Below are 115,343 nucleotides of genomic sequence, written 5' to 3' on the forward strand. Positions count from 1 at the left end.
CGCGGCCGGCGGCCGTCAGCGCGGTCTCGAGCGCGTTGTGCACGGGCGTGCCCGACGGCCACACGATCCACGAACAGGCGAGCACGTCGTCCCAGCCGACCGACGCCGCACCGGCGAGCGCGTGACCGGGCCGCGCGACGAACACGACCGGATCGACATACAGCGCTTCGGCATGCAGCAGCGGATCGACGGATGTCGACCCCGAGCGGCCCACGACGATGTCCAGTTCGCTGCGCGCGAGCTGCGGCATCAGCTGGTTCATCGTGCTTTCGGTGAGCCGCACCTGCGCGCGCGGCATCCGTTTGAGCAGTTGCGACACCGCGAGCGGCACCGTGTCGGCCGCCGCGACGCCTGACGTGCCGATCGTCACGAGGCCGCTGCCGCCTTCCCGCAGCGCGGCCATGTCGTCGCGCGCGACGTCGAGCTGCGCTTCGACGCGACGCGCATGCTCGATCAGCGCTTCGCCGTAGGAGGTCGGCCGCAGCCCGCGCGCATGCCGTTCGAACAGCGGCAGCCCGACGTCCTCTTCCAGTTCCTTCAGCCATTTCGACAGCGCGGGCTGCGTGGTCGCGAGCGCCACCGCCGACTGGCTCAGGTTGCCGGTGCCGGCAAGGCTCAACAGTACCTGCAGATGCCGCAGTCGCAGCCGGTGGGTCCAGTCCATCGCATGCCTCGTCGAGAGAAGGTATATCCAGAATGATATGGATTAGATGATTTGACCATTTTACCGGGTATGTCTGAGTCGAATATAAATCTGCTGACGGACTGCAGTACGGTCCCCGACCCGACATAGCGCCGACGCCGATCGGCCGACTCCAGGAGACATCATGACGACCCATCCGGACGCGTCGCGCGCCGCCTACTACGCACGGATCGCCGAGCAACGCCTGGCACCGCTGTGGGAATCGCTGCACAACCTTGTGCCGAAAACCCCGCAGCCGGCCGCGCAGGCCGCGATCTGGAAGTACGCGCAGGTGCGCGATCTCGTGATGCAGGCCGGCAGCGTGATCAGCGCGGAAGAAGCCGTGCGCCGCGTGCTGGTGCTGGAGAACCCCGGGCTGCCCGGCAAGTCGAGCATGACGCCGAGCCTGTACGCGGGGCTGCAGCTGATCCTGCCCGGCGAGATCGCGCCAAGCCACCGGCATACGCAGTCGGCGCTGCGCTTCATCGTCGAAGGGCGCGGCGCGTGGACGGCTGTGAACGGCGAGCGCACGACGATGCATCCGGGCGACTTCATCATCACGCCGTCGTGGGGGTGGCACGACCACGGCAATCCGTCGGAGGAAGCGGGCGGCGAGCCGGTCGTGTGGCTCGACGGGCTCGACATTCCGCTCGTCGCGCACCTCGACGCGGGCTTCGCGGAGAACTACCCGGAAGCCGTGCAGCCCGTGAATCGCCCGGAAGGCGACAGCCTCGCCCGCTTCGGTCACAACATGGTGCCGGTGCGGCATCGCGCGAGCGATCCGACGTCGCCGGTGTTCAGTTATCCGTATGCACGCACCCGCGAGGCGCTCGACGTGCTGTACCGGAACGGCGAACTCGATGCGTGGGACGGCGTGAAGCTGCGTTATGTGAATCCCGCGACGGGCGGCTGGCCGATGCCGACGATCGCCACCTTCATGCAGTTCCTGCCCGCCGGTTTCGACGGCCGCACGTACCGCAGCACCGACGCGACGATCTACTGCGTCGTCGAGGGCAGCGGCACCGCGTTCATCGGCGGCAACGCATTCGAATTCGAGCCGCACGACATCTTCGTCGTGCCGTCGTGGGCGCCGGTGCGGCTGTCGGCGTCGTCCGACAGCGTGCTGTTCAGCTATTCCGACCGGCCTGTGCTGTCCGCGCTGAACCTGCTGCGCGAAGCGCGCGACTGACGCCGGCAGCGTTCAAGGATTCCGTTTTCCGCGCGCCGCCGGCGCGGCGCGACCCCTTCATTCATGTTTACGCTGGAGCCATTGATGACTTTCGTTTTTCCGCCCGAAGCGCCCGTGGCGCTCCCCGTCGCCGGCAGCGATGCCCGGTTCGCGGTACGCCGCGTCTATTGTGTCGGCCGCAACTACGCGGCCCACGCGCGTGAAATGGGCTTCGATCCCGATCGCGAGCCGCCGTTCTTCTTCTGCAAGCCGGCCGATTCGATCGTGCCGGTCGCGTACGGCGAAACGCTCGATCTCGCGTATCCGTCGCAGACGCAGAACTATCACTACGAAGCCGAACTCGTCGCGGTGATCGGCAAGGGCGGGGCGGACATTCCGCTCGAACGCGCGCTCGAACACGTGTGGGGTTACGCGGTCGGCCTCGACATGACGCGTCGCGACCTGCAGATGAAGATGCGCGAAATGGGCCGGCCGTGGGAGATCGGCAAGGCGTTCGACCGCTCGGCGCCGATCGGCCCCGTGCATCCGGCGAGCGACGTCGGCCATTTCGAACAGGGCGGCCTGTGGCTGACCGTCAACGGCACGACGAAGCAGAAAAGCGACGTGTCGCACCTGATCTGGTCGGTCGCGGAAACGGTGGCCGACCTGTCGAAGTTCTTCCGCCTCGAACCGGGAGACGTGATCTTCACGGGCACGCCGGAAGGTGTCGGCGCGGTGGTCGCGGGCGACGTGATGAAGGTCGGCGTCGAGCGGCTCGGCGAACTGGCCGTGCGCGTGGTCTGACGCATCTTCCCCGAAAGGCGACATCGTGCAACTGCATAGCTTCTTCAACAGTTCGACCTCCTACCGGGTGCGCATCGCGCTCGCGCTGAAAGGGCTGCCCTACGACACGCTGCCGGTGAACATCCGCACCGGCGAGCATCGCGACGCGGCCTACGTCGCGAACGTGAACCCGTCCGCAGCGGTGCCGGCGCTGGTCGACGGCGATTTCGGTCTCGGCCAGTCGCTCGCGATCGTCGATTACCTCGACCAGATCCAGCCGGCGCCGCGACTGATTCCGCTCGAACTGCGACATCGTGCGCGCGTGCTGGAACTCGCGGCGCTGATCGCCTGCGACATCCATCCGGTCAACAACCTGCGCGTGCTGCGCTATCTCGACAGCGAGCTGAAGGTCACGCCGCAGCAGAAGACCGCGTGGTACCGGCACTGGGTCGCGGAAGGGATGGCCGGCGTCGAGCGGCTGCTCGCGCGCGCGGACGAGGGCCCGTGGTGCTTCGGCGACGCGCCCACGCTGGCCGACGTGTGCCTCGTGCCGCAGGTCGCGAACGCGCTGCGGATGGATTGCGACCTGAGCGCGTATCCCCGCAGCCTCGCGGTGTACGAATACGCACGGCACGAGCCGGCGTTCGACGCGGCGCAGCCGCAGCGGCAACCGGATTACGTCGCGTAACACGAAGCAGGAGACAAAGATGGGCGAGACACAAGACAACGGCCGGCGCGTGCTGGTGATCGGCGGCGGCATCGGCGGGCTCGCGGCAGCGCTCGCGCTCGCACGCCAGGGCATCCGCGTGAAGCTGCTCGAACAGGCGGAGCAGATCGGCGAGATCGGCGCGGGGATTCAGCTCGCGGCGAACGCGTTCAACGCGCTCGATGCGCTGGGTGTCGGCGAGGCCGCGCGCAGCCGGGCCGTGTTCACCGACTGGCTGCAACTGATGGATGCGGTCGATGCGCGCGAGGTCGCGCGCATCGATACGGGCGCCGCGTACCGCGAGCGCTTCGGCAATCCGTATGCGGTGATTCATCGAGCGGACATTCACCTGTCGATCTACGAGGCGGTCAAGGACCATCCGCTGATCGAGTTCCGGACGAGCACGCAGGTGTGCGGGTTCGAGCAGGACGGCAACGGCGTGACCGTGACCGACCAGCACGGCGAACGTTATCGCGCCGATGCGGTGATCGGCTGCGACGGCGTGAAATCCGCGATCCGCCAGGCGCTGATCGGCGATGCGCATCGCGTGACGGGCCACGTCGTGTATCGGGCGGTGGTCGACGTCGACAACATGCCGAAGGATCTGCAGATCAATGCGCCGGTCGTGTGGGCGGGCCCGCATTGCCATCTCGTCCACTATCCGCTGCGCGGCGGGCGGCAGTACAACCTCGTCGTCACGTTCCACAGCCGCGAGCAGGAAACCTGGGGCGTGCGCGAGGGCAGCAAGGAAGAGGTGCTGTCGTACTTCGACGGCATTCATCCGCTGCCGAAGCAGATGCTCGACCGGCCGACGTCGTGGAAGCGCTGGGCGACCGCGGACCGCGATCCGGTCGAGCGCTGGAGCGAGGGCCGCGCGACGGTGCTCGGCGACGCCGCGCATCCGATGACGCAATACATTGCGCAGGGCGCGTGCCAGGCGCTCGAGGACGCGGTGACGCTCGGCGCGGCCGTCGCTCAGGCCGACGGCGATTTCGAGGCCGCGTTCGCGCTGTACGAACGCGTGCGGATTCCGCGCACCGCGCGCGTGCTGTATTCGGCGCGCGAGATGGGGCGGATCTATCACGCGAAGGGCGTCGAGCGGCTGGTGCGCAACGGGCTCTGGGTCGGCCGTACGCAGGCGCAGTTCTACGACGCGCTCGACTGGCTGCACGGCTGGCGCGCGGAGGACTGCCTGACGCCGGCTGCGTGACGCCGCTCGGCGAGCCCGATTCCGGCGGCGCGCAATTCAACGACACGACGCGCGACCGCCTTCCTGGAGGAGACATCACCATGACCGATACGCTGTCCATCGACGTCAGCGAATGGATCGACCGGCATCGCGTTGCGCCGTTTCAGGCCGCGATCGTCGTCCTGTGCTTCCTGATCGTCGCGATCGACGGTTTCGATACCGCTTCGATCGGTTTCATCGCCCCCGTCATTCGCGCGGAATGGGGCCTGTCGCCCGCGCAGCTCGCCCCGGTGTTCGGCGCGGGGCTCGCGGGGCTGATGGCCGGCGCGCTCGTGTTCGGGCCGTTCGGCGACCGGTTCGGCCGCAAGCGCCTGCTGCTCGCATGCGTCGCGTGCTTCGGCATCGCGAGTGCCGCGTCGGCGAGCGCGGGCGGCCTGACCGAGCTGATCGCGTGGCGTTTCGTGACCGGGCTCGGGCTCGGCGGCGCGATGCCCAATGCGATCACGCTGACGTCCGAGTACTGCCCGGCACGGCGCCGTTCGCTGCTGGTGACGACGATGTTCTGCGGCTTCACGATCGGCTCCGCGCTCGGCGGGCTCGCGGCCGCTGCGCTGATCGAGCACCACGGGTGGCGCGCGGTGCTCGTCGTCGGCGGCGCGGCGCCGCTGCTGCTCCTGCCGGTGCTCGCGTGGCGGCTGCCGGAATCGGTGCGCTATCTCGTCAATCGGCACGCGCCTTCCGCGCGGATCGCGGCGATGCTGGGCTGCATCGCGCCGGATCCGCGGCTTGCGAACGCGTCGTTCACCGCGCCCGCCGGCAAGCCGGCCGGATCGCCGCTCGGCCGACTGTTCGGCCCCGACCTGTTGCGCGGCACGCTGCTGCTGTGGCTCACGTTCTTCATGAGCCTGCTGGTCATCTACCTGCTGTCCAGCTGGCTGCCGACGCTGCTGCGCACGACCGGCGCGACGCTGCGGACGGCCGCGCACGTGACCGCGATGTTCCAGGTCGGCGGCACGCTCGGCGCGATCGTCCTCGGCTGGCTGATGGACCGTTTCGACCCGCATCGCGTCCTGGCCTGCAGCTACGCGGCGGCCGGCGTGTTCGTCGCCGCGATCGGCGTGGTTGCCGCGTCGCCGTGGGGTGCCGCGCTCGCCGTGTTCGCGGCCGGTTTCTGCGTGTCGGGTTCACAGGTCGGCGCGAATGCGCTGTCGGCCGCGTTCTATCCGACCGAGTGCCGCACCACCGGCGTGAGCTGGGCGAACGGGATCGGCCGTGGCGGCTCGGTCGTCGGATCGATGGCGGGCGGTGCGATGCTGGCGATGGGCGTGCCGTTGTCGACCGCGTTTGCGGTCGTCGCGGCGCCGTGCGTGATCGCGGCGATCGCGGTGCTCGCGCTCGGCGCGGTTCGTGCCGGTGCGGCGCGCGTGCCCGCCGCGGAGACGATGGCGGGCGAGCGGGCCTGAGCGAAGGAGGGCGCAAGGCCACCCGTCGGCAGACAGGGAGATGCAACATTATATAAATCAATATAATATTGATTTTTTAATTGTCTCCCAGTGCCGATGAACGACGATCTTTCCGCCGGGTTTCCGGAACCCGACCAGATGCGCGCGGCCGCCGAATCGGCCTGCGCGCTGCTCAAGGTGCTGTCGAATCCCGACCGGTTGATGCTGCTCTGCGAGCTGTCCCAGGGTGAGCGCTGCGTGAGCGATCTCGAGGCAGCGCTGGACATCCGTCAGCCGACGCTGTCTCAGCAGCTCGGCGTGTTGCGCGACAACGCGCTGGTCCGCACGCGCCGCGACGGCAAGAACATCCACTACTCGCTCGACAGCCCCGCCGCGATCGCGGTGATGGGCGTGCTGTACGAACAGTTCTGCGGCCCGGCCGCGAAGGGGCGGCGCGATGCAGCTTGATGCGCTTCATTTCACGCCGTGGCTGTCGCTGGCCGGCGGCGTGCTGATCGGGCTCGCCGCCGCGTGGCTCGTCGCGTTCAACGGCCGGATTGCGGGCATCAGCGGCATCGTCGGCGGCTTGTTCACGGCACGCGCCGGCGAGCGCGGCTGGCGCGCCGCGTTCGTCGCCGGGCTGGTCGCGGCGCCGCTTGCGATGCGCGTCGCAGGGAACAGCCTGACGCCGCAGGTCGATGCGGGCTGGTTCGAACTGGTGGCGGCCGGGCTGCTGGTCGGAATCGGCACGCGGTACGCGGGAGGCTGCACGAGCGGCCACGGCGTGTGCGGGATGTCGCGCGGCGCGCTGCGTTCGGTGGTCGCGACGGCGGTCTTCATGGTCGCGGGCTTCGCGACCGTATTCGTGCGACGGCACGTGCTGGGAGGCTGACATGCAGGCAGGATTCGCGTTTCTGGCGGGGCTGCTGTTCGGCGTCGGCCTCATCGTGTCCGGCATGGCCAATCCGCAGAAGGTGCTCGGCTTTCTCGACCTGGCGGGCCGCTGGGATCCATCGCTCGCGTTCGTGATGGCCGGCGCGACCGGGGTGGCCGTGTTCGCGTTCGCATGGGCGAAGCGCCGGACGCGGTCATGGCTCGGCCTGCCGATGCAGTTGCCGGCCCTGCGGGCGATCACCGTGCGCCTGGTTGCCGGAAGTGCCGTGTTCGGCATCGGCTGGGGGATCGCCGGGTTCTGCCCGGGGCCCGCGATCGTGTCGATCGGCTTCGGGTCGGCGAAGGGGATCGCGTTCGTCGTCGCGATGCTGGCCGGGATGGCGATATTTGAGTGGTTCGAACGGCGCAGAAGCGTGCGGTGATGCGGTGACCGCCGCATGCGAGAGGCGCGCTGCGGCGGTTGCGCCGGTGGTCAAGGTCGGTCGATCCGCATGAGCACGGCCCTACCGGGTCGCGCCGGATCTCCATCGGCTGATGCGGCGCGGCGTGACGCTCCTCCGTGACACCACGGCAGGTTTCCATTTCACGAATGCTCGTGTACACGATGGCCGCCGCGCATCCTCCCGGACAACCGGCGCAGGATCGCGCGCCATGCCACGAGCCAGCCGCTCCGGCTTGCCGGTTCCACGACGGCCATGCTGACCGCGCCCGCGCCACCGGCCGACAGCGCCACGTGGCCGGCCGTCTCGAGCGTCAGGCATTCCCCTTCGCCGAGCAAGCGGCGGATGTGCTGTGGCGCGTCGGGCAGCCAGTCGAGCCCGCCGTGGCGCAGCGTGACCGCAAGCGCGCCGTCCAGCACGATCAACTGGCTGCCCTTGTCGAACCACGCAAAGTGGCTTTGCCCGGCGTCGAGCCGGATGTGATGCGTTCGCATGGCGATTCCCTTTCGCGATTGCGCGGCCTCGCGACGGCGAGGCGACAGCGTGCAGTCAGGTTAGGGAAACGGGCACCGGCACGACAGATTCAGGGGACGGGAATCTGTTGCGGTGCAGACGACGATTTTGCGCCGCTGTATCGGTGGGTTTCCCTGGAATCTGTATCTGGCGTGCCATCGGCCGCGCGGGCACGATCGCCTGCATGACGCCTTTCACCGATTCATCCCGCCCACCGTTGCCGATGGACGGCGAGCCGCTTTACGAACGGCTCGCCGAGCATTACCGCCGCATCATCTCGACCGGCACGCTTTCGCCCGGCGACCGGATGCCGTCGGTGCGGGCGTTCATGGCACAGCACGGCGTGAGTCTGTCGACCGCGATTCAGGCGTTCCGGCGGCTCGAGGATACGGGCTGGTGCGAGGCGAAGCCGCGCTCCGGCTACTTCGTGCGGCGCCGCGCGGCAGTCGCGCTCGAAACGCTGCCGGAAAGCGACGGGCCGCCGCTGAGCGTCGAGCCGCCATTCGCGGGGCTGCACGAGCGCGTGTCGCGTGTGATCGACCGCGCCAACGCGACGCCCGATGCGCTGAATCTCGGCGGCGCGTCCGCGCTGGCCACGCTGTATCCGGTCGAGCGCCTGCAGGCGCTCGCGATCCGGTTGTTGCGGCGCAAGCCCACCTTGCTGACCGATGCAGGGCCCGTCGGCGGATCGCCCGAGTTCCGGCAGACGATGGCCAAGCGCGCGTTGTCTTATGGCGTGACGTTGACGCCGGACGACGTGATGTCGACGAGCGGCGGCGTCGATGCCGTGAATCTCGCGTTGCGTGCGGTCGCACGCCCCGGCGACACGATCGCGATCGAATCGCCAGCGTTCTTCGGCCTGATCCAGTTGCTCGAAAGCCTCGGCTTGCGCGCACTCGAAATCCCGGCCAGCCCGACGACCGGCCTGTCGATCGAGGCGCTCGAAGTGGCGCTGACCGCGTATCCGGACATTCGCGCCGTGGTGGTCGTGCCGAACCTTCAGAACCCGCTCGGCTGCGTGATGCCCGACGGGCGCAAGGCCGCGCTCGTCTCGCTCTGTTCGCGCCATGGCGTGGCCGTGATCGAGGACGAGCCTTATCGCGAACTCGTCGAGGCGCCGCAATCGGTCAAGCCGGTCAAGGCATGGGATCGCGACGGCACGGTGATCTACTGCCCGTCGTTCAACAAGGTGCTGGCCCCCGGGATGCGGCTCGGCTGGATAAGCGCGGGGCGCTGGCACGCGCGCGTGAAGATGCTGAAATTCGCGCACAGCCGGCACAACGCCGCGTTGCTGCAGGCCGTTGCGGCCGAATTCGTCGGTTCGGGCGCGTTCGATCGCCATCTGCGCCGGTTCCGCGAACAGTTGCGCGTGCAGCGCGACGTGACGATCGACGCGATCGCACGGCATTTCCCGGCCGGAACCCGGATGAACCAGCCGCCGGGCGGGATGCTGCTGTGGATCGCGTTGCCGGACGGCGTGCGCTCCGAGGCGCTGTTCGACGCCGCGCTGGCGCACGGGGTCAGGATCGCGCCCGGGGCGATCTTCTCGAACTCCGACCGCTTCGACGGCTATATCCGGCTTGCTTGCACGCGCGTGTTCGATGCAGCGCACGAAGCGGCGTTCGAAACGCTCGGCCGCCTCGTACGGGAAGCCATGGCGGCCAGATAAGCGCGGTGGCCGCCGGCCGGGCTTGCGAAACCGCCATTGCACTGGTCTTCCGGGCCATCGACGCGGCCAGCCGCCGCCATTTCATCGGCTGGCCGAGTGTGTGGCGAGGTGCTGGCGGATCAGCGACAGGTAACGATCGCCGACCGAGAAATCGCGCGCGGCGCGCGGCCGTTCGGCCTGGCGCAACGTGGCCGGTGCGCTCATGCCCAGGTAACGGCAAACGGCGGACGGGAAGGGCTTGCGCGTATGCCCGAGCTGGCGAGCCGCGCGCTCGACGCGGGCGTCGCCGACCTGGGCGCGCAGCCATGCCAGCACTTGGCGATCGGCGTCGTTGACGATGCGGACCAGATGTTCCACTTTAAACAGGGACCCTTGTTGCATAAGGCTCTCCGGGTGTTTTCGTCGATAAATCAGGTCTGGCTACCACCCTGGCTACCATGAAAGGCTGCGCTGGACCTGGAGCCACCAACCGGTGCTGTCGACGGGAGCGCCGAGCTTCTGCCGCTGCCGGAATACTGGTTGGTTGTACAGCTGGTTATCCATACAGTATTTTGGGCGAAGCGGGTTGTCAAGCGCAAAACGACCAATGAGGGGACAAAGAAGGAAGATGAGACGGGAGGGGCGGCGCTCGGGGCTGAGCGCCAGAGGGAGGGTTAGGCGGCGTCCGGGCCGGCCATGATCGCTTCGACGCTTTCGGCGGTGATGCCGCTGGAGCGCTCGCCGATCTTGACCAGTTTCAGCTTCCCCTTGTCGACGAGGCGGTAGACGGTGGTTCGGGAGATGCTGGTCATATCCATGACCGCCTTGATGCGATACAGCTTCTTCGGAGTCCTGGTGGTTTCCATGTTTCGACCTAGTGTGGTGGTGGCCAGAGCGCGTATGTTATGGAGCGCTCTGGCGCGTCGCAACACAATCCAGGTGTCTATCGTATAGTCCGCGGCGTCAGCCGAAGAGGCCCAACGCAGGCACAGCGTAGGTGGCCAAATAGAACAACACGACGAGAAGCGTCGCAACGGCAAAGACGGTGCCCCATTTCCGATTCGACCACCGCTTATACGCGACCGCATTCAGAAGGCAGAATACGATGGCGGGCCAAATCAGCAGTCCCAGCGTTACCAGGAAAAAGGCTGCGTGAGAGCCACAATGCTCAAGATCGTTGCAGCCCGTGGAATGTGAGGGAGGCGTGGGCCAGTGCATATGGCTGAATGTGTAGCCTGATGCCCATGTGACCAGCAAACCCCACACGAACCCCAACAACGCAAGCCCTGTACGCTTCATTTCACTTCCCAAAATAGGATTTCTTTCGAATTGGCCAGATCGGAGAACGCGTTGTCTCTTCGACCTCGCAACCATGACAACGGGTTCGGCATCGAGGACATCCCAACGCGGAACCGCAGGAACGATGCCCAGTTGGGGGTCAACGTGTCCTTGTTCCACAGGTCGATGTGCCCGCCTGTAAGGGTGCTGTCCGAGGAATCACCTTCTTGTCGCCAGTATCCGAAAAAGTAGATGATGCCCGTCCGACCTTTTACCTTGCTCTGCCAATCCGCGCCAGTGATGTTCTCGGGTTTGCCGAGTCCCAAGAACGGTTGCAGTTTCAACCACTCTGCAAGTTCATAAGCACGAGTTGCAGTTGGCTTGTTGTTTAGCATCAGACGGCCCAGTTCTCTCTTTCCAGGCATGGGTTTCACGACCTTCTGCGAAAACGACTTCATATCGCTTCCGATATTGTGAAAGGTGACGCTCATGCGGATGGCACACTGGTTCTCGTATTGACCTGTCTTATCGTCGTACGGGTCCTTGCTTGGATAGGCGTTCCAAAGCTCTTGAAACGTGATCGATTTCAGCTGGACCGGCTTGACTGAATCACGCGTATTGTTCGAGCGAACCGTGAGCGGTTTGTTCGGCATTGTTAAGCCTCGTTTTGCTTAGCGATTGCGTCGTCTCCCCAATAGACCGTGTAGTCGTCGGGGTTATGGCCGGTATGGATGCGCGGTAGCATGCCGCTTGCATCGAGTTTTCCCTGGAACACCCGACCATCCGTTGTTTCGACGTAGTACGGGTATCCCTCCGGACCATCAGCGGTCACCTTCAAGGGTGGTTTGTAATTTGTTTGAGAACACTCTTGCGGCTGGAAGAATATCGATGGTAACGGGTCTCTGTATGACTTCGTCATATGACTGATCCGCACTCACACTTGACGCGTTGAGTTGAAGGGCACTCAGGTACTCAAGAAATGCCCCCCGTGCAGACGCGCTCTCCTTTCGATAGCGCACCACATCCTTCATCTCGACCCGAGCAAGGACGGGGGAATCAACCAACGACTCGAATATAGCGAAATTGAGATCCGTAATTGGTATGCGATTTTTTCGCAGGGGGCAGGTCACGACCGCAAGCGGGTGCGTATGCGGCTGGCCGTTCGGCCGGGATCAGCGAGCCGGCGCGGCGGTGCGCGTGACCCGGACCGCAGCGGCCGCAGGGGCGACCGGGGCAGCGGGCGCCGCGGAGGCGGTGCCCTCCGTATAGCGCGCGTCGGTCAGCGTGCCGAGGAACGCGACGATGTCGTCGATCTCCGCGTCGGTCAGCGCGGGCGGCGTGCCGGGCCGGCGGTTCATCGGCGTCGAGTTGACGTTGATGTTGCCGCGATAGGCGGCCGGCACATCGTCGAACGCTCCGGCCCCGTGATACCAGAAGCCCGGGTCGGTCGAGCGCGTGTTGTAGAACGCGACCGCGTCGCGCAGCGTCGTGAACACGCCGTTGTGCATGAACGTCTGCTTGAGCGCGACGTTGCGCAGCCCCGGTGTGCGCAGGTAGCCGCACCATTGCGTCGGCTCGGGCCAGCGCAGCCGCCGGGCGGTGTCGCACAGCCCGTTGTCGAAATGACGCGGATCGCGGTTCGCCGGCAGCGCGCGGTTGCGCGGCACCGCGATCGCGTCGTAGCCGAAATCGGTGAAGAGCGAACGTTCCGGTCGGCTCGACGTCTCCGACAGCGTGTGGCAGCTCATGCAGTTGCCCTTGTCCGGATTCCGGAACAGCGCGAGGCCGCGCATCTCGGCCGGCGCGAGCGGCTTGCGCGTGCGCAGGAACGCGTCGAAACGCGACGTGAACGGCGCCATTTCGTCGCTCTGCAGATAGGCCTCGACGGCCAGGCCCAGCGCCCGCACCAGTTGCCCGGGATCGCGCCGCACCGACGCGCCGAAGCGCGCGGCGAGATCGGGCGCGAGTTCGGTCGCGTCGACCTTGCGCAGCAGCGCGGCCGGCGACCGGTTGTTCATCTCGTTCGGATCGAACAGCGGCCCGCGGATCTGCTCGGCGAGCGTATCCGCGCGACCGTCGCTGAACAGGCCGCCGAACGGCGACGGTGCGGGCGCGTCGTCGTCCTGGTAGAAGTGGCGGCGCGGCACGTAACGCACATAGAGCAGCGACGGCGCGTTGCGCCGGCTGAAACGCCCGGGACGGCTGCCTTCCGGCACGCCGGGCCCCGCGAGCGAGGCGGCCGACAGCGTCGGCGCAAACGCGCGGCCCGGGTCGTGGCAGCCCGCGCACGACATGCCGCGCGGCTCGGACAGCCGTGAATCGAAGAAGATCCGGCGGCCGAGCGCGACGAGTGTCGGGTCGGGGGCGAAGCGCGCGGTCGCCGCATCGATCTTGCCCGTCACCTGCGGCGTGCCGTTGCCGATCGTGTCGACGACTCGCGACGGCGGCGCACCGGGAAGCAGGACGGTTTCGGCCGGCGCGGCGTGCGCCGCGAGCGTCAGGCACGCGAGCACGGCAGCGGCCAGCGTGCGCAGCGTTTGCCGGCCGCGCGCATGGCGGCCGTCACATCGAACTCCTTCACTCACGGCGCGATGAACCCTGTCTTGTCGCAGGCGAGCGTCGTGCCCGACTGGTTGCACGACGCGAGCAGCTTGCCGGCCGCCGAATACGCGTGGAAGACCCAGCCGGTCGCCGGGGCGGCCCGGCGTTCCATGATCAGGAAGCCGAAGCTGTTGTTGTGCGACAACCGCTCGATCACGGCGCCCGGTGCCGGTGTCAGGCCGGCCGGGAACGGGTCGGGCAGCGCGACGTCGAGATTGTCGCCGCCGTTGCCGGACACGATCGTCGCCGGGTGCCCGGACGAGAAGTTGATCGCCTGGAAATCGTGCACGTGCCCGTGCAGCGCCACGTGCACGCCGGGCGGGTAGTACGCCTGGGCGTTGAGGCTCGCCATCACCGACTGCAGTGCGAGGTTGCCCGGCGCGGGCGTGCTGCCGGCGATCGGCGCGAACGCGAGGATCGGATGGTGGTTCGTGAAGATCGTCGTCGTCATGCCGGCCTTCGACGCGAGTGCGGCGACCGTCTGGAACTGCTTCTGGTAGATGCCGAACTGCGCGTCGGTCGTCTTGAGCGGCGTGCGGCCGACCTTCGCGGTGTCGAACACGATCACCTGCGAGCCGCCGCCGAGCGATACCGCATAGGGTTCCGAATAGTTCGCGTTGTTGTCGTTGGCCGCATCGTCGCACGAGCGCGCGGCCGAATACGGGCGCGGATCGAGGAAGCGGAACCAGCCCTGGCCCGCGCGCGCGCATTCCTCGTGGTTGCCGCGCACGACGACCCACGGGGCCTTCGCGAGCAACGGCGCGGCCGGGCGGAACAGGTCGGCCTGCCACGTATCCCAGCCGTAGCCCCACGGGCTGTCCTTGCAGCCGGCGATGTCCGGCGGGCATGCGTTTTCGCGGTAGTGGTAGTCGCCGATGTGCATCACCAGGTCGGGCGACAGCTTCGCGACGCTGGCCGCGATCGTGTCGAGCGGCCAGACCGTCGCGTCGTTGCACGCCTGCCATGCGTTGTCGGCTTTCTTCATGCGGCAGCCGGTGTCGGCGATGATCGCGATACGTTGCGGCTGCGCCTTCGGCAGCGGCAGCGTGCGGCCCGCGACGCTCGCCGCCTGCGCACCGGCCGGCAGCGTCGCCTCGCAGACGGACACCGGAAAGCTCGACGGCTTCGAATCGGACGGATCGCTGGCGGTCGGCCGCTGGGCGATGGTCGCGGCGCCCGCGCGCAGGGACATGCGCGACAGCTTGCCGTCGACGCTCAGTTGCGGGCACAACGGATCGCCGGTGGAAGCGGGGGTGTAGTTCGTGATGACGCGCGCGATCGCCTGGTTCGTATCGCCGATCTCGACCCATGCGGCCTGGACGTTGACCGACGCACTCGCCGGATCGTCCGGCGAATCGATGTGGTTCGAGCACGCGGACAGCGCGGCGAAAGCAACAAGGGGAGCGCAGCGGACGAGCAGCGCGCGCGGGAGGAGTCGTCGCATGGGAGGCACCGTGGGAAAGTCGTCAACGATACGCAGCGCGAATGTAAGAAATGTGAAAACTACGGCGCGTAACGGGAACTCGCACGCCGGCAGGGCGTCGCCGTTGCGGCGGCAGGTCGCAGCCGGGAGGGGCTTGACTTCAAGCCGGCTTGAAGCAGCAGAGTGCGAGGCACGATCAATGAACCAGAAGGGGAATCGACGATGGAAACCAGACGGCCCAATGACGAACAATCCGCGCTTTGGAACGGCCCGTCGGGCCGCGCCTGGGTCGAGACACAGGCGCTGATCGACCGGATGTTCGAGCCGTTGGAGCGGTTGCTCGTGGAGGCGGTTGCCACGTCGTCCGCGCGCAGCGTGCTCGACGTCGGCTGCGGCACGGGCGCGGTCACGGTTGCGATCGCGCGGCGGCTCGGCGCGCATGCGCAATGCACGGGCATCGATATCTCGGCGCGGATGATCGACGCCGCGCAGGCGCGTGCCGAACGCAGCGGCGTCCACGCCCGCTTCGTGCGTGCCGATGTGCAGACGCACGCGTTCGAGCCCGCGAGCGTCGACCTGATCGTGTCGCGCCTCGGCGTGATGTTCTTCGACGATCCGGTTCGTGCGTTCGCGAATCTGCGCCATGCGGCGCGGCCGGATGCGCGGATGCGGTTCGTCGCATGGCGCAGCGCGGCAGACAATCCGTTCATGACGATCGCCGAGCGGGCCGCGGCGCCGTTGCTGCCGAACCTGCCCGCACGGCGGCCCGGCGCGCCGGGGCAGTTCGGCTTCGGCGACCGGCAGCGGATCGCGTCGGTGCTGGCGGACAGCGGCTGGGCGGACGTGGCGATCGAGCCGGTCGAACTGGCATCCGCGCTACCCGCGTCCGCGCTGGACGACTACATCACCCGGCTGGGCCCGGTCGGGCTAGCGTTGCTGGAAGTGGACGACGCAACGCGGCGGCGCGTGGTCGACACGATGCGTGCCGCGTTCGAGCCTTATGTGCACGGCGACGAAGTGCGTTTCGACGCGGCGTGCTGGCAGGTGACGGCGCGCGCAAGGTGAAATATCCATCGTCATGTCGGCGGACATGCTCATTTCCGCTTGCCGCGCAAAATTCGCGACGTATGCGGTGAGGATCTAGCTGCAGATTGGCTTCCTGACAACCTGCGGGGTGAATGATTGAACGGCCGCTCGGGAACGACGGAGGTAGGCGCGAGTGGGGCTTCGGAGATGATGCGCCATGACGGTAGTTTTGCGCTGATGATGCGAAGCAACTCTGTCTCGCTTTCGAGGATCGGTGTTTGTGCATTTCGAATACGCGCTTCAGCAAGATCGAGCCTTGTTCTCATTAAGCGAATTTCTTGAAGCAGACGAGTTCGATGAGGTTCTCGAGTCTGATTAAGGCGAGTTGTCACTCTATCGAACAGGCAAATTCCCATGCCTATCGCTACGGCACCCTCAAGTACAAGTCCGAGTGTGGCAATGTGGTCCCATCCTGTTGTCGACGGAGACGATGCGATCCAGAAAATCATGATGGCAGCGAAAAACAACCCACCCATTGCCACGAGATCCCTGAGGGTATCTGACCTGAGAGCCGATTGGTTTTCTTGATAGTGCTTGAATCTCTTCATCTCGACAGAGATCGCCGCCGCTTTTCGTCGTGATCGGTTTGCTCCCCAACGGGTGAGAACACGGATGGCTTTCGGTGCATGGCGGACGGCACCGAAAGCGGCTGGGACTATTGCGACGAGTGTTTTGAGAAGAGGGAGATCGATCATGAACAAATTGTTCTTCTGGCTGTTGTGATGTTCATTAGTGTAGGCGAGTGATTTGCTGATTTAGCGTGCCCCGGGACGCTATAAATGATCCATGACACACGTTTAACGCGTTTTCCTCGAGCGCAGCATCAGCCACGCGCAACCGCCGGCGACCAATGCGAGACCGAGCAGGACGGCCTCGACACCGAGCGCGAACCCGGGCGGCATGTCCCCGGTGTCCGGCATTGGCGCCAGGTTGATGCCCATCGCGACGGCGCCGCCGGCGAGCAGCGCCGCGCAGACGATCCAGTAGACCTTGCCGCGCGGCGCCGCGGCGCGGATCCGCCACAGCGCGATGCCGGCTCCGCCGAGATAGAGCACGGCGAGCGTGCCGAGCGCGATGACGTCGGAGGCGCGGCTTTGCAGGAGCCCGGTCATCGTGCGGCTCCGTCGGGCATGGCAGGTCGCCGCGGCGCAGTAAAGACGGCGGGCAGGTTCATTCGGCCTCCGTCGCATGCCCCGGCGCGCGGCTCAGCAGATGCGTGCGCTTGTCGGCCGCGAGCGACACGTAGCGTTCGTACTGGCGCAACACGTCGGCAATCACTTCGTCGCCGCGCAGGTATTCGACGTCGTAGCCGAGCCGCCCATCCTCGAAGAACGTGACGATCCCGTACACGTGGGCCCGTGCCGCTTCCGGCCCGGCCGTCTCGCGCACGAGGAACGCGGCCGCGGATTTCACCGTCACGCGCACGCCGTACACGAAATCGCGGTGGTCGGCGGTCGGCACGGTGAGGCGCACGGCGTCGTCGCTGTCGCGCTGCACGTGCGCATCGACGCCGCCCGCGCGCAACTCGTCGGCGACTTTGCGCAACGCCGGCTCGACCGTTTCGGCGACGAACTGGCGTGCTTCGGCTTCGGTCGTCTGCCGCAGGATGTGCGTCAGGCGGTGGCGCCAGTGCTGGCCGGTCCAGAAGCTCGTCGCGGGCGCGACGTCCTGCGAATAGTGCACGCGGTCGGCCGCGAGTCCGCGCCACAGCCCGTAGCAGAGCGCGATCATGATGATCGCGACCGGCAGCGCGGCGATCAGCGTCATCGCCTGCAATGCGCCGAGCCCGCCTGCGACGAGCAGCACCGCGGCCGTCACGCCGAGCAGCAACGCCCAGAACAGCCGTTGCCAGACGGGCGAGTGCGCGTGGCCGCGCGTCGCGATCTGGTCGATCACGAACGCGCCCGAATCGGCGGACGTGACGAAGAACACCGCGATCAGCACGATCGCGGCGATCGACAGCAGTTGCGACAGCGGCAGGAAATCGAAGAAGCGGAACAGCAGCGCGTCGACATTGGTGGCCGTCTGCGCGAGCGCGCCGGCCGCGCCATGCGTATCGAGCCAGATCGCGCTGTTGCCGAACACGGTCATCCACACGAGGTTGAACGCGGTCGGCACGAGCAGCACGCCGATCACGAACTGGCGGATCGTGCGGCCGCGCGAGATGCGTGCGATGAACATGCCGACGAACGGCGACCACGACACCCACCATGCCCAGTAGAGGATCGTCCAGCCGCCGAACCAGCCTTCCTCGCGCGGCGACGCATACGCGTACGTGCGGAACGACAGGTCGACGAGGCTCGACAGATACTGGCCGATGTTGTCGCCGAGCGCGCGCAACAGGAACGCCGTCGGGCCCGTGACGGCGACGAACGCGAGCAGCAGGAACGCGAGCAGCAGGTTCAGTTCGGACAGCCGACGCACACCCTTGTCGAGGCCGCTTGCGGCCGACAGCCCCGCGAGGATCACGACGAGCGCGACGAGCCCGATGCGAAACGCATTGCTGCCCGTATCCCAGCCGGCGACCGTATGCAAGCCCGCGCTGATCTGCATGACTCCGTAGCCGAGCGTCGTCGCGATGCCGGCGACCGTGCCGACCAGCGCGAACGCGTCGACCGTGTGGCCGATCCAGCCGTTGATACGCTCGCGCAGCACCGGATACAGCCCCGAGCGGAGCGTCAGCGGCAGGTTGTAGCGGAAGCCGAAGTACGCGAGCACGAGCCCCATCAGCCCGTAGATCGCCCACGCGTGGAAGCCCCAGTGGAAGAAGGTCATCAGCATCGCCTCGCGGGCAGCGGCGGGCGTGCCGGGGTCGACGGTCGGCGGCTTCAGGAAGTGCTGCATCGGCTCGCCGACGCCGAAGTACATGAGGCCGATGCCCATGCCGGCCGCGAACAGCATCGCCGTCCACGACACGAAGCTGAATTCGGGTTCGGCATCGTCGGGGCCGAGCCGGATGTTGCCGAAATCGCTCGCGGCGATCAGCACGAGAAACACGAGGAAGCCGGTGACGGCGAGCACGTAGAACCAGTCGAAGCGCGCGACGACCCATTGCTGGCCGGCGGAGAACAGCGCGCCGGCTTCGCTCGGGAGCAGCGCACACACGACGAGCAGTGCGCCGATGACTGCGAGCGCGGGCAGGACGACCTGCGGCTTGAATGTCGTGCGGGGCGAGGGGCGGGAATCTGGCATGGCTGGCATCCAGTTGTGGGCGCAACGAGGCGCGACGCCGCCCGGCGCGCGTGTCGCGCGTCGGACCCTGATACGGCGTGCGTCGAGTGTACCGCGGTGTCAGGACTGCAAGAAGGGGTATGCAGGATGGGTGAACCTGACGAATTGTAAGGTATCGAGGGGATCGAGAAAACCCGTGCAGTTTGCGCGGTGCGCGGACGGGGTGCTGAAAACGCCCCGCGGCGGCCGCGCATCGGATGCCCGGACAGCACGCGGGGCATCCGCGAAATACGTGTCGCCCGGGGCAGGGGCAGCGCGCCGAAGGCGCTGCCGCGATGGCTCAGAACGTGACGGCGATGCCGGCCATGCCGACGAACTGGCCGTGCGTCGTCGAAGGCGTGAGCTGCTGCGAATCGCCGACGATCGGCGCCGCGTCGATCACGTGGCCGGCACCTTGCGCACCGAGCGTCCGGCCGCTCGAATGCGTGTACGCCTGCAGCGCATAGAGCGTCGTGCGCTTCGACAGGCTGTACGACTCCTTCAGCGAATACTGCTGGTAGCGGGCCGCGCTGTCGATGCCGTTCGCCTTCGACGCGAGCGTGTACGCGAACGCGCCGGCCACCGAGAATGCCGGCGTGAAACGGTATGCGGCGAGCGCGCCGTAGGTGTTGAACACGGCCGTGTCCGTGAACGCGGAGCCGTTGCCGGGCAGATACTTCACGTTCGAATAGTTGACGCCCATCGTCAGGTTGCCGAGCGTATAGTTGCCGGCCGCCGCGACCTGCTCGACGGCCTTCGCGGTCAGGTAGCCCTGGTTCAGCACGGACACCGCGAAGCTGCCCGACGCGGCGGTCGCCGGATTCAGGAAGCCTGCCGACGAGCCGGAGCTGTTGATGCGCAGGTAGCCGGCCGCGACGCCGATCGGCCCGTTCGCATAACGCAGTGCGGCGCTGAACGTGTTGCCCTTGCCGGTCGCGCCGGCAATGCCGCCGAATGCGTACATCGCGCTCGCGGTCAGTCCGGCGAAGGTCGGCGACGTATAGGTAACCGAATTGTTCACGCGGATCGTCGTGTCGAGGCCGTCGATGTCGCCCGGGTGCGCGCCCGTCGCACCGGTCAGCCAGCTGCTCGATGCATACGGGCCGACGAACAGGAAGTAGGGCGTGTACTGGCGGCCGGCCGTCATCGTGCCGTAGCGATCGTTGCGCAGGCCGACGAAGGCCTGGCGATTGAATATCAGGCCGGCGGCGGATTGCGCGCCGTTGTTCAGGTTGAAACCGGACTGCAGGTCGAAGATCGCATGCGTGCCGCCGCCCAGATCCTCGTCGCCGCGCAGCCCGAACTTCGACGCATACAGGTTGCCGTCGCGCATGTAGAGGTTCGAATGGCCCTGCTGGTTGTTCACGTACGCGAGCGAATCGTCGACGACGCCGTACAGCGTCACGCTGCTCTGCGCATGGGCAGCGGTCGCGCCGAGCGACGCGGTCGACAAAATCAGGATTGCATAGCGGTTGACGGGTGATTTCATTGTCGATCTCCAGATCTGTTCATCTTTTCAAGGTGGGCGGGAGGCTCGGTCGCCTCCTCTGCAGCGGGCGGCGGGCCGCATGAACGGCCCGCCCGATCGGGTTTGCTTCAGTGGTCGAAGGCGACGACGATGCGGCGCCATGTACCGCTCTGCGCATCCTGTTCGACGCGTGCGCCGCGCACGGCGACCGCGCCTTGCACCGACGCGGGCAGCAGGATGTCGACGCGGTCGGCCGGGCGTGCCGGGCGGCCGTCCCAGCGCACCGACACGCCGAGCACGCCCGACGCCTCGCGGCCGGTTTCGACGCGCCACAGCCCGTATTCGCCGTCGCGCCATGCTTCCGTCTCGCCGTCGTCCTCGATGCATTCGCCGTACGCGACGCCGTCCTCGATACGCGGCGCGACGACGAAGCCGCGCGTGTCGGCACGTGCGCCGAAATGCTGTTCCGCGACGTTCAGCGGCAGCACGCGGCCCTCGCGCAGCAGCATCACCGGCGTGTCGAGCGGGGCGGGCAGCGTCACGCTCGCGCCGCCGTCGAACGACCGCGCGCTCGCGCAGCACGTCCAGCGCGCGCCCGACGGCAGGTAGACGGTGCGCTCCGTCAGGCCCGGATCGACGACCGGCGCGACGAGCAGCGCGTCGCCGAGCATCATGTCGTCGCACGCGTCGTAGCAGCGCGCGTCGCCGGGGAAATCGGCGAACGTCGGCCGCAGCACGGGCTCGTAGCGCGTCGTCGACAGCCACAGCAGGTGATAGAGATAGGGCAGCAGCCGGTAGCGCTGCTTGATCAGCGCCGCGATCTGCGCGGTGATTTCCGGGTACATCCACGGTTCGTTGACGGTGCCGTCGTCGTTCCACGAATGGATGCTGAAGCGCGGCATGAAGATGCCGAACTGCACCCAGCGCAGCAGCAGTTCGGGCGAAGGCGCGGGCCCGGAGAAGCCGCCGATGTCGTGGCCGATGTTCGACACGCCCGACAGCGCAAGCCCGAGGCCCATCTTCAGGTTGTAGCGCAGCGTTTCCCACGACGTGTAGTTGTCGCCGGACCAGGTCTGTACATAACGCTGCATGCCGGCACCGCCGGAGCGCGACACGAGGAACGGCCGCTGCGCCGGTGCATGCGCGCGCTGCGCTTCGCACGACGCGCGCATCATCAGCATCGTCTGCAGCACCTTCGCCTCGCGCGCGGGAAACGGCTGGCCGAAGCCGTGCGCGATCGCGTCGGGCGACCAGATCTCGTATTCGTTGTTGTCGTTCCAGGTCGACTCGATCCCGTATTCGAGCAGCGCCGACGTGACCTGCTCGCGCCACCAGCGGTACGCGTCCGGCTGCGTGAAGTCGAGATACGCGCCGACCTCGTCCCAGAACTGCACCCAGGCCGGCTCGCCGGACGCCGAGCGGATCAGCAGCCCGCGCGTTGCCGCGTCTTCGAAGGCGGGATGGTCGCGCAGCAGGCACGGCTTGATGTTCGCGCACAGGCGGATGCCGTGGTCGCGGTAATGCTGCACGAAGCCCTTCGCGTCGGGAAACTTGTCGCGGTTCCAGTTGAACACGTAGCGCTTCGCGCCGATCGACGTATAGCCCGACGACAGGTGGAACGAGTCGCACAGGATGTCGTGCGTGTCGCACTGTTCGACGAACTGGTTCATCTGCTGCTGCGCGTCCGGCGCATCGGTGTAGCTCATCGTCGAGCCCGAGTAGCCGAGCCCCCATTTCGGGGTGCGCGCGGGGCGCCCCGTGAGCCACGTGAAGCGCCGCGCGGCCGCGAGCGGCGTGTCGGGCGACGCGATGAAGTAGTAGTCGAGATCGCCATGCTCGGCGACGAAGTAGCGGTACGGGCCGTGATAGTTGTCGAGCTCGCGGCCCATGTCGAACGTGCAATCCGACAGCGTGTCGTAGAACAGCCCGAACCCCTGGCACGCATCGGGCGACCACGTGATGTAGAACGGGATGTGCTTGTACAGCGGGTCGGTGTGCTTCGCGCTGTAGCCCATCGCGTCGATGTTGCGCATCTCGAAGCGAGCGCCGGTGCGGTCGAGCTCGCCCGCGCGTTCGCCGAGGCCGAATACCTTGTCGCCGCGCTCGCGGGCGACATAGTGATAGGCGCGGTCGTCCCACCAGCCGAAGTTGTACGCCTGCGTCGCGCGGTCGGCGAGTGCGACGCGCCACGCGCCGTCCGCGCCGCGCATCGACCACGTGCAGTGGCCGCCTTGCCGGCGCACGGCGAGCCGGATCTGCTCGGTTTCGATGTGCAGGCCGTCGTCGTCTTCGGTGAGCGAAAAGGCGGGCAGTGCGAAGCCATCGAGGTCGAGGCGGTCGCGCCCTTCGAGCGGCACGTCGTCGAGGCCCGGCGCGATCGTCCACGTGCGCGGGTTGCGCGCCGTCGCGTCGGGCAGCACGCGTACCCGCACGATGTCGTCCTCGAGCACGAAGATCTCGAGGGTCGCGCCCGTATCGGACGCGAGCAGCACACGGTTCGCGTGCTGGCCGGCGACGCGGAACACGGGCGGATGAAGAAGCGAAGTCATGAGTGCGATTCCTGTTAAGGGCGAAGGTCAGGCGTGCCGTGCGAGCAGGCGTTCCTGCTTCGACTGCCCGCGGATCAGCACCGCGAGCAGCGTGACACCGATGATGTCGAACAGGCCGAGGCACGCGAACAGCGGCGCATAGCCGATCTTGTCGGCGAGCGCGCCGACCAGCAGCGAGAAACCGAGCCCGCCGATCCACGCGGCCATCCCGGCGAAGCCGCTCGCGGTGCCGACTTCCTCGGAATCGAACACGTCGGCCGACAGCGTGTTGACGAGCGCGGAGATCATCTGGTGCGCGAAGCCGCCGACGCAGAACAGCGCGATGGCCGTGTACGGCGACGACACGAGCCCGATCATCGCGGGCCCGAGCATCAGCACCGCGCCGAGCGCGACGCCGGCGACGCGCGACCACACGAGCGGCAGCCTGAACCGCTTCGCGAGATACGGCGACAGGTAACCGCCCGCGATGCCGCCGGCGTCGGCCGCGAGAAACGGCATCCACGCGAAGATCGCGATCTGCGTGAGCGGCATGTGGCGCTCGGTCGCGAGGTACAGCGGAATCCAGAAGCTGAAGGTCTGCCATGCGGGTTCCGCGAAGAAGCGCGGCAGCGCGATCGCCCAGAAGCGCCGCGCGGTGACGACGTCGCGGATGCGGCGCTTCGACACGGGCGGCATCGTCGCCTGGCCGTCGCGGATCAGCGCGCGCTCCTGCGGCGTGATGCGCGGATGGTCGGCGGGCGACCGGTATTGCGTGTACCAGAGCGCCGCCCACAGGAAACCGAGCGCGCCGGTGGCCATGAACGCGGCCTGCCAGCCGAACCGCATCGACAGGAACACGACGAGCGGCGGCGCGATCGCGGCGCCGAGCGACGTGCCCGCGTTGAAATAGCCGACCGCGACGGATTTTTCGCGATCGGGAAACCATTCCGCAACCGCCTTCATCCCCGACGGAATCGCGGCGGCTTCGAACAGGCCCAGGAGGCCGCGCAGGATGCCGAGCGACAGCCAGCCCGATGCGAAGCCGTGCGCGACGCCGACCACCGACCACAGCATCGCGAACAGCGCGAACCCGAGCCGCAGGCCGATCAGGTCGACGATGAATCCGCATACCGGCTGCATGATCGTGTAGCCGATCTGGAACGCGCCGACGATGTACGAGTACTGCTGCGTGGAGATCGCGAACACCTGCTTGAGTTCGGGCGCGAGCACCGCGAGGGAATTCCGTGCGAGGTAATTGAGGATCGTGCCGAGACATACGAGCACGATGATCCACCAGCGCAACGCCTTGACTGTCTTCACTGCTGTCTCCTGTCGGGCAGGGCCGGCGCGCGGCGCCGGGCCGATCCATGACGACCATCCGTTGGGGATGGCCTGTTTCGCTTTATTTGTACGATGTCCGATCTTGAGGGGCGCCAGCTTTCCCGGTTTGACGCGGAATGATGGCGTTCAAGCGAACACTTCGCCGTCATCGAAGTCCGAAGTTATCTGACGACTGATCATTTTCGAACATCCTATGTTCGAATTCGAATCCGGTCAACGCGAAATTGCATTCGAACGAACTTGCTCGGGGTTTTCCCGATGGGCGGGCGCAGGCGACGCACGCGCAGACCTGCGGCGATCTCATGCCAAAGGCCCGTGCGGCGGGGCTGCGCGGGCGTCGGGCGATCGCGGGGCGCGGGAACGGGACGCGACAACGCTGATGAAAATTTATTTCTTTTCGCGACATGGATTGTGTAAATTCATTTCCATCATTCTTTCAACGACCCTTCGCATGACGTCTCTCGCTCCGCACGATGCCAGTCACGACGAACCCGCGATCGCCGAACGGATCGCGTCGGCGATGCCGTTGATGACGCCGATCCACCGGCGCATGGGCGAGTTCGTGCTCGCGAATCCGTTCCGCGCGGCGACGATGCGCATCGACGAACTCGCGCAGGCCGTGAATGCGTCGATCGCGACCGCGAACCGTTTCGCGAAGGCGCTCGGTTTCGACGGCTATCCGGCGATGCGCGCGGCGCTCGTGCGCGGCTTCGAGGCGACGCTCGGGCCGGTCGAACGGCTGCGTTCCGCGCAGGAGCAGGAGTCCGGGGTACGCGGTGCCGCATGGATCGACGCGGTATTCGACCAGGCCGTCGCGAACATCGAGAACACGCGCGCGCAACTGGACGCGGCCGATGTCGAGGCCGCGGTCGAGGCGATCGTCGGCGCGCGGCGCGTGCTGATCCTCGGCGCGGGGTCGAGCGCGTTCCTCACCGGGCTGATGGAGCACGGGCTGTCCGTCTGCCACGACAACGTGCAGTCGCTCGCGCTGCTCGGCGGCCCGTCGCACGCGGCCCGGCGGCTCTATACGGCCGACTCGCGCGATCTCGTGATCGCGCTCGCGTTTCCGCGCTACGTGAAGGACACGATCGAACTGGCCCGCCGCGCGGCGGCGCGCGGCGCACGCGTGCTCGGTATCTCCGACGGTCCGCAATCGCCGCTGGCGCCGATCGCGTCGCTGAACCTGTACGTCAAGGCCGAACGGCGCTTCGCGGCCACGTCGGAAGCAGCCGTGCTCACGATGATCGAGGCGCTGATCGACGCGGTCGCGCTGCGCACGCACCGGTCCGCGAAATCCGCCGCCGAGATGACCGAATTCCTGCTGCCGTGGCTCATGCAGCCGCAAGCGACGCAGCCGGCCGCCAACCCTTCTTCCCACCGTCCGAAAAAAACATGACTTCATCCGCGATCGTTGCGATTCACGGCGGCGCAGGCACGATCCTGCGCGATGCGATGGATTCCGACACCGAACGTCAGTACCGTGCCGAGCTGACCGCGATCCTGACGGCCGCCCAGCAGGTGCTGGCCGACGGCGGCAGCGCGCTCGACGCCGTCACCGTCGCGGTGCGAATGCTCGAGGACTGTCCGTTGTTCAACGCCGGGCGCGGTGCCGTCTATACGGCCGAAGGCAAGCACGAACTCGACGCGGCGGTCATGGATGGCGCGACGCTCGGCGCGGGTGCGATCTGCTGCGCGACGCGCGTGCGCAATCCGGTGCTCGCCGCGCGGCGCGTGATGGAGGCGAGCGAACACGTGCTGTTCGCCGGCGCGGGGGCCGATGCGTTCGCGGCCGCACAGGGGCTCGAACTCGCGGAGCCCGGCTATTTCGACACCGAAGCGCGTCACGCGCAGTGGGTCAAGGCGCGCACGGCAGCCGGCGCGATGCTCGACCATGACGCGGCGACGTTCGCGTTCGGCAAATCACAGTCGCAGCCGCTGCCGGCCGAGCCGCTCGATCCGGACCGCAAGCACGGCACGGTCGGCGCGGTCGCGTGCGACCGGTACGGCCACATCGCGGCGGCGACGTCGACGGGCGGCATCACGAACAAGCAGCCGGGGCGTGTCGGCGATTCGCCGATCATCGGCGCCGGCTGCTATGCGGACGATGCGACCTGCGCGGTGTCGGCGACGGGCACCGGCGAGATGTTCATCCGGCTCGCGACCGCGCATGACGTTGCCGCGCAGATCGCGTATCGCGGCGCGTCGCTCGCCGATGCCGCGCACGACGTCGTGATGAACAAGCTGCCGCGCCTCGCGGGCCGCGGCGGGATCATCGCGGTCGACGCGCAGGGCAACGTTGCGATGCCGTTCAACACCGAAGGGATGTACCGCGGTTACGCGCGCGTCGGTGAAGCGCCGGTGGTCGGCATCTATCGCGACGACGACACCGCCTGATCCCGGCCAGCACGAACAGGAGAGCCACGATGACTTCGAGCCGTAACCCGTCCGGCCTGGTGCTGCCCGAGCAGCGCGTGGTGGCCGTCGACGACCTGTCGGTCACGTTCCGCCGCGAAGGCGCGACGTTCGACGCGGTGCGCAACGTGTCGTTTCACGTCGATCGCGGCGAGACGCTCGCGATCGTCGGCGAATCGGGCTCGGGCAAGTCGGTCACGTCGCTCGCGCTGATGCGGCTCGTCGAACACGGCGGCGGCGCGATCACGAACGGCCGGATCGCGTTCCGCCGGCGCGGCGGCGCGCTCGTCGATCTTGCGCAGGCAAGCGGTGCGACGATGCGCGGCATTCGCGGCGCGGACATCGCGATGATCTTCCAGGAGCCGATGACGTCGCTGAACCCGGTGTTTACGGTCGGCGACCAGATCAGCGAGGCGATCGCGCTGCATCAGTCGAAGAGTGCATCGGAAGCGCGCGCGGAGACGCTGCGGCTGCTCGAACTCGTGCGCATTCCGGAGGCGCGCCGCGTGTTCGCGCGTTATCCGCACCAGTTGTCGGGCGGGATGCGGCAGCGCGTGATGATCGCGATGGCGCTGTCGTGCCGGCCCGCGCTGCTGATCGCCGACGAGCCGACGACCGCGCTCGACGTGACGATCCAGGCGCAGATCCTGCAGCTGGTGCGCGGGTTGCAGGACGAAATGAACATGGGCGTGATCTTCATCACGCACGACATGGGCGTGGTGGCCGAAGTGGCCGACCGCGTGCTCGTGATGTATCGCGGCGAGAAGGTCGAGGAGGGCGAGTCGGATCGCATCTTCGCGGCGCCCGCGCATCGCTACACGCGTGCGTTGCTCGCGGCCGTGCCGAAGCTCGGCTCGATGCAGGGCACCGACGCGCCCGAGAAATTCTCGCTGCTGAAGGTGGAGGGCGCAAACACGGCAGCACCGGCGGCATCGCCGGTGCCCGCATCGGCGCCCGCACGGGCGGCGAACGACGACGCGCAGCCGGGCTTCGATCGATCCGCGTCGCCGATCCTGCGCGTGCGCGATCTCGTGACGCGCTTCCCGGTGAAGAGCGGCGTGTTCGGCCGCGTATCGCAATACGTGCATGCGGTCGAGCGTGTGAGCTTCGAGTTGCGCGCGGGCGAGACGCTCGCGCTGGTCGGCGAATCGGGCTGCGGCAAGTCGACCACCGGCCGCTCGCTGCTGCGCCTCGTCGAATCGCAGAGCGGCTCGATCGAGTTCGACGGCCGCGACATCAGCGCGCTGAAAGGCCCCGACCTGCAGGCGCTGCGCCGGAACATCCAGTTCATCTTCCAGGACCCGTTCGCGTCGCTGAACCCGCGCCTGACCGTCGGTTTCTCGATCATGGAGCCGCTGCTCGTGCACGGTGTCGCGAGCGGCCGCGACGCGCAGGCGCGGGTCGACTGGCTGCTCGACAAGGTCGGCCTGCCGCCCGAGGCCGCGCGTCGTTATCCGCATGAATTCTCGGGCGGCCAGCGCCAGCGGATCGCGATCGCGCGTGCGCTCGCGCTGAACCCGAAGGTCGTGATCGCCGACGAATCGGTGTCGGCGCTCGACGTGTCGGTGCAGGCGCAGATCGTCAACCTGATGCTCGACCTGCAGCGCGAACTCGGCGTCGCGTACCTGTTCATCTCGCACGACATGGCCGTCGTCGAGCGCATCAGCCATCGCGTCGCGGTGATGTATCTCGGCCAGATCGTCGAGATCGGCCCGCGCCGCGCGGTGTTCGAGGCGCCGCAGCATCCGTACACGAAAAAGCTGATGAGCGCGGTGCCGGTGGCCGACCCCGCGCGCCGGCACGCCCCGCGTCAGCTCGCGGCGGACGAAATCCCGAGCCCGATCCGCGCGGCCGGCGACGAGCCGGTCGTCGCGCCGCTCGTCGCGGTCGGCCCCGATCACTACGTCGCGACGCACCGCGTCGGCGGCGCGTACTGAACGCGCGCAGGTTGCCATGGACCGCAGCTGCGCACGAGCGAGGCAACGACGCATTTTCCCCGAGCGGGCGCCGTCCCGCCGCGACTCTCACCACGCGTTATCGAATCACCCACAGGAGCCCAGCAAGATGAACAAGCCGTATTCGTTCCCGATGTTCCGTCCACGCGCACTGCTCGCAGCGGGTGCCGGCGCGCTCGCGCTGTCGGCCGCGGTGCCCGCGTTCGCGCAGCAGACCGCGGTGATGGCGGTGGATTCGACGTTCACGACGATGGACCCGTACGACGCGAACGACACGGTGTCGCAGGCCGTCGTCAAGTCGTTCTACCAGGGGCTGTTCGGCTTCGACAAGGACATGAAGCTCGTCAACGTGCTGGCAACCGGCTACGACGCGAGCCCGGATGCGAAGACCTACACGATCAAGCTGCGCCAGGGCGTGAAGTTCCACGACGGCACCGATTTCAACGCGGCGGCCGTGAAGGCGAACTTCGACCGCGTGACCGATCCCGCGAACCACCTGAAGCGCTACAACATGTTCCGCGTGATCGAGAAGACCGAAGTGGTCGATCCGTACACGGTGAAGATCACGCTGCGCGAGCCGTTCTCCGCGCTGATCAACACGCTCGCGCACCCGTCGGCCGTGATGATCTCGCCGGCCGCACTGAAGAAGTGGGGCCGCGACATCGCGCTGCATCCGGTCGGCACGGGGCCGTTCGAGTTCGTCGAATGGAAGCAGACCGACGACCTGAAGGTGAAGAAGTTCGCCGGCTACTGGAAGAAGGGTTACCCGAAGATCGACGCGATCGACTGGAAGCCGGTGGTCGACAACAACACGCGCGCGGCGCTGATCAAGACGGGCGAGGCCGATTTCGCGTTCCGCATTCCGTTCGAGCAGGCTGCCGACCTGAAGGGCAACCCGAAGGTCGACGTCGTGGAGCGGCCGTCGATCGTGCAGCGCTACGTGTCGCTGAACCTGCAGCAGAAACCGTTCGACAACCCGAAGGTGCGCCAGGCGCTGAACTACGCGGTGAACAAGGAAGCGCTCGCGAAGGTCGCGTTCGCCGGTTTCGCGACGCCGTCCACCGGCGTGGTGCCGCAGGGCGTCGACTACGCGACGAAGCCGGGCCCGTGGCCGTACGACCCGGCGAAGGCGCGCGCGCTGCTGAAGGAGGCCGGTTACCCGAACGGCTTCGAGACGACGCTGTGGTCCGCCTATAACAACTCGACGTCGCAGAAGGCGATCCAGTTCGTGCAGCAGCAGCTCGCGCAGGTCGGCGTGAAGGTGCAGGTGCAGGCGCTGGAAGCCGGCGAGCGCGTCGCGAAGGTCGAGAGCGCGCCGGATCCGGCGAAGGCGCCGGTGCGGATGTACTACATCGGCTGGTCGTCGTCGACCGGCGAGGCGAACTGGGCGATCACGCCGCTGCTCGCCGGCGCGTCGGCGCCGCCGAAGCTCCTGAATACCGCGTACTACAAGAACGACACGGTCGACGGCGATCTCTCGAAGGCACTGGAGACGGTCGACCGCTCGAAGAAGGCCGAGCTCTACGCCGATGCGCAGAAGCAGATCTGGGCCGATGCGCCGTGGATCTTCCTCGTGCAGGAGAAGATCGTGTATGCGCGCAGCAAGCGGCTTCAGGGTGCGTACGTGATGCCGGACGGCTCGTTCAACTTCGACGAAATCTCGCTGAAATGACAGTGGTGATGACGGCGGTTCGTCCGCCACGCGGTGCCGGCGGCGCAAGCCGCCGGCACGCTGATTCGATCGGTGCCCCATGCTGAATTTTCTCGTCAAACGCCTGTTCGGCCTGCTGCCCACGCTCGCGATCGTCGCGGTGCTGGTGTTCCTGTTCGTCCACCTGCTGCCGGGCGACCCGGCGCGGCTCGCGGCCGGGCCCGAAGCCGACGACGCGACGGTCGCGCTGGTGCGCACCGATCTCGGCCTCGACCAGCCGCTGCCCGCGCAGTTCGTGAACTTCTTCGTGAAGATCGCGCACGGCGATTTCGGCCTGTCGACCCGCAGCAAGCGGCCGGTATCGACCGAGATCGGCGAGCGCTTCATGCCGACGCTGATGCTGACGCTCGTCAGCATGGCGTGGGCGACGGCCTTCGGCATGGCGATCGGCATCGCGTCGGCGGTGTGGCGCAACCGCTGGCCGGACCGCCTCGGCATGACGCTCGCGGTGTCGGGCATCTCGTTTCCCGCGTTCGCGCTCGGCATGCTGCTGATGGAAATTTTCTCGGTGAAGCTCGGCTGGCTGCCCGTCGTGCCGGACGGTTCGTGGCGGAGCTACGTGCTGCCGTCGCTGACGCTCGGTGCCGCGGTCGCGGCCGTGATGGCGCGCTTCACGCGTGCGTCGTTCGTCGAGGTGCTGAACGAGGATTTCGTGCGCACCGCGCGCGCGAAAGGCGTGCATGAGCCGATGGTGGTGCTCAAGCACTGCCTGCGCAACGCGATGATCCCGGTCGTCACGATGATGGGGCTGCAGTTCGGCTTCCTGCTCGGCGGCTCGATCGTCGTCGAGGTCGTGTTCAACTGGCCGGGGCTCGGGCGCCTGCTCGTCGATGCCGTGACGATGCGCGACTACCCCGTGATCCAGGCGATCGTGTTGCTGTTTTCGCTCGAATTCATCCTGATCAACCTGACCGTCGACGTGCTGTACGCGGTCATCAACCCGACCATCCGGTTCAAGTGAGGCGCGCATGAACGCGACTGTCCAGACCGCGGCGCCGGCCGCACCCACCGCGATCCGCACGCCGTGGCGCGAATTCTGGCGCAAGTTCCGCAAGCAGACCGTCGCGCTCGTCGCGGGCGGCTTCGTGCTGGCGCTCGTCGTGCTGGCGTTGGTCGGCCCGCACGTCGTGCCGTTCGATCCGGAGAACTATTTCGACTACGACGCACTGAACGCGGGGCCGTCGGCCGTGCACTGGTTCGGCGTCGATTCGCTCGGCCGCGACATCTTCAGTCGGATCATCACGGGCACGCGCATCTCGCTCGCGGCCGGCTTCTTCTCCGTCGCGCTCGGCGCGGTGATCGGCACGTTCTTCGGGCTGCTCGCCGGCTACTACGAAGGCTGGTGGGACCGCATCACGATGCGCGTGGCCGACGTGCTGTTCGCGTTCCCGGGCATCCTGCTCGCGATCGGCGTGGTCGCGATCCTCGGCAACGGGATGGTCAACGTGATCTGCGCGGTCGCGATCTTCAGCATCCCGGCGTTCGCGCGGCTCGTGCGCGGCAACACGCTGATGCTCAAGCACATGACCTATGTCGAGGCCGCGCGCAGCATCGGCGCGTCGGACTGGACGATCATCATGCGGCACATCCTGCCGGGCACCGTGTCGTCGGTCGTCGTCTACTTCACGATGCGGATCGGCACGTCGATCATCACCGCCGCGAGCCTGTCGTTCCTCGGGCTCGGCGCGCAGCCGCCGACGCCGGAGTGGGGCGCGATGCTCAACGAGGCGCGCGCGGACATGGTGACGGCGCCGCACATCGCGATCTTCCCGAGCCTCGCGATCTTCCTGACCGTGCTCGCGTTCAACCTGCTCGGCGACGGGCTGCGCGACGCGCTCGATCCGAAGCTGGAGCGCCGCTGATGCGCATCGCACCGATGTGGACGGCAGCGCTGCCGGCCGGGCCGCGCGGCACGATCGCGGACGTGCCGGGCGTGACGGTCGGCCATTGCACGCTCGATGCCGGCAACGTGCAGACGGGCGTGACCGTCGTGAAGCCGCATCCGGGCGACGTGTACCGCAGCAAGGTGCCGGCCGGGGCCGCCGTGATCAACGGCTTCGGCAAGAGCGTCGGGCTCGTGCAGGTCGACGAGCTCGGCACGCTCGAGACGCCGATCGCGCTGACCAATACGTTCGGCGTCGGCGCGCTCGCGCACGCGCAGATCCGCGCGGCGATCGCGGCGAATCCGCAGATCGGCCGCGACTGGCCGACCGTCAACCCGCTCGTGTTCGAGTGCAACGACGGTTATCTGAACGATATCCAGGCGTTCGCGGTCACGGCCGCGCATTACGACGACGCGTGCCGCGCGGCGTCGCGTGACGTCGCGCGCGGCGCGGTGGGGGCCGGGCGCGGGATGTCATGCTTCGACCTGAAGGGCGGGATCGGTTCGGCGTCGCGCGTTGCGGTCGCGGCCGGCCGGCCCTATACGGTCGGCGCGCTCGTGCTCGCGAATTTCGGCCGGCTGCCGATGCTGACGCTCGGCGGCGTGCCGCTCGGGCGCATCGTCGCGCAACGGCGCGCGGCCGAGGCCGCGCACGCGGCACCACCCGAGCAGGGCTCGATCATCCTGTTGCTGGCCACCGATGCGCCGCTCGACGCGCGGCAACTGGCGCGGCTCGCGCGCCGTGCGGGCGCGGGGCTGGCCCGCACGGGTTCGGTCTACGGGCACGGCAGCGGCGACATCGCGCTCGCCTTCTCCACCGCCTACACGATCGCGCACGACGCGTCGACCATCGCGCTGCCGGCCCTCGTCGCCGATGCGGCGCTCGATCCGCTGTTCATGGCGGCCGCCGAAAGCGTCGAGCACGCCATCGCCGATGCGTTGCTGCAGGCCGTGACGGTGGCCGGGCGCGACGGTCACGTGCGGCAATCGCTGCGCGACGCGGTGCCCGATCTCGATCGCCTGTTCAACGAAGGCCACGAAGGACGTCTTATCCAGTCATGAAGATCCTGATTTCGACCGACATCGAAGGCGTCGCCGGCGTGTTCGCCACCGAGCAGACGCGTGCCGGCAATCCGGAATACGAACGCGCGCGGCGCTGGATGACCGCCGAGGCGAATGCGGCGATCGAAGGCGCGTTCATGGGCGGTGCGCAGGCCGTGTGGGTCAACGATTCGCACGGCGGTTTCCGCAACCTGCTGCCCGACGGGCTCGATGCGCGTGCGCGTGTCGTGCTCGGCAAGCCGCGCACGCTCGGGATGATGGCGGGCCTCGAACAGCAGCCCGACCTCGTGTTCATGATCGGCTATCACGCGAAATCGCAGACGCGCGGCATCCTCGCGCACACGATCAACAGCTTCGCGTTCACGCAGGTGTGGCTGAACGGCGTCGAGCTCGGCGAAGCCGGGCTGTACGGCGCGCTGGCCCGCGAATACGGCGCGCACGTCGCGCTGGTCACCGGCGACGACGTGTTCGCGGAAGAAACGCAGCCGCTGTTTCCGGATGCGCATGTCGAGACGGTCAAGACGGCCGGCGGCGCATCGAGCGGCGATACGCTCACGCCCGCCGCGTCGTGTGCGCGGATCGCAGCCGCTGCGCGCGCGGCGGTCGCGCAGGCACTGTCGGCAGGCGTGCGCGCCGGTGCCCGCCGCCCCGCGCCGGCCGCCTGCACGTTGCGCGTGCAGACGGCGGCGCTGGCCGACCTGTTCTGCGTGCTGCCGTCGCTGGAGCGCGTCGATGCGGTGACGCTGCGCTTCGACGGGCCTTCGGTCGAGCACGTGGTGCGCACGTTGAACAGCCTGTCTGCGATGTCGTTCATGCTGCGGTGATGCGTGCTGCGGCGATGTCGCCGGCGTGCGACTGGTCAATGGGCGGCTGCAGGGCCCGCTGTCACGGCAAGCAGGAACGTTTCCATGGCCGCGACCAACGCGAGCGGTGTCTCGTTCATCGGATAGTGGCCCGCATTGCGCAACACGTCGACGGTGGCGAGCGGGTAACGCCGCAGGTAAGTGCGGGCCATCAGCGCCGCGTCGAACGCCGGATCGTGCTCGCCGATCAGCACTTTCACCGGATGGGTGCCGGCGATCTCGTGGCTGAAATCCGTATCGGCCCACGCGCGGAAGTACGCGCCGAACGCCGGCGGCGACGAACGGGCTGCCGAATACGCGGCTTTCCACGCGACCCAGGCGGCGGGCAGCCGGCCGCCGGTGCTGCGATCGATGATGGTCCGGCGATCGGCGACGTGGTCGGCGGCCCGCTCGAATAGCGCGCGTTTCTCCGCGTCGAACGGCAGGCCGCCGCAAGGCACGGGCGTGACCGGCACGAGCGCGCGGACCCGGTCGGGCGCGATGACGGCGATTTTCTCGGCCGCCATCGCACCCATCGAGTGGCCGACGACGCTGAAGGTCGGGAATTCGAGTGCGTCGGCAAGCGCGAGCGCGTCGGCGGCGATCTCGTCGATCGTGTAGTCGCCGGCTGTGTCGCGCATGCGGCCGTAACCTCGGTAGTCCATGAACACATAGCTGAAACGCTCACGCGACAACCACGCTTCGACGGGTTCGAACGCGTGGGCGTCGCCGAACCAGCCGGGCAGTACAAGAACAGGGTGGGGGCCGTCCCCCACGCGATGAAACGTATTCGGCATGTCCGCTCCGATGCAGTGGTAATCCGGCCGATCAGGCCGACGGGTCTTGCGGCCGCGAGGTCGCGCAAGGGGTGGAGCGGATCGTAGATCGCGCGAAGGAGACCCGCCTTCGATATCGGGTCATTGATGATGGAATTCGGGCCGTGAGAAATACGCTGCTAGATCCCTACGAACACATTCCGCGAAGCGTGGTCGTGACCGCGAACGACTACGCGGCGGGTACGACGTTTCCGGAACACGCGCACGTGCGCGGGCAATTCGCGTTCGCGTCGCGCGGCACGATCAGCGTGTCGACGCCGCACGGGCGCTGGCTGGTGCCGCCGCAGCGCGCGTGCTGGGTGCCGGCCGGCGTGCGGCACGAAATGACGATGACCGGGCCGGTCACGATGCTCAACACGTTCGTGTCCGGCGACGCCGCGCTCGAGGCGGGCCTGCCCGAGCAATGCGGCGTCTATGGCGTATCGGCGCTGCTGCGGCAACTGATCGACGATGCGATCGACCTGCCGGCCCTGTACGACGTCGACGGGCGCGCGGGCAAGCTGATGGCGCTGCTGGTCGCGGAAATCGCGACGATGCCGCGCCTGTCGCTGCATGCGCCGCTGCCGGCCGACGCGAGGCTGGCGAAGGTGTGCCGGCACCTGCTCGCGTCGCCGTCGATCGCGGCCGATCTCGACCAGGTGGCCGCCGATGCCGGCGTGAGCCGGCGCACGTTCACGCGGCAGTTTCGCGCGCAGACGGGCGTGAGTTTTGCCGCATGGCGCCAGCAGGTGTGCATGCTCGCGGCGATCGCCCGCCTGAGCGACGGGCAGCCGGTCACGCGCGTCGCGCTCGATCTCGGGTACGCGAGCGCCAGCGCGTTCACGTCGGCGTTTCGCCGCATTCTGGGCGATACGCCGAGCCGTTATCTGGAGATTCGGCGCTGACCGGAAGGCATCCGCGGCACCACGCCGATGTGCCGGTCTCCGAAAAAAATACGCGTCTGCCAACTTCGGTCAGACGCGCTTAAAGGCACCCGGTCAGAAAAAATGCGCGCATGGCCCGGTGGGCCGATGTCGCGCATGGCATGCGTAATTATTGCCGATCCTGATTTAATTCCGTTTGAGTGTTGCGGATAACGCAGCATACGCCGCATAACGCGCAAACGATATCCTGCCGGGGCGACGATTCATGTGCAGTCGCAGCATGCGTTTCAACCGCGCGTTCGATACGGGGGCGGCAGCCGCTGACGCCGGGCATCGATGCCCGTGGCCGGGCGCGCTGCGCCGCATCATCGAATGATGGCGCCTGAACACGAAAAACGCCGCGTGGCGCGATGCCTGTCGGTATCGCGCCGCGCGGCGTTGCGGTAGCGGGCGAAGCCGGCGTGCGCCGGCCCGCGTCACACGTCGAAGAACACCGTTTCGTCGGGCCCCTGCATGCGGATGTCGAAGCGGTAGACGACCGGGCGGCCCGGTTGCGCGTCGCGTTTCGCGACGAGCGTCGCGCGACGCTCGGCGGGCACCGCGTTCAGCACTGGGTCGGCTGCGTTCGCGGCGGCTTCGTCGTCGAAATACACGCGCGTGAACGCATGGGTGAGGATCCCGCGCATCATCACGGTCACGTTGATGTGCGGCGCCTCGCCGGCGGTGAGGCGGCCCGGCTTCACCGTCTCGACGACGAAGCGCTGCTGCGCATCGGTGCCGGTGCCGACCCGCGCGAAGCCCGTGAAGCCGGATTTCGCGATGTCGTCGCGCGACGCGGGGTAGCGGCCCGCGCTGTCCACCTGCGTGAATTCGAGCACCGCGTCGCCAACGACGTTGCCGTCGCCGTCGAACACCTGGCCGACCAGCAGCACGTGCTCGCCTTCGGCGTGTGCCGCGGCGATCGTCGGCGTGAACAGGCTTTTCAGGTCGTAGCCGTATTGCTGCGGGCACAGGCCGTATGCGAAGTACGGGCCGACCGTCTGCGAAGGGGTTTGCTTCAGCGTCGTCATGGTTCAGCGCTCCATCGGGGTAGCGTCGCGGCCGCGCAGCACGATGTCGAATTCGTAGCCGAGCGCATAGCCTTCTTCGGTGATGTCCATCGAGAAGCGCGAGATCAGGCGGTCGCGCGCGGCCTCGGGCGTGCCCTGGAAGATCGGGTCGTACGCGAGCAGCGGGTCGCCGGGGAAGTACATCTGCGTGACGAGACGCGAGCCGAAGTAATCGCCGAACAGCGAGAAATGGATGTGATTCGGGCGCCACGCGTTCGGATGGTTGCCCCACGGATATGCGCCGGGCTTGATCGTCAGGAAGCGGTAGCGGCCTTCGTTGTCGGTCAGGCAGCGGCCCGCGCCGAGGAAGTTCGGGTCGAGCGGTGCATCGTGCTGGTCGACCTTGTGCACGTAGCGGCCGGCGGCGTTCGCCTGCCACACCTCGACGAGCGTGTTGCGCACGGGCTTGCCGCCTTCGTCGAGCACGCGGCCCGTGACGACCATGCGCTCACCGAGCGGCTCGCCGTTCTTCACGGCGTTCTTCGTCAGGTCGTGGTCGAGCGCGCCGAGATCCTCGGCGCCGTAGACGGGCGCGTACTGGTCGCGCAGTTTCTCCTTCAGCGGGATCAGCGGGCGGGTCGGGCCGCGCTTCACGGACGAACGGTACTCGGGGTGGATATAGGCCGGATGCGACGGCCAGTCGCGCGGCGTGAGGATCGTGGGGGAATCCATCGGGCGTCTCCTGATAGGTACTTCGCGAAGTGGATGGCAGGACTTTAGCCAATCCGGAAAGTTATGCAAAATGACCTTTTTTCGCGAATCGCATAACCGTTCGTTATGTTCGGCGCGCCAATGAAAATTCCGCCGGACAGGATGCCTGTCCGGCGGAAAAAGCGATCGGGCTTCGCGTCGTCGGTGACGACCCCGTGCACGGCCCTCCAGCCAGCCCGTCGCTGATTTTTGTGTTTTCGTTCTTGTTGTTATCCGGTCTCCCTGAGCGCGCCCTTCATGACTGACGGCCGGGATCGAACACGATCCCGTCGAATTCGAGTGACAGCGTGCCGCCGCGCAGCAGTGCCGCCGGTGTCGCGTCCCGGTCGGCGCCGAGCACGTCGCTCACGTAGTCCGCGCAGAACGCGCGCCGCGTCCGCAGGTTGAAGCGGTTGCGGAGCAGCGCGTCGATCCGCTGTTCCGCCGTTGCATGCACCCGGCGTTGCGCGTCGGCGGTCGGTGCCGCGACGCGGCGTGCCAGCGCGATGCGCCCGCCGTCGGTACGGGCGACGAAGCGCGACAGCGGCGTGAGCTTCGTCCACGCAAACCCGGATTCGGCGATCACGGGCTCGTCGCCCGACGTATCGACGACGATGCCGAAGCGATTGGCCCACGTGCCCGTCGTGCCCGCCGCGTCGCGCGGCGCGCTCGCCGGCACGCGGATGAACACGAGATCCCCGACGTGCGCGCTGGCGGCCAGCGTGCGGATCGTGGCGAGCGGCATCGTGCGATCCGTGTCGCGTGCATCACGCGGGGCGGTGTGGCGCGATTCGTAGGCGGCGGTTTCGGTTCGGGTGGTCATTTCGGCTCCGTCGTTCAGTGACAGCACGGAGCGGATTATGCAGACAAGTATCCGAAAGTGTTCATTTGCGTGCGCAGGTAGCCTAATATCTGACCTTGAGCATCATTTTTCGATACCAAAATGACCGAAACCGCCCAACTCATCGACATGCTGAAGCGCCAGTTGAAGGCGCAGGGCATGACCTACCGCGACGTCGCGCGGGCGCTCGACGTCTCCGAGACGAGCGTGAAGCGGCTGTTCGCCAGCGGCCGCTTCACGCTGGAGCGTGTCGTGGAGATCGCCCAGTTGCTCGGCTATACGCTTGCCGAGCTCGTGCAGGAGGCCTCCGCGTCGGCGCCGAGGCTGCGTGTGCTGACCGAGCAGCAGGAGGCGCTGCTCGTGTCGGACGACAAACTGCTGCTCGTTGCCGTCTGCGCGATCAACTACTGGACCGTGCAGGACATCGTGTCGACCTATCAGGTGACCCAGGCCGAGTGCGTGAAATACCTGCTGATGCTCGACCGGATGAACGTCGTCGCGCTGCTGCCCGGCGACCGGATTCGCGTACGCGTCGCGCGCGATTTCGACTGGCTGCCCGGCGGGCCGATCCGCCGTTATTTCCATGCGTACGCGCTCGGCGATTTCCTCGACAGCCGCTTCGACGGCGAGGGCGAGACGATGACGTTCTCGCAGGGGATGCTGACGGAGGCCGCCGCCGCGGAGCTCGAACTGGAGTTGCGCCGGCTGCGCAGCAAGGCGGCCGCGCTGCATGCGGAATCGTCGTCCGCCCCGCTCGCGCAGAAGCACGGGACGAGCTTGCTGATCGCGAAGCGGATGTGGGAGCCGGCCGGTTTCCAGGCTCTGCGGCGTCGCGCGTGATGCGTCGTCGAACGCTTGGGGCGATCCGGAAAGTTATGCAAAATGGCGTTTCATCGTCAATCGCATAACCACTCGTTATGAATAACCGTATCGCCGACGGCCGCGTCAAGTTCCGGCACCTGCAGTGCTTTCTCGCGGTCGCGCAGTTGGGCGGCGTGCAGAAGGCGGCGGAAAGCCTGTCGATCACGCAGCCGGCCGTCTCGAAGACGATCGCCGAACTGGAGGCGATCCTCGGCGTGAAGCTGTTCGAGCGCGGCCGGCAGGGCGCGCAGCCGACCCGCGAGGCGCAGCTGTTCATGCCACATGCGAACGCGTGCGTGCTGGCGCTGCGGCAGGGGGTCGGGCTGCTTGCGCGCGAGGGCGGAGCCGCCGCGGCGACGCTGGAAATCGGCATGCTGCCGACCGTCGCGGCGTCGCTCGCGCCTGCGTTGATGAAGGCGCTCGCCGAGCGCTGGCCGCGCGTCGTCGTGCGGATCGCGACGGCCGCGAACGCCGACCTGCTCGAGCGCCTGAAGTCGGGCGCGATCGAGTGCGCGATCGGGCGGCTGTCGGAGCCGGAGCGGATGATCGGGCTCGCGTTCGAGCAGCTGTACAACGAGCCGCTCGTCGCCGTCGTGCGTGCCGGGCATCCGCTGCTGTCAAGCGCGGCGCCGGCGGCCGAGCTCGCACGCCATCCGGTCGTGCTGCCGCCGTTCGGCACGCTGATCCGCCAGTCGGCCGAGCAGTTGCTCGGCGCCTGCGGCGCGCCGCCGCTGGATTCGTTCATCGAGGTGCTGTCGGTATCGGTCGCGCGCGCGCTGACGCTCGAAAACGATGCGGTCTGGTTCGTGCCGCTCTATGCGGCCGAATACGACCTGTCGGCCGGGGCGCTGGCACGCCTGCCGCTGCCGTCCGCGGGCACCGACGAGCCGGTCGGCCTCATCCTACGCACCGATGCGCAGCCGTCGCCGGTCGCGCGGACGCTGATCGATGCCGTGCGCGACATCGCGCGGTCGCGGTTCGGCGATGCGCGAGCGCACCAGTCGCCACGCGCGACGCGCAAGCGGGCTCGGCGCGACGAATAACCCGGGGCGGATCGCGCGGCAAGCGCGGATCGACCGTCCCCGGCTATCGAATTGGCCGTCCGGCCAGTAGCCGTCCTGGTCGTGCTTGGCATATCGTACCGATTTTGGTACGATTGGTGTCAAGACGATGACGAGACAGCAGATCCAGGTCACGCTCGGCGTGCGGTTCTTTCAGACGGCTCGTGGCAACGAGCCGGTGCGCGAATGGTTGAAGGCGCTCGGGCAAGCGGAGCGCAGGGTGATCGGCGAAGAGATCAAGACCGTTCAACTCGGCTGGCCGCTCGGCATGCCGCTGGTCCGGAAGATGGCACCGGATCTGTGGGAGATCCGCGTGGCGCTGCCGGGGCGGAGCGCCCGTGTGCTGTTTACGGTCGTCGGCGACACGATGGTCCTGCTGCACGGTTTCTTCAAGCAGTCGCGGGCCACGCCGTCGGACGATCTCGATGTCACCGTCGCGCGTCTCAAAGCGTTGACGCATGCCATCTGAATTTCCCGGTTGCGCCGGAACGCACCGTCTTCGACGGGCAGGCAGCCGGCAACGCCATGCACTGGAGTACCTCATGACGACCACGAACCATCCGCATATCGGCAGCGATTTCGATACCTTCCTCGAGGAGGACGGCAATCTCGAAGCGGCCACCGCCACCGCGATCAAGCGCGTGATCGCGTGGCAGATCGGGCAGGAAATGAAGGCGCAGCACATCACGAAAACCGCGATGGCCGCGCGGATGAAAACCAGCCGCGCCGCGCTCAACCGTCTGCTCGACGAAACCGACACGAGCCTCACGCTGGCGACGCTCGCGAGCGCGGCCGCCGCGCTCGGCAAGCGCCTCAGCTTCGCGCTGGTGCCGGCCTGACGAGCATGAAACGGCGGCATATGGCCGGGTTCGCGACCGATGCGCACGGCGCAGTGGCCGGCGCTCCGGCCAGCGGGTCGGCCATGATTCGCCGGCGTGTCGCCGCAAGCCGGCGAATGTCGGCACGCGCGCAACTGCCGGGTTACCGGCGCGGCCCGGTCACCCGCAGATAAAGCAGCGCACCGCCCGCGAGCAGCAGCGGGCACAGGATGGCCCAGCCCGTCGTCAGGAACAGCCCGGCAACCGCGACCAGCGAAACCCACGCACAGTGGTAAGCGATGCCGCCGCGCGGCAGCAACTTCAGCGCGGCGGCCGCACCGAGCCCATACACCATCACGAAACACCCGGACGTCACGAGCACGAGCGGTTTCGGTCCGACGTCCGAGATCGCCGTCGCGGCCAGCGCGACGGCCGCGAGCACGGCGATCACGCCGAGGCTGCGGCGCGGGACGCCGCCGACCTGGCTGCCTTGCGCGAGCCACGCGGGTAATGCACCGTCGCGCCCGAGCGCCGCGCCGAGCTTGGCCGCACCCGCGAAATACGCGTTCATCGTGCCGAGCGTGAGCAGCAGCGCGGCTGCAGCGGCGAGCACCTGTGCGTGACCGCCGATGCCGCCTGCGATCAGTTCGGCGAGCGGCGCGCCCGATGCGCCCGCGGAAGGCCCGAGCACCGTCACGCTCGCGGCGGCGACCGACAGATACAGGAACCCGACCACCACGACGGCGATCCCTGCGGAGCGCGGCATGTCGTGTGCGGGCCGTTGGAACTCGGCCGCGAGGTGCGTGATTGCTTCCCAGCCCGCGAAACTCCACACGAGCAACGCGGCGGCCTGGCCGACCGCGAGCCAGCCGTGCGGGGCGAACGGATGCAGGTTCGCCGTGCGGGCATGCGGCGCGGAGGCGAGCACCGCCGCGAGCAGCAGCGTGACGAGCAACGCCGACAACACGAGCTGCATGCGGCCTGAAACGGTGACACCGAATGCATTCGCGGCCGATACGGTCGCGATCAGCGCGGCAGCCGTGACGACGACCGTCGTGTGCCCGCCGCCCGTGACGGCCGCGACGTACGCGCCGCCAAACATCGCGGCAGCCGGCGCGCCGGCCGGCACCGCGAAGTAGAAGCACCATCCGACGACCGCCGCGGCTTTCGGTCCGAATGCGCGCCGGGCGTAGGTCGAGACCCCGCCTGCATCGGGATAGCGCGCGCCGAGTGCGGCGAAGGTGGCCGCGAGCGGCCCGGACAACACGACCAGCGCGGCCCACGCGAGCAGGGATGCCGGGCCCGCGACCTCGGCGGCCAGCGCGGGCAGCGCGATCACGCCGGTGCCGAGCACCGCGCCGATATAGAGCGCGGCGCCCTGGAAAATGGTCAGCGAGCCCGCGTGATGAGCGGCGGGCGAGTCGGCGTGCGAGGGCATGGACAGCAGTCTCCGTAAATCTTGTTGTGCTGGAGCGCGGGCACCCGCGCGGAAAGTCGTTCGATGCTACCCGAAGGCAGGCGGTCGCGCGGCCCCGCGATCAGTAGTCGGTGTGGTGCCGCGTGTCAGCCGATGTCAGTGGCGTCGCGCGAGCCGCAGGCGCGCATCCTCGCGCGCGGCGGGCGACAGTTCGGGGGCGTAGTGGAACGCCCCGGAAACCAGCGAGGCGACGGGCACGCCGTCACGGAACAGCACGCGATTTCCAGCGAGGGCCGGCACCTTGTCGCCGGGCAGCAGCGTGCCGGCAAGATTCAGCGGATCGGCGCCCGTCACGCAAACGTACTGTCCGTCGCCCGGTTGCCGCCGCAGTTCGCGCAGGACCGGGATCGCTTCAGGCAGCGCGAACTGTTCGCCCGCGAGCCCGGCGACGAAGCGTCCGCCGCGAATCTCGCCGCGCGCTTCGAGGCGTTGCAGCACGCGCACGAGCTCGCGCCAGTTCGGCAGCCAGTCGGCTTCGCGTTCGAGCAACCGCCAGAACACGACGCCATAGCGGCGCAGCAGCGTCCAGACGATGTGTTCGAGTGCGTCGGGATCGGTCGCGGGCGCACCGCGCTTCGGTGCCGGCGTTGGCGTGTCAGCCGGTGCCGAAGCGCGTTGCATGAGCGCCCAGCGGCCGGCGTCGTCCATTCCGCCGATCAGCGCACCGCCGCGCCGCGTGCGCGGCGCATAGGTCGCGCTGCGCTTGACGGCAGGCTTCAGCAGTGCGCGGAGGCCCGCGTAGCTGTCCGCATTCACGAGGCCGGCCGAAACGAGTTCGCCGAGCGCCTGCTCGAGTTCGACGGGCAGCATGTGCAGGTCGTCGAGCAGCGCATCGAAGAACATCGCGCCATGCGCGGCGAGGGTGTCGCGCACCTGCGTGGCCCGTGCGGACAGCGCCGGTTGTGCGTCGGGATCGCGCAGCGCCTGCCACGCGGAGAGATGGCGGCGCGGCAGCAGCACGATCGGTGTCGTCTTCACCGGCGTGCCGGCCGCACGTGCCGGCGCGCCGATGCGCGTCCACACGAGCTTGCCCGAGCGGCACAGCTCGTCGAGCCCGCCCGCCGTGTAGTCGCTGAGCCGCGCGGGCAGCAGTGCGTCTTCCCATGCGCTTGCCGCGGCCTCGAAGCCTTCGAGTTGTTCGACCACGGCCGCGAGGGCATCGCGGCCCGTGCCGCGCGTGTCGGGTGTCAGGTGTTGCCAGTGGAACAGGAAGCGCATGAAGTCGGCGCGCTCCACCGGCTCGATTTCGCGGCGCAGCCGTTTCACCGTGTAGCGATGAATGCGCGCAAGCAGATGGCGTTCGCACCATTCGTCGGTCGTCGTGCCCGGTGTGAACCGGCCGCGCATCACATAACCTTCGCGCTCCAGCGCCGCGAGCGCCGTCGCGACCGACGCCGGCGGCAGGCCGAGCGGTGTCGCAATCGCGTCGAGTGCAAGCGGGCCGAAACCGGTGAGCCGCGCGCGGATCACGTCGACGAGTGCGGCATCCGCTTCCCACGGTTGCGCGCAGGCAGCCGGCACCTTGAGCGCCGGCGCGATGCGGGCATCGGGATGCAGCGCACGCAGGCACACGAGCCGTTCGACCGGCACCCACAGCGCGACGCCGCCGGGCGTCACGAGTTTCGTCGCGCGGCGGCGTTCGGCGAGTTCCGCGAGCCGCTCGGGCCAGCCTTCGTGCGCGTGCGCTTCGCTGTCGGCGATGCATGCGAGCGTGAGCAGCGCGTCGTGCATTTCGTCGGCGTCGCGCACGAGCGGCCAGGCTTCGTCGCGCACCGCATCGATCGCGTCGGCGTCGAGCGCGCCGAGATCGTCGGCCGATTCGGGATCGCTCCAGCGGCGCGACTGCACGGCCTGCGTGCGGCGCTCTTCCAGCGGTGCGTCGTCGAGGAACGCATACGGTTTCGCGTTCAGGATCTCGGCCGCGAGCGGCGACGGCGCGGGCAGGTCGCGCGCGATCAGCTCGATCGCACCGCTCTCGATCCGGCGCAGCAGCGCGAGCCAGCCATCGGTGTCCATCGCGTCGTGCAGGCAGTCGTCGAGCGTCTGGTCGACGAGCGGGTGATGCGGTATCTCGCGTTCGCCGACGATGTTCTCGAGGCACGCGACCTGATCGGGAAACACGGTTGCGAGCAGATCCTCGCTCTTCATCCGCTGCAGTTGCGGCGCGGTGCGCTTGCCGCCGGTGAAGCGCGGCAGCGCGAGCGCCGTCGTCGCGTTCCAGCGCCAGCGCACGCCGAACATCGGCGCGTCGAGGAGTGCCTGAACGAGGACGTGTTCGGCGCTGGCCGAACGCAGGTAACGCCACACTTCGTCGAGCGCGAAGCTGTGCGCGAGCGACAGCGACAGGATGATCGCGTCGTCGGTCGCGGCCGCCTGCAGCTCGAAGTTGAAACTGCGGCAGAAGCGCTTGCGCAGTGCGAGCCCCCAGGCGCGGTTGATGCGGCTGCCGAACGGCGAATGGATCACGAGCTGCGTGCCGCCCGATTCGTCGAAGAAGCGCTCCATCACGAGCGTGTCCTGCGTCGGCAGCGCGCCGAGCGCGGCGCGGGTGCGGGCGAGGTAGTCGACGATCTGGCGGGCGGCGTCGGGCGACAGGCGGAGATCGTCGACGAGCCAGCGCAACGCCGGCGCGAGGCGGCTTTCGGTGGTGGGAGCGACAACGGTGTCGTGCCGCACGTCGAGCGAGGCATCGGTATCGGCCTTGATCCCGGCCTTCGATTTCGCCTTCGCGCCCGCTTTGGCGTCGGTCCTCGGCGTGAGCTTCCCGCCAGTCCCAGTCCCTTCACCGACGCGTTCACGGGTCTTGCCATGTGCGAGCCGGTCGCCTTCCGCGAACAGCCCGTCGAGCCGCGCGCGCAGCCGGCCGACCGCCGCCGACAGCTCGTCGCTGCGCCCCGGCGCCTCGCCGAGCCAGAACGGAATGCTCGGCGACTGGCCCTGCGCGTCCTCGACACGCACGCGGCCCGTTTCCACGCGAATGATCCGGTACGACTGGTTGCCGAGCTGGAACACGTCGCCCGCGAGGCTCTCGATCGCGAAATCCTCGTTGACCGTGCCGACCTGGATGCCCTGCGGTTCGAGCAGCACCGCGTAGTCGGCCATGTCGGGGATCGTGCCGCCCGACGTGGTCGCGGTCATCATCGCGTTGCGGCGCCCGCGCACGGTGCCGCCGACCACGTCGCGGTGCAAATACGCGCCGCGCACGCCGCGACGGCTCGTGAACCCCTCGGCGAGCATCTTCATCACTTCGTCGAAGCGCTCGCGCGTTAGCCGAGCGTACGGCGCGGCGCGCGTGAAGCTCGCGTACAGCGCGTCTTCCTGCCATTCCGTGCACGCGACTTCGGCGACGATCTGCTGCGCGAGCACGTCGAGCGGCGCTTCGGGAATCCGCAGCGCATCGAGTTCGCCGCGCTGCACGCAGTCGAGCAGCGCCGCGCATTCGACCAGCTCGTCGCGCGACAGCGGAAAGAGCCGCCCCTTCGGCACGCCGCCGACATGGTGCCCCGAGCGGCCGACGCGTTGCAGGAACGGCGCGATGCCGCGCGGCGAGCCGACCTGGCAGACGAGATCGACGTCCCCGATGTCGATGCCGAGTTCGAGCGACGCGGTCGCGACGAGCAGCTTCAGTTCGCCGCGCTTCAGGCGTTGTTCGGCGTCGAAGCGGTGCTCCTTCGCGAGACTGCCGTGATGCGCGGCGATTGCATCCTTGCCGAGCCGGTCGGCGAGATGGCGAGCCATGCGCTCCGCGGTGCGGCGCGTGTTGACGAACACCAGCGTCGTGCGATGCGCGGCCGCGAGGCCGGCGATGCGGTCGTACACCTGTTCCCACACGTCGGTCGCCATCACCGGTTCGAGCGGCACGTTCGGCAGTTCGAGCGCGAGGTCGCGCTCGCGTGTGTGGCCCGTGTCGACGATCGTGCAATCGCGCGGCGCGTCGGCCGCGCCGCCGACGAGGAACCGCGCGACCGCGTCGATCGGTTTTTGCGTGGCGGAGAGCCCGATACGCGGCAGCGCACGGCCGGCCAGCGCGTCAAGACGTTCGAGCGACAGCGCGAGATGGCTGCCGCGCTTGGACGATGCGAGCGCGTGGATCTCGTCGACGATGACCGAGCGCACGTTCGACAGCATCTGCCGCCCCGACGTGGACGACAGCAGCACGTACAGCGACTCGGGTGTCGTGACGAGGATGTGCGGCGCGCGCTTGCGCAGCGCGGCGCGCTCGGCCTGCGTCGTGTCGCCGGTGCGCACGGCGGTGCGGATCGCCGGCACCGGCAGGCCGAGTTGCGCGAGCGATTCGGCGATGCCGGCGAGCGGCGCGTCGAGGTTCACGTGGATGTCGTTCGACAGCGCCTTCAGCGGCGACACGTACACGACGAGCGTCGCGTCGGGCAGTGTGCCGTCATGCGCGAGCGCATCGCGCACCAGATCGTCGAGCGCGCACAGGAACGCGGTGAGCGTCTTGCCGGAGCCGGTGGGCGCGGCGACGAGCGTCGAACGGCCGGCCTTGATGTGCGGCCACGCGAGCGCCTGCGCGCCGGTGGGCGCGGCGAACGTGCGCCGGAACCACGCGGCGACGGCCGGGTGGAACACGTCGAGCGCACGGGCGGCAGGGCGGGTAGCGGTGACGTCCATCGGAGCGTTGAAATAGGGTGCAAGCAGGGCGCAAAGCGTGCGCAAGGCGCGCACGAATCGAATCGTCAGTGTGCCAGACGTCGCGCGTGCGTGCCGGAGGCGCGTGTCGGCGCTCCGGACTCAAATGGGGGCCTGCACCGTACTTTCAATGGACGGAAAGTTGCGTGTGCGTCGGTGTATCGATAGCACGCCGAATCGCGTCGAATTGCGCCGAATTGCAACTAGACGCGATGCAGCCAGCCGAGCCAGTGTTCGAGCAGCGGCGCACGCGAGCACAACGACTGCGCGAGCCACAGCGTGCCGCCCCATGCGGCGCCCACGACGATCAGGTCGCAACGCCCGCTGTTCCACAGGTTGAGCGAATGACGCCGCCAGATCCACGGTACGCCGAGCGGGTTCGGCCAGTCGGCAAGCAGGTGCATCACGCCGCCGCATGCGAAGCCGAACAGCGGTGCGGCCCACAGCGGATGCGGATGATGGATGAGCCCGTGCCAGCCGAGCGCGAGCAGCGCGATCCAGCCGATGCCCCAGTGCGTGATGGTTCGATGCGTGACCCACAGGCGGCGCTTGCGGCGCCACCATGCGACTTCGAGCCAGTCGGGGGCGGTACCGCCCGCGACGCCCGCCGCGAATGCGGCGAACATGCCCGAATGCCACGGGCCCGTGGCGCCGGTTTGTGCGACGAGGGCGGCGGCGGCGACACCGGCCGCGAAGCCGGACGCATGATGCGCGTTGTGTGATGCCATAGGAAGCGAGACGAAGAAACGTGAGGCGGCGCGTGTACGAACCGATGATGCGGTGCGAAAGCGGGGCGCTATCTTCGCAGATCGGATCGTGCAGCGGGACGGTCGTTTGCAGATTTTTTTTCACGTGTCACGGGGCCTGTCGCGCAGTTCGCAACTTTCGGTTTTGTGCGCTGCGTGAAGACGTGAACCGGTGCGAACTGCGGCTGTGCGCCCGGTGCAAATTCGACCTGTCCGCATCCGTGTCGAGAAGCGGCGACATGACGAGGCGCGCACAGCGAATGCGCTTTCATCGCATGTCACGTGTTCGACCCTTTTTGTCCCCCTATACTACGAAACCGGATATGGCCGTCGGTGCGCCGGCGGCCATGCGCGGGACAGGTGCTTTTCCTGCCTGAAGGAGATCCATATGGGGGACATGCAATGACTACGCTGAATCGCTTCAAATCATCCGCTGTCGTGCTCGCGACGGTGGCCGGCATCGGTTTCCTGCCGAACGCACCCGTCTATGCGAAGGGGCCGCAGCCGGCCGTCCTGACGAGCTCGGCGGTCGCGGTGGCCGACAAGTACAGCGCGGATGCCGCGGAGCGGATCTTCAAGGAAGGCGGCAACGCGATCGACGCGGCCGTCGCGATCGCGTTCACGCTGGCCGTCACGTATCCGGAAGCCGGCAACATCGGCGGCGGCGGCTTCATGACGATCTACAAGGACGGCAAGCCGTACTTCATCGATTACCGCGAGCGCGCGCCGCTCGCCGCGACGAAGGACATGTACCTCGACAAGGACGGCAACGTCGTCAAGGGCATGAGCCTGTACGGCCCGCGCGCGGTCGGCGTGCCGGGCACGGTCGCGGGCATGTGGGAAGCGCAGAAGCGCTTCGGCAAGCTGAAGTGGAAGCAGGTGCTCGCGCCAGCGATCCACTATGCGCGCGACGGCTTCGTCGTCGACGAGCAACTGGCGCAGCGCGGCGTCGATGCATCGAAGGAGTTCGGCGGCAAGACCAACTTCGACAAGTACTTCTCCGGGCTGAAGGCCGGCGTGAACTTCAAGCAGCCCGATCTCGCCGACGTGCTGACGCGCATCGCGAACGGCGGCGCGGAAGGCTTCTACAAGGGCAAGACGGCCGAGCTGATCGCCGCGTCGATGAAGACCGGCGACGGCAACGGGCTGATCACCACCGAAGATCTCGCGCAGTACCGCGCGGTGTGGCGCGAGCCGGTGCAGGCGAAGTGGAACGGCTATGACGTGATCACCGCGCCGCCGCCGAGCTCCGGCGGCATTGGCCTCGTGCAGTTGCTGAAAATGAAGGCCGACCTGAAGCAGGACTTCGAGGGCGTGAAGCTCAACTCGCCGCAGTACATCCACCTCGTCGCGGAAATCGAGAAGCGCGTGTTCGCCGATCGGGCGCAGTATCTCGGCGATCCCGATTTCTACAAGGTGCCGATCGCGCAGCTGACCGACGACGCGTACATCGCGAAGCGGGCGGCCGAGGTCAACCCGAAGGAGCCGTCGGACACCAAGAGCGTGCAGCCGGGCCTCGGCACGACGATGCCGGAGAAGGCCGAAACGACGCATTTCTCGGTGGTCGACAAGTGGGGCAACGCGGTGTCGAACACGTACACGGTCAACGGCTATTTTGGCTCGGGCGTGATTGCCGACGGCACGGGCATCGTGCTGAACGACGAGATGGACGACTTCTCCGCGAAGCCGGGTGTCGCGAACATGTTCGGCGTGGTCGGCAGCGATGCGAACGCGATCGAACCGAAGAAGCGCCCGCTGTCGTCGATGTCGCCGACGATCATGACGAAGGACGGCAAGGTGTCGCTGGTGATCGGCACGCCGGGCGGCTCGCGCATCTTCACGTCGATCTTCCAGGTGATCAACAACATCTACGACTTCAAGATGCCGTTGAAGGAGGCCGTCGGCGCGATGCGCTTCCATCACCAGCTGCTGCCGCCGAACACGATCTTCTGGGAGCCGTACCACCCGATCGAAGGCGAACTCGCGAAGCAGATCGAGGCGCGCGGCTACACGCTGAAGGGGCAGGATTTCAGCGGCGACATCCAGGTGATCAAGATCGACGGCAAGACGCCGGAGGCGATGGCCGACCCGCGCGGGCGTGGCGTGACGCGGATCATTCGCTGAGGGGAGCCTGTTCCGCGATCGCCGTGGCGGTCGCGCGAACAGTGATTGACGTCGGGTACGAGCGCAGCACGGATGAGACGGTGAGCTCGATCCCAACCGAGCAGACTATGCTGAGAAGGGGATCGGGCGATTTGAATTTCCGGCGCACCGCTGCTGTTCTGCCGGAGCGGAACTTGCGTCGGTCCAGACCGAAGGCGGGAGCGTGGTGTACCGTATCCGGTCTGTACCCCCGCGCAAGTCCCGCAGTCGCGGACGTGCTATTGCCCCAGTCTCGGAATCATCGTGACAGTGGGGGCGACGGTATAGGCAACCGTCATTGCGTCCCCTGACTTGAGATCGATCATTCCGTTTGTCAACCCGCTCGCATAGGCAGTTTGTCCGTTTCGGGAGACATTGATTGACAAAACGGTGCCTCCGGCGATCGACATGCTGACCGCGCTCAGGTTGTTGTTCGTGAACGTCCACGGTGAAGCGCCGACTGTCGGAAAAACGGAATCCATCTGCACATAGGGACTGACAAACCCGTTTTGGGCGAAATTGTCTTCATTCCACGATATGTTGTACCACGAAGCAGCATAAATAAAGTTGCCGACTGCTCGAGGATAATTGACCGGTTGAGCCAGATAATTTCCTCTCAATTTGAGAGATGCTCCTGCCGAGAGTGCTGCGATCGTGATAAGACAGCCAAATGCATTGCGGCAACCGATGTTATCTCCGATATTGCTATTAATATCCGTGGAATGTGAGCAGGAGCCATCCAAATAAATGCCGTCCTTCGCGATACCGGATAGTTGATTGTTCGAAACGATACACTCGCTAGTGGCAGACAGGAAGATTCCGGCGGATGTGCTCAATGAACCTGTTCCGGTGAATGTAATGGATGCGCCGTTTGCAATTCCGCTGCCGGTGAAATTGTTGGACAGCGTGACGGTCGGGCCATTTCCGTTACCGGAGACCGACGTCACGTAAGTGCCGACCGGGATATTCGTTCCGGATACGCCTTGCCCTACCGCACAGCCGCGTGCCGACGGATACGGTGTAAACGTCAGCGTGTTGGTCCCTGCAGCCGCTGCGGCCGAGGTCGTGATCGTTTGAGATGTCGTGCAGACCATCGGCGTAAAGACGATGGATGCACCGCTCGCGACGGTGCCGGTCGTCGCCTTGCTGAGCGTCACCGAGGTCGCCGTCACACCCGTCACGAAGGTGCCGGCCGCGATGTTGGTCCCGCTGACGCTTTGCCCGATCGACACGCCTGTCGTTTCGTTGCCGGGCGACCCGAAACCGTAGTTATCGTTATAGGTGACGCCGGTTGTCGTGGCGAATGTCAACGACGTAGCGGCACTCGCGGTGGAAGCCGTTGTCACGATCGTCGCACCGAACAGGCCGACACCGGAAAAGACCACGATCGCGCCACTCGGCATAGTTGCATTCTGGCTCAACGTGACCGTCGATACACTTGCCGATACGACCGTGCCTATCGCTATGCTCGTCGATCCGTTGAAATACCAGGCCGTCATGCCGACCGCGACACCCGGGACGTTGGCAAAGTTCAACGTCGTCGATGCCGAGGTCGCACTGATCGTCGTCAGCGGGAATCCGTTCTTGTTGTTCGGATCCCAGCCATTGACTATCGTGTTCTGTGAAATGTTGACCAGAATATGGGTGCCTCCGGATGCCCCTAAAAAGATCGGATATCCCGCGGAATTCTTGATCGTGTTGTTGATGATTGAAATGCTCGAGTTGTTGAATCCATTGGCTGTGGTCAAATGCAGCGCCCCGTAAGAATTTGGAGCGTTCGGAAGGTTGGGACGGGCGACGATATCGGATGATACGCCGCACGTATCCAGGATATTGTCGGTTATTTTGATATTGTCGTTGCCGTACGTTTGATAACCGGATTCCGAGGAAATATAAATTCCCGCGCACTGGGAATTATAAATATGGTTTCCAGAAGCGGTTATGTCTTGAGCGCCAACAATGGCAATGCCGCGGGCATATTTGGTCTGATCGATACGATTGTTTGCAATGATGATGCGGCGGGGGCGGGCACGATCGTTCTGATATCCGACAATAGCAAACGCGTCATCGCCGCCATTAATCACTTCATTGTTTATGATCGTAATGTCCGAACTTGCTCCGGTAACATGGAAGCCGTCGTGCCAGACATTGAGCACCGTATTTCCGAATACTTTCCCGTTGACACAGGCACGCATCATGATGGCCTGGCTCGCGGCATTGTTGATCTGGCATCCGGATATCTCAAATTGACTGCACGCTTCCAAATTGATTGGCCCGGCGTTTTCATTGGAGTAGTATCCGGTCGCATTTTTCGAGAAAAACTGCAAATTCTGGATTTTTAAATTGCTGGCGTTTTTCCAGTATATTGCCGAATTTTGGCCCTGCGACGTCGTGCACTGAAGAACCGAATTCCAGCCGGCTCCGATGATCGATGCGGTTGCATTCAGTGTATTGCTGTACAGATAGACGCCGGGGGGGAAATAAAGAGGCGTCCCGGCATTGAATGCCACTTGGAGCGCTGCTGTATCGTCGGTCACGCCGTCGCCCATTACGCCAAACCGTCTTACACTCGTCGGAAGATCAACCAGTTCCTGCAAAAGCGTGCGCGGAATCAGTCCGGTTGCGCTACCTACGATGTAGGTTGCCGGGACTTCTGTCGTCATTGAAATACTCCTTGCTATCGCAATCCGACCACGAAAGTTGGAACGAAGATTATCGAATGATCGACAGCGATGCCGGCCGAATTCGCTGTTCTGGCGGTACGGGGAAATGCGATCCGGAAATGGAGGCTGCCGATTAATCTTCGAAATGTCAGACTCGCCACCCTGTTAATTTGATCAAATGAAAGGGGCGCGAGCAGGACTCATGATACGTCTTGAATTCAAGGTGGGAGTGATTTCTTTGAGAACGGTGCGGAAAACAACATATTGTATTTTTGGTTGGAGCGGACGATTACATTTTATGGCGACTGCTGGTCAAATTAAACGTGCGCCAGCATGGCAATGGATATCCACTGTGATCGTAGGTCGTCGACAGGCATCGAAAATTGCCCGACGCGATCGGTATCCGCGCCGGAATCAAATTCGGCGGATGGGCGCCGGAAGGAAACGCGTCGCGGGGCTTGCTTCGGTGATGACCGGCATTCAAGCAGTGGCCCGGATGAATCCGGCGATCCGCGCCGCGATGGCGTCGGGCGCATCCTCGAAACAGTAATGCCCGACGCCCGCCAGCCGCTCGACGGGCGCGGACGGAAACAGTGCGGTGAAAAGCGGCAGGAAGTGTTCCGCGCCGAGCGTCCGGTCGGCGTCTCCCCAGATCGCGAGCGCGGGTTTGTCGCGTATCGCGCGCAATGCCGCCGCATCGGGCACCTCGAACCGGTGCGCGCCCTCGGCAAACCCGCGGGCCCATCCGATCGCGCCGAGACAGTCCGCCGGTTGCGCGAACGGCGCACCGTATGCGGCGATCCACGTGTCGGTGATGACTGCGTGGTTCTCGAAACCGTTCAGTTTCAGCGTGCTCAGGATGTTGAAGCCGAGCTGCCCAAGCACCGTCTCGAGCGTGTCGTCGGCCGCCGCGCGCATGGTCCACTGGAACCATGGCGCATCGTGACCGTTCGCGGTCAGGCGCTCGACGAGATCGGGCTGGCCGAACGGCGTCGGCCCGTTCGCGGACACGATGCGCCGGATCCGGCCCGGATGCCGCGCGGCGAGCCCCATGCCGACCGGGCCGCCGAAATCGTGCATCACGAGCGTGATGCGATCGAGGTCGAGCGCGAGCACGAAGCGCTCGAGGTTGTCGATATGGTCCTGCAGCCAGTAGCTGCGATCCTGCGGCGTTGCGCTTTTGCCGAAGCCCATGTGATCGGGCACGACGACGCGATGCGTCGGACGCAGCGCCGTCACCAGATGGCGGAACAGGTAACCCCACGTAGGTTCGCCATGCAGGCACAGAACGGTTTCGCCGTCGCGCGGGCCTTCATCCACGTAGTGCATCCGGAAGCCGGACGCATCGTCGAAATGCGGGGCGAAAGGAAAGGTGCCGTCGAACGTGGCATCGGGCCGGATCATCGAACGCTCCTTCGGTAGTCGGATAGTTTGGTTTCAAGTTGAAACTGAATCGAAGCGTAGGACATCGGGTTTCAAGTTGCAACCAGAAAGGAGGGCGGCCGCGATCGACGCATGCTTGGCCCGTAGGTGCGGGATGATGAGCCCGAACGAGGAAATGCCGGAATTTATATGCCGGATGTACGACCTGAAGTGCCAATGAGGCCAGAATCGGCCATGGCGTTCGTTGATCGCGAACAGTCGAGCCTCGCGCGATTGATCTTTCGTGTGACGAGTTTTATATTGCAACCATTCATTTCAACGAGCGTAACCGCCGTTCCGGCCGCATGCCCGGAACGGCATCGCCTCATGCATCGATGAACAGACGAACCACGCACGAAGATTCCCTTTGCGGGGTTGCCCGCCCGCTGGACGCGATCGGCGACTGGTGGTCGCTGCTGATCGTCCGCGACGCGTTCGACGGGTTGCGCCGCTTCGGCGAATTCCAGAAGAACCTCGGGCTGGCCAAGAACATCCTGGCCGCGCGTCTGCGCAACCTGGTCGCGCACGGAATCATGGACATCGTGCCGCCCGCGGACGGCGGCGCGCATCACGAATACGTGCTGACCGAGAAAGGGCGCGGCCTGTTTCCGCTGCTCGTCGCATTGCGGCAGTGGGGCGAGGATTTCTTCTTCGAACCCGACGAGGCGCACGTGCTGCTCGTCGACCGGAAGACCGGGCTGCCCGTCAGGAAGCTCGAGCTGCGTTCGCAGGACGGGCGCGTGCTCGGGCCGGAGGACACGGTCGTGCTGCCGCCGCCGGACTGACGCGCCTGACGCGCCTGACGCACCTGACGCGCGGCGATCGGCGATCGCGTCCGCGTTACCGCTTCAACAGCGCATGCGCGTGCACGATCTGCTCGGCGAGCTGGTTGATCGAGATGCGCCGCTCCATCGCCTGCGAGCGGATCTGCTGATAGGCCTCTTCCTCGCTGATCGCGTTGTGCTGCATCAGCAGCGTCTTCGCTTCCTGCAGCGTGCGCGCGGACATCACGCGCTGTTCCAGCTGCGCGATGCGGCGCCGGTATTCGTCGTGCCGCCGGCTCTGGTGACACGCGAGCGCCATCGCGCTCAACAGGCCGAACGAACGCACCGGCGTCGTTACCGCGCTCTGTGCATCGATGCGCAGCATCAGTTCGAGGATCGTCGGGCTTTCGTAGGTCGTGACGGCGATGAGCGGCGGCCGCGCATCGTCCTCGAGCCACGGGATCGACAGGTGCAGCAGGTCGGGCCGGACCGCGAGGATCACGAGGTCGACGCTCTCCGGCAGCGCGGCGGGCGGCGGCCAGCGCTGCTCGCTCGGGCAACCGATGCGCGAGAGCTGCTCGACGAGCAGCAGGCCGTTGTCGTCATCCGGGTAGTACACCATCACGCGCAGCGAGCGCAGTTCGGCGAGCAGGCGCGGCGTCGAGCGGATCGGGGTGCGGGCGCGCATCGTCGGTTACGCCTTCTGTTCGTCGGGCGCGTGCACGCGGTCGCCGAGCGAATGCGTGACGAGGTACGGATCGGGATGCACGCGCCGCGTCGCTTCGCGCACGATCGTGAAATTGCCGTCGGCCGTCGCGCAGCCGATGCGCGGATAGAGGCACGTGTGCTGCGTGAGGCGGTCGATCTTCACGCGGCCCTGTGGCGCGTCGAATTCCGCGTCCGCGAGATGTTCGACGAGCCGGTCGCGCTGGTCGGTGCCGGCGCGCGCGAGCGCATTGGCGAACAGGTGAACCTGGAAATACGCGGCTTCCCACGGCGCGGAGGCGGTCGCGTCGTCGCCGAAGCGTGCCTTGAGCTGCGCGATGCAGCGCCGGTTCACGTCCGAATCGATGGTCTGGAAGTAGGGCGACGACGTGTAGTGGCCGGCCGCGGCCGCGCCCATCTGGCCCAGCTCGATCTCGGACGTCGTCAGGCTCGCGATCGGCATCCTGCGTGCATCGAGGCCGGCTTGCGCATACGCACGATAGAACGCGGCCGTGCTGTCGCCGACGAGCGTGCTGAACACGAAGTCGGGCGCTTTCGCGCGGATGTCCTCGACGACCGCCGCGAAATCCTGCTCTGACGCGACGAGCGGCATGTAGACCTCGCCGAGGATCTGGCCTTCCGGATGCTGCGTGACGAGGTCGATCATGATGCGGTTCGACTCGTACGGGTAGATGTAGTCGGACCCGACGAGATACACGCGCGCACCGAACTGCGCGGTCATGAACGCGGCGAGCTGCACGCTGTTCTGGTTCGGGGCCGCACCCGTGTAGATCACGTTCGGCGAGAACTCGAAGCCTTCGTAGAGCGTCGGGTAGAACAGCAGCTTGTCCCACTTCTCGACGATCGGAATCAGCGCCTTGCGGCTGCTCGACATGTATCCGCCGAACAGCACGTTCACGCGCTCGGTGGCGATCAGTTCCTCGGCAAGCCGCGCATAGACGGCCGGGTCCGAACAGGCATCGCGCACGACGGGCACGATCTCGCAGCCGTTCGCGCCGCCCGCTTCGTTGATCTCGGCGATCGCCTGCAACGTGCCGCGCAACTGGCTCCGGCCAAGGTGCGACGTGCATCCGCTCTGCGAGAACAATACGCCAACCTTCACACTGTTCATTCGGTCGTTCCTGTCTCTTTCGGGTAGAGCCGTCACGCGGTCAGTCGCCCGGCCGCGTGCGCGACGACGGCCGGCAATGCGTCGCCGTTCGCCGCGTGCACGCAGCGCGGGCCGACGCCAAGTATTGTAGACAACCCGGGCGGCTCGCCGAACGACAGACCGGCAATCGCGACACCTCGCCGCCGGCCCAGGCGTGCCGCGTGACGCGCATCCTCGACGAGGTAGCGCGGGTCGAACACGTCGATGTCGGCGGCTTCGCCATCGCCGATCATCAGCACGGCGGCCCGTGCGCTCGCGGTTTCGCGGCGCAGCAAGGCCAGCGCATGCCGCAGTGCCGCGCCCGTGCGCGTGCTCATCCCGCTGTCGGCCGTGAGCAGCGCCGCGCGGCGGCCGGCGTCGAACGTTTCGCCGAAATCCTTGAAGCGCGCGTAGTACACGCGATGCCGTCCGTCCGACGTGTAGCCGTGCACGGCCCAGCGGCGCCGCTGCCGGTCGAACAGGTCGCCGAGCACGAACGCCGCGCGTTTCTCGAGCGTGGCGACCTGCGCGGCCGTCGACGCCGACAGGTCGAGCAGGATCAGCACGGGCCCGCGCGCGTCGTGCGGCACGCGGCGACGGAACACGCGCGGATCGGGCGCGTGCCCGGCGCGCCGGGCGATGCGTGCGGCGATCGCCGCGTCGACGTCGAGCGCATCGCCGTCGAGCTGGCGGCCCACGCGCCGCAGCAGCTCCGATGCGCGCGCGGCCGGCATTCGCTTTGCCGCGCGCCGGTCGGCGTCGATCAGGGCGGAAAGCGACGGCGGCGGCGCCGACGTGGCGGGCGCGCATTCGACGATCGTCGTCCAGTCGCGTCGTTCGCGCTGCGTGTGGCAATTCCACTCGGGATAGCGCGGCGCGTCGGGTGCGGACGGCGGTGCGTCGTCGCGCTCGTCGCTGTGGCCGCCGGTCGAGGCCGACATCTCGACGCCGTCGTTGCCCGCCTGTTCGGCCGCCGCGGTGGCCGGCTGTGCCCACAGCCACGCATTGTCGTCGCGATAGGGCAGCCATGCGCCGTCGTCGGGTTCGAAGCGCACGCGCATCTGGCCGAGATCGTTCGCGAGCCTCGACGCAATCGTGCGAAACGCACGGTAATCGTCGAGCGTGTCGCGCCGCTCGGCGAACAGCTGCGCGCCCTTGTCGACCCACGGGTTGCCGTCGCGATACGACGGATCGAACAGCGCTTTCGCGAGCCGCGCGCACAGGCAGCCGAACGTGAGCCCTTCGCGGCCGATCGGCGCGAACGCCGGCGCCCAGAACGTTGCGAGCCCCGGCCATTCGCGGGCCAGCAGCGTCTCGACGCGCGCATCCTCGATCACGCCGGCGACGGCTGAACCGATCTGCGTCAGCGTGTCGGCCGGCTCGCCGGACGGCGAGTGCCGCCAGTGGGCCAGCGCGTGCGCGGCCGCCGCGATGCGCGCATCGGGCGGCAACGCACGGGGCACCCGCAGCGCGGCATGGCCGAGCGTCGCGCGCATCGCCGCATCGTCGAGGCGCACGTCGGTCTCGTGCGCGGTCATCCCGTGCAGGAAGCGGGCGAGTGGCAGTGCGCTCATGTCGCGAAGTGCGCGGCGGCCATCGTCTGCAATGCGACACGCGTGTCGGCATCGTCGGTCGCCGCGTCGCTGATCGCGATCCGGCAGGCATCGAGCGGCGCGAGCCCGGCGACGATCAACCGGGCCGCGTGCACGAGCAGACGCGTCGACGCGCCTTCGTCGAGCCCGTTGCCCGCCTGTGCCAGTGCACGCGTGCGCTGCGCGAGGTCGACGAGCCGGCGCGCGGTTTCGCGATCGGCGCCGCTTTCGCGCACGACGACGTCGGCCTCGTGCACGGCATCCGGATAGCCGAAATCGATTGCGACGAAGCGTTGCCGCGTCGACGGCTTCAGCCGCCGGTGCTCGCCGTGATAACCGGGGTTGTACGAGATCACCAGATGGAAATCCGGATGCGCATGTACGACTTCGCCGAGCCGGTCGAGCGGCAGCACGCGCCGCGAATCGGTCAGCGGGTGGATCACGACCGTCGCGTCGGGGCGTGCCTCGACGATCTCGTCGAGATAGCAGATCGCGCCATGCCGCGCCGCGAGCGTGAGCGGCCCGTCGGCCCAGTAGGTGCCGTCGGCGTCGAGCAGGTGGCGGCCCGTCAGGTCGGCGGCCGACGTGTCGTCGTTGCACGCGACCTGGATCAGCGGCAGGCCCATGCGCCACGCCATGTATTCGACGAAACGCGTCTTGCCGCAGCCGGTCGGCCCTTTCAGCAGGACCGGCAGGTGATGGCGGCAGGCCGTCTCGAACCAGTCGGCCTCGGCACCGGCCGGCCGGTAGAACGGCACATCGGCGATGCGGTGCCCGGCGAGCGGATCGGTGGCCAGCGGCGTATCGCGTGCGCTCATTACCACCTCCCCGTCATCATCAGCATGCCGGGCAGCCAGCAGGTGCCGACGCCGATCGCGATCGTGTAGCCGGGCAGGAAGCGCACGGTCCGCTTCAGCCCGAGCGCGACGAAGAACAGGAACCACAGGCTCGACCACAGCAGCCACATCGCCCCGAAACGCGCGTCGCTCGACGTGCCCGCATAGACGAGTGCGCTGATCGCGACGAACAGGCAATACCAGCCGAGGCCGGCGCCTTGCAGCCCGCGCCACTGGACGGCGGCGAGATACAGGTACGTGAACGCGAACAGCAGCCCGCCCGCGCTCGAGAAAAACTGCGGCGGCGCCGATGCCTGCACGAGGCCGGCGAGGTTGATCAGCAGCGCGAGCAGCCCGACGAGCAGGTTCAGGCCGGCCGCGTCGCGCGGTTCGATGCGGCCGGTGAGCGCGACGCCGTTGACGACCAGCACCGCGCCGATGAAGAAGAGAGCGACACCGAGCATGATGAAGGCTCCAGAGTGAGACGGCGCCGTTCGCGCAGGCAGTGCGAACGGCCGGGCGGGGCGCGGGTTCAGCGATGCGCGGGCGCTTCGGACGGAATGCCTTCGATCGGGCATTCGGGCGTGCCGGGTGTCGCGCGTGTCAGGCGTTCGACGGCCTGGCGCGTGCCGTCCGGGTCGTTCACCCAGTTCGCATAGAACTCGAACGGGCATTGCGCGACGCCGTTCGGCGATTCGCCGGAACCGATCTTGCCCGTGTAGCCGCGGTGCAGCAGCTTGTACAAGTGGTTCTGCGACTGCATGTTGCGTCGCGCGTCGCGGATCAGGCTCACCGACAGCTCCGCGTACTGCACGCCGTTCTCTTCCTCGCCGCATTCGCCGAGCGTGCGGCCGTCGAAGCCGACGATCGCCGAGTGGCCGAAATACGAGTACACGCCGTCGAATCCGGACGCATTCGCGACTGCCACGTAGCAGTTGTTCATGAACGCCATCGCTTTCGACACGAGCACCTGCTGGTCCTTCGCCGGGTACATGTAGCCCTGGCAGCGCACGACGAGTTCTGCGCCGCGCATCACGCAGTCGCGCCAGATCTCCGGGTAGTTGCCGTCGTCGCAGATGATCAGGCTGATCTTCAGGCCCTTCGGCCCTTCGGCGACGTATGTGCAGTCGCCCGGATACCAGCCTTCGACCGGCACCCACGGCATGATCTTGCGGTACTTCTGCACGATCTCGCCCTGGTTGTTGATCAGCACGAGCGTGTTGTACGGCGCCTTGTCCGGGTGTTCCTCGTGGCGCTCGCCGGTCAGCGAGAACACGCCCCACACGTTCGCCTTGCGGCACGCGGCCGCGAAGATGTCGGTTTCCTCGCCGGGGATCGTCGATGCGGTGTCGTACATCTCCTTCGCGTCGTACATGATCCCGTGCGTCGAATACTCGGGAAACACGATGAGATCCATGCCGGGCAGGCCGCGCTTGATGCCGACCACGCGCTCCGCGATTTCGCGGGCGTTCGCGATCACGTCGGCGCGCGTGTGCAGGCGCGGCATCTTGTACTGGACGACGGCGACGCCGACGGCGTCGTTGCTGCTGGAAATATCGCCATGACGCATGGTGTGCTCCTGGTTCGGGTGAAGACGTGCGTTTTCGAAAGACAAAAAAAAGCCCTTGCCTCGACGAGCGAGGCAAGGGCTTCTTTGCCGGTCCGTTCATCCGACAACGCTGTCGGATAACGGGAATGCGGATGGGCGGCCCGAAACGGGGCCGGCGAAGCGCGGGCTAGCGGGCGCGCGCTGCGCACGATCGTGGGACGTCTTTGTCCGCCGGATCGATGGGATGCACTCTAGGCAAAGTTTTTTTTGGATGCAACATCGCGTATACCCCTGCACGCGGTGAGGGCGCGGCATGCGTCCGGGATCGTGTATTGCGCCGCGCGATCGAGCGGGGTCGGACGCACGCTTGCGTGAACGACGGCGCGTTGTCGTGCCGCGCCGGCCTCGATGGATCGACCGGCCGGCGCGTCGGCATCGGTCATCAAGGTTGCGTGTGCAACCGTTTTGCGCGAAGCGCGATGCGCGCCGACCCACGCTCAACCACGCTTAACCACGGTCGCTCGCCGCATTGCTTTCGAGAAAGCTGTCCACCGCGATCAACGACTGCTCGTCGAGCGTGCCGAGCACGCTTTTCAGCTTCAGCTGCAGCTTCAGTGCATCGAGATAACTGTCGAACAGCTTCTGCCGGATGCCCGAGATGTCGCGCCGCAGGTTCAGCGTTTCGTACGTCGTGCTGTAGCCGACCTGATGCGCCTTCATCGACGAATCGTATGCGAGCCGTGCGGCCTGCAGCGACTGCTGAAGCGCGCGGATGCGCTTGCCGACCGATTCGAGTGCGGACAGCGCCTCGCGATGATCGGTGCCCAGTTGCTCCTCGACTTCGCGCAGCCGGTTGCGGTACTGCTCGGTCACGTGCTCGGCTTCCACCTGCCGGTAGTACACGCTGCCGCCGGAGAAGATCGGGATCGTCACCTGCACGCCGACCGCGCTCTGATGGAAGTCGGAGCGATCGGTCAGGCCGCGCAGGTTCGGGTTGAGCCCGCGCGAATACGACGCGAACAGGTCGACGGTCGGCAAGTGCTCGGCGCTGACGCGCTTCGCGGCGAGCCGCGCGACCTGGACGTCGCGGTACGCCTGCCGGTACGCGGGGTTGTCCTGCGGCGCGTAGTCGCCCGACGGAATGCGCGGCGACGAGCCGCGCATCGCGAGCCGCGGCCAGCGCGAGAAATCGATCGTCGAACCGAGCAGCGTCTCGTAGCGCGCACGGCGCGCGTCCACGTCGGTTTGCGCGAGGGCTTCGTCGGATTGCGCAAGACTGCGGCGCGCCTCGATTTCGGCCGTGTCGCCGATCGTCTTCATGCCGAGCTGTGCCATGCGTCGCGTATCGCTTTCGAGCCGGGTGAGCGCGTTCACTTCGTCGTCGGCCGACTGCAGTTTCTCGCGCGCGCTCAGCAGGTCGAAGCACGCGTTCGCGACGCGCAGGATCAGGTCCTGCTTCGCGACCTCGAGCTTCTGTTTTGCCGATTCCTCGTACTCGGTCGCGCGCCGCATGTCGTACAGGTAGGGCACGTTGAACAGCGCCTGCGTGACCTGCGCGGAACCGTATGCGGCATTGCTCGATCCGCTGACGTCGATGCCGAACAGGTTCGCGTGCGTGCCGTAGCGTCCCCACTCGAGCTGCGCGGCGGCCTGCGGCAACATCTGCGCGCGTGCTTCGGGGAATTTCTGGCGGGCCGCATCGTATTCGCTGCGCGCCTGCAGGTAGCGCGGATCGTGCACGACCGCGTACTGGTAGGCGGTGTCGAGGCAGAACGCACGCGCGTTCGCCGACATGCCGGCTATCGTTACAGCGAACAATGTCACGGTTGCAAGTCGGGGATTCCACCTAGTCGTAAAACTTGATAGGGAATTACCCGAATTCCGCGTCGCCGATCCGCAATTCGCGCGCCTCGTTTCAAACATGGCCGTCTCCGTCTCCTGCCCGTGCCGCAATGCATTGCGCCGGGATTTAAACGTATTGAAATTGAAATTCAAACAGCGTGAATGCCTGCCATCCGTGGCGCATCGGAAAACGCGCCTGTAAGAGTGTGTCCTCCATTGAATTCCGATGCGCCCGCATGATAGCCTGATTTCGGCTCGTAATCGCAGTGATTATTAGATTAACAAGTCGCTAGGGATTAAAAGCCGTTTGTCTTTCTATGAAGGTTCTTTGCATCATCTTTATTTTTTACGAGGAGAGAATGATGAAGGTCATGACGACGGAACAGGTCAGGAATGTGCATGGCGGCGGTGCGATCAGCTCGCTGGGTAGCCTCGCCGTTGATGCCGCGCCGGTGGTGACCGCGCTCGGCCAGTTCCTGCCGAGCCTCGGCAATTACCTGCAGAACCCGAAGACGTTCAATAACACCGGCAAGTAACCGCCGTGCGCGGGGAGGCGCCCCCCGCGCGAAATGCCGCGAAACAGAAGGAAAAGAATCGATCGCCGAAGTGGCAATAAAGCGAATCCGGAATGCATTATTTCCGGTTCGGGCGATTGTCAGGAGGCGGGAGTGCCGGATTATCTCCGTAATAATGTAAACGGCCATTGAGATTGCAATTGGCTGACGGTGGCGGGCATTCCGACAATATAAAGGCCACAACAAATGCGAGACATCACGGAAGAACAGGCCCGCCAGATTCGCGGCGGCGCGTCGCTTTACTCCAATTCGGCCGCCTATACGGTCGATCTCGTCAACCAGTCGATCGGGACCACGCTGCAGGGCCTGATGACCCAGTACCAGGCCCGCGCCGTCGAACAGTTCCGGATGTCGCTCGGCTCGTCGCGCTGAGCGGCTCGCCAGGCGGCCGGTAACACCGGTCTTCCGTCGCAGCCGGCAGCGTGCCGGCTGTGCCCTTGCGTATCGCGCACGACCCGCCACGGGCCCGCACCGGCAGGCCCGGGCGGCGTGTCGTCGCGCCCCGGGTGCCCGACCATGCTCTTCAATACGCGTAAAGTCCGTCCGGTCCTGCAGGACGAGGTGACGGAGTGCGGCCTGGCCTGCCTCGCGATGATCGCGTCGTGGCACGGGCGCGAAACGACGTTGCGCGCGCTGCGCAACCGCTATCCGGTCCGGATCGATTCCGGGCTGTCGTTCTTCGACCTGATGGAGATCTCGAACGATCTCGGCCTGCGCGCACGCGGGCTGCAGTTTGACGCGGGCGAACTCGACGCGCTCAAGACGCCGTGCATCCTGCACTGGGGGATGAACCACTATGTCGTGCTGACGAAGGTCGGCTACGGCAGCGTGCACATCGTCGATCCCGCGCTCGGCGAAACGAAGCTGCCGCTCGCGCAGGCGCTCACGCACATCACGGGCTACGCGCTCGAACTGAATCCCGATATCGGCTTCACGCGGGCGGGGCGGGCCGACCGGATCCGGCTGCGCGACTACCTCGAAGGGCTGACCGGCATTCGCAAGAGCCTCGCGATCGGCATCGCGGGCGGCGTCGCCGCGCAGCTCCTGCTGCTGCTTGGCCCGTCGTACGTGCAATTGACGATCGACGAGGCGCTGAAGAAGACCGACGTCGACATCCTGTACCTGCTGACGATCCTGTTCGCGATCGTGTTCCTGTTCGACACGCTTTACGCGAACCTCGTCGGCAACATCAAGAGCTACCTGCGCAACATCGTGTCGCAGCAGTTGTCGGCGAACATGGTCGGGCATCTCGCGCGGCTGCCGATCGGTTATTTCCTGTTCCACAACACCGGCGATTCGATCTCGCGCGTGTCGTCGGTGTCGGAGGTCGGGCGGTTTCTCGTCGACGGGCTGGTCGGCGGGCTGCTCAATATCGTCACCTGCACGCTGACGCTCGTGCTGATGCTGTACTACAGCCCGGTGCTGGCCGGCATCAGCCTGGCCGGGATGGTGCTGTTCGCGCTCAGCCGGCTCGCGATCCAGCCGCAGCTGCAGGACGCGATGTCGCAGATCCTCACACGCGGCGCGGAAGCCGACGCACTGCTGATCGAGAACATCCGCTCCGCGCACTCGATCAAGCTGCTGTCGGCCGAAACCGCGCGCAGCAGCCTGTGGGTCAACGCGTTCACGCAGAAGCTGCAGGCGATGCGCCAGCAGGAGCGGCTGCAACTGCTGTTCGATGCGGTGTCGAAGGGGATCGTGCACGTCGAGCAGCTCGTGATCGTCACATACGGCGCGTGGCTCGTCATGCACGGGCAGAGCACGATCGGCGTGATCTACGCGTTCATCCAGTACAAGAACCTGTTCGCGGACAAGTTCATCGATTCGATCCAGCTCTACGTGCGCCGCAAGGTGTTGCAGGTGCACATGGACCGCGTCGCCGACGTGTTGCAGACCGAGACCGAGGAACCCGCGCCGGACGCGGTCGTGCGGCCCGTCGACGGTTTCGACGGCACGCTTTCCATCCGCGCGCTGTCGTACACGCCGAAGGGCGGCAACCGCCCGATCCTGCGCGACATCGCGCTCGACGTGCCGGCCGGCAGCAAGATCGCGATCGTCGGCCGCACCGGCAGCGGCAAGACGACGCTGCTGAACCTGATCTGCGGGCTCGTGCGGCCCGAGCCCGGCACGCTGTTCGTCGGCGGCGTCGATCTCGCGGAAGTGAACCTGCGGCAGTACCGCAAGCATCTCGCGGCCGTCACGCAGTCCGACCAGCTGTTTCGCGGCACGATCCGCGACAACATCACGAACTTCGCGCCCGCGCCGCGCATCGGCGCGATGTTCGACGCGGCGAAGCTCGCGTGCATCCACGACGAGATCGAGCGGCTCGACCATCGCTACGACACGCCGCTCGGCGATACGCAGAAATTCCTGTCGGCCGGGCAGATGCAGCGGCTCCTGATCGCGCGGGCGCTGTATTGCGAGCCGCGCCTGCTGATCCTCGACGAATTCTCGTCGAACCTCGACCAGGCGACGACCCACGAGATCTGCCGCAACGTGCTGACGCTGCCGTGCACGATCGTGCTCGTCACGCACGACGCGTCGATCCTGTCGATGGTCGACCGGATCTACCAGATGCACGACGGCGTATTGACCGACGCGACCGATGCGTGGCGTGCGGCCGAGGAGACACGGTGATGCTCGGGCGACTCTTCCTGCTCAATCCTTTCTCGTATGCGTTCCTGGTGCGGCGCGCGGTGCGGGCCGTCGCGCTGCGCACGTCGCCGGCGCGCGGGCTGCGGCTGATGCGCTGGTGCTCGGGCGCGTGCCTGCGCTGCTTTCCGTGCATTCGCGAGTCGATCGAGCGCGCGGTTGCGTACATGCTGAGCGCGCACCTGAACGACGATCCGCGACGCGTGCGGGATGTGTCGGCGGCGATCGTGCGCGAACTGTTCGAAGCGGAATTCGCGGGGCTCAAGCTGCGCACGCACAGCCTCGAATCGATGAAGTCGATGATCGACGGGATGGCGTGCGAAGGCGACGAGCAGCTGCGGGCGGCACTCGCGCGCGGCGGCCCGCTGATGCTCGCGGGGCTGCACTTCGGCAACCTGATGCTGTTCGTCACGAAGCTGCGCTTCATGATCCCCGACGACCGCAAGCTGATGGTGATCCTGCACCGGGATGCGCCCGGTGCGTTCTTCGACGATGCGCTGCGGCTCGTCGCCGAATACGGCGCCGGCGAAGTCGAGTTCATCGACATCGAGGAGCGCGTGCACCTGCGGCGGCTGATCACGAGCCTGCGGCGCGAGGCGCCCGTGTTCCTGCTGTTCTCCGACCTGCACGGCAAGTTCGGCAAGACCAACCGCTGCCGGCTCGGCGGCCGCTGGGTGCGGATGGCCGGCGGCGGCGTGAAGCTCGCGGTCGAGCAGGGGATTCCGCTGCTCGTCGCGTATGCAACGGGCGTGCCGTTCCGCGATCGCTGCGCGGTCCATTTCACCGAGCTCGCGGACAGCCCGCTCGTGCCGATGCTCGGCGCGGACGACGACGCGTCGCCGGTGCGCGCCACGCACCAGCGCATCGTCGACCGTCTCGAACAGGCGCTCGTGCGGCAGCCCGAGCAGTGGCATTTCTGGGAACACTTCACGCCTTACCTGATGCCGACGCCGCTGCTCGATGCGGCCGCGCGGCGTCGCTCCTGACGAGCCTGCCCCATGCCGACCTGGAACTCCGCCCTCCGAGAACAGAAGCCGTCGCGCAAGCTCGCGCGCGGCACGACCTTCGGCACCGTGATCCACGGCGTCGTCGACGTGCCGGTGTCGATGCGCTTCTTCTGCTACCTGTCGCTCGCGATGTTCGCGATGTTCGTGACCGCACTCGTCGAACTGAGCTACGCGAATACCGAGAGCGTGTCGGGGATGCTGACGCCGCGCTCGGGGCTGATCGGTGTCAGCGCGCCGCCGGGCTGGGCCGTGCGCGACGTCTACGTCGGCAAGGACCAGCACGTGAAGGCCGGCCAGCGGCTGCTGGCGGTGACACGCGACACGAGCTTCGTGAGCCAGGCGAACAACGTGCAGGGGATGCGTGCGGCGCTCGACCGGCAGCGCGTCGAGGTCACGCAGCAGATCGACGCGGCACGCCTCGAATACCGGTCGTCGGTACAGCAGATCAACCAGCAGATCGCCGCGCAGGGCGAGAGCCGCGGGCTGATCGACCGGCAGATCCAGGACCAGAGGCGCATCGTCGACGAGTACGGCGAACGGCGCGCACGCGTGAAGCAGCTGCTCGACGAACAGGTCGTGACGCTCGAGCAGTACAACCAGGTGAACACGCAGTACCTGCAGGCCGGGCAGGCATACCAGGACCTGCTGCTGCGCCGCGCCGAGCTCGCGAAGAACGCGATGAAGCTGCGCGGCGACCTCGACACGATGCAGAGTAAGTACGACGGGGCGAACGCGGAGCTGAAGATCAAGCAAGAGGAGCTGAACGCGAAGGAATACAACATCGACGAGAACGTGAACCAGGTGCTGTACGCGCCGGCCGACGGGCAGATCGTGCGGCTCGACGTCGTGCAGGGCGGCGTGATCGACCCGCCGGGTACGCGCGTCGTCGAGATCCTGCCCGCGAAGGCGGACGGGCTGATCGCCGAGGTCTACATTCCGTCGTCGAAGGCCGGCTTCGTGAAGAAGGGGCAGGAGGTGAAGGTTGCGTACGCAAGCTATCCGGTCGAGAAGTTCGGCACGTATCGCGGCAAGGTGCTGTCGATCTCGCCCGTCGCGTTTTCCGCGAAGGAGCTGAACCTGCCGGGCGATGCCGCCACGCCGCAGACCTACTTCAAGACCTGGGTCGAGCTGGCCGACCGCACGCCGGCGTTCGAAGGGCGGCCGCTGTCGCTGCGGGCCGGGATGATGCTGAAGGCCGACATCGTGCTGGAGCGGCGCAGCCTGCTCGAATGGCTGTTCGAGCCGTTGTACCGGATCCGTCAACGCCTGTTCGGCGTGCCGGCCTGAGCCGATGGCGAGCCGGGACACGTACCGCCGCCGTGCGCGGCCGGGCGCCGTGCGTCCGCTGTCGCGCTGGCTCGGCGCGACGCTGTTCGCGTGCGCGGCCGCCGCGCATGGCGCACCGCAGCCGGACGCGGAGGCCGAACCACGCTGGCAGGCCGGCGCCGACGGGATCGGCTTCTGGCCGGGCGGCGACGCGGACGGGTTCGACGCGAGCGCATGGGCGACCGACGCGGGGCCGGCGCGCGGCAGGCACGGTAGATACGGAGAAGAGGCCGACGGGCCGCAACCCGACGCCGTCCCGTTGACGGCGCGCAAGATCACGCTCGGCCAGAGAACCGGCGGGGCGGGGCGCGCATGCGCGGCAGCGCCCGACGACGGCTCGGACGGCATCGGCTTCGACGACGGCGGTGCCAGTGCCTCCGGTGGCGCCGTTGGCGGCTGCGATCCGGCCGCGCCGCGCGACGCGGCGGCGGGCGACATGCCGGCGCCCGGCGTCGTCCACGCCGACCGGATGCCGTACGAACTGCATCCGGTCGATCCGTCGCGGCTGCCCGATCTGCCTGCCGCCCAGGCGCCGCCGTTGCTGACGCAACTGATGGGCGACGACCGCAACATGGTCGGCCTCGGCTGGCACTTCGTCGGCACGACCGGCCGATCGACGCCCGTGACGACGCACACGGACGCACTCGGGCTGAACAGCTTCCAGAACCAGGGGTCGCAGCTGTCGCTCGGCAACACGAACACGCTGGCGTTCACGCTGACGCATTTTTTCTCGGAGAACTGGGCGGCCGAACTCGGCGCGGGCATTCCGCCGGTACTGACGCTGCGCGGGCACGGCAGCATCGCGCTACCGCTCGACCGGATCTTTTCAGGTGTCCAGGGGCGCTTTCCGCTGATCGATCTCGCGAACACGCAAAGCAACCCGCTCGCGACCACGCGCGCGTGGCTCGGGTCCGTCGTGTTCAAGTATTACCTCGGCGAGCGCGACGACCGTTTCCGCCCGTTCGCGGGCATCGGCGTCAGCTATACGCGCTTCACGAACACGAACCTGAATCCCGTGTTCCAGCGCAAGCTCGCGTCGCTCGGCGGGCTGCTCGCGGCGGGCGCGGACATCGGCAGCCTGCAGTCGCTGCTGCTCGACCCGGCGCTGTTCCAGCGGATCTGGGATGCCGGCGGCGACCTGCTGCTGTCGGGCAAGACCAACGTGTCGGCGAAGGTGAAGAGCGTGTGGGAGCCGGTGTTCACCGTCGGCGCGAGCTACCAGATCACGCGCCGGTTCTGGATCACCGGCATGGTGACCTATATCCCGTTACGTACGAAGATTACGCTGGATATCGACCAGCCGAACCGTCAGCTCGCGTCGAACACGTTCGACATTGCCGCGAACCCCGTGCTGGCGAGTGTGCTGCTCGCGTTCCGCTTCTGACCGGTGCGCCGGCCCTTTTTCATGAATTTGACGCGCGACGCTGGGATAATGTCGGCGTTTGGCTGCGTCAACGATGGAAGGAGGCCCCATGGGCGACAACGATAACCGCACCGAGACCGACAACCGCGCCGATCTCGAATCGATGGAAGCGCGCCAGCGCCGCTTCGAGGAAGACCTGGTCGACGCTTACGACGAAGAACTCGAGATGGAGCTCGACGATCGCCGCTTCGACGACAGCGACGACCTGCTGTTTTCGCAGGAGCGGCGCGAAGCGCGCAAGCAGTATTTCCGCGAGCTGTTCCGCCTGCAGGGCGAACTCGTGAAGCTGCAGGACTGGGTCGTGAGCACGGGGCACCGGCTCGTCGTCATTTTCGAGGGGCGCGACGCGGCCGGCAAGGGCGGCGCGATCAAGCGCATCACGCAGCGGCTGAACCCGCGCGTATGCCGCGTGGCGGCGCTGCCGGCGCCGAACAACCGCGAACGCACGCAGTGGTATTTCCAGCGCTATGTCGCGCATCTGCCGGCCGGCGGCGAAATCGTGCTGTTCGACCGCAGCTGGTACAACCGCGCGGGTGTCGAGCGTGTGATGAACTTCTGTACCGACGACGAATACGAGGAGTTTTTCCGTTCGGTGCCCGAGTTCGAGAAGATGCTCGTGCGCAGCGGGATCCAGATCGTCAAGTACTGGTTCTCGATCACCGACCACGAGCAGGAAGTGCGGTTCCAGAGCCGGATCGAGGATCCGCTCAAGCAATGGAAGCTGAGCCCGATGGATCTCGAGAGCCGCCGCCGCTGGGAAGCCTACACGGCCGCGAAGGAAGAGATGCTGCTTCGCACGCACATTCCGGAAGCGCCGTGGTGGGTCGTGCAGGCGGTCGACAAGAAGCGCGCGCGGCTGAACTGCATTCACCATCTGTTGCAGCAGGTGCCGTATCACGAGGTGCCGCACGCGCCGATCGACCTGCCGCCGCGCGAGCATCACGAGGACTACATCCGTCGGCCGGTGCCGGACGACATGATCGTCCCGGACACTTACTGACCGACCGACTGACCGGCGCCGGGATTCGTCCGGCCACGCGGGGAGCGCGGACGCGTTGCCCGCGCGTCACGTCGCCGGAAATCCCGAGCGCCCTTGCGTCAGGTCGAACAGCTCGGTTCTTGCCGCGGCTTCGGCGTTTTCCGGCAGCTTGATCGAGAGCTTCACCGTCATCCCGTACGCGCTGTCCACGAGCGTGTATCCGGCCTGTTCGATCCAGCGGCGCACGCGTGCCTCGTCCGGGTAGCCGATCTCGATCGCGAGCCGCGTGTAGCGGACACGTTCGACGCGCTCGGCGTCGAGCAGCGCCGATGCGATCGCATCCGTATAGGCCCGCACCAGTCCGCCCGCGCCGAGCTTCACGCCGCCGTAGTAGCGTACGACCGCGCCGAGCACGCCGTCGAGATCGTGATGGCGCAGCACTTCGAGGATCGGCCGGCCCGCGGTGCCCGACGGCTCGCCGTCGTCCGACATGCCCGATTGCCCACCCGCCAGCAACGCCCAGCATACGTGGGTGGCTGCAGGATGCTCGTCGCGCAGGCGCTGCAGCGCGTGCATCGCGGCGTCGCGATCGTCGACGGGGATCGCGAACCCGATGAAGCGGCTCTTGCGGATCTCGAGTTCGCGGATGCAGGTGGTGGCGAGCGAGTAACTCATGCGTCGCGAGATGAAAGGTGTAGGGAAATCAAGATGATGACGGCCGGCGATGCGTTGGATATCGACCCGCGCAGGCATCGGGCGGCGGCACGAGCGGGCGGGATGAAACAGGAATTTTACCGTGGCGCGCATCGACGCCTTTCGAAGCCGTCAAAACGCGATGCCGATGTGAATGCTCAGGTGCGGCCAAGCGCACCGGCTTGGCCACGGGACTCGACGTCCCGGATTCGAAGGCAGGTCCACCGGATCACGGTTGCCTTGACGTCTTGGCGCCGGCGTCGATCTGGAGCGCATACAGCTCGGCAACGTCGACCGCCCGACGGCTGCTGCGTTCGACCGATCCTTCTTTCGTCCACAGGAATGGATAGAAGCTGAAGCATTGATCCGTCGTCAGTCGCTGGACATCGGCCTGCCAGCCGGGCCAGCGCATGCTCGCGTAGAAGTCGCTCAACGTGTCGCCGAGCGACCATCGCACGAAGTCGCCGTACCCGATCCCGAGGGGCTCCCATTCCAGCGTGTCGGGTGCGAAGTAGTACACGGAGCCCGTGTCCTCCCCGAGTGCACCGCCGTTCAAGGCGAAGAATCCGCCGACGGCATCATCCGCGACCAACAGAAAGCCGGAGGAGCGTCCCTGATTCCAGCCGACGATGTCCCGGGGCAACGCGGGATGGCCCGAGCCGAGCAGACGAAGGTAGCCGCCGTCCACGAGCAGGCCGCCGGTCGAATAGGCGATGGCCCCCAGGAGCGATCGCGTGGTGACCTGAAGGGTGGACAGGATTTCGCCATTCCGGCCCGATGGCGGCAATATCTCGCAACGATCACGCGCTGCCGCCGACCACTCGATCAATGACGGCAGGGCGGATTCACGTTCGTTGACCAGTTCGTCCAGCGGACGCATGTGTCTTCTCTCCGGGTGGTTCGGTTCGGTATGGGTCGAGCCGGGACGATACGGCCTGCACCGGCTCGTGCGGCATCAACGCGCCCCGACCGACGAGCGCAGTGCCGCGCCGAGCGTGCGCAGTGCCTGCCGGGCGCGCGCATCGGTCAGGCTCGAGTGGAGCACCACGTCGCGCGTCGGCAATGGCGGCAGCCCGTATCGCGCACCGACGTCGACCGTGCCGGCGGGCGCCACGCGATGCCCGAGCGCCGCGACGGCCAGCCCCGCGGACACCGCCGCGCCGATCGTCGCGATGCCGCCGCCGACGAACACCTCCGTCCAGGCGACCCCGGCCTGGTCGAGCGCGCCGATCGCCATGCGGCGCACGCTGCAGGGCTCGGCTTGCGTGGCCAGCCGCAGCGGTTGCGGCGGATGGTACTCGAAATCCGTCGCGGCCATCCAGCCGAACGACTCCGACAGGATGGTTTCGCCGTCGAGCCGCCGGCTGTCGTGCTGCAGCGCGACGGCCGCGTCGAGCTGGCCGCGGTCGAATGCATCGAGCACGTCGCGCGACGCGGCGACGCGGATCTCCAGCACGAGCGTCGGCTCCGCTTCGCTCATGCGCCGCAGCAGCATCGGGAGATCGGCGCCGACGACATGGTGACTGACGCCGATCACCAGCCGCCGCCGGCCGGTGCCGAACGCGCCGACCGCACCGTGGTGGGCGGCCACCAGTTCGCGCGCCGGTTCCAGGAATGCGGTGCCGTCGGCCGACAGGCGAACCTGCCGCGGCGTGCGTTCCAGCAGGCGGCGGCCGAGGCCGCTTTCGAGCCGCTTGATCTTCAGGCTCACCGCGGACTGCGTCGTGTCCATCGCCTCGGCGGCCCGCGTGAAGCTCTTGAGGTCGGCGGTCAGCACGAACGCCTGCACGGCTTCGATGTCGAGCGTTTTCATCGCACACTCATTCATTGAGAAATCGAATCATTGAAATATTCTGCCATCGTATTTTCAAATGATTCAAGGTCTTCTACGCTGTTCTCGAGCCATTCGGAATCTCCGTTTCCCTTCAGGAGTCGATCATGCTGACCGCGTACTACGTGCACCGCCTGCCGGCGGATTACGACCTCGACATCATCCGCCATCGCGTGCGCGAGCGCGGCAAGCTCTGGGACGACACGCCGGACCTGGTGTTCAAGGGGTTCCTGCTGCGCGAGGCGGGCCGCTACGGTGCGACGGAAAACGGCTATGCGTCGTTCTATCTGTGGCGTAACGAGCAGGCGTTCGCCGGGTTCGTCACGGGCGGCCGGTACCGGGTCGTGACGGACAGCTTCGGCCGCGCGCCGATCGACGTGCAGGTCGCGCTCGATGCGCGCAAGGGCAGTGCGTCGACGGGGCGCTTCGTTCGTCTGGAAGCCGTCGATATTCCGGCGGATGCCGACCTCGAGGCGACGCTGGCGCGGGAGGTGGCGCGCAATCGCGAAGTGGCGGCGCGGCAGGGTGTGGTGGCGGCCGCGGTCAGCCTGGACTCGCTACGCTGGCGGCTCACGCGTGCCGTCGTCACCGAACACGAGCCGGACGACGGCGGCGCAGGCACGGTGTATCAGGTGCTGCATCTGGCGAGGCCGTTGCTCGATACGCTGGAAGGGAGCGGAGCATGACGACGGGCGTCGCGTCGCGATCGCGGGCCGGGCCGTCGGGTGCCGTGAGCGGCCCGGCATCCATGCGATTGCCGGCCGGCCTCGTGGTCGCCGCGCATCTGGCCGGGATCGCGGCGGGGATCGCCGCGATTGCCACGCTCGCGACGCTGCTGGCGCTACTGTTCCGGTGAGGATCGCCGGTGCGGACGGTGGAAGACGGAGGAGCCGGGCGCGACATGCACGGCTCCTCCGCTGGGTTGGCGCCGCTCAGTGCCCCTGCAACCGGATATCCCGCGACGACGCACCGACGTACACGGTGCCGCCCGGCACGAACCGCCAGCCGTTACGCGACGTATCCCACACGCTCTGCATGCGCGGCGATACGGTCACGCGTACACGCCGCGCCTCGCCCGGATTCAGCCGGATCTTCTCCCAGCCGACCAGCCGCTTCGGCGGTTCGTCCTTGTACGGCACGCCGAGATAGACCTGCGGGATCTCCGCACCGGCGACGCGCCCGTCGTTGCGTACCGTGAACGCGACGCTCAGCGACCCGTCCCACTGCTTCGAGACCGACAGCCCCGAATACGCGAAGTGCGTGTACGACAGCCCGTAGCCGAACTCGAACATCGGCTTGATGTTGCGCGCGTCATACCAGCGATAGCCCATGTTCAGCTTTTCCGCGTAGACCGGGTCGTTGTCGAACGTGCCGTTTTGCCCACAGGCCGGCGAATCCTGATCGCGCGCGGGGAAGGTGACGGGCAGTTTGCCGGACGGATTGACCGCGCCGAACAGCACGTTCGCGATCGCCTTGCCGCCGGCTTCGCCCGGATACCACGCCTCGACGATCGCCGACACGTTGTCCTTCCACGGCATCAGCACCGGATTGCCGCTCTGGACGACGACGATCGTATGCGGATTCGCGCGCGCGACGGCTTCGACGAGCGCGTCCTGATTCGACGGGTTCGCGAGGCTCAGGCTCTGCAGGTCGCCGAAATCCTCGCCGGCCGGCTGGGCCACCACGACGATCGCGACGTCCGAGCGGCCCGCGAGTGCCGCGGCCTGGTCGATTTCCTGCTGCGTATACGCACGGAACGGCGACTGCTGGTCGCTGTTGCCCGCATACGTGACCTGCGCGGCCGGCGCAAGCGCGCGGATGGCCGCGACGATCGGCACGTCGACCTTCAACCACGGATTGCGCCACCAGCTGCACCCGGTCGACGCGCCGAACGTCAGGCCGCCGCAACCCGCGAACGAACCCGACACTGGGTCGCGCGTGTTGCCCGAGCCGCCGCCGGACAGCACGGCCGCGTCCGCATGGCCGCCGATCACGGCAATGCGCGACAGCGCCGATGCCGCCAGCGGCAACTGATTGCCGTCGTTCTTCAGGAGCACGATCGACTGCTCGGAAGCGGCCTGCGCGAACCGGTTCGCGGCCGCGAAATCGATCGTGCCGCCGCCGGTGGCCGGATCGTCCATCACGCCGACGCGGATCATCACGGCGAGCTTGCGCCGCACCATGTCGTCGAGCCGTGCGGTCGACACCGAGCCGTTCGCGATCGCCTGCTTGACGGCCGTCGGCGTCAGGTACACGCTCGGCCCGACGTCCTCTTCCTCGTCGAGTCCGGCGTTGATCGCGGTGGCCGTGCTGTGCGTGGCGCCCCAGTCGGACTGCACCTGGCCCTGGAAGCCCCATTCGTTCTTCAGCACGTCGTTCAGCAGGTGAGTGTTTTCGCACGCGTATGTGCCGTTCAGCCGGTTGTAGCTGCACATCACGCTGCCGGGGCGACCGCGCTTCGCGGCGATCTCGAACGGCAGCAGGTAAAGCTCGCGCAGCGTGCGTTCGTCGATCTGCGTGTTGCCGCCCATCCGGCCGTGCTCCTGCTCGTTGCCCGCGTAGTGCTTGATCGTGGCGATGACCTTTTGCCGCTGCGTGGCGAGCGTGCGTTCGGCGAGCAGGTCGCCCGCGAGCAACGGATCTTCGCCGAGATACTCGAACAGCCTGCCACCGCGCGGCTCGCGCGCGAGATTGGTGCCGCCGCCGAGGCCCATGCCGAATCCTTGCGCGCGCAACTGGATCGCGACCTGCTTGCCGTAGTCGTACGACAGCCGGCGATCCCAGCTCGCGGCGACGGCGATCGTCGCGGGGAACGTCGTGCTGGCCTGCGACGTGCTGCCGGAGCCGGTCGCCGAGTCGACCATGTTGAGATCGGGAATGCCGAGCCGCGGCACGCCCTGGATATAGCCGGCGCCGCCACCCGGCACCTTGGACATTTCGTATTGCGAATGGATGAACTGTAGTTTCTCGTCGAGCGTCATCTTGCGCACGAGCAGGTCGGCGCGTCGTTGCGCGGCGGCCGACGCGAACGCATCGGTCGCATCGCCTTGCGCGTTGAAGTCGGCATCGCCTGCGTAGGCGGTGGTGCAGAGGGTCGCTGCCAGCACGACGGCCGGCCAGAGTGTGTCCCGCATGTTGCTCTCCTGATCGTATTGCCGATTGTTCGGATGATGTCTGGAGCTGCGCTCGTCCGGTGGATTCGCACCGGACGCATTCGGCTGGCGATGCAGGGTGGTTGCGCGTCGGCATGCCAGTCCGGGCGGGGAATCGTTACGGCCGGTTGGGCTCGACCGGTCAACGCGGGCGGCGACGCGCGGGCCGCCCGGCACTGCCGAATCGGATGTAGCGATTCTCTGCAGCGACTAATGGTATGAATGTAGTTTGACTACAGCATCGGTGTTTCTACCGATACGTACGATCTTTATCGGGCAGGGTCGCGCGGCGGGGTGGAAAAGCGGTCATCGTTCCCGACGGCGCGTGTGCGATCGGGTAAGAAGTACCCGGGGCAAGCGCGTGTGCGCCGGTTCGTTGCGTATGCATCGAACCGGGATTCGGTCATGTCACGCACTGTTCGTCGGGTATGCCGCTTCTATTCTGGAGTAGGGGCGCACGAACGATCGTGCACGGGTGTTCCCTTCGGATTCCCCCGTTTTCTTGACGTTTTTTCATCGAGATTGAATTGCGACGATACGGAGCGCGTGAATGACAGCAGAATTTCCGGCTACATATGTTGTGGGTAATGCAACGGGCCTGACCGCCCGACCGCTTCTGCAGGAACTGGTCGATCTCCCGATGAGCGTGAGGCGGTTCGGGGTGATGGGAGACGGCGTGACCGACGATACGGCGGCACTCCAGGTTGCGCTCGACGCCGGGATCCCGCTGTACTTTCCGCCGGGAACTTACCTGTACAGCAATACGCTGACTGCAACGGCGTCGATCATGGGAGCCGGGTGGGATTCGATCCTGCAGTGCACGACACCGCAAGGCGAAAATTCGGTGATTTACTGGCGCAACGCCAGTCGTTTCAAAATCCGGGATCTGCAATTCTTTTCGAAGAATTCGACCGCGTACTATCCGGACGAGAACGCGGGTTCACTCAACCTGCTGGATTGCAGCCAGTTCGAGATTTCGGGATGCAAGTTCAACAACTCGGCCGGCGGTGGCGCGATCATGCGCAGTTGCGTCAACGGCAAGGTGTTCGGCAATACCCTGCTCGACGTCTGGCATGACGGCATCCATGTCACGAAGGCCAGTTCCGACATCACCATCACGAACAATGAAGTGATCAACGGCGGTGATGACGCGTTTGCGGTGGTGGGCTATTTCAACGAGGGTGTCCGGCCCTGCCGCGTCACGATCGCAAACAACCGGGTTGTTGGAACCAAATACGCGCGGGGCATAGCGATTGTCGGGGCGCAAGAAATCACGGTGACCGATAACCAGATCTATAACCCGATGGCAGCCGGTATTTATGTCGCGTCGGAGTTGACGAGCGTCTACCAGTCTTACGGCAACGACAATGTGACGGTCGCCAACAACGTTCTGGATACGTGCGGCGTGCAATCCAATATCGGTGCAATCGTCAATTCGCCAAACGGGCCGCTCGGTTATGGGGCATTGGTCGTGACCGCGACGGCCGGATTCAATAACTCGAACATCACGATCGTCAACAACACGATCAAGAACGCTGCGGGAACGCCGATCGGACTGTGGCAGCCGGCCGGAAGCAACATCCACGTCAACATTTCGCAGAATACGATCACAAATGCGTGGGACCCGAACAACAAGAACGGTTTTCCGTTGACGACGATCGGTGCGACGTCCGCATCGACGACGCTGAACTTTGCCAATACCCCCGGCGTCGCTGTCGGCATGATGGCCTGGTATTTCGACGGGTCGACAAGCGTACCGATCGGCACGGTCGTATCGGCAGGCGTATCGACTGTGACGCTGAACCGCAGTGCGACCGTGCCGAGTGGAGGGACCGTGATCTTTTCCGGTGTCGGCCTGTTCGGTGCGACGATTCGGACCACCGCGGCGGCCCTGAACGGTGCGACATCGTTGACGTTCGCCACGACGACAGGTGTCGCCTGCAACGACAACTACGGTTTCGGGTCGCCCGGAAACGAAACGACAGGTGTGTCGATCGGGCAGGGTGTCAGCGGGGCCAACATCGCGGCCGGAACCTTCGTGACCGGCGTGACGGCGAATTCCGTCACGCTGAGCAAGGCGACGACCGGCACCGTGGCGAGCGGTGCTTCCATCGTCTTTACCCCGATGGTCTGCATGACGACTCAGACGATCAAGACCTCGGCCGCGGCGGCGGCTGGAACCAACACGCTGACGTTTACGCCGTACCCGTCGGCACGCGGCTGTGCCGTGGGGCAAGGTGTATCCGGAACGAATATCCCGGTCGGCACTTACGTGACGTCGGTTTCCGGTAACGGAAATGGCCCGACCGTGACACTGTCCAGCAATTTCACGGGTAGCGGAATCGCCAGTGGCGCGTCAATCACGTTCACCGGAACCGGCGGACTCAGCGCCGTTTCCGGAATCACGCTGTACAACACGCGAGGGTGCATCGTCTCGAAGAACCAATTGTCCGGCATCTCGAAGGACGGAATCTACGTGGATGGATCGTGCGCGTCGTTCACGGAGATCAGCGGCAATACTGGCGAGAATATCGGCTGCTGCAACGGCTTTGCCCGCCTCATCACGGTCGGGGCGCTCGCGGCCGGGGCGTCGCTCAAGTTGCGGGGAAACTATATGGCCCAGCCGGTCAATTATCCCCGTGCAATCGACGCGCTGATCTCGTCGAACTCGTGGGCCTACACGTCGTGGAGCGAAGACAACATCGCGCAAAACGGTTTTGTCGGTTTCGGCGTGCAGTTGATACCGGTTCCGCAGGTGGTGGGTGCGTCACCGTGGACGTTCGCGAACAGTTACCCGAGCGCGGTCAGCCTGTCGGTCACCGGCGGCACCGTGTCGTCGATCGGCGTGTCCCGAAACGGGCAAGCGTCCTATGCGTGCGGATTGACGAACGGGTTGATCGATCTCAAGCCTGGCGATGCGATGACGGTCACCTTTAGCGTGGCGCCGAGCGTCACGATGATTCCGAGACTGGGGCAGTAACGCGCGTCTTCGCGTCGAAATCCGGGCGGGGACGGCAAGCCGGGATCATGCCGATCCGACGGGTCGGTGGGACGGCTTCAGGACGCGCCTGAGACAGCTTTGAGAGGTTCGAAACAAATGCGCCGCTCGGTGGGCCGCATTCAACGTTTTCGTCAACCTTCATCAAGCGTATTCATCAACCGCATGTCGAGGATCGATATGGCATTCCAGCTTCAGGATCGTGTTCAGGAAACGACGACGACCACCGGTACGGGGGCGCTCTCTCTGGCGGGTGCAATGACCGGATTCCGTTCGTTTTCGTCTGTTTGTGCAAATGCCGATACCTTCTATTACGGGTTGCAGGCCGTGACCGGTGCCGGTGCACCGAGTGGCAACTGGGAGATCGGAATCGGCACATACAACGCGAGCGGAAACACGCTGTCGCGTACCACCGTGCTGGCCTCGAGCAACGGCGGGATCGCCGTGAATCTTGCAGCAGGTACCACGCAGGTATGGATTGCTCAGCCGGCGGCACTGCCTGCCAATTTGCCGGTCAGCGCCAAATACTTTGGCGCGAAGGGAAATACGAGGATCGTCAACGATGGTGTGACGACGTCAGGGTCGACGGCGATTTCGTCGGCATCGGCCGCGTTCACGGTGTCGGACGTCGGCAAGCGTATCGATATTGCGACGACCAATGCAAGTGGCGTCGCGACGCTTGTGGTCTCCACGACGATTGCGGCATTCGTCAGCGCAACACAAGTGACGCTCGCGAAAGCAGCCGGTGCTTCCGCCACGGCGGCGAATGTGGTCTACGGCAGCGACGACGGCCCGGCCCTGACGGCTTGGTTGAACTACCTGATGACCATCTGGCCGGTCAAAGGCGATCTTCCGGCCGGGGTCTACTATTCGGGTACCGCGCTGCCCGCGATCACGAAGCCGATCGCCCTGTTCGGGCATTCGGCGCGTACCTCGATCATCCAGTTTGGCGCCGGGGTCACCGGTCAATGCCTGACAGTACTGAACGCGGGTTTCAATAACGAAGCAACGGACCTCCCGCAAACAGGCAACGTATCCTGGACATCCAACACGGCCGTCCTGGCCGGTTGCGTGCTGCGTGACTTTACCCTTCAGGGCAATCGCGCGTGCACGTCGCTTCAACATGGATTGGTATTGCAAGGCAACGTGGACTGGCTCGACGTCGCGCACGTGAACTGCCTGTATTTCAGGGGCGGCGGTGTGCTGTGGATGGATACCGGAAGCGGATCGACGCAAGCGCGCGCCAACGTACGCGAAGTCAATCTGGATACGATGAAGATCAGGCATTGCGGCGACGTGTCGACGAACACGCCCAGCCTTGGCATCTATCTTGACGACAGTCCGGCCGCCGCCGGATCCGATTCGTCGAACCTGTTCAACCTGAACAATATCGACATCATCTTCAGTTACGGCACGGCGCTCGCCGTGCAGGACCGGCACACGTCGAATACCGGCTTTCCGCTGTACGGCATCCAGGCGCGCAACATCGTGCTGCATGATCGCATGACGACGATGGGCCTGAGCGGAGGGCGCATGTTCAGCGTCATCGGACAGGTTACCAACTGCCTGTTCGACATCAACTTCCCGTTGAGTGCGCGCAACGACTATGCGGCCGAGATTCTGCCGAACCCGAATTTCAATGTTTATCCGACCGACAACGAATTCACCTTTGCATTCCCGAAGACGGTCAAGGGCGTGATCGTCGGGAACGTCGGCTATAACACGATCAGGTTCAGGAATTACTTCGGATGTGCTGAAGCGGTCTATATCGCCACCGAGAGCCCATACAATCTGAGAATCGATTGCGAGACCGACAGCGTGTTCCAGCAGATCACCACGGCCCTGATGCTGACCGGTACGGGTGCCGTGCCGATTCCGGGCTGGTCGTTCGGCACGACGCCGAACCTGTCGATCTTCATGCCGGTGAATGCCGTCAACGGGACCGGCGACACGACACTGGCGACGATCTTCGGGATCACCGGCACCATTACGCGTTCCGGAAGCGTGACGGCAGGAACGGACAGTTATACGTTTACGCCGTCTTCATCCAATACCTCGTATATCCCGGCCGGCGAATACTTCTCGAAGATCTGCGTCGACGCTTCGCAAGGCAACGGTGTCGCCGGTCGCTACAAATATATTCCTGAAGACCGCTACGGGCGCGCAGTCAATAGCGCATGGGCAAGCGGGCGCCTTCTGCAAATGTGGCCCTGGCAGTTTCACATCGAGAATGCAACCGGGCTCGTTCGGTACAGCTATGGTGTGCCGACGGCCGACAGCGCCGGCAATGCGATGGCGGTCTGGGCCAATGGCTTCGTCGGCACTAGTTCGACGCCGAGTGTGACCGGAATCAGCAAGCTGACGGCGAACTATGCGCTGCCGACGACGCTGACGAACCTTGTCGGCGGGATTGACGGTCAGTCGATCAAGATCGTTGCGACCAACGGGAACTGCACGATTGCGAACAACGCGAACATCCAGACGGCAACCGGGGCCAACGTCGTCATGGCGACCGGTCAGGTTCTGACCTTGACTTTCGACGCAACCCTGAACAAATGGTGTAGCGGCTGACAAGACCGTCATGGAGACTTCGTGACTCGGCCTTCCACGCCAACGCGCACCGATCGGTGCGCTTTTTTTTGCAACGACGGATCCGGCGACCGCGCTTGCGGTAGCCGGGCGACGGTTTCCGGTGGTGGGGTCAGCGTAGCGGGGCGTGAGCGTCTGGGGCGATCGGATGCTTGTATGAAGATTGGCTTTTGGTGAGGTTGCTCACATACACGCGGTGCCGGACAGTGTTCAATCAGGTATCAGCGCGTGAGCACCCCGGCCGGAGCACGACCGGCCAGGCGGTGTCGGCGCGTGGTGCGCGGGGTCGTATCGGGCGACGATTGACGCTGCGATGCAGGTGGCATGGGGTGCGCCGGCTGACCGGCTGCAGACGAGCGCGACAGGGTATCGCTCATGACGACCTGTACGGATCGACGTGCAATGCAAGGGCCGCGCGGCTATGCAACGCGAGTCGTGCCGGCAAGCGTAATGCGGCAATCCGTCATGTCGGCGGGTTCCAGCACAGTTTGGAAAGACGCGATGTCAACTACTACACAAACCAGATCGAGGATCGGTTCACCGCGACTGCTCGCGGCGGCGGTGACCGTGTGTGCGCTGAGCGCATGTGCATTTGCGCCCGGCATGACGTACCGCGCGCCGGCCGAACGCGACGCGAATGCACGCGTGGGCGTCGCCGCGTCGGGTGCGGGCGGCCTCGACGGCGTACAGAACGTGTCGAGCGCGGACCTGATCGAAATCACGCCGGCATTCGTCGAGCAGCAGCACGCCACACGTTCCGCCAGCGTCGACGCGGAAGTCCGGCACCTGTTCGGCACGCCGAGGGCGTACGTCATCGGTCCCGGCGACGTGCTGAACATCGTCGTATGGGATCACCCCGAACTGAACCTGCCGACGGCCCAGGCGACGAATGGCGACAACATCGGTACCAACTCGGTCGCGGCGGGCTACACGGTCGACGCGAGCGGTAACGTGCAATTCGCGTATGCCGGCCTCGTGCACGTCGCCGGGATGACCGAAGCGGAGGCGCGCACGGCACTGACCAGACGACTCGGCGAATATGTGCGCAAGCCGCAGATTGCACTGCGCATCCAGGCATATCGCAGCAAGCGCGTGTATCTCGACGGCGAAGTTCGTACGCCCGGGTTGCAGATCGTCAACGACATGCCGATGACGCTGCCCGAGGCGATCGATCGCGCGGGCGGATTCACGACCGCGGCCGATCGGTCGCAAGTCGCGGTGACACGCAGCGGCAAGACGGTAAATGTGAGCCTGCCGGCGATGATTGCGGCCGGTGTGAATCCGTCGAACATCCTGCTGCGCGACGGCGACCTGGTGCGCGTGCGTGCGACGAGCGAAGCGAAGGTGTTCGTGCTTGGCGAGGTGTCGCGCCCGGCGACGCTGACATTGACCGACGGGCGAATGAGCCTGGGCGAAGCGCTCGGCGACACGGGCGGCGTGAGCCAATACACGTCCGACGCGCGGCAGATTTACGTGGTGCGCCGCGGGCCCGACAACCGGCCGCTGGTCTATCACCTGGACGGGAGTGCGCCGGCATCCTACGCGCTCGCCGACCAGTTCGCGCTCGAGCGTCGCGATGTCGTATTCGTCGACGCGTCATCGCTGGTGCGCTGGAGCCGTGTCGTGAACCTGCTGATTCCGTCTGCGGCGCAGGGAGCGCTGACCGCTCGCGCCGTTACGCCGTGAAGCGCGTTTCGGATGCCGCCGTCGCGATGTTCCGGCCCGCTTCGAGCGCAGTGCGGCGGAACGTATTGAAAATGTAATGTGACGTACGCAATACGTCAGAAATGGATGGTCTACTACCCGTAGACATTCGAGCGGGGCCGTCTGCCCGACGCATCGAGGTCATCCGGCGTGAAAAATGGCGATATGACGGAATGCGAATGAAGGACATTCTCGGAAGCAGTCTCAACGACGAAGCGCAGGCGGATCGGGGTGGTCCGCGGCGAACGCTCGCACGTCAGGCGTGCGCGTCCCTTCGTTCAGGCGAGTAGCGATCGACCACTTGCCCCATGGCCTGCGGCAAGCACGCATTGAAATCCGGCCTGTCAGACACTTAAAACAAGGACCAAACCATGACACCCATCCAGTTCGATGGATGCGTCGGCTGGCTTCACGAGGGTAATCGATCCCATGGCATCGTGATTTGCGAACCGCTCGGCCACGAGGCGCTCTGGCTTCATAAACTGGTACGCTCACTCGCCGAGCATCTCGCGGATCGTGGCTTTCCGGTGCTGCGTTTTCACTATCCTGCAAGCGGTGATTCGCTCGGCGACGAACAGGACTCGGATCGCTTCGAGCGGATGCTCGAGGGCATCCGGCAGTCCGTTCTCACGCTGCACGAGCGCGTAGCGCCAGACAGCCTGACGCTCGTCGGCATACGCGCCGGCGCGGCGTTGGCGCTCCTCGCAGCCGAGGGTATGCCGCGGCTCACGCGTTTCGTCGCAATTGCGCCGGTCGTTCGCGGCCGCGGCTACGTACGCGAGCTTTCCCTCGTTGCACAACGTTGGCTCGATAACGTGCCGCCGACCGTACGGGATGCGGTGCGCGACGAACGGCCGTTCAATGTACTCGGTCACGCCTATCCCGACGATCTCGTCGATGCACTCCGGCGCATCGACCTGTGCCATGCTGCGGCGAACATGCGCACGTTGCCGGCACGCGCGTTGCTCGTCGATGCGCCGTATGGCGACAGTGCCGCATTGTCGGACGCGCTGCAGGCGCGCGGTGTCGCGGCGAGCGTTCATACGTGTCAGGATTGGTCGGTCGCGATGCGCGAACCGCTCTGGTCGAGGTTGCCCGATGCGCTCCCCGATACGATCGCGAACTGGATCGAGGACGGTGCGGATACGGTCGCACGCGTCCCCCGTGCGCCACGCCCGGTATCCGACGTCGTACTGGCGGGTAAGGGCAGCATCGAACACTTGATACGTGTCGGCCCGCAACAACTGGTCGGCGTGTTGAGCGAACCGGCCGGCGACAGGCTATGCATCGGTGCGCCCACACTGCTGATCGCCAATACGGCCGCCAATCCGCGCATCGCCGACGGACGGCTTGCCGTTCGGCTGGCGCGGTCGCTCGCGGCGCTGGGCATCCGCAGCCTGCGGTTCGATTCGAGCGGCATCGGCGACAGCAGTGAGCGTGCGCGTGACGACCAGACGGACATTCCGTACTCGGACCAGGCGGTTGGCGACATGGTTGCCGCCGCGCGCTGGCTGAAAGAAGCGGGACACCACAAGATCGTTGCGTTCGGGATCTGCTCCGGGGCGTACGCATCGCTTCACGCGGCCGCGCGGGCGCCCCTGGCCGGCGTGATCGCGGTCAATCTCCCGGTTTTCATCTGGCCGCGTGGGCAGACGCTCACGAATGCCGTCAATAACCAGACCAATTCGATGCGTGGCTATGCCGCATCGTTGCGCAATCTCGACAAGTGGCGCCGCCTGCTGGCCGAGGGGCGCGACCTGCGTCCCGTATTGCGCGCGCTTGTCCGCTTCGTTTCGGATGTCATGACCGTACCGGTCAGGCGCTTCATGGAGCGTGTTGGCCGGGGGGGCGGCAAGGACACGCCCCGTGGCTTGCTGCGTGACATGTCTGCGCGCGGCATCCAGACGCATCTGATCTACGGTACGTTCGACGCGGGTGTCGACGTCGTAGTCCGGAATTTCGGCTCGGCGTCCAGCGGTGCGTTCGCGCACTTGCCGAATGTATCGGTCGACACTCAGGATGCGCTCGATCACTCGCTGCGCGGCACGGCTGCCGCGCAATACGTGATCGATCGATGCACTGCGTTGCTGACCGACTGGCATGCGCCGGCAGTGTCCGCCGTCAGCGCCGGAGCCGTCGCGAAACCGAAAGCGGAAACGAAGACGGAACGCGCGATCCAATAGCACGTCGGCGTGCGCCGAACCGACGCAAACACGGTGGAGTCGGCCATTTGCGGAGGGCTGAACGTCTGGCAGAGGGGCGGCGCCCGGGACGTAACACGCCCCGATGCGTCGGGACGCCCGTTTGAAACCGCCCGTAAGTAATCGTGCGAACAGATCCCGGACTTCCGAAACACTATCGTGGCGGTATCCATTTCTCCTGTCGTCGCGCCTGTGAGGGGGGCGGCGCCACGAGGCCGTTCAGGAATACCGATGCAACGAAATCGCCACGAATGCCGAAACACGAGCACATGCTGCGGTCTGCAGGCCGAGCATGCAGGAGGGCCTGGTACGGGCTCGCGGAAAGGGCGAACCGCGCCGCCTCCCGCGTACGCGGGCCGTGACGACGCGTCGCGTTCACGGTACGACGTCCGTTGAGGCCCGTCGTGACGCGCGTGTTGATCATCAACGACTTCGTTCGCAGGGGCGGGGCCGAAGAGGTATATCGGGTATCGGTCGACGTGCTGCGCGCCCGCGACGGCGTCGTGGTCGAAACCTTCGACGAGCACACGCTCCCCGATGTCGAAGACAGCCGGCGTTCGCGTGCGTGGTCGCCAGCCGCTGCACGTGCGCTCGTCACGCTGCTCGAGCGATTTCGTCCGCAACGGATTCTCGTGCACAACTATCACAACCTGTTGTCGAGCGCGATCCTGCCCGTGCTGGCGCGCTACAAGCGGCGGTCGGGATGTGGCTTGTACCTGACCGCGCACGACTACCATCTGTTGTTCTACAACCCGAGCCTGATGGTCTATTCCCGGGGAACGGCGCGGCCGTTGTCTCCGGACGAGCTGCGTCGCGTCCGGCGTCTTGCGCTCACGGCCAGTCCGCGCGGTTTTCTTCACGACCTGGGGAAGAAGTTGCACTGGCATGCGGTCAAGGCGCTGTTCGACCCGATCAGCCTGTTCGACGAGATCCTCTGTCCGAGCCCCTTCATGCGCGACCTGATTGCGCGGTCCGGTCGAACGCCTGCCACGCTGGTGCCGAACCCGATCGACGCCACGCTGGTGCCGCGCGCGCCGAAGCCGGCGAAGGGCGATCGTCTCGATCTCGCGTTTGTCGGTCGCGTGGAACCGGACAAGGGCCTTGCGCAGTTCCTTGCACGGATGACCGAATCGGCAGGCGATGCGATTGCGTCGCTCACTGTCTACGGTGACGGATCGGAGCGCGGCAACCTGGAACAACGGTACGCGGCACTCGTCGAATCGGGGCGGTTGCGTTTCGCAGGACGTCTCGATCACGACACATTGTTCGCCGCACTGCCCATGCACGATGCGCTCGTGTTGCCGTCGATCTGGGTGGAGAACGCGCCCCTCGTCATTGTCGAAGCCGCAGTACTCGGCCTGCCGGCGCTCGTCCACGACATCGGGAGCCTGTCGACCTTCGGCGACGAGATCGGCAACAAGATTCGCTACCGGGATACGCCTGACGGCTTCGCGCGCGCACTGGCCGAACTGCGTGCGCACCTCGACAGCGAGAAACGACGCTACGACTGGACGCGTTACTCGGTCGACTGCTATGCGTCGTCGCTGTACACCGTACTCGGTATCGGTAGGGACAGCCCGCGCACGTGGGCACATTGACGGTCGGTGCACTGTTCATATTCAGCCCGGAAAGCACGATGACCGCCGTCCGAAAAAACTTTGCGTTGTTGTTTTCGCTGCAAATCTCGACCTATGTCATACCGCTCATCACGTTGCCGCTGCTGACGCGCGTGCTCGGCCCGCAACAATACGGAACGCTGTCGTTCGTGCTTGCGGTTGCAACGTACTTCATCAACCTCGCGAATTACAGTTTCGACCTGACTGCAACGCCGCGTGTTGCGCTCGCGAAGGACAGGGGGGAGCGATCACGCATCTTCTGGACGACGGTTTGCGCCCAGTGGCTGATTACCGTTGCCGGCTTCGCCGTGCTCATCGCGCTGACGATGCTGATTCCGCATTTCGCGGCGGAGCGCACGGCACTGCTCATCGGATTCGGGATGGCGATCGGTGCCGCGCTGACACCAGGCTGGTATTTTCAGGGAATCCAGCGGTTGAGCGTGTACAGCGTCACGGTAGTCGCATACCGTGCGCTCAGTGTCGCCGCCTTCTTCCTGTGGGTTCGCACGCCTGACGATCTCCTGCCTGCCGTCGCGATCAACGCGGCGGTACCGTTGCTGTGCGGGATCACGTTGCTGGCCTATCTCTTCCTTCAGCGCGAGATCGAAGGGGTGCGCGTACGGTTTGCCGATATCGTGACTGCGCTGCAAGGCGGTTTTCAGGTGTTCCTCGCGTCGACGTCGATCTCGTTCTACGCGTCGACCAATACCGTGCTGCTGAGTATCGTCTCGGGTAACGTCGCCGCCGGCTATTTCGCTGCGGGTGACAAATTGATCCGGGCAGCGGTCGGCCTGTTGCAGCCGCTGCGGGCCTCGACCTATCCACACATTACCTATCTGATGCATCACGCGCGCGACGAGGCATTCGCGTTCCTGCGCAAGCTGATCGTCGTGCAGGGTGCGCTCGTCCTGGCCATGTCGGCCGTCATCTACGCGTGCGCGCCGATCGCTGTCCGGATTCTGTACGGCAGCTCATTCGCGCCGACGATCGGCGTGCTGCATTGCCTGGCGCTCGTGCCGTTCATGGCATGCATGACGGATCTGTTCGGCGTTCAAACGATGCTGCCGCTCGGCATGAAGCGCGCCTTCAGCATCATCCTGATTTCCTCCGGCATGTTGAATGTGACGTTGCTGCCGCCGCTTGCCATGCTGTTTGCCGAGCGGGGTGCGGCTATCGCGGTGTTGATCACGGAAACGGCCGTCGCTGTCGCGCTTGCGTATGTCCTCCGTCGCGAACGGGTCGGCGTCGTCGATATATCGGTGCGTTCGGGTTGACGCGATTCGCGCCATGAATACACGACGCAGGGGGCAGGATCGTGGCGAGATCCGGTCGCGCCGCAGGCACGGAAAGTGTGAGGTGTCGAACGTTTCGCCGGATTGCGCCCGCCTATACTGGCCTGACATGAGCGCAGGCCGGCGACGCTTCGCCGCGCCTGATCGGCGCGATTCGCACGGGGCGGCTTGCGCGAACCATGTCGCGTGCCACGCCTTCGCGTCGCTCCGCTCGAAAACAGGTGTATCCAGCATCATGAACGGAAACCGATCGATTAACCGGCTCTGGGCCGCCACTTTCATGATCGCGATCGCGAGCGAGGTCTTTTCCGGCGCGATTCGCTATTACACGTCGCTCGCCGGCATTTCGATGCTTGGTTATCTGCCCAAGGCGATGATGGTCGGCTGCATCGTGCTTGGCCTCGCGATTCGACCGCGTATCGATATGCTGCTCGTCGGAAGTTACCTGGCCGTACAACTGTGCGTTTCGCTCGCGAACGGCGTCAGTCTCGTCGCCGCGTGTTTCTGGGTCTGGACGGTCGCGCCGTTGCTGTTCGTGCTTCTCATGCCGCCCGGCACGCTTGACATGCTCGAGTCGAATTCGATCCGGTTCGCGTTCATCGTGTTGACGACGGCATGCTGCGCCGGCGTCATGCTCAACGGGTTGGTGCACCTGCCGTGGGTGGGCGGGAGCATCGACGTCGACGGCGTCAATGTGCAGCTTGCTTCGTCCAATTACGTCGGTACCGTTCCGCGCCTGCCCGGTTTCGGTAGAAGCAGCGCGACAACCGGCCTCGTGATCGGCCTGCTGACCACGTGGCTCGTCCCGCGCCTGCGCCATGCGATGGCGGTCGTGGTGCTGCTCGCCATGTCGGCGGCCGCCATCTGGGCCACGACCAACAAGACGACACTCATTGCACTCTCGCTCGTATTGCTCTGTTTCGCCACGCTGAAAACGACAGGCCTGAGGCGCGCCTGTATCGTCCTGACCGCACTGGTGATCGTATTGCCTGTCGCGGGATGGGTGATCGCCGCGACGACCAACGTCGGTGTTCCCGATACGGGATCGCTCGCTTCGATGCAGGACCGGTTGTTGAACACCTGGCCGAAGCTGCTCGACGGCATGGCGAGCGCAAACCTGCTCTGGTTCGGTGTCGGGCCCGGCGGCTTCGGTTCGGCGACGGCGTACTATACGGCCGATTTCGGCTTCAATACCGGCTACTCCGATAATGCGGCGCTCTATGTCGTCGCGAATCTCGGTGTGGTGGGAGCCGTGCTCGTCATGCTCGTATTCGCACAGCGCGTGCTTGCAAGTCGTGCCGACGACCCGCGCGCATGGCTGATGCTGCTCTTCGTGCTGTTGAGCGGCGTGACGACCGACATCTTCGAAGCGCTTGGCTGTCTGCTTTTTACGGGCATCGCGATTCGCACGCTGACCATGCATGCCGGCCGCGAGTGTCTGACCGGTCGCGACGCGCCGGAGCGTGCGGTGAACTGGGCGGGCAGTCAATGAGCACGGCCGTTCATTCTGCACGCGCAAGGCGCTGGGCGAGGTGGTTCGCAAGCGCGCTGCTCTGGGTCGTCGTCATATCGACCGCGTCGAATTCCGCTGGCTCGGACGAACCGGCTGTCGTCCTGCCGAATGCGACACAGATGACGGCGCTGCCGTTCGTCGCCCTCCCGCGCTTTTTCGACACGCGAGCGAATTCGGGGGTAGCGATCCACGAGATCGACGATCCGGCGCTGCTCGACGCGGTACGAGATGCCGGATTCTCGTTCGTCCGTACCGACCTGTTCTGGGATTCGGTGGAAACACCGAGAGGCTGGGATTTCTCGCGCTACGATGCACTCGTCGCCAACCTGCGCGCGCGCCGGTTGGGGGCGCTGTTCATCCTCGGCTACGGACATCCGCGATACGCGCCCAAGCAGCCGCCGACGTCGCCCGCACAGATCGACGCATTCGCCGAGTATGCGACCCAGGCAGCGAGGCACTATCGCGATCAGCCCGTACGCTTCGAAGTCTGGAATGAGCAGGATCACAAGGACTACTGGCTCGCGTCGCCTTCGCCGGCCGCGTACCGAAACCTGCTGGAAGCGACCGTACGGGCGGTCAAGGCCGCGAATCCGGATGCAGTCGTTGCGACGGGGGGCGTTCAGCAGGTGGACATGACTTTCATCCGTGCGGTCGGCGATATCGGCAGCGCATCGCAGCCCGCACCCGACGCGGTCAGCGTGCATCCGTATCGGCAGAATGCGCCGGAGACCGCGCTGGGCGACTATGCCGCGCTCGCGCGCGATCTCGCCACCTATCACACGGTTCCCGCGATCTGGGCCACCGAGTGGTCGTATCCGACCTATGCATACAAGTACGTGTCGCACACACGTGACGGTCACGATCCGGTTGCGCGTGAACGCCAGGCGCGCTACGCGGTGCGGCGCCTGCTGGTTGACTGGATCGCGCAGATCGGGCTCACCGCCTACTACGACATGCGCAACGATGGTCGCGATCCGAAGAACATGGAGCACAACTTCGGCTTGCTGGACGCCGACAACACGCCGCTGCCGGCGTACGTCGCGGTTCGCCATCTGTTCTCGTTTACCGCGAACGCCCGCGCCGCACGACTGTTTCTCGATCCGGTCCGCCGCTTCGCCGTCCTGCAATTGCGTGCCGAAGGCGTCGTGAAATACGTGGTCTGGTGCTATGGAAACGACAAAGCGGTCGACGTCGACCTGTCGCAATTTCCCGTTGCCGGTACGTTCGCATCCGACCTTTATGGAGCGTCGCTCGACATCACGGGGCGTCGGCTGACACTACGCGAAGAGCAGGGCCCGGTGTTCATCGTCTCGGCGACTGGCCGATAGCCGGCAAGCAGGATCGAAAACGGTCGCCTCATTCAGAAAACAAACATGATATCCAACGCACGAAACATCCAGGCCCCGCAGCGGGCACCGGACGAATCCGGGATGACGCAGCTTTGGCAAGCCGTCAAGCAGCATCGCCGCCTGTTCTTCGCAACGATCGGCGTCACGTTCGTCGCGGGCGTGCTGTACGCGCTACTGGCCACACCGCAGTATCGCGCCGAAGCACTGCTGCGCGTCCAGACCAAACCCGGTTCGTCGATCAGTTCGCTCTCGGACGTCTCCGGAACGATCGCAGCATCGCCGTCTGCCTCCGACGAAAGCGAGATGCTGATTTCGCGCGCGGTCATCGACAGCGCAATCGATGCGACCGGTGCCGATCTGGATATCCGCAATGCAAGCCGGTTTCCGGTGATCGGCTCATTCGTTGCGTCGCGCTTCGATGCGGACGACACGCTCGCGCCGGCGCCGCTCGGGCTGACCGGTTACGCGTGGGGCGGCGAGCGGCTCGACATCGGTGAATTCTCGATTCCTGCGAATGCGCTTGGCGATCGATTCAGGATCGTCGCGGACGACGCGAACACCTGGACGCTCCAGGACGACGACAACCGTACGCTTGCGCACGGCAAGGTCGGTGAAACGGTGCCGTTCCGGCTGCCCGGCGAAAGTACGGCCGGCCGGTTGCGCGTCGACGTGCTGCGCGCGCGTCCGGGTATCGCATTCACGGTGCGCAAGCAGCCGGAGCCGCTCGTATACGAAAACGTATCGAAGCATCTGAAGACGGTCGTGCCGAACCGCGACTCGACGCTGGAGTCGCCTTCGATGATTCGGCTCAGCTACCAGGCGGATAGCGCGCGGGAAGCGAAGAACATGGTCAACGCGATCGTGCAGCAGTATCTGCAGCGTGATCTTGCGTTTCGAACCGATCGTGCGCGACGCAATCTCGACTCGCTGCGCCAGCGGCTGCCGGTCCTGAAGCAGGACTTGCAGAAGGCCGAGGACGATCTGAACCGGTACCGGACGCAGAACGGTGCGATCGACGTCGATCAGCAAGGCGCCGCGCTGATCACCCGCCTCAACACGCTGGCAGAACACCAGACCGCGTTACAGATCTCGCTGGACGACGTCAGACAGCGCTTTCTGCCAAAGAGCTTCCAGTACCAGACCGTGCAATCGCAGCTTGACCAGGTGAAGCGCGAGATCCGTGACACGAGCGCAACGGCGGCCAGGTTGCCCACGACGCAGCGCGAATTCGTGCGGTTGTCACGCCAGGTGACGATCGCGACGCAGCTCTACACGAGTGTGCTGACCAACGCGCAGCAGCTCGAGCTCACCATTTCCAGCGCGTCGCCGGGCGTGACGGCCGTCGACTGGGCGGTTGCGCCGTTCCGTCCGGTCTGGCCCAAGCGGGGCATCGTCGTGCTTGGCGCACTGCTGGCTGGCGTGTTCCTTGCACTGACGGGCGTGCATCTGCTGTCGCTGTACCGGCGTGAACTGCATTCACCGGCCGCGCTGGCGAGATTGACCGATAGCCCCTGTCTCGCGATCGTGGCGTCGTCGCCGGCATTGGCAGCGCTGCCCGGCGGGCCGCGCCCGACCGCGTTGCCGTTGGCCGCGGCACATCCCGACGATGCGGGTATCGAATCCGTGCGTGCATTGCGAGCGAGCCTGAAGGCCGCGCTCGCGACGCATGGCGATGACAGCGAGCGTGGCAAGGTCCTGCTGCTCACGGGGGTGACGGCGGGCGTCGGCTGCAGTTTCGTGTCGTCGAATCTGGCGTATCTGTTGGCGGGAACGAACGCCAGCGTGCTGCTGATCAACGCCGACTTGCGTGTTTCGTCGATGGCCGGGGGGCCGGGCCTCGCGCAGGTGCTCGACGGCTCGGTGTCGCCCGATACCGTGACGCTGCCCGTCGCGGGCAGCCACCTGTCGATCATGCCGGCGGGTGCTCCGGTCAAGACGTCACCCGGCGAGTTGCTGGAAGGATCCGGTTTCATGACACTCATCCTGGCGATGCGCGAGCAATACGACTTCGTCGTCATCGACGGGCCGCCGCTGCTGCCGAACAACGATGCGCTCGGCATCGTCGGCGTGAAGTGCGACGCGCACGTCCTTGTGTCGCGCAGCGGCATGACACGCGCGGCCGACGTCGAGACCGCGTTGTCGCGGTTGCGGAGCATCGGTGGCGATATCACGGGGTACGTGTTCAATACATACACGGGATCGACCCGGCCGGTCGTCGAACGCGTGCGCACGCGTGGTTTTCCGGTTCGCTCGACCGAGCGCCAGCGCGTGTAATGTCGGACCCCCGGTGTCGCGGATTCTTGTTGCGGCACCGGTGTAGCGGGGGGGCTGGCGTTGCAACGCCGTATGGCTGATGCCATTTGCCACGGTCGATAACGGCATCGTAGGGGCGTTGGCCCAAGTGGACGAGTGCTTGCGGGCTTGCGGCGGGCGCTTGTTCGCCATGAACGTCGAAGCGATGCGGATTTGATCCGGCTCGACTCGCGCCGGCGCCAGTCCGTTCGCGTGCGCTCGACGATGCGCGTCGGCTGCCTTAAAGTCTGTCGAATATCCGGGTCATGATTTCGGCGCTCTTGCTCCAGCTGTATTGCCTGGCGTGAATGGATCCCCGGTGTTTCAGATCCTCCCGGAGTTCGGCGGAGTCGAGCAGATTGCGCAGTTTTTCCGCAATGTCGTTCGACGAGTAGGGGTCGCAATAGAGTGCGGCATCGGCGCAGACTTCAGGCAATGCCGCCGATCGTCCCACCAGGGTCGGGCAACCGTATCGCATCGCCTCGAGGGGCGGTATGCCGAACCCCTCGTAGATCGACGGATAAAGGAAGCAGGCCGCATGCTGATACAGCGCCTTCAGCTTTTCGTCGCTGATGTACCCGGCGTACTTGATGTTCGGTTCGGGCGCGGAAATATCGACCTGCGTGCCGAACACGGCGGCATTGCGCATGCCGACGATGACGAGATCCACCGATGGGTCGTCGATTTGACGAAACGCCTCGATCAGCCGTCGGAAGTTCTTGGTGGGGTTCATGCTGCTGACCGCCAACACGAACCGGCCCGGCGTGAGCGCGTGCTCGTTCAATACGCTCGGGTCGGGTTTCAGTGCGTCGAGATGGTCTGCACCCAGTGGCACGACGCTGATCTTGTCGGTTGAAACACCACAATGGTGCGCCAGGCGATCGCGCGAGAAGCTGGAGTTGGTCAATACGCAAACGGAAGTGCGCGCCAAAATCCAGAACATGATCCGATACCATGCCCGGAATGGGCGGGAGAAGTGCGCGGGGGTGTCGAACACCGCGGCATCGTGCATATAGATGATCTGGTTGCCAAGGAAAATGGAACCGGAATTGCTCAGGTTGACGATGCGGTCGCGGCGTGCAAAAAGCGGAAGGACCAGTTGTTCCCAGATCACGCCCTTGGCGAAACCGACCTTGACCGTCTTCGTGCCGCTCACCACGGTGTCGGTATGCGGGGGAACCAGGAGCGTGACGGAATCTTGCGGCTGCGTCCGGACAAGTGCAGCGATCAACTCGCGCGCGACGCGTTGTACCCCTGTCGTTTTCTGAGTGGCGAAACGACCGTTGTAGACGAGTTTCCGGGGTTTCCTGGGTTCTTTGGGGTTGCTCATGTCAAATCCGGTGAAATCGAGGCGCAGCCGGGCGCGTGCGCATCATGCTGAACAGCGGCGTCGGTATCGCGTTCATGGCGCGCATCGGTTCGATTGCTGAAGGCCGAGCGAGCAATATGACGAGTGCATTGCTGTCGGGGCCGACGCGCACGGTTCCCGACGTCTGCAAACCGTCAAGCCTTGACGTGCTCCGGCGCGGCATGCTCGAAATACCGGGTATCAGCGCGACGCGGGTGCACATTCAACCCGTAAAGGGAATGCCACTGCCTGAAGATGGAATTCATCGAGAACCGATGGAGCGCGAACTTTCGGGCCGATTCCCCCATTTGTTCCCGGAGCTGCCGGTCGTCGCGGAGCAGGGCGACATACCGCACCATCTCGTCGACACTTGACGCGACGTATCCGGTTACGCCGTGAATGACCACGTCGCGGTTGCCGACGACGTCCGTCACCACGGCGGGCAGGCCGGCCACCTGGGCTTCGATCAGCGCCACCGGCATGCCTTCCCATCGGGAGGTCTGGACGTAGATGTCCAGCCCGGACGTCAGCTCGAGTGCGCGCGAACGCGTCACCCAGCCGCTGCAGACGATTGCCCGACTGTCACGGGGATCCGGAATTTCGCCTGCGTCACCGCCAATCCAGAGAAACTCGACGTCGGAGTCGTCCAGTTCGGATGCCAGTTGCACGAAGGCTTGATGATTTTTCTGGAACGACGCGCGACCGCTCATTCCGATCGCAATCTTGCGATCGTCACGCGCACGGCGCGAAGGAATCTCGGCGACGTTGACGCCGTTCTCCACCAGCACTGCCGATTTCGCCCGAATTCTTCCCTTGACCTCCCTGAGCTCGCTGTCCGAGCAGGCGACAATGGTTCCGCCGAGGAGGGCTGCCGCTCGCTCGAAACTCAGGTAGGCGAACTGTTTCGCGCGGGAAACATCGCAGCGCAAAAACGAGAGACCATGCGGGGAATAGAGCACCTTTGCGGCAGGCGCGGCAATTCTTGCAGCGGCCCGCCCCAGTACACCGGCCTTCGACGAATGAAGATGGATCACCGTCGGACGGCATTCGCGCAGGCATTGGACCAGCGCGCGCAAACCGATCAGGTCGTTCCTGACACTGACTTCGCGAGCCATGCCGACGTGGACGAGTTTGACGTCGGGCCGGAAGAGCGTCTGGAAATCGGCCGGCGTTTCGGGACGAATGGAATGCAAAACGGTCACATCGACACCCGTTGCCGCTGCGTGATTGGCGAGATGGACGAGCATCGAAAGCACGCCCCCGCCAAACGCTTCGACAATATGAACGATTCTTTGGGTGGTCATCTTCTGGCCTGCCTGTTCGACCGGATACTGCGCAGTCGACCGCAAAATCGAATATCTGACGGGCCGCCACGTCGACGGCATTCAATTCGGTTGATGGAATACATCAAAAAGATATGTATAACTAAGTGACGAGATGTAATGGAACCGGTCTTTCCTTATCCGTTCCGCGTCGCTCAGGCGCGCGATATGTCGACTTTGCCGCGGGCTCGATCCGGTCGATCGAGTGCCGACATGGCGAGAGCGCGAAACGCCACGTGTCTGAAGCATTGTGCTACGCACGCACGATGTGCTGGGTGCGATGCCTTACATTGGGCGAGCGAAGCGTGAGTGGCCGCGCATCGGTTTTCTACGCACGCGGTGGCGTGGTCGACACATGCTTGTCAAGCGACGTCCGGTGCAGCCGTCGGAACGTGCGTTTTCTGTGACGCAACCGGGGCCGATTGCGCCGCCCGTGCCTCGACCGCCCGCCCATACTGATCGTCGAACCGAACGATATCGTCCTCGCCGAGATAATCGCCCGATTGCACTTCGATGATTTCGAGCGGGATCCGGCCGGGATTTTCGAGGCGATGCACTTCGCCGACCGCGATGTACGTCGACTCGTTCTCGCACAGCAGGAACGTCTCGCTGCCACGCGTCACCTTCGCGGTGCCGCGCACGACGATCCAGTGTTCGGCACGGTGATAGTGCATCTGCAGCGACAGCCGCTTGCCAGGCTCGACGACGATCCGCTTCACCTGGAAGCGCTGGCCGAGATCGATCGAATCGTAGTGCCCCCACGGCCGCTGCACCTTGCGGTGCTCGCGCGCCTGCGGGCGCCGGTCGGTCTTCAGGCGCTCGACGATGTTCTTCACGCGCTGCACGTCGTGCTTGTTCGCGACCAGCACGGCATCGGGCGTCTCGATCACGACGACGTCCTTCATCCCGACGCACGCGATCAGGCGGCCCTCCGAACGCACGAGGCTGTCCTGCGTGTCCTCGAACACGATCGGGCCGCGCGCGACGTTGCCGTGATCGTCCTTCGGCATGATTTCCCAGATCGCATCCCAGGTACCGACATCCGACCAGCCGGCCGCGAGCGGCACCACGATGCCTTCGATGCCGAGTTCGCCGTGCTCCGCGAGCCGTTCCATCACCGCGTAGTCGATCGAGTCCGACGGGCACGTGTCGAAGGCCGCCGCATCGATCCGGAAGAACGGATCCTCGGGAATGCCCGCGCGCCACGCGGTTTCGCAGGCCGCATGGATGTCCGGTGCGAGTGCGCCGATCGCCTTCAGCCAGACCGATGCGCGCGTTACGTAAATCCCGCTGTTCCACCAGTAATCGCCGGATTGCAGGTAGCGTTCGGCCAGCGTCGCATCGGGTTTTTCGACAAAGCGCCCGATCGCGTAGCCGCCCTGGCCACCGTGGCGGCCCGTGCGCGGCTCGCCGACCTGGATGTAGCCGTAGCCCGTCTCCGCGCGTCGGGGCAGCACGCCGAGCGTGACGATCGCCCCTTCCTGCGCGTAGCGCGCCGCGCGCGCGATCGCGTCCTGGAACGCGCCGACGTCGGTGATCACGTGATCGGCCGGCATCACCGCGAGCACGGGATCGTCCGCGAGCTGGCTCGCGTCGAGTGCCGCAAGCGTCAGCGCCGGCGCGGTGTTGCGCGCGGCCGGTTCGAGCAGGATGCGGGCCGGCGCCGCGCGCCCGACCACCTGCGCGGCACTCATGATGCGATGCTGTTCGCCGCAGACCAGCAGCAACGTGTCGCCGAGCGACGCGTTCGCGATTCCGTTCAGGCGGCGCGCCGTCGCCGACAGCGGCGATTCGTTCGAAATCAGCTCGATCAACTGCTTCGGATACTGCTCGCGGGACAGCGGCCACAGCCGGGTGCCGGAGCCGCCGGCGAGAATCACCGGCAGGATGCGCGGCAGGTCGGGATCGGGAACCGGGCGAAGGGTGCGGGTCATCGATTGGCTCCGGTGTCGGCGGGCAGCCGGTTGTGTGTACGGCTGTCGGCACGTGCGTCGTCGTCGCGCGACCGGTGTGCCGAAACGACCCGCTGCAGCAGGCCGCGCAGCGCGCCTGCCGCGCGGTCGCTGGGCCGCACCAGGCCGACGAACGGCGCACCCTGTTCGAGATACGGGCCGTAGGCCTTGCGGAATCCGAAACGCTTGTAGAACGCCTGGCGCGGTGCCGGGACGTGCGTGCGCACCGCGGCGTCGGGCCACGCCGCCTGCGCGGCGGTGAGGGCGCGCCCGATCAGCTGCTCGAGCGTCGCGTCGTCGCGTCGTCGCTCGCTCGTCAGCACCTTGTCGATCACGGCGTCCGGGTCGATGTCGTCGCCGGGCAGGATGCGTGCGTAGGCCGCGACTTCCATCGTGTCGCCGTCGCGTACGGTTGCATAGACATGCAGCGCACCGGCGTCCTTGCCGTCGATGTCGAGATGCGTGTGCGCGTCCTCGACCACCAGCACGGCGTTGCGCGCGCGCAGGATTGCGTAGAGATCGACGGCGCCCAGATGTTCGAATTCACAACAATGCCATTCCATGATGCTGTCCTCGCGTGATGCCTTCGGCACGCCGTGCCGCGCGGACGCGATCGTTCCGTGCGGTGCGGCGATTCTCATCATCCGGGTGCGCCGTGCGCCGGTCTGTTCGAAAGCGCACTCTCGCTCCGGATTCGCGCGGCCGGCGCGGCACGCACAGCGCGGCCTGCCGCGCGAGCGCCGCAAAGTGCGGTAGCACACACCGCGGCGGCCCGTGCTTTTCCATAATTGACCCATCGTCGCGGCCCGCCTCGATGCGCGGCCAGCCAACATCGAACGTCAATAAAGAACCGGGGCAGGACTTGAAGATTTCGAGCATTCACGACGGGGCGATCGTGCATGGCGGTGCCGGGCACACGCTCGCGGTCGGCTGCATCGCATGGGCAGACCGTGTCGAGCCTCGTCGAATTCCTTCCGGATCGTGCGCGCCCGCGCGGCACACGCGTCCCTCATCCCCACGCCATTGTCTGCACGCACGCGCCACCGCGGCGATGCGTCGGCGCTGCGGCCGGCGATCAGGCGGTCTGGCGTGGCCGATTACGACAACGGGCGGCCCGCATCCTTACAGACGGATCGCAGGACACGGGCGTGACGCGACCGGGCGTCGCCATGCTGCACTGCGGGGGGCGGCGGTCGGCACGATCGGCATCGCGTCTGGCCGCGACGATTCGCCGGAGGACGACCGGCGTGCGCGGCGGGCGTTTCGCCGTGTGCCGGCACCGCGGAACGGGATGCACGACGCGGTCTGGTTGATTACGGCATGTAACGGACAAGTGCGTGACAAGTGCGGTACAAGAGCAGGACAAGTGCGGGACGAGCAGGCCGCATGCGGTCGCGATACGATGCGGCCTGCCGGCGGTGGGCCCGATTATGTGGAAAATGAAATGCGGTGCCGACCTTTCAGCGGGATTTCGATGGATATCACATGCAATCGACCGCCCCCATCTTGCGGAAAAGTAGTATTTGCCACTGATTGACTGGAATGCTCGTAGATAATCAAATCTCAGTGAACAAACACGCGCGGTGCGGTGCGACAGGTCGCGTAACCGGTTGATTCAGGATTATCTTTTGGTAACACGACCATCTCGAAACGGGGTGTAAATTCAGATGCGGATGAAATGCGGCGGTCATTCCGGAAGCGGGTTGGCGGCCATCCGGTTCGGCATCGGGCGCCACTGTCGTGTACGACGTGACGCACATGCCGGCGGCATTCCCGTCTGCCGACGCGCTCCGCCTTGACGGCGGGTCGCTTCAAAGCGGGAACGTCGTGGCTCCCGCAGCCGCGCGTTCCCTTCGAGTTGGATGACAACGAGGCCGGATGACATCCGGCTCGACCTCCGGGGGTTCTCGCCGTGTGCAGTTTCGATCTTCGCCAAAGCTGCGGAAACGCAGCGCGGAAAGGCGGCCATGCGCCGCCGGCCGCAGCGCACGCGAACGGTTCGCGGAGTGGAGAAAGTGATGGTTCGTTATGAATATGCCAATAACGCGCGATAAGAGCGCCGGCGCGGGGAGTGGTAACGGGCAGCGTCCGCTGATTTACTGGACGCAGTCGCCGTCCGTCATGCTGCGAAAGGAACTGTCGCGACGCGACTGGAAAGTGTCGATCGTCGCGCAAGCGAGCGAGCTGCGCGACACATCCGGCGAGATCACCTGCGGCATCCTCGACCTGAGCGGCGGCCACGCCGACGCGATCGGCAGCATTGCGTCGACCTGCGCGTCGATGCGCGACGTCGTCTGGGTCGCGCTCGTCGACGTCGGCCAGACGGCGTCGCCGAACGTGCGCGCGCTGTTGCGCGACTATTGCTTCGATTACGTCACGTTGCCGGCGTCGCACCATCGGATCGCCGATACGGTCGGCCATGCGTACGGCATGGAATGCCTGTTCGCGCGCGACCGCGAACGGCTCGAATCCGAAGAGAAAGGCATCGTCGGCACCTGCAGCGCGATGCTGCGGCTGTTCGATACGGTGCGGCGCTTCGCGCGCACGGACGCACCGGTGTTCGTGTTCGGCGAAACGGGAACCGGCAAGGAGTTGACGGCCGTCGCGATCCATCGCCATTCGGAGCGCCGCAACGGCCCGTTCGTCGCCGTCAACTGCGGCGCCATTCCGCCCCATCTGCTGCAATCCGAGCTGTTCGGCTACGAACGCGGCGCGTTTACCGGCGCGAACGCGCGCAAGATCGGTTATGTCGAAGCGGCGAACGGCGGCACACTGCTGCTCGACGAGATCGGCGACCTGCCGCACGAGAGCCAGGCAAGCTTGCTGCGTTTTCTGCAGGAGCGTGCAATCCATCGCCTTGGCGGCAGCGATCCGGTGCCGGTCGATGTCCGGATCGTGTCGGCGACGCACGTCGACCTGCGCGACGCGATGGCGGAGGGGCGCTTCCGGGCCGACCTGTTCCACCGGCTGTGCGTGATGCGCATCGACCAGCCGCCGCTGCGCGCGCGCGGCAAGGACATCGAGCTGCTCGCGCATCACATGCTCGAACGCTTCCGCGGCGACGCGCGCCATCGCGTACGCGGCTTCTCGACGGATGCGATCACGGCACTGTACAAGCACGACTGGCCCGGCAACGTTCGCGAACTGATCAACCGCGTGCGCCGCGCGGTCGTGATGACGGAAGGCCGCCTGATCACCGCGCAGGATCTCGAGCTCGAATACTGTCTCGATGCGGCGTCGCCGTCGGTGGCCGACATCCGCAAGTCGATCGAGCGCGAGGCAATCGAAACGGCGCTGCTGCGCACGCGCGGGCGCGTCGCGGCTTCGGCGCGCGAGCTCGGGGTGTCGCGCGCGACGCTGTACCGCTGGATGGAGGCATACGGGATCGAGCGTCCGCGCGGGACGGGCTCGTCCGACTGAGATTCGACCGCGGCGCTCGCGGCGTGCGCAGCCGCGAGCGCCGCGTCAACCGGCCTGCGTGGCGCGCACCGCGCGCGCGGCGTTCACGGCGCGGATTTCCACGGCCGGCGGTTCATCCGCGGCCCCATTCTTCCCGGCTGTTCCAAGCGGAACGAGCACCACGCGCGCCGGCGTGCCGGGCGCGAGATGGAACCAGTCGTCGCGCGGCACGAATCCCGGCGCATCGATCTGCACATGGCGTGCGACGTGCCGCGTATCGATGTCGACGTGCCACGTGTCGCCGGTGCGCGACACGCACGCCTCCAGCCCGAGTTCGCGGCGCGCCAGCACCGCCGGATGCGTACGGGACGGGAAATGGAATGCCTGCGACAGCAGGGTGCCGTCGTCGCCGCGCAGGGTCGCGACGACGGTGTCGTGTTCGCAGGGCCCGAAGCGGTACGCGTAGGTCCAGTCGAAGAAGCGGCCGAGCAGCTCGGCCGAACCGATCCGCACGGTGTCGTGCGCGGCGATCCGAACCGGGCAGCCGGCCCGTGCAACCGCCGTGCGGCCGTCGCGCAGCGCGACCAGTTCGAGCGCCGCCGACAGCGGCGCGGGGCGCTCGTTGACGACATGCACGTCGAGCCCGTTCAGGCCTTCGTCGACGAGCAGCACCTGTACGGGTTGCAGCACCTGGCGCAGCGCGTGCCACGCGGATTTCGGCCGGTGCGCGGCGTCGATTACCCCCCAGCCGGCGCCCGGCATCACGTCCTGGAACTGCCAGATGAGCGCGCCGGCGCAGCGCGAGCCGGTGCGCCGCCATTCGGAAAACGTCTCGCGCATCAGGTCGGCGACCACCGCGCGCGACAGTTCGAAGTAGCGCGCCGGATCCTCGCGCCGCAGCCGGTCGGGCACGACGTCGTACAGCGTCTGCAGATAGTGGTCGCGAATGTCCTCGAAATCCCACGACGTGCCGGGGTCGCGCGGCACGGCGGCTTTCCAGCGCGGCTCGTGCACGCCGGGCCAGCCGAGCTCGGCGAGCGTCGCGTCGCATGGCACGTTCGAGAACGCGAGGCATTCGCTCGCGAAGCGCACGTCCGCGCGGCGCGCGTCATCGAGCGGGCGCAGGTAGGCACCCACACCGTAATAGTGCGACACGCGTTCGCGCGGCATGAACGGCAGCACGCCGCCGTCGGGCGAATCGGGCACGTACGGGACGTCGGGCCGGCATGCGGCCGCATGGCCGGCCAGCCGGTCGGCGGTCAGCTCGAGGAAGCGCTGCTTCGGCCCGAGCCCGGACATCGCGGCCTGCTGAGCGATCTCGCTGCCGCCGCACAGGACGGCAAGCGACGGCGATGCGCCGTGACGCGAGAGGAACTGTCGGGCTTCGCGATCGACGTTGTCCGCGAACGCGGGATCGTCGAGCGCGTAGTCGAAGTTCGCGAACATGAAATCCTGCCAGACCAGCAGCCCGAGCCGGTCGCACCACGCGTGAAAGGCATCGGCTTCGTAGGTCATCGTGCCGCCGACGCGGATCATGTTGAAGCCGGCGTCGCGCGCGAGCCCGAGCAGGCGGGTGTAGGTGGCGTCGTCCGCGTGCAGCGCGAGCGGCGCGGCACTGCTCCAGCACGCGCCGCGCGCGAACACGGGCACGCCGTTGACGCGCAGCCCGAAGCCCTTGCCGTCGGCACCGGGGTCGACCTCGATCGTGCGGAAGCCCGTCGCGCCGAGCGGTCGACGCTCGTCGCCGATATGCAGCGCAATGTCGTACAGCACCGGTTCGCCGTGCGTATGCGGCCACCAGCGGCACACGTTGGGCACCGCGACGCTTGCGCGCAGGCGATCGGGGCCCGCACGTTCGAGCGTGGCGTGGTGCTGGCCGCACGACAGCCGTGCCGCGAGCGCGTCGGGCAGCGGCGCGGCGAACGTCAGGTCCGCGTCGAGCCAGCCGGTGTCGCCTTCGATGCGCGCGTGCAGGTTGCAATCGGCGAGCACGGACCCGTCGGCCGGATCGAGCACGTCCACGGGCCGCCACGGGCCGGTCGGCACATGCGGCGGAAACCAGCCCGGCATGTGCCCGAACAGCGACGTGCGGATCGTGCGCAGGGCCGCCGGCTCCGCGAGGCGCGTGCGCCAGCGCGCGCGGCGCGGCGCGCGCGCGTCGCGCAGGTGCGGGGCGAGCGCGCGGAAACAGAGGGTCAGCCGGTGCGACCCGTCGAGCGACACGGGCACGTCGTGCGCGACGAACATGCTGTCGGAGCGGAGGATCGGCGTGTCGTCGAGCCACACCTGCGCGAGCGTCGCGAGGCCGTGAAAGCGCAGCACGCGCGGCCCGTGTCCACGCAGCTCGATCCGGTACCAGTGATCGCGCTCGTCGAGCGATACGGCTTCGTCGAGCCGGCCGGCGAGCGCGAGCGACTGTGCCACGGTACCGGGCACGGCCGCCGGAATCCAGCCGTTGCCGGCGGCCGGGAGATCGCGCGGTTCCCGTGCGGCCCCCGCGGCCGTCGCCAGCATCGACCACGCAGGTTGGGCGCGCGTGCGCGTCACCGCATGACCGGCACGGGTGCCGCCGCGTCGCTGTGCACGGGCGTCATGTGCCGCAGCGGCAAGGCGATCTGCCGTGCGCATGCGACCACGTCCGCGTAGGCGGCCTCGATCGCTTCGAGCGTCGAATCGCCGCGTTCCTCCTTGCCGCGCGCGCAGGCGCGCGCGAGCCGGAATTCCAGCACCATCGCCTCGGACGCGATGCGGTCGCACGCGGCGCGGATCTCCGCGAACGGCCCGACGCAGCCGCTGGCCTGCAGCCAGCGCGCGTAATGGCCGAACAGTTCGAAGTTCGCGCCGAGCTGCCGCACCGAGTTGAACGAGTACGCATGAAAGCGCTCGAGCGGCGAATCGGCGAGCGTCCGCGCGTCGGTCTGCAATTGCCGCCGGAACGCGGCGATCGGGTCGACCACCGGCAGGCGCCGCAGGTGGCGCTGCAGCGCGGCGAGCGACGTCTCGCACAGCGTGCGCTCGTCGAGCGGTGCAAACCGCCGTTTCGCGCATTCGACATAGGGTGGCAGCGTCATCGGCGAGCTGCCGCCGACGAGCCCGTCGTAGTCGAAATCCTCGGCCACGTAATAACCGCTGTTATGGAAGTAGCCGATCTGGCGATTCGCGCGGTCGATCGCATCGACGCCGATCGTCGTCTTCGTGTGCCGCGTGCGGTAGCTGCTGCCGCGCGTATCGGGCAGGAACCACGCGTCGACTTCGACGATCATCAGGTGACCGCGCGCGACCTGCGTCTCGATGTGCCGGTCGAGCGGTTCGTAGATCGAGTGCTCCTGCACGACGATGCCGTACAGCCGCTCCAGTTCGTCGTGCGGAAACTTGAAGAACGTGAACTGGTCGCCCTCGAAATCGAGCGCGATCGTAAACGGCAGCGCCGCGTACGGATTGAAGCCCCACCACCGGAGCACTTCGAGCCACATGTCGACGTAGCAGTTGGTCTGCTTCCAGACCATCTCCTGGCTGTGCAGCGGATGCGGCCGGTAGTGGCGCGCACGGTGGCGCACATCCTCGAACGACGCGTCTTCGCCGTCGCGGGACACGAATCTCATCGCGTGCCCCACAGCACGTCGCGGACTTCACGCGGCCATGCATCGATGTCGAAGCCGTGGTGGCGGAACAGCGCGAGCGTGAGCCGTTCGAGGCCGAAGCCGACGCAGCCCGTGTGCGCGACCTCGTCCGTCGCGGTACGGATGTTCCACAGCAGCCCGAAATGGTCCATGTGGTAATTGAAGCTCAGGCAGGCGGTCTGGCGATCGTCGTGCTCGATCGGGATCAGCAGCTCGAACTTCAGGTTCTGCTCGCGCTGGCTGTTCGCGACGATCTTGCCGCCGCGCCCGAAGAACGGGTCGTTCGCGAGGTCGATCGCGTTGGGCAGGCGCAGCGCCTCGATCATCCGCGTGCCGCGCTCGATCCAGGTCTCGCGGAACGAGACGATCTGCTCGGGCGTGCCGATCCGCACGTATTCGCGCATCCGGAACAGCTGCATGCGGGTCGGATCGAGCGACGGCTCGTGGCGGAAGCAGTACGAGAATACGTCGACGATCCGGCCGGCGGCCGGGAGCGCGCCCGCGCGTGCGACGACAGGGTAGACGGGGTAGCACGCGGCCGGCGTCATCACGACGTAGGTCGGTTTCTGGTTTTCGGTCCAGTCGTCGCCGCGATCGAGACACTGCAACAGGCGCTGGTGCTGATGCTCGTCGCCGCAGAACGCGTGCACGCTGCCCGCGAGCTGCGGGAAGCTCTTCATGTATTCGCTGCGCTCGAACTCGATGCGGCTCATGGCCGGCGGGAAGCGCAGCACTTCGGCCTGCTGGTCGGCGCCGATGCGCGTGACGAACGCGTCGAGCGCTTCCACGACGCGCTCGAACCGTTCGCTGCGGCCGAACAGGCCCTGGATGCCGGTCGAGACCAGCAGGCCCGCGTCGATCAGTTCGTCGCGCAGCGGGTTGACGCCCGCGCGGTCGAGCGGTGCGTCGGCGGGAGCGGAGGCGGCGGAGGGCACGGCAAGGCGATCGTTCACGTATGTTTCTCCAGCGTCGCAGGACGCAGCGCGAGCAGCAGGTTCGAGGTGTTGGTGGCAATGCGGTCGTTGCTGATCATCAGCGGCGCCGCATGCAGGTCGCGAATGTGGCGGCCGATGCTGAACGGCGTGCCTTGCTTGTAGCCGGCCATCCCGCAGATCATCATGGCCTGGTGCGCGACTTCCAGCGCGGTCGTCGACACGTAGGTCTTCAGCGTGTTGATCTCGGCGGCCCAGGCCATCCCGGCCGACCACGAGCGCGCGGTCGCGTTCGCATGGAGGCGCAGCACGTTGTCGACGCGGGCCTGCATCGCCTGCATCAGCGCGAGCGATTCGGCGATGCGTCGCGACGCGGGCGACGGTGCGCCGTCGGTCTGGCGTGCCTGTGCGCGGAAGAACTGGTGCGCGCGATGGAACGCGTCGCCGGCCACGCCGATCCAGACCGCGGCCCACAGGATGTGCGACACCGGCACCATCGTTTCCTCGGCGATCTTCGCGAACGGCACCGGCAGGCACTGGACGGCGGCGCCTTGCGCGTCGAGCTCGAAACCGTTGCTGCAGGTGCCGCGCATCCCGAGCGTGTCCCATTCGCCGCGGCGCGTGAGCGTGTAGCCGTCGCGCAGCAGCGTGACGAGTACCTGCTCGGAAGCCGGGGCGTCCGCATCGCGTCGTGCGGTCGCGAGGATGCCGTCCGCATAGTCGCCGTACGAGATCGTCGGCGCGGATTTGCGCAGCCGGAACTCGCCGCCGTCGGTTTCGAGCGCGCACTGGCTCGCGCGCAGGTTGCCGCCGACGCCGTTTTCCGACGTAGCCGATGCGAGCAGCCACTGGTGGCGCACGAGTTGCTGCAGGAACAGCTTGTGCCAGCCCTGGTCGACCGCGTGGTCGACGATGCAGGCGACCTGGATCTGGTGCATCGCGAACACCATGGCCGATGACGCGCAGGCCTGGCCGAGAATCGAGCAGGCCGACGCGATGTCCGCCAGCGACGCGCCAGCGCCGCCGAGATGGGTCGGCACCATTGCGCCGAGCAGGCGGCGCGCGCGCATCGCCTCGATCGCCTCGACGGGGCAGCGCGCGTCCCGGTCGACCGCGTCCGCGTGCTGCGCGGCGATCTGTGCGACGGCATGCGCGGCCTCGTCGAGCCGATGCGCATCGCTGTCGGTCGCGAGTTCGGGAAGCAGCGCGCTCATGCGGAGTGCTCGGTGCGTTGCAGCGTGGCGATCGTGTCCGCGAGCGCGTCGATGCTGCGGAACAGGTTGCGGTTCAGCATCTCGTCGGGAATCTCGATGTTGAATTGCTTCTCGATCGCGAGCATCAGCTGGATCGTGTCGAGCGACGAGAGGCCCGCTTCGTAGAGGTCGTCCCCGTCGCCGATCGAATCGATCGCGGCTTCGAGGTGGGCGACGTGCTTCAGGATGGTTCTGATTTCGTTTTTCACGTGCTGCTCCGGCGTGCGTGGTGTCGTCCGCTCGGGGCAGACGCGGCATACGCGCTGACGTCCCCCCGGCAGTCCGGCATCAGTAGACCATTGGCAGGCACGGCGTTCTGTTCGCCACCCTACAAACCGCTAACCCTGCTTATCGAGGAAGCGCAGCGCCGAAGCGCCGCGCGGGCAGGTCGGGCAGGCGGGTCAGGCGCGCGAAGCGGCCGGCACACCCGAGTCGGCCGACAGGATGCGCTTCATCTCGTCACGCACGATCGCGCGGCAGCCGCACGACATTTTCTCGAGACCGTCGAGGTCGGCGAGCTCGATCGAACTCCGGTATTGCCGGATCAGGCCCAGCTTCTGGATCTCGCCGGCGGCATCGGTGACCGTTTCGCGCCGCACGCCGAGCATCTGCGCCAGCATGCTGTGCGTCACCTGGATCTCGATGCTGCGGGTCCGGTCGTACGCGAGCAGGAACCATCTGCATAACTGATGTTTGAGCACGTGATGACGGCTGCAGAACGTGATCTGCGAGACCTGCGCCATCAGCAGCCGCACGCAGACGAACACGAGATGGCGAATGACCGGCGACGCGTCGAACGCGGCGGCGAACACGCGCCGGTCGAGCCGGTAGACGAACCCGTCGCGGCAGGCCACGGCCCGGCAGGGCATCCGGCCGCTGCCGCCGATCACGTCGTCGCAGGCCACGCTCTCGCTGCCGATCTCCGCGACTTCCAGCGTCATGCCGCCGGACGACACGTACTGCAGCGAAATCGCGGTCGTGACGGGCAGGTAGACCGCGGCGAGCATTTCGCCGGGCTCGCAGAGCACTTGCCCCGATTTCAGGTGGACGAGTTGAAGGTGGGGGACGAATGTCGCGAGATCGTCGCGGTCGACGGCCGCGAGAAACCGGTTCGCATCGAAGCTGTGGGACAGCTCGATCATCCCGTTCGCGTACGCGACGGTGTCAGGGGCCTGGTGAGTCACGGCGCATCCTCGTAGGGTGGCGGTCGCGCGTCGTCTCGGCGATACCCCGAAAATGGGGAATTCGCACGATCGTGCGGACTTGTGTTCGTCAGAAATGGAGTGACGATACTCGCGAAAAGGCTAACACGCCATTGAATTCGATCAATTGCACATTGCGTCATTTCACAAAGTTTGACGATTTTTGGCGGGCAGGAATGTTATCCGGATTTAATGATTGGTTTTAGCGGAATTAATCATCCGGAAATCGAATGGGACGTTCGGCATTCATTCGATGTCGAACGGGAATCAATCGAACGGTGCCGTGCTGCGTGCGAAGAAAGTCCCGGGCGGACATTGAACATTCTTTGACAATTAAAGGGTTGTCGCGAAAATATTCATAAAAATCAATGTGATGCGAGAGAAGTGTGCGTCAGGTGACAGAGCCGGAAATTAGTGTGTCGATTCAAATTTGAGACAGTTTCAAACAGCCGTGCGAGGCATGGTGCCGCGGCGAAGTGCTGCCGGGCACATCACGGAAACAATTGAAAATCGACTGTAAGTATATGAGCGACAAGCCTGGGAGCCGCGCCGTGTCTGTCTCGGTTCGATGCAGGGGAAATGATCAGTCAAATCGCTCGCGGTGTCCGGCGTCCGGAGGAGTGTCCGGAAATGAGACGCTTTTTTTGATTTTGGGCCGGTAATTCGGGCGATCTAAATCGGGCGTGATTCATATATTAAGGATGGGCATGGTTTGGCACGTAAATCGCTTATTCGGGCTGGCGTGTCGAAACGGGACGGCCGATTCGATCCGGCGGCAACAAAGCCGACGGTCGGTCGGAATCAGGGTTGTGGGCCGCAACCACTGCCGGCGTCCGGGCGCGCATCGCGATAACGAGTTCCGTGCCCGCGGCTGCAGGCGGCGCGGACGATAAAAGGGATACAGACATGCTTCATCTTCACTCGAGCTACTCGGCGAATGCCATCCTCGATGCCCTCCCGGAGGACAGCATCCGCAACATCGCACCGCATCTCGAACTGGTCAGGATCAAGGCCGGGATGCTCGAGCGGGTCGGCGAACCGATGCGCCACGTGCATTTCCCGACGACGTCGATGATGTCGGTGCAGCACCTGATGGAAGACGGTGCGATGGTCGAGGTGGCGCAGGTCGGCCGCGAGGGAGTGGTCGGTCTGGCGACGCTGGTCGGTGGTGCCGCGGCGTCGCACCGGGTCGAGGTCCGCATCGGCGGGATGGCCTATCGTGTGCCGAGCTGCGTGATGCGCGCCGAATTCGAGCGGTCGCCGGCGACCTACCGGCTGCTGCTCAGCTACTGCCAGGCAGCGATGGCGCAGATCTCGCGCGGCGCGCTGTGCAACCGGCATCACTCGGTCAGCGAGCAGCTCAGCCGCTGGCTGCTGCTCGCACACGACCGCATCGACGGCGACGAACTGGCGGTCACGCAGCAGACGATCGCGAACATGCTCGGCGTGCGGCGCGAAGGCGTGACGGAAGCGGCCGGCAACCTGCAGGAATCCGGGCTGATCCGGCAGCGCCGCGGCCGCATCACGGTGCTCGACCGCGACGGCCTCGAACATCACGCGTGTGAATGCTACGACCTGATTCGCGCCGACTATCGCAGGCTGCTCGGCACGCGCGGGACGGCAAGGCCGATACCCGTTCGGCCCCGCATGCCGGACGAGCGTCGCGGGTTCCCCGCACATGGTGCGTGACGATGCACCCGAGGTTCGGTGGAACGAATGCGATGCGGCGTGCCGCGATCGCAGCGACCGACGCCGTGCTCGTGCTGGCCGGCGCGCTCGCGGCGCAGGCGGCCTCGGGCCTCGCGTGGCGCGCGCTGTCCGACGCGCAGCGCGGAGCGATCGCGCTGCTGTGCGTGCTGACCGTGGCGTTGCTGCCGCGCTACCTGCGCACCGCGCGTGGCAGCGTGGCGCCGCAAGGCGGCACGCATGCGCTGACGCAGACGATCGTGGCGCTCGTCTGCGCGAGCGTGCTGACGGTGGCGGCCGCGATGTGGATCATGAACCGAGGCGGCACGATCACGACACGCTGGATCGCGCGCACGGTGCTGGCCGGCGACGCGGCGCTACTGCTCGGCCGTGCCGCGCTGCTGGCGCTGGCATTGACGCGCGACGACCCGCGCGCGCGGCAGCGCCGCGTCGCGGTGGTCGGTGCGACGGCGTACGGGCGTGTCGCGGTCGAGCGGATGCAGCTCGCGCCGCAGGGGCCTTTCGTGGCGGCGTGCGTATTCGATGACGACGCACCGGCTGCCGCCGGCGGCATCGGCGGCGTGCCGGTGATCGACGACTGGAACGCACTGCGCGACCTGATTCGCGGTGGCGAGATCGACGAGGTATGGCTCACGCTGCCGATGTCGCACGAGTGGCGGATCCAGCGCATCGTCCGCGAGTTGCGCGACGAGTTCGTGGAATTGCGGCTGCTGCCCGACGTGCGGCAGATGGCGATGGTCGATCGCTCGGCGACCGACGTGCTCGGCATGCCGGCGATCAATCTCGCGACCACGCCGCGCTCGGCGCCGGAGCTGTGGGCGAAGTTCGCGTTCGACCGGCTGTTCGCATTCGGTGTGCTGATTCCGCTGCTGCCGCTGCTGTCGATGCTGGCGATCGCGGTCAAGCTGTCGTCGCCTGGGCCCGTTCTGTTCAGGCAGCGCCGCAAGGGCGTCGACGGCCGGGAGTTCGACATCCTGAAGTTCCGAACGATGCGCGTGCATCGCGCACAACCGGGCGTCGTGCGGCAGGCGTCGCGCAACGATGCGCGCATCACGCGCGTCGGCGCGTTCCTGCGGCGCACGTCGCTCGACGAACTGCCACAGTTCTTCAACGTGCTGTTCGGGCAGATGTCCGTCGTCGGCCCGCGTCCGCATGCGATCGAACACGACGACCTTTACCGGCAACTGATCGACTGCTACATGTATCGCTACCGGGTGCGGCCCGGCATCACCGGATGGGCACAGGTGAACGGCTATCGCGGCGAGACGCGCAAGGTCGAGGCGATGGAGGCGCGCGTCAAGTTCGACCTGTTCTACATGCAGAACTGGAGCTTCTGGTTCGACATGAAGATCATCCTGCTGACGGTCGTGCGCGGTTTTATCGGGCGGAATGCCTTTTGAGGATTGCGAATCGTCCTGTGAGGTAAATCACGCCGGCAAATCCGTCGGTGGATCGATGTCGAACCGAAGGACAGACGCGATCATGCGGCGAATTGCTGCGCTGCAGCCGCGCTGACGGGCGTTTCGGCGTGAATCTTGCATCGTGTTTTCGCGTCCGTCCCCAGTTTGCGCGAGCCTTCACGTGCATCGCGGGGCACACTGATTCCGGTCAACACACACCCGCTCAATGGGTTTATCCTGCATCGCATGCGTCCGGCGCCTGATGCGTCCGGGCGCGTATCCGTGGCGCGGCGGCGCCGGTCGAACCTTGCCCGCCGCACACCGGCGCGACACTGCGCGCGACCGTTTTCCGCGCGGAACCCGGAACAGGAGAGACGCCATGGCGCTCGACGCACAACAACGGCAGACGCTGAAACAGCGGCTGAACGAGAGCGAGCAGACGTTACGTGCGGAGATCCGCACGAGCGAAGACCAGCGCGCGTCGGAATCCTATGCAGATCTCGCCGGCGCGGCGCCGGACGAGGGCGACGAGGCGAATGCGGACCTGTTCGTCGACGTCGATCATGCATTGATCGGCATGAAACTGACCGAACTGCGCGCCGTCGGCCGCGCGCAGCAGCGGATGCGCGACGGCAGCTACGGTGAATGCATCGACTGCGACGGTTCGGTCGGCTATGAGCGCCTGCTGGCGCGCCCGACTGCCGAACGCTGCACGCATTGCCAGTCGATCTACGAGCGGCACTACGCCACGACGCCGCGCGCTACCCTCTGACGTCGGGCCGCAACGTCGCAGCACGCGACGCACGGTCGGCGTACGATGATGAACGTGCGCCCGGCGGCGTCGGCATGCGGCACCGCGCGGGCAGACGGCGTCGCGCACGCGCGCGGCACCATCCACGTGGAAGGGAGCCACGCCGATCATGCCGATCCACAATGCCGGGTATGCGGCCGTGTTCGCCGAGATCGCCGACATGCTCGAGATCCAGGGCGCCAATCCGTTCCGGGTGCGCGCGTATCGCAACGCCGCGCGCACGATCGCCGACTACGGGCGCGATATCGCGACGATGATCGCGAACGGCGACGATCTCGGGAAGATTCCGTCGATCGGGCCCGATCTCGCGTCGAAGCTGCGCGAGATCGCCGCGACCGGCACCTGCGAATTGCAGCAAACGCTGCGTCACGCGCTGCCGGGCGCGATCGTCGAGCTGCTCGACGTGCCGGGGCTCGGCGCGAAACGCGTGAAGGCGCTGCATGAAGCGCTGCACGTCGATTCGCTCGAACAGCTTCGTGCCGAGGCGAAGAGCGGGCACGTGCGTGAATTGCCCGGCTTCGGCGCGAAAACCGAAGCCCATCTGCTCGAAGCGATCGACGACCGGCTGCAACGCGAACCCCACCGCTTCCTGCTGCCGGATGCGGCGCACTCGCTGCTGCCGCTGCTCGAACGCCTGCGCGCGATTGCCGGTGTCGGCAAGGCCGTGCCGGCCGGCAGCTTCCGCCGCCGCCGCGAGACGGTCGGCGATCTCGACATCCTCGTCACCGCACGCGATCCGCAGGCCGTCGCCGACGCGTTCGTCGGCTACGGCGAGGTGGCGCGCGTGCTGGCGCACGGCAAGACGAAGTCGAGCGTCGTGCTCGCGAACGGGTTGCAGGTCGACCTGCGCGTCGTCGATGCCGACGCGTTCGGCGCGGCGCTCGTCTACTTCACCGGATCGAAGGCGCACAACATCGCGTTGCGCAGGATTGCGCAGGCCGGTGGGCTGAAGATCAACGAATATGGCGTGTTTCGCGGCGACGAACGGATCGCCGGCGCGACCGAGGCGTCGGTTTACGCGGCGATCGGGCTGCACGAAGTCCCGCCCGAATTGCGCGAGGATCGTGGCGAGATCGACGCGGCGCGCACGGGCACGCTGCCGGCGCTGGTCGAGCGCAAGCAGGTGCATGGCGACCTGCATGCGCATACCGACGCGTCGGCCGGCCGCGACAGCTTGCGCGCGATGGCCGATGCGGCACGCGCGCGCGGATTCGCGTACCTGGCCATCACCGACCGGGCACCGGATGCCGGCGGCGGCAGCAACGGCTTCGACTGGCTTGCCCGGCAACTCGACGAGATCGACCGCCTGAACGCGTCGTTCGACGATTTCGTGCTGCTCAAGGGAGTGGAGGCCGGCATTCTCGAGGACGGCAGCCTCGACGTGCCCGACACGTTGCTCGGCCGGCTCGATCTCGTGGTCGGTGCGGTACGTGACGGCTTCGAGTTGTCGCGCGACGCGCAGACCGCGCGCGTGCTGCGCGCGATGGACCAGCCGCATTTCACGATTCTCGCGCACCCGACGGGCCGCATGCTCGGCGAGCGCGACGCGTGCGAACTCGACGTGGCACGCGTGATCGCGCACGCCGCGGCGCGCCGCTGTTTCGTTGAACTCGACGCGCAGCCGCGGCGGCTCGACCTGCCGGACATCTGGTGCCGCGAGGCCGCGAAGGCCGGCGTGCCGGTGGCGATCGGCTCGGATGCGTGCAGCACGGACGAACTCGACAATCTCGCCTACGGCGTCGATCAGGCGCGGCGCGGCTGGCTGACGCGGGCCGACGTGCTGAACACGCGCACGCTCGCGCAATTGAGGCCGCTGCTTGCACGCACGATGGGCGCGGACGGCGCGTCCAGGCGCCGCGGCTCGAAGGGCGCATGAACGCACCGGCGGGCGCGTCGCCCGCCGCGCGTGAAGGCGGTCACGTCATGCCAGCACGCCGGCCGCCGGCACGTAGGGCAGGCCGAGCGCCAGCGCGACCGCTTCGTATGTGATGTGCCCGTCGCACACGTTCAGGCCCGCGCGCAGGTGCGGATCGTCGGTCATCGCCTGCTTCCAGCCCTTGTCGGCGAGCGCAAGCGCGTGCCCGAGCGTCGCGTTGTTCAGCGCGAAGGTCGACGTGCGCGCGACCGCGCCGGGCATGTTCGCGACGCAGTAGTGCACGACGCCATCGACGACGAAGGTCGGGTCCGCGTGCGTCGTCGCGTGCGAAGTCTCGAAGCATCCGCCCTGGTCGATCGCGACGTCGACGACGACTGCCCCGGTGCGCATCGTCGCGATCATGTCGCGCGTGACGAGCCGCGGCGCCGATGCGCCCGGCACGAGCACG

Annotated in this window: 93 protein-coding genes (1 of these 93 running past the window's edge); 48 read left to right on the forward strand and 45 right to left on the reverse strand. The window is 66.3% G+C overall.

Annotated elements, in window-relative coordinates:
• Window positions 1-664, reverse strand: a 664-nt coding sequence (locus tag FOZ70_RS16515) for a LysR substrate-binding domain-containing protein (protein WP_219706264.1), incomplete at its 3' end; no start/stop codon positions are given.
• 163 nt (window positions 665-827) lie between these two features.
• On the opposite strand from FOZ70_RS16515, the gene gtdA reads away from it, so the two are divergent.
• From gtdA to FOZ70_RS16555, 8 genes are all read left to right on the forward strand, one after another.
• Window positions 828-1,871 (forward strand): gentisate 1,2-dioxygenase, encoded by a 1,044-nt coding sequence (gene gtdA / locus FOZ70_RS16520; RefSeq protein WP_219706265.1) that lies wholly within the window; start codon window positions 828-830, stop codon window positions 1,869-1,871.
• 84 nt (window positions 1,872-1,955) lie between these two features.
• Window positions 1,956-2,654, forward strand: coding sequence for a fumarylacetoacetate hydrolase family protein (locus tag FOZ70_RS16525; protein WP_059485083.1), 699 nt, complete (start codon window positions 1,956-1,958; stop codon window positions 2,652-2,654).
• 25 nt (window positions 2,655-2,679) lie between these two features.
• Window positions 2,680-3,321: a maleylacetoacetate isomerase gene (gene maiA, locus FOZ70_RS16530; protein WP_059623246.1), complete on the forward strand. Its 642-nt coding sequence runs from the start codon at window positions 2,680-2,682 to the stop codon at window positions 3,319-3,321.
• Window positions 3,322-3,340: 19 nt separating this feature from the next.
• Entirely contained in the window at window positions 3,341-4,549 is a 1,209-nt protein-coding gene (locus tag FOZ70_RS16535; RefSeq protein WP_048021770.1) for a 3-hydroxybenzoate 6-monooxygenase, read from the forward strand.
• An 80-nt stretch (window positions 4,550-4,629) separates the two neighbouring features.
• Window positions 4,630-5,991, forward strand: coding sequence for an aromatic acid/H+ symport family MFS transporter (locus tag FOZ70_RS16540; protein ID WP_219706266.1), 1,362 nt, complete (start codon window positions 4,630-4,632; stop codon window positions 5,989-5,991).
• Between the two features lie 96 nt (window positions 5,992-6,087).
• Window positions 6,088-6,438, forward strand: a complete 351-nt coding sequence (locus FOZ70_RS16545; protein ID WP_027791347.1) for a metalloregulator ArsR/SmtB family transcription factor — start codon at window positions 6,088-6,090, stop codon at window positions 6,436-6,438.
• On the forward strand, window positions 6,428-6,862 hold the full coding sequence (locus tag FOZ70_RS16550; RefSeq protein WP_060323032.1) for a YeeE/YedE family protein: 435 nt from the start codon (window positions 6,428-6,430) through the stop codon (window positions 6,860-6,862). Before FOZ70_RS16545 ends, FOZ70_RS16550 begins: the two co-directional genes overlap by 11 nt.
• 1 nt (window position 6,863) lies before the next feature.
• Window positions 6,864-7,286 (forward strand): DUF6691 family protein, encoded by a 423-nt coding sequence (locus tag FOZ70_RS16555; RefSeq protein WP_059861455.1) that lies wholly within the window; start codon window positions 6,864-6,866, stop codon window positions 7,284-7,286.
• A gap of 161 nt (window positions 7,287-7,447) precedes the next feature.
• Here the strand turns inward: FOZ70_RS16555 and FOZ70_RS16560 are convergent, their stop codons facing one another.
• Window positions 7,448-7,798, reverse strand: a complete 351-nt coding sequence (locus FOZ70_RS16560) for a hypothetical protein (RefSeq protein WP_060219553.1) — start codon at window positions 7,796-7,798, stop codon at window positions 7,448-7,450.
• Window positions 7,799-8,001: 203 nt separating this feature from the next.
• Between FOZ70_RS16560 and FOZ70_RS16565 the strand changes: the two genes are divergently transcribed.
• On the forward strand, window positions 8,002-9,486 hold the full coding sequence (locus FOZ70_RS16565) for a PLP-dependent aminotransferase family protein (protein WP_219706267.1): 1,485 nt from the start codon (window positions 8,002-8,004) through the stop codon (window positions 9,484-9,486).
• An 81-nt stretch (window positions 9,487-9,567) separates the two neighbouring features.
• Here the strand turns inward: FOZ70_RS16565 and FOZ70_RS16570 are convergent, their stop codons facing one another.
• The 5 genes from FOZ70_RS16570 to FOZ70_RS16590 form a co-directional block, all read right to left on the reverse strand.
• Window positions 9,568-9,843, reverse strand: coding sequence for a hypothetical protein (locus FOZ70_RS16570; protein ID WP_059492370.1), 276 nt, complete (start codon window positions 9,841-9,843; stop codon window positions 9,568-9,570).
• A gap of 296 nt (window positions 9,844-10,139) precedes the next feature.
• Window positions 10,140-10,331 (reverse strand): helix-turn-helix domain-containing protein, encoded by a 192-nt coding sequence (locus FOZ70_RS16575; RefSeq protein ID WP_059492369.1) that lies wholly within the window; start codon window positions 10,329-10,331, stop codon window positions 10,140-10,142.
• Between the two features lie 429 nt (window positions 10,332-10,760).
• The gene (locus FOZ70_RS16580) at window positions 10,761-11,396 is read right to left on the reverse strand and encodes a type VI secretion system amidase effector protein Tae4 (RefSeq protein WP_219706268.1); all 636 of its coding nucleotides are present in this window, start codon (window positions 11,394-11,396) and stop codon (window positions 10,761-10,763) included.
• A gap of 519 nt (window positions 11,397-11,915) precedes the next feature.
• Window positions 11,916-13,328, reverse strand: coding sequence for a cytochrome c peroxidase (locus FOZ70_RS16585; RefSeq protein WP_219706269.1), 1,413 nt, complete (start codon window positions 13,326-13,328; stop codon window positions 11,916-11,918).
• Window positions 13,325-14,788: a metallophosphoesterase gene (locus tag FOZ70_RS16590; RefSeq protein ID WP_219706270.1), complete on the reverse strand. Its 1,464-nt coding sequence runs from the start codon at window positions 14,786-14,788 to the stop codon at window positions 13,325-13,327. The genes FOZ70_RS16585 and FOZ70_RS16590 overlap by 4 nt, the downstream gene beginning before the upstream one ends.
• Before the next feature lie 201 nt (window positions 14,789-14,989).
• Between FOZ70_RS16590 and FOZ70_RS16595 the strand changes: the two genes are divergently transcribed.
• A complete protein-coding gene (locus FOZ70_RS16595; RefSeq protein ID WP_219706271.1) occupies window positions 14,990-15,832 on the forward strand; it encodes a class I SAM-dependent methyltransferase in 843 nt (280 codons plus the stop codon).
• Between the two features lie 29 nt (window positions 15,833-15,861).
• Here FOZ70_RS16595 and FOZ70_RS16600 read toward each other — a convergent pair whose 3' ends face one another.
• The 6 genes from FOZ70_RS16600 to FOZ70_RS16625 form a co-directional block, all read right to left on the reverse strand.
• Window positions 15,862-16,548, reverse strand: a complete 687-nt coding sequence (locus FOZ70_RS16600) for a hypothetical protein (RefSeq protein WP_219706272.1) — start codon at window positions 16,546-16,548, stop codon at window positions 15,862-15,864.
• 102 nt (window positions 16,549-16,650) lie between these two features.
• The gene (locus FOZ70_RS16605; protein ID WP_219706273.1) at window positions 16,651-16,965 is read right to left on the reverse strand and encodes a hypothetical protein; all 315 of its coding nucleotides are present in this window, start codon (window positions 16,963-16,965) and stop codon (window positions 16,651-16,653) included.
• Between the two features lie 58 nt (window positions 16,966-17,023).
• The gene (locus tag FOZ70_RS16610; RefSeq protein ID WP_021156647.1) at window positions 17,024-19,045 is read right to left on the reverse strand and encodes a BCCT family transporter; all 2,022 of its coding nucleotides are present in this window, start codon (window positions 19,043-19,045) and stop codon (window positions 17,024-17,026) included.
• A 319-nt stretch (window positions 19,046-19,364) separates the two neighbouring features.
• Window positions 19,365-20,552 (reverse strand): porin, encoded by a 1,188-nt coding sequence (locus tag FOZ70_RS16615; protein WP_060061888.1) that lies wholly within the window; start codon window positions 20,550-20,552, stop codon window positions 19,365-19,367.
• A 107-nt stretch (window positions 20,553-20,659) separates the two neighbouring features.
• Window positions 20,660-23,080 carry a glycoside hydrolase family 31 protein gene (locus FOZ70_RS16620; RefSeq protein ID WP_219706274.1) on the reverse strand — a complete coding sequence of 807 codons (2,421 nt, stop codon included), beginning with the start codon at window positions 23,078-23,080 and terminating at the stop codon, window positions 20,660-20,662.
• A gap of 27 nt (window positions 23,081-23,107) precedes the next feature.
• Window positions 23,108-24,379 (reverse strand): MFS transporter, encoded by a 1,272-nt coding sequence (locus tag FOZ70_RS16625; protein ID WP_048021790.1) that lies wholly within the window; start codon window positions 24,377-24,379, stop codon window positions 23,108-23,110.
• A gap of 472 nt (window positions 24,380-24,851) precedes the next feature.
• Here FOZ70_RS16625 and FOZ70_RS16630 point away from each other — a divergent pair, with 472 nt between their 5' ends.
• From FOZ70_RS16630 to FOZ70_RS16665, 8 genes are all read left to right on the forward strand, one after another.
• Window positions 24,852-25,796, forward strand: a complete 945-nt coding sequence (locus FOZ70_RS16630; RefSeq protein ID WP_021156643.1) for a MurR/RpiR family transcriptional regulator — start codon at window positions 24,852-24,854, stop codon at window positions 25,794-25,796.
• Window positions 25,793-26,794, forward strand: coding sequence for an isoaspartyl peptidase/L-asparaginase (locus FOZ70_RS16635; protein ID WP_219706275.1), 1,002 nt, complete (start codon window positions 25,793-25,795; stop codon window positions 26,792-26,794). Before FOZ70_RS16630 ends, FOZ70_RS16635 begins: the two co-directional genes overlap by 4 nt.
• Before the next feature lie 29 nt (window positions 26,795-26,823).
• Entirely contained in the window at window positions 26,824-28,749 is a 1,926-nt protein-coding gene (locus FOZ70_RS16640) for a dipeptide ABC transporter ATP-binding protein (RefSeq protein ID WP_219706276.1), read from the forward strand.
• Between the two features lie 127 nt (window positions 28,750-28,876).
• Window positions 28,877-30,439 (forward strand): glutathione ABC transporter substrate-binding protein GsiB, encoded by a 1,563-nt coding sequence (gsiB, locus tag FOZ70_RS16645; protein WP_048021797.1) that lies wholly within the window; start codon window positions 28,877-28,879, stop codon window positions 30,437-30,439.
• A gap of 79 nt (window positions 30,440-30,518) precedes the next feature.
• Window positions 30,519-31,439 (forward strand): glutathione ABC transporter permease GsiC, encoded by a 921-nt coding sequence (gene gsiC, locus FOZ70_RS16650; RefSeq protein WP_042972832.1) that lies wholly within the window; start codon window positions 30,519-30,521, stop codon window positions 31,437-31,439.
• 7 nt (window positions 31,440-31,446) lie between these two features.
• Window positions 31,447-32,340 carry a glutathione ABC transporter permease GsiD gene (gene gsiD / locus FOZ70_RS16655; RefSeq protein ID WP_059485070.1) on the forward strand — a complete coding sequence of 298 codons (894 nt, stop codon included), beginning with the start codon at window positions 31,447-31,449 and terminating at the stop codon, window positions 32,338-32,340.
• A complete protein-coding gene (locus FOZ70_RS16660) occupies window positions 32,340-33,422 on the forward strand; it encodes a P1 family peptidase (protein WP_059650925.1) in 1,083 nt (360 codons plus the stop codon). Before gsiD ends, FOZ70_RS16660 begins: the two co-directional genes overlap by 1 nt.
• Window positions 33,419-34,246 (forward strand): M55 family metallopeptidase, encoded by an 828-nt coding sequence (locus FOZ70_RS16665; RefSeq protein ID WP_219706277.1) that lies wholly within the window; start codon window positions 33,419-33,421, stop codon window positions 34,244-34,246. The genes FOZ70_RS16660 and FOZ70_RS16665 overlap by 4 nt, the downstream gene beginning before the upstream one ends.
• 35 nt (window positions 34,247-34,281) lie before the next feature.
• Here FOZ70_RS16665 and FOZ70_RS16670 read toward each other — a convergent pair whose 3' ends face one another.
• Window positions 34,282-35,061: an alpha/beta hydrolase gene (locus FOZ70_RS16670; protein ID WP_219706278.1), complete on the reverse strand. Its 780-nt coding sequence runs from the start codon at window positions 35,059-35,061 to the stop codon at window positions 34,282-34,284.
• Window positions 35,062-35,204: 143 nt separating this feature from the next.
• On the opposite strand from FOZ70_RS16670, the gene FOZ70_RS16675 reads away from it, so the two are divergent.
• On the forward strand, window positions 35,205-35,984 hold the full coding sequence (locus FOZ70_RS16675; RefSeq protein ID WP_027791368.1) for a helix-turn-helix transcriptional regulator: 780 nt from the start codon (window positions 35,205-35,207) through the stop codon (window positions 35,982-35,984).
• Between the two features lie 455 nt (window positions 35,985-36,439).
• Here FOZ70_RS16675 and pcaG read toward each other — a convergent pair whose 3' ends face one another.
• The 3 genes from pcaG to FOZ70_RS16690 form a co-directional block, all read right to left on the reverse strand.
• Complete coding sequence (gene pcaG, locus FOZ70_RS16680; RefSeq protein WP_021159511.1) at window positions 36,440-37,033, reverse strand: protocatechuate 3,4-dioxygenase subunit alpha; 594 nt, start codon at window positions 37,031-37,033, stop codon at window positions 36,440-36,442.
• Window positions 37,034-37,036: 3 nt separating this feature from the next.
• Window positions 37,037-37,744, reverse strand: coding sequence for a protocatechuate 3,4-dioxygenase subunit beta (gene pcaH / locus FOZ70_RS16685; protein ID WP_021159510.1), 708 nt, complete (start codon window positions 37,742-37,744; stop codon window positions 37,037-37,039).
• A gap of 274 nt (window positions 37,745-38,018) precedes the next feature.
• Window positions 38,019-38,585, reverse strand: a complete 567-nt coding sequence (locus FOZ70_RS16690) for a YiiX/YebB-like N1pC/P60 family cysteine hydrolase (RefSeq protein WP_059650920.1) — start codon at window positions 38,583-38,585, stop codon at window positions 38,019-38,021.
• Window positions 38,586-38,705: 120 nt separating this feature from the next.
• Here FOZ70_RS16690 and FOZ70_RS16695 point away from each other — a divergent pair, with 120 nt between their 5' ends.
• The 4 genes from FOZ70_RS16695 to FOZ70_RS16710 all read left to right on the forward strand — a co-directional run bounded on the left by FOZ70_RS16695 (window position 38,706) and on the right by FOZ70_RS16710 (window position 41,364).
• Entirely contained in the window at window positions 38,706-39,443 is a 738-nt protein-coding gene (locus tag FOZ70_RS16695) for a helix-turn-helix transcriptional regulator (protein WP_219706279.1), read from the forward strand.
• A 77-nt stretch (window positions 39,444-39,520) separates the two neighbouring features.
• Window positions 39,521-40,507 carry a pca operon transcription factor PcaQ gene (gene pcaQ, locus FOZ70_RS16700; protein WP_021159506.1) on the forward strand — a complete coding sequence of 329 codons (987 nt, stop codon included), beginning with the start codon at window positions 39,521-39,523 and terminating at the stop codon, window positions 40,505-40,507.
• A gap of 127 nt (window positions 40,508-40,634) precedes the next feature.
• Entirely contained in the window at window positions 40,635-40,994 is a 360-nt protein-coding gene (locus FOZ70_RS16705; protein WP_048021937.1) for a type II toxin-antitoxin system RelE/ParE family toxin, read from the forward strand.
• Between the two features lie 73 nt (window positions 40,995-41,067).
• Entirely contained in the window at window positions 41,068-41,364 is a 297-nt protein-coding gene (locus FOZ70_RS16710) for an XRE family transcriptional regulator (RefSeq protein WP_042975052.1), read from the forward strand.
• A 142-nt stretch (window positions 41,365-41,506) separates the two neighbouring features.
• Here the strand turns inward: FOZ70_RS16710 and FOZ70_RS16715 are convergent, their stop codons facing one another.
• From FOZ70_RS16715 to FOZ70_RS16725, 3 genes are all read right to left on the reverse strand, one after another.
• Window positions 41,507-42,781, reverse strand: coding sequence for an amino acid permease (locus FOZ70_RS16715; protein ID WP_219706280.1), 1,275 nt, complete (start codon window positions 42,779-42,781; stop codon window positions 41,507-41,509).
• Between the two features lie 135 nt (window positions 42,782-42,916).
• On the reverse strand, window positions 42,917-47,452 hold the full coding sequence (locus tag FOZ70_RS16720) for a DEAD/DEAH box helicase (protein ID WP_219706281.1): 4,536 nt from the start codon (window positions 47,450-47,452) through the stop codon (window positions 42,917-42,919).
• 221 nt (window positions 47,453-47,673) lie between these two features.
• Window positions 47,674-48,198 (reverse strand): metal-dependent hydrolase, encoded by a 525-nt coding sequence (locus tag FOZ70_RS16725; RefSeq protein WP_021159502.1) that lies wholly within the window; start codon window positions 48,196-48,198, stop codon window positions 47,674-47,676.
• Between the two features lie 420 nt (window positions 48,199-48,618).
• On the opposite strand from FOZ70_RS16725, the gene ggt reads away from it, so the two are divergent.
• Window positions 48,619-50,340, forward strand: coding sequence for a gamma-glutamyltransferase (ggt, locus tag FOZ70_RS16730; RefSeq protein WP_219706282.1), 1,722 nt, complete (start codon window positions 48,619-48,621; stop codon window positions 50,338-50,340).
• Between the two features lie 257 nt (window positions 50,341-50,597).
• On the opposite strand, the gene FOZ70_RS16735 is transcribed toward ggt, so the two are convergent.
• Both FOZ70_RS16735 and FOZ70_RS16740 read right to left on the reverse strand, forming a co-directional pair.
• The gene (locus FOZ70_RS16735) at window positions 50,598-53,021 is read right to left on the reverse strand and encodes a right-handed parallel beta-helix repeat-containing protein (RefSeq protein WP_219706283.1); all 2,424 of its coding nucleotides are present in this window, start codon (window positions 53,019-53,021) and stop codon (window positions 50,598-50,600) included.
• A gap of 480 nt (window positions 53,022-53,501) precedes the next feature.
• Window positions 53,502-54,425 (reverse strand): alpha/beta fold hydrolase, encoded by a 924-nt coding sequence (locus FOZ70_RS16740; RefSeq protein ID WP_219706284.1) that lies wholly within the window; start codon window positions 54,423-54,425, stop codon window positions 53,502-53,504.
• Window positions 54,426-54,778: 353 nt separating this feature from the next.
• Between FOZ70_RS16740 and FOZ70_RS16745 the strand changes: the two genes are divergently transcribed.
• Window positions 54,779-55,228, forward strand: coding sequence for a helix-turn-helix domain-containing protein (locus tag FOZ70_RS16745; RefSeq protein ID WP_219706285.1), 450 nt, complete (start codon window positions 54,779-54,781; stop codon window positions 55,226-55,228).
• Between the two features lie 55 nt (window positions 55,229-55,283).
• Here FOZ70_RS16745 and FOZ70_RS16750 read toward each other — a convergent pair whose 3' ends face one another.
• The 7 genes from FOZ70_RS16750 to FOZ70_RS16780 all read right to left on the reverse strand — a co-directional run bounded on the left by FOZ70_RS16750 (window position 55,284) and on the right by FOZ70_RS16780 (window position 62,962).
• A complete protein-coding gene (locus tag FOZ70_RS16750) occupies window positions 55,284-55,895 on the reverse strand; it encodes an ANTAR domain-containing protein (RefSeq protein WP_027791381.1) in 612 nt (203 codons plus the stop codon).
• 6 nt (window positions 55,896-55,901) lie between these two features.
• Entirely contained in the window at window positions 55,902-57,044 is a 1,143-nt protein-coding gene (locus tag FOZ70_RS16755; protein ID WP_021159497.1) for a transporter substrate-binding domain-containing protein, read from the reverse strand.
• Window positions 57,045-57,076: 32 nt separating this feature from the next.
• Window positions 57,077-58,636, reverse strand: a complete 1,560-nt coding sequence (locus FOZ70_RS16760; protein ID WP_219706286.1) for a nitric oxide reductase activation protein — start codon at window positions 58,634-58,636, stop codon at window positions 57,077-57,079.
• Entirely contained in the window at window positions 58,633-59,472 is an 840-nt protein-coding gene (locus FOZ70_RS16765; protein ID WP_124587632.1) for a CbbQ/NirQ/NorQ/GpvN family protein, read from the reverse strand. The genes FOZ70_RS16760 and FOZ70_RS16765 overlap by 4 nt, the downstream gene beginning before the upstream one ends.
• On the reverse strand, window positions 59,472-59,954 hold the full coding sequence (locus tag FOZ70_RS16770) for an AmiS/UreI family transporter (RefSeq protein WP_021159494.1): 483 nt from the start codon (window positions 59,952-59,954) through the stop codon (window positions 59,472-59,474). The genes FOZ70_RS16765 and FOZ70_RS16770 overlap by 1 nt, the downstream gene beginning before the upstream one ends.
• A 68-nt stretch (window positions 59,955-60,022) precedes the next feature.
• Window positions 60,023-61,060, reverse strand: coding sequence for an aliphatic amidase (locus FOZ70_RS16775; RefSeq protein ID WP_021159493.1), 1,038 nt, complete (start codon window positions 61,058-61,060; stop codon window positions 60,023-60,025).
• A gap of 486 nt (window positions 61,061-61,546) precedes the next feature.
• Window positions 61,547-62,962, reverse strand: a complete 1,416-nt coding sequence (locus FOZ70_RS16780; protein ID WP_059492351.1) for a TolC family protein — start codon at window positions 62,960-62,962, stop codon at window positions 61,547-61,549.
• Between the two features lie 278 nt (window positions 62,963-63,240).
• Between FOZ70_RS16780 and FOZ70_RS16785 the strand changes: the two genes are divergently transcribed.
• The 7 genes from FOZ70_RS16785 (at window position 63,241) to ppk2 (ending at window position 70,864) form a co-directional block, all read left to right on the forward strand.
• Window positions 63,241-63,417: a hypothetical protein gene (locus FOZ70_RS16785; RefSeq protein ID WP_006479216.1), complete on the forward strand. Its 177-nt coding sequence runs from the start codon at window positions 63,241-63,243 to the stop codon at window positions 63,415-63,417.
• Between the two features lie 225 nt (window positions 63,418-63,642).
• Entirely contained in the window at window positions 63,643-63,828 is a 186-nt protein-coding gene (locus FOZ70_RS16790) for a hypothetical protein (protein ID WP_021159490.1), read from the forward strand.
• Window positions 63,829-63,972: 144 nt separating this feature from the next.
• Entirely contained in the window at window positions 63,973-66,093 is a 2,121-nt protein-coding gene (locus FOZ70_RS16795) for a peptidase domain-containing ABC transporter (RefSeq protein WP_219706287.1), read from the forward strand.
• Entirely contained in the window at window positions 66,090-67,094 is a 1,005-nt protein-coding gene (locus FOZ70_RS16800; protein ID WP_219706288.1) for a hypothetical protein, read from the forward strand. The genes FOZ70_RS16795 and FOZ70_RS16800 overlap by 4 nt, the downstream gene beginning before the upstream one ends.
• A gap of 12 nt (window positions 67,095-67,106) precedes the next feature.
• Entirely contained in the window at window positions 67,107-68,402 is a 1,296-nt protein-coding gene (locus tag FOZ70_RS16805) for an HlyD family efflux transporter periplasmic adaptor subunit (RefSeq protein WP_059492349.1), read from the forward strand.
• 4 nt (window positions 68,403-68,406) lie between these two features.
• Window positions 68,407-69,825 carry an OmpW family outer membrane protein gene (locus FOZ70_RS16810; protein WP_219706289.1) on the forward strand — a complete coding sequence of 473 codons (1,419 nt, stop codon included), beginning with the start codon at window positions 68,407-68,409 and terminating at the stop codon, window positions 69,823-69,825.
• A gap of 88 nt (window positions 69,826-69,913) precedes the next feature.
• Window positions 69,914-70,864, forward strand: coding sequence for a polyphosphate kinase 2 (gene ppk2, locus FOZ70_RS16815; RefSeq protein WP_021159485.1), 951 nt, complete (start codon window positions 69,914-69,916; stop codon window positions 70,862-70,864).
• Window positions 70,865-70,930: 66 nt separating this feature from the next.
• Here the strand turns inward: ppk2 and FOZ70_RS16820 are convergent, their stop codons facing one another.
• The 3 genes from FOZ70_RS16820 to FOZ70_RS16830 form a co-directional block, all read right to left on the reverse strand.
• Window positions 70,931-71,518 carry a YigZ family protein gene (locus FOZ70_RS16820; RefSeq protein WP_021159484.1) on the reverse strand — a complete coding sequence of 196 codons (588 nt, stop codon included), beginning with the start codon at window positions 71,516-71,518 and terminating at the stop codon, window positions 70,931-70,933.
• A gap of 247 nt (window positions 71,519-71,765) precedes the next feature.
• Window positions 71,766-72,416 (reverse strand): DUF2625 domain-containing protein, encoded by a 651-nt coding sequence (locus tag FOZ70_RS16825; protein WP_219706290.1) that lies wholly within the window; start codon window positions 72,414-72,416, stop codon window positions 71,766-71,768.
• A 75-nt stretch (window positions 72,417-72,491) separates the two neighbouring features.
• A complete protein-coding gene (locus tag FOZ70_RS16830) occupies window positions 72,492-73,349 on the reverse strand; it encodes a LysR family transcriptional regulator (protein ID WP_021159482.1) in 858 nt (285 codons plus the stop codon).
• A gap of 125 nt (window positions 73,350-73,474) precedes the next feature.
• Between FOZ70_RS16830 and FOZ70_RS16835 the strand changes: the two genes are divergently transcribed.
• Together FOZ70_RS16835 and FOZ70_RS16840 are read left to right on the forward strand one after the other, a co-directional pair.
• Entirely contained in the window at window positions 73,475-74,053 is a 579-nt protein-coding gene (locus FOZ70_RS16835) for a DUF4865 family protein (RefSeq protein ID WP_059623195.1), read from the forward strand.
• A complete protein-coding gene (locus tag FOZ70_RS16840) occupies window positions 74,050-74,223 on the forward strand; it encodes a hypothetical protein (protein WP_219706291.1) in 174 nt (57 codons plus the stop codon). The genes FOZ70_RS16835 and FOZ70_RS16840 overlap by 4 nt, the downstream gene beginning before the upstream one ends.
• Before the next feature lie 76 nt (window positions 74,224-74,299).
• Here FOZ70_RS16840 and FOZ70_RS16845 read toward each other — a convergent pair whose 3' ends face one another.
• Window positions 74,300-76,501 (reverse strand): glycoside hydrolase family 3 C-terminal domain-containing protein, encoded by a 2,202-nt coding sequence (locus FOZ70_RS16845; RefSeq protein WP_219706292.1) that lies wholly within the window; start codon window positions 76,499-76,501, stop codon window positions 74,300-74,302.
• A 568-nt stretch (window positions 76,502-77,069) separates the two neighbouring features.
• Here FOZ70_RS16845 and FOZ70_RS16850 point away from each other — a divergent pair.
• The 9 genes from FOZ70_RS16850 to FOZ70_RS16890 all read left to right on the forward strand — a co-directional run bounded on the left by FOZ70_RS16850 (window position 77,070) and on the right by FOZ70_RS16890 (window position 94,055).
• A complete protein-coding gene (locus tag FOZ70_RS16850) occupies window positions 77,070-79,499 on the forward strand; it encodes a right-handed parallel beta-helix repeat-containing protein (RefSeq protein WP_219706293.1) in 2,430 nt (809 codons plus the stop codon).
• Between the two features lie 117 nt (window positions 79,500-79,616).
• Complete coding sequence (locus FOZ70_RS16855) at window positions 79,617-82,088, forward strand: hypothetical protein (RefSeq protein ID WP_258025644.1); 2,472 nt, start codon at window positions 79,617-79,619, stop codon at window positions 82,086-82,088.
• 519 nt (window positions 82,089-82,607) lie between these two features.
• Window positions 82,608-83,792 carry a polysaccharide biosynthesis/export family protein gene (locus FOZ70_RS16860; RefSeq protein ID WP_219706294.1) on the forward strand — a complete coding sequence of 395 codons (1,185 nt, stop codon included), beginning with the start codon at window positions 82,608-82,610 and terminating at the stop codon, window positions 83,790-83,792.
• A 389-nt stretch (window positions 83,793-84,181) separates the two neighbouring features.
• Window positions 84,182-85,993 (forward strand): alpha/beta hydrolase, encoded by a 1,812-nt coding sequence (locus FOZ70_RS16865; RefSeq protein ID WP_042975040.1) that lies wholly within the window; start codon window positions 84,182-84,184, stop codon window positions 85,991-85,993.
• 422 nt (window positions 85,994-86,415) lie between these two features.
• The gene (locus tag FOZ70_RS16870; protein WP_219706295.1) at window positions 86,416-87,609 is read left to right on the forward strand and encodes a glycosyltransferase; all 1,194 of its coding nucleotides are present in this window, start codon (window positions 86,416-86,418) and stop codon (window positions 87,607-87,609) included.
• A 38-nt stretch (window positions 87,610-87,647) separates the two neighbouring features.
• Complete coding sequence (locus FOZ70_RS16875) at window positions 87,648-88,901, forward strand: oligosaccharide flippase family protein (RefSeq protein WP_059623413.1); 1,254 nt, start codon at window positions 87,648-87,650, stop codon at window positions 88,899-88,901.
• An 82-nt stretch (window positions 88,902-88,983) separates the two neighbouring features.
• Window positions 88,984-90,411: a hypothetical protein gene (locus tag FOZ70_RS16880; protein ID WP_346656404.1), complete on the forward strand. Its 1,428-nt coding sequence runs from the start codon at window positions 88,984-88,986 to the stop codon at window positions 90,409-90,411.
• Window positions 90,408-91,760: a cellulase family glycosylhydrolase gene (locus FOZ70_RS16885; protein ID WP_219706296.1), complete on the forward strand. Its 1,353-nt coding sequence runs from the start codon at window positions 90,408-90,410 to the stop codon at window positions 91,758-91,760. The genes FOZ70_RS16880 and FOZ70_RS16885 overlap by 4 nt, the downstream gene beginning before the upstream one ends.
• A gap of 102 nt (window positions 91,761-91,862) precedes the next feature.
• Window positions 91,863-94,055, forward strand: coding sequence for a GNVR domain-containing protein (locus tag FOZ70_RS16890; RefSeq protein ID WP_226192266.1), 2,193 nt, complete (start codon window positions 91,863-91,865; stop codon window positions 94,053-94,055).
• Between the two features lie 259 nt (window positions 94,056-94,314).
• On the opposite strand, the gene FOZ70_RS16895 is transcribed toward FOZ70_RS16890, so the two are convergent.
• The 5 genes from FOZ70_RS16895 to FOZ70_RS16915 form a co-directional block, all read right to left on the reverse strand.
• Complete coding sequence (locus tag FOZ70_RS16895) at window positions 94,315-95,403, reverse strand: glycosyltransferase family 1 protein (RefSeq protein ID WP_219706298.1); 1,089 nt, start codon at window positions 95,401-95,403, stop codon at window positions 94,315-94,317.
• Window positions 95,404-95,576: 173 nt separating this feature from the next.
• The gene (locus tag FOZ70_RS16900; protein WP_219706299.1) at window positions 95,577-96,725 is read right to left on the reverse strand and encodes a glycosyltransferase; all 1,149 of its coding nucleotides are present in this window, start codon (window positions 96,723-96,725) and stop codon (window positions 95,577-95,579) included.
• A 380-nt stretch (window positions 96,726-97,105) separates the two neighbouring features.
• Window positions 97,106-98,677: a mannose-1-phosphate guanylyltransferase/mannose-6-phosphate isomerase gene (locus FOZ70_RS16905; RefSeq protein WP_021159467.1), complete on the reverse strand. Its 1,572-nt coding sequence runs from the start codon at window positions 98,675-98,677 to the stop codon at window positions 97,106-97,108.
• Window positions 98,674-99,258: an ElaA protein gene (locus FOZ70_RS16910; protein WP_021159466.1), complete on the reverse strand. Its 585-nt coding sequence runs from the start codon at window positions 99,256-99,258 to the stop codon at window positions 98,674-98,676. The genes FOZ70_RS16905 and FOZ70_RS16910 overlap by 4 nt, the downstream gene beginning before the upstream one ends.
• Window positions 99,239-99,574: a hypothetical protein gene (locus FOZ70_RS16915; protein ID WP_219706300.1), complete on the reverse strand. Its 336-nt coding sequence runs from the start codon at window positions 99,572-99,574 to the stop codon at window positions 99,239-99,241. The genes FOZ70_RS16910 and FOZ70_RS16915 overlap by 20 nt, the downstream gene beginning before the upstream one ends.
• Before the next feature lie 1,149 nt (window positions 99,575-100,723).
• Between FOZ70_RS16915 and FOZ70_RS16920 the strand changes: the two genes are divergently transcribed.
• Window positions 100,724-102,115 carry a sigma-54 dependent transcriptional regulator gene (locus tag FOZ70_RS16920; protein WP_219706301.1) on the forward strand — a complete coding sequence of 464 codons (1,392 nt, stop codon included), beginning with the start codon at window positions 100,724-100,726 and terminating at the stop codon, window positions 102,113-102,115.
• 45 nt (window positions 102,116-102,160) lie between these two features.
• On the opposite strand, the gene FOZ70_RS16925 is transcribed toward FOZ70_RS16920, so the two are convergent.
• The 6 genes from FOZ70_RS16925 to FOZ70_RS16950 all read right to left on the reverse strand — a co-directional run bounded on the left by FOZ70_RS16925 (window position 102,161) and on the right by FOZ70_RS16950 (window position 109,083).
• Entirely contained in the window at window positions 102,161-104,641 is a 2,481-nt protein-coding gene (locus FOZ70_RS16925) for a glycoside hydrolase family 2 protein (protein ID WP_219706302.1), read from the reverse strand.
• Complete coding sequence (locus FOZ70_RS16930) at window positions 104,638-105,696, reverse strand: DUF1839 family protein (RefSeq protein WP_219706303.1); 1,059 nt, start codon at window positions 105,694-105,696, stop codon at window positions 104,638-104,640. The genes FOZ70_RS16925 and FOZ70_RS16930 overlap by 4 nt, the downstream gene beginning before the upstream one ends.
• The gene (locus tag FOZ70_RS16935) at window positions 105,693-106,667 is read right to left on the reverse strand and encodes an amino acid--[acyl-carrier-protein] ligase (protein ID WP_219706304.1); all 975 of its coding nucleotides are present in this window, start codon (window positions 106,665-106,667) and stop codon (window positions 105,693-105,695) included. Before FOZ70_RS16935 ends, FOZ70_RS16930 begins: the two co-directional genes overlap by 4 nt.
• The gene (locus tag FOZ70_RS16940) at window positions 106,664-107,860 is read right to left on the reverse strand and encodes an acyl-CoA dehydrogenase family protein (protein WP_021159460.1); all 1,197 of its coding nucleotides are present in this window, start codon (window positions 107,858-107,860) and stop codon (window positions 106,664-106,666) included. The genes FOZ70_RS16935 and FOZ70_RS16940 overlap by 4 nt, the downstream gene beginning before the upstream one ends.
• Window positions 107,857-108,108, reverse strand: a complete 252-nt coding sequence (locus tag FOZ70_RS16945) for an acyl carrier protein (RefSeq protein ID WP_006490451.1) — start codon at window positions 108,106-108,108, stop codon at window positions 107,857-107,859. Before FOZ70_RS16945 ends, FOZ70_RS16940 begins: the two co-directional genes overlap by 4 nt.
• A 192-nt stretch (window positions 108,109-108,300) precedes the next feature.
• Window positions 108,301-109,083, reverse strand: coding sequence for a Crp/Fnr family transcriptional regulator (locus FOZ70_RS16950; protein WP_175850445.1), 783 nt, complete (start codon window positions 109,081-109,083; stop codon window positions 108,301-108,303).
• Window positions 109,084-110,007: 924 nt separating this feature from the next.
• Here FOZ70_RS16950 and FOZ70_RS16955 point away from each other — a divergent pair.
• From FOZ70_RS16955 to polX, 4 genes are all read left to right on the forward strand, one after another.
• Window positions 110,008-110,790, forward strand: coding sequence for a Crp/Fnr family transcriptional regulator (locus tag FOZ70_RS16955; protein WP_124466075.1), 783 nt, complete (start codon window positions 110,008-110,010; stop codon window positions 110,788-110,790).
• 32 nt (window positions 110,791-110,822) lie between these two features.
• Window positions 110,823-112,208 (forward strand): undecaprenyl-phosphate glucose phosphotransferase, encoded by a 1,386-nt coding sequence (locus FOZ70_RS16960; protein ID WP_059623405.1) that lies wholly within the window; start codon window positions 110,823-110,825, stop codon window positions 112,206-112,208.
• Between the two features lie 379 nt (window positions 112,209-112,587).
• Entirely contained in the window at window positions 112,588-112,980 is a 393-nt protein-coding gene (locus FOZ70_RS16965) for a TraR/DksA family transcriptional regulator (RefSeq protein WP_021160664.1), read from the forward strand.
• 148 nt (window positions 112,981-113,128) lie between these two features.
• Window positions 113,129-114,895 (forward strand): DNA polymerase/3'-5' exonuclease PolX, encoded by a 1,767-nt coding sequence (gene polX, locus FOZ70_RS16970; protein WP_219706305.1) that lies wholly within the window; start codon window positions 113,129-113,131, stop codon window positions 114,893-114,895.
• A gap of 45 nt (window positions 114,896-114,940) precedes the next feature.
• Here the strand turns inward: polX and ald are convergent, their stop codons facing one another.
• A protein-coding gene (gene ald / locus FOZ70_RS16975; RefSeq protein ID WP_059485035.1) for an alanine dehydrogenase crosses the window boundary here: on the reverse strand, window positions 114,941-115,343 show its 3' end. The gene runs 713 nt beyond the window's last position; only the last 403 of its 1,116 coding nucleotides appear in the window; its start codon lies off the right edge, out of view — the gene reads right to left on this strand; its stop codon occupies window positions 114,941-114,943.

Source organism: Burkholderia sp. COPS, from assembly GCF_019425585.1.
Taxonomy (GTDB): Bacteria; Pseudomonadota; Gammaproteobacteria; order Burkholderiales; family Burkholderiaceae; genus Burkholderia; species Burkholderia cepacia.

What these genes read in the sequence shown, in the direction of transcription:
- gtdA (WP_219706265.1), top strand. Translation starts at nt 828, where the DNA reads ATGACGACCCATCCGGACGCGTCGCGCGCCGCCTACTACGCACGGATC.
- FOZ70_RS16525 (WP_059485083.1), top strand. Translation starts at nt 1,956, where the DNA reads ATGACTTTCGTTTTTCCGCCCGAAGCGCCCGTGGCGCTCCCCGTCGCC.
- FOZ70_RS16535 (WP_048021770.1), top strand. Translation starts at nt 3,341, where the DNA reads ATGGGCGAGACACAAGACAACGGCCGGCGCGTGCTGGTGATCGGCGGC.
- FOZ70_RS16540 (WP_219706266.1), top strand. Translation starts at nt 4,630, where the DNA reads ATGACCGATACGCTGTCCATCGACGTCAGCGAATGGATCGACCGGCAT.
- FOZ70_RS16545 (WP_027791347.1), top strand. Translation starts at nt 6,088, where the DNA reads ATGAACGACGATCTTTCCGCCGGGTTTCCGGAACCCGACCAGATGCGC.
- FOZ70_RS16550 (WP_060323032.1), top strand. Translation starts at nt 6,428, where the DNA reads ATGCAGCTTGATGCGCTTCATTTCACGCCGTGGCTGTCGCTGGCCGGC.
- FOZ70_RS16555 (WP_059861455.1), top strand. Translation starts at nt 6,864, where the DNA reads ATGCAGGCAGGATTCGCGTTTCTGGCGGGGCTGCTGTTCGGCGTCGGC.
- FOZ70_RS16560 (WP_060219553.1), bottom strand. Translation starts at nt 7,798, where the DNA reads ATGCGAACGCATCACATCCGGCTCGACGCCGGGCAAAGCCACTTTGCG.
- FOZ70_RS16565 (WP_219706267.1), top strand. Translation starts at nt 8,002, where the DNA reads ATGACGCCTTTCACCGATTCATCCCGCCCACCGTTGCCGATGGACGGC.
- FOZ70_RS16575 (WP_059492369.1), bottom strand. Translation starts at nt 10,331, where the DNA reads ATGGAAACCACCAGGACTCCGAAGAAGCTGTATCGCATCAAGGCGGTC.
- FOZ70_RS16580 (WP_219706268.1), bottom strand. Translation starts at nt 11,396, where the DNA reads ATGCCGAACAAACCGCTCACGGTTCGCTCGAACAATACGCGTGATTCA.
- FOZ70_RS16590 (WP_219706270.1), bottom strand. Translation starts at nt 14,788, where the DNA reads ATGCGACGACTCCTCCCGCGCGCGCTGCTCGTCCGCTGCGCTCCCCTT.
- FOZ70_RS16595 (WP_219706271.1), top strand. Translation starts at nt 14,990, where the DNA reads ATGGAAACCAGACGGCCCAATGACGAACAATCCGCGCTTTGGAACGGC.
- FOZ70_RS16600 (WP_219706272.1), bottom strand. Translation starts at nt 16,548, where the DNA reads ATGATCGATCTCCCTCTTCTCAAAACACTCGTCGCAATAGTCCCAGCC.
- FOZ70_RS16605 (WP_219706273.1), bottom strand. Translation starts at nt 16,965, where the DNA reads ATGACCGGGCTCCTGCAAAGCCGCGCCTCCGACGTCATCGCGCTCGGC.
- FOZ70_RS16610 (WP_021156647.1), bottom strand. Translation starts at nt 19,045, where the DNA reads ATGCCAGATTCCCGCCCCTCGCCCCGCACGACATTCAAGCCGCAGGTC.
- FOZ70_RS16615 (WP_060061888.1), bottom strand. Translation starts at nt 20,552, where the DNA reads ATGAAATCACCCGTCAACCGCTATGCAATCCTGATTTTGTCGACCGCG.
- FOZ70_RS16620 (WP_219706274.1), bottom strand. Translation starts at nt 23,080, where the DNA reads ATGACTTCGCTTCTTCATCCGCCCGTGTTCCGCGTCGCCGGCCAGCAC.
- FOZ70_RS16630 (WP_021156643.1), top strand. Translation starts at nt 24,852, where the DNA reads ATGACGTCTCTCGCTCCGCACGATGCCAGTCACGACGAACCCGCGATC.
- FOZ70_RS16635 (WP_219706275.1), top strand. Translation starts at nt 25,793, where the DNA reads ATGACTTCATCCGCGATCGTTGCGATTCACGGCGGCGCAGGCACGATC.
- FOZ70_RS16640 (WP_219706276.1), top strand. Translation starts at nt 26,824, where the DNA reads ATGACTTCGAGCCGTAACCCGTCCGGCCTGGTGCTGCCCGAGCAGCGC.
- gsiB (WP_048021797.1), top strand. Translation starts at nt 28,877, where the DNA reads ATGAACAAGCCGTATTCGTTCCCGATGTTCCGTCCACGCGCACTGCTC.
- gsiC (WP_042972832.1), top strand. Translation starts at nt 30,519, where the DNA reads ATGCTGAATTTTCTCGTCAAACGCCTGTTCGGCCTGCTGCCCACGCTC.
- gsiD (WP_059485070.1), top strand. Translation starts at nt 31,447, where the DNA reads ATGAACGCGACTGTCCAGACCGCGGCGCCGGCCGCACCCACCGCGATC.
- FOZ70_RS16660 (WP_059650925.1), top strand. Translation starts at nt 32,340, where the DNA reads ATGCGCATCGCACCGATGTGGACGGCAGCGCTGCCGGCCGGGCCGCGC.
- FOZ70_RS16665 (WP_219706277.1), top strand. Translation starts at nt 33,419, where the DNA reads ATGAAGATCCTGATTTCGACCGACATCGAAGGCGTCGCCGGCGTGTTC.
- FOZ70_RS16670 (WP_219706278.1), bottom strand. Translation starts at nt 35,061, where the DNA reads ATGCCGAATACGTTTCATCGCGTGGGGGACGGCCCCCACCCTGTTCTT.
- pcaG (WP_021159511.1), bottom strand. Translation starts at nt 37,033, where the DNA reads ATGACGACGCTGAAGCAAACCCCTTCGCAGACGGTCGGCCCGTACTTC.
- pcaH (WP_021159510.1), bottom strand. Translation starts at nt 37,744, where the DNA reads ATGGATTCCCCCACGATCCTCACGCCGCGCGACTGGCCGTCGCATCCG.
- FOZ70_RS16690 (WP_059650920.1), bottom strand. Translation starts at nt 38,585, where the DNA reads ATGACCACCCGAACCGAAACCGCCGCCTACGAATCGCGCCACACCGCC.
- FOZ70_RS16695 (WP_219706279.1), top strand. Translation starts at nt 38,706, where the DNA reads ATGACCGAAACCGCCCAACTCATCGACATGCTGAAGCGCCAGTTGAAG.
- pcaQ (WP_021159506.1), top strand. Translation starts at nt 39,521, where the DNA reads ATGAATAACCGTATCGCCGACGGCCGCGTCAAGTTCCGGCACCTGCAG.
- FOZ70_RS16705 (WP_048021937.1), top strand. Translation starts at nt 40,635, where the DNA reads ATGACGAGACAGCAGATCCAGGTCACGCTCGGCGTGCGGTTCTTTCAG.
- FOZ70_RS16710 (WP_042975052.1), top strand. Translation starts at nt 41,068, where the DNA reads ATGACGACCACGAACCATCCGCATATCGGCAGCGATTTCGATACCTTC.
- FOZ70_RS16715 (WP_219706280.1), bottom strand. Translation starts at nt 42,781, where the DNA reads ATGCCCTCGCACGCCGACTCGCCCGCCGCTCATCACGCGGGCTCGCTG.
- FOZ70_RS16720 (WP_219706281.1), bottom strand. Translation starts at nt 47,452, where the DNA reads ATGGACGTCACCGCTACCCGCCCTGCCGCCCGTGCGCTCGACGTGTTC.
- FOZ70_RS16725 (WP_021159502.1), bottom strand. Translation starts at nt 48,198, where the DNA reads ATGGCATCACACAACGCGCATCATGCGTCCGGCTTCGCGGCCGGTGTC.
- ggt (WP_219706282.1), top strand. Translation starts at nt 48,619, where the DNA reads ATGACTACGCTGAATCGCTTCAAATCATCCGCTGTCGTGCTCGCGACG.
- FOZ70_RS16735 (WP_219706283.1), bottom strand. Translation starts at nt 53,021, where the DNA reads ATGACGACAGAAGTCCCGGCAACCTACATCGTAGGTAGCGCAACCGGA.
- FOZ70_RS16740 (WP_219706284.1), bottom strand. Translation starts at nt 54,425, where the DNA reads ATGATCCGGCCCGATGCCACGTTCGACGGCACCTTTCCTTTCGCCCCG.
- FOZ70_RS16745 (WP_219706285.1), top strand. Translation starts at nt 54,779, where the DNA reads ATGAACAGACGAACCACGCACGAAGATTCCCTTTGCGGGGTTGCCCGC.
- FOZ70_RS16750 (WP_027791381.1), bottom strand. Translation starts at nt 55,895, where the DNA reads ATGCGCGCCCGCACCCCGATCCGCTCGACGCCGCGCCTGCTCGCCGAA.
- FOZ70_RS16755 (WP_021159497.1), bottom strand. Translation starts at nt 57,044, where the DNA reads ATGAACAGTGTGAAGGTTGGCGTATTGTTCTCGCAGAGCGGATGCACG.
- FOZ70_RS16760 (WP_219706286.1), bottom strand. Translation starts at nt 58,636, where the DNA reads ATGAGCGCACTGCCACTCGCCCGCTTCCTGCACGGGATGACCGCGCAC.
- FOZ70_RS16765 (WP_124587632.1), bottom strand. Translation starts at nt 59,472, where the DNA reads ATGAGCGCACGCGATACGCCGCTGGCCACCGATCCGCTCGCCGGGCAC.
- FOZ70_RS16770 (WP_021159494.1), bottom strand. Translation starts at nt 59,954, where the DNA reads ATGCTCGGTGTCGCTCTCTTCTTCATCGGCGCGGTGCTGGTCGTCAAC.
- FOZ70_RS16775 (WP_021159493.1), bottom strand. Translation starts at nt 61,060, where the DNA reads ATGCGTCATGGCGATATTTCCAGCAGCAACGACGCCGTCGGCGTCGCC.
- FOZ70_RS16780 (WP_059492351.1), bottom strand. Translation starts at nt 62,962, where the DNA reads ATGTTTGAAACGAGGCGCGCGAATTGCGGATCGGCGACGCGGAATTCG.
- FOZ70_RS16785 (WP_006479216.1), top strand. Translation starts at nt 63,241, where the DNA reads ATGATGAAGGTCATGACGACGGAACAGGTCAGGAATGTGCATGGCGGC.
- FOZ70_RS16790 (WP_021159490.1), top strand. Translation starts at nt 63,643, where the DNA reads ATGCGAGACATCACGGAAGAACAGGCCCGCCAGATTCGCGGCGGCGCG.
- FOZ70_RS16795 (WP_219706287.1), top strand. Translation starts at nt 63,973, where the DNA reads ATGCTCTTCAATACGCGTAAAGTCCGTCCGGTCCTGCAGGACGAGGTG.
- FOZ70_RS16805 (WP_059492349.1), top strand. Translation starts at nt 67,107, where the DNA reads ATGCCGACCTGGAACTCCGCCCTCCGAGAACAGAAGCCGTCGCGCAAG.
- FOZ70_RS16810 (WP_219706289.1), top strand. Translation starts at nt 68,407, where the DNA reads ATGGCGAGCCGGGACACGTACCGCCGCCGTGCGCGGCCGGGCGCCGTG.
- ppk2 (WP_021159485.1), top strand. Translation starts at nt 69,914, where the DNA reads ATGGGCGACAACGATAACCGCACCGAGACCGACAACCGCGCCGATCTC.
- FOZ70_RS16820 (WP_021159484.1), bottom strand. Translation starts at nt 71,518, where the DNA reads ATGAGTTACTCGCTCGCCACCACCTGCATCCGCGAACTCGAGATCCGC.
- FOZ70_RS16825 (WP_219706290.1), bottom strand. Translation starts at nt 72,416, where the DNA reads ATGCGTCCGCTGGACGAACTGGTCAACGAACGTGAATCCGCCCTGCCG.
- FOZ70_RS16830 (WP_021159482.1), bottom strand. Translation starts at nt 73,349, where the DNA reads ATGAAAACGCTCGACATCGAAGCCGTGCAGGCGTTCGTGCTGACCGCC.
- FOZ70_RS16835 (WP_059623195.1), top strand. Translation starts at nt 73,475, where the DNA reads ATGCTGACCGCGTACTACGTGCACCGCCTGCCGGCGGATTACGACCTC.
- FOZ70_RS16840 (WP_219706291.1), top strand. Translation starts at nt 74,050, where the DNA reads ATGACGACGGGCGTCGCGTCGCGATCGCGGGCCGGGCCGTCGGGTGCC.
- FOZ70_RS16845 (WP_219706292.1), bottom strand. Translation starts at nt 76,501, where the DNA reads ATGCGGGACACACTCTGGCCGGCCGTCGTGCTGGCAGCGACCCTCTGC.
- FOZ70_RS16850 (WP_219706293.1), top strand. Translation starts at nt 77,070, where the DNA reads ATGACAGCAGAATTTCCGGCTACATATGTTGTGGGTAATGCAACGGGC.
- FOZ70_RS16855 (WP_258025644.1), top strand. Translation starts at nt 79,617, where the DNA reads ATGCGCCGCTCGGTGGGCCGCATTCAACGTTTTCGTCAACCTTCATCA.
- FOZ70_RS16860 (WP_219706294.1), top strand. Translation starts at nt 82,608, where the DNA reads ATGTCAACTACTACACAAACCAGATCGAGGATCGGTTCACCGCGACTG.
- FOZ70_RS16865 (WP_042975040.1), top strand. Translation starts at nt 84,182, where the DNA reads ATGACACCCATCCAGTTCGATGGATGCGTCGGCTGGCTTCACGAGGGT.
- FOZ70_RS16875 (WP_059623413.1), top strand. Translation starts at nt 87,648, where the DNA reads ATGACCGCCGTCCGAAAAAACTTTGCGTTGTTGTTTTCGCTGCAAATC.
- FOZ70_RS16885 (WP_219706296.1), top strand. Translation starts at nt 90,408, where the DNA reads ATGAGCACGGCCGTTCATTCTGCACGCGCAAGGCGCTGGGCGAGGTGG.
- FOZ70_RS16890 (WP_226192266.1), top strand. Translation starts at nt 91,863, where the DNA reads ATGACGCAGCTTTGGCAAGCCGTCAAGCAGCATCGCCGCCTGTTCTTC.
- FOZ70_RS16895 (WP_219706298.1), bottom strand. Translation starts at nt 95,403, where the DNA reads ATGAGCAACCCCAAAGAACCCAGGAAACCCCGGAAACTCGTCTACAAC.
- FOZ70_RS16900 (WP_219706299.1), bottom strand. Translation starts at nt 96,725, where the DNA reads ATGACCACCCAAAGAATCGTTCATATTGTCGAAGCGTTTGGCGGGGGC.
- FOZ70_RS16905 (WP_021159467.1), bottom strand. Translation starts at nt 98,677, where the DNA reads ATGACCCGCACCCTTCGCCCGGTTCCCGATCCCGACCTGCCGCGCATC.
- FOZ70_RS16910 (WP_021159466.1), bottom strand. Translation starts at nt 99,258, where the DNA reads ATGGAATGGCATTGTTGTGAATTCGAACATCTGGGCGCCGTCGATCTC.
- FOZ70_RS16915 (WP_219706300.1), bottom strand. Translation starts at nt 99,574, where the DNA reads ATGCTCGAAATCTTCAAGTCCTGCCCCGGTTCTTTATTGACGTTCGAT.
- FOZ70_RS16920 (WP_219706301.1), top strand. Translation starts at nt 100,724, where the DNA reads ATGAATATGCCAATAACGCGCGATAAGAGCGCCGGCGCGGGGAGTGGT.
- FOZ70_RS16930 (WP_219706303.1), bottom strand. Translation starts at nt 105,696, where the DNA reads ATGAGATTCGTGTCCCGCGACGGCGAAGACGCGTCGTTCGAGGATGTG.
- FOZ70_RS16940 (WP_021159460.1), bottom strand. Translation starts at nt 107,860, where the DNA reads ATGAGCGCGCTGCTTCCCGAACTCGCGACCGACAGCGATGCGCATCGG.
- FOZ70_RS16955 (WP_124466075.1), top strand. Translation starts at nt 110,008, where the DNA reads ATGCTTCATCTTCACTCGAGCTACTCGGCGAATGCCATCCTCGATGCC.
- FOZ70_RS16960 (WP_059623405.1), top strand. Translation starts at nt 110,823, where the DNA reads ATGCGGCGTGCCGCGATCGCAGCGACCGACGCCGTGCTCGTGCTGGCC.
- FOZ70_RS16965 (WP_021160664.1), top strand. Translation starts at nt 112,588, where the DNA reads ATGGCGCTCGACGCACAACAACGGCAGACGCTGAAACAGCGGCTGAAC.
- polX (WP_219706305.1), top strand. Translation starts at nt 113,129, where the DNA reads ATGCCGATCCACAATGCCGGGTATGCGGCCGTGTTCGCCGAGATCGCC.